This window comes from Streptomyces sp. NPDC050610, assembly GCF_040654875.1.
Lineage (GTDB): Bacteria > Actinomycetota > Actinomycetes > Streptomycetales > Streptomycetaceae > Streptomyces.
Genome location: NZ_JBFAIV010000035.1, coordinates 1 through 86,942, shown reverse-complemented (window position 1 = coordinate 86,942; position 86,942 = coordinate 1). Strand labels below are relative to the sequence as shown.

Below are 86,942 nucleotides of genomic sequence, written 5' to 3'. Positions count from 1 at the left end.
ACCAAGCAGGCCGACGCGCTCAAGCAGATCCGTGAGAAGCAGCGGACGCTGAAGCAGGAGCGCGAGGAGGCGTCCGGCAAGCTCGCCGACCTCGCGGACACCCGCAAGGTGCTGGAGAGCAAGAAGAAGGAGGTCCAGGGCAAGCTGGCCGACGCCCAGGAGCTCCTCAACACCCTGACCGCCAAGGAGAAGGAGGAGCTGCAGAAGCAGGAGAACGCGGGCTCCTCCCACGCCGACCGTTCCGGCGAGCACGCCGACCTCGGCCACGACGTCCCCGAGTCGGGTCGCGCCGCCGCCGCGCTGAACGCCGCGAAGACCAAGATCGGCACCCCCTATGTGTGGGGCGCCACCGGCCCCAACTCCTTCGACTGCTCCGGGCTGACCTCGTGGGCGTACGCGCAGGCCAACGTCCACCTCGACCGCACGTCCCAGGCCCAGGCCAGCGACGGTCAGCACCTGACGCGGAGTCAGCTCAAGCCGGGCGACCTGGTGCTGTTCAACTCCGGGCTGACCCACATCGGCCTGTACGCGGGCAACGGCCAGGTGCTGCACGCACCCCACACCGGCGCCAACGTGCGCTACGAGTCGATGGACAACATGCCCTTCCAGTTCGGCGTCCGCGTCGGCTGAAACTCTGCGCCATAACGCCCGTTCGGGCGAATCGCGGTATTGACCGCTGACTGAGCGCCCCGCCGGTGACCTGCGTCTCCGGCGGGGCGTCGCGTTTGTCCCACGGCGCGTTCCGTGGACCCCGAGTGATCGCGCGGCTACTGTCTGGCGCGCGGTTCCCCGGCATGTCGTACGCCCGTCCCCGGGCGGCAGGGGCCGCACACAGCGGAAGGGAGTGCGGCTTCCAGTGGCGTCCCATCGCCGTCCCACGCAGTCCGGGCTCACGCAGGCCACCGTCATCTCCGTGGCCGTGGCCACCGCCGCGGCCGCGCTGGCGGCGACCCCGGCCGGCGCCGAGCCGCGGGAGCACCCCGCGACCGCCAAGACCGTGAAGGCCCAGGTGGACCGGCTCTACGAGCAGGCCGAGCGGGCCACCGAGCGGTTCAACGCGGCGGACGAGAGCAGCGGCAGGCTCCGCGACCGAGTGGCGCACATCCAGGACCGCGCGGCACGCGGCCAGGAGCGCGTCAACCGGATGCGCACGGCGCTCGGCGCCATCGCCGGCGCCCAGTACCGCTCCGGCGGCATCGACCCCGGCGTCGCCCTGCTGCTCTCCTCCGACCCGGACGGCTACCTGGAGAAGGCGGCCACCCTCGACCGCCTCACGGGCCGCCAGGCCGGGCAACTTCGGGCGCTCCAAGGGGCCCAGCGCGCTCTGGGGCAGGAACGCGTCGAGGCCTCCCGGGTCCTCGCCGACCTGGAGAACAGCCGCAGAGCGGTCCGGGAGCACAAGCGGGACGTCGAGCGGAAGCTCGCCACCGCGCGCAAGCTGCTCAACTCGCTGACCGAAGCCCAGCGCCGGGCGTACGACCGGGCCTCGCGCTCCGACGCGCGCGCCACCTCGCTGCCCGACATCGTGGGCGGCGCCGCCGCGTCCGGGCGGGCCGCCGCCGCGGTCGCGGCCGTACGGGGCGCGATGGGGGCCCCGTACGTGTGGGGCGCGTCGGGCCCCGGCTCCTTCGACTGCTCGGGGCTGATGCAGTGGGCGTACGGGCGGGCCGGGGTGTCGCTGCCGCGCACCTCGCAGGCGCAGCGTGACGCCGGGCAGCACGTGCCGGTGGGCCAGGCCCGCCCCGGCGACCTCGTCGTCTACCGCGACGACGCCAGCCATGTGGGGATGTACGTCGGCAACGGACAGGTGGTGCACGCCCCCTACCCCGGCGCGTCGGTCCGCTCCGATCCGGTCGGCATGATGCCCATCTCCTCGGTCACCCGGCCGTAGCCGCCGCCCGTACGATCGGGGAGTGGCAGCTCAGGGGTGGCGGGTCGGGCGGCGGACGGTGCTCTGCGCGGCGGTGGCGGCGCTCGCGCTGCCGGGACTCGCCGGATGCGGGTCCGACGGGGAGGCACCCCCCGACACGAGAGGCGTCCAGCAGCTGCTGGACCGGCGGGCCGCGGCGCTGCGGGAGCGGGACGAGACGACCTATCTGGCCACCGTCGACCGGGACGCCACGGCGCTGCGGGACCGGCAGCGGAAGGTGTTCGGCAATCTGTCCCAGGTGCCGCTGGCCTCCTGGGAGTACCGGGTGCGCGGCACGGGCGGCTTCGCTCCGGCGGCGGGCGGCGGCAAGCGCCTCGCCGTACGGGCCGACCTGCGCTACCGGCTCGCCGGCTACGACACCGTGCCCGTCACCGTCGCGCGGAAGCTGACGCTGGCCGAGCGCGGCGGCCGCTGGTACGTGGCCGCGGAGGAGAGCGACGGCAGCCGGCTCTGGGACCAGGGCCCGGTCACCGTCGTACGGGGCGCGCACAGCCTCGTGATGGGCGTCGGCCAGGACCGCGCCAGGCTGCGGGCGCTCGCGGCCGACGCCGACCGGGCCGTACCCGCCGTGGACGCCGCCTGGCGGGGCGCGTGGGCGCACCGGGTGGTCGTCGAACTGCCCGCCTCGCTGGAGCGGATGGCCGGTCTGCTCAGCGCGTCCCCCGCGTCGTACAGCGGCATCGCGGCCGTCACCACCGGCGAGGTCGGCGGCGCGGGCGCGGCCCCCGCCGACCGGGTGATCGTCAACCCCGAGGCGTACGGCACCCTCGGCACGCTCGGCCGCCAGGTGGTGCTCACCCACGAGACCGCGCACGTGGCCACCCGCCCGTACACGTCGTCGGCCACGCCGCTGTGGCTGTCCGAGGGCTTCGCGGACTGGGCCGGCTACCGTGCCACGGGCCGTACGGCCCGTGCGGCGGCCCCCGAACTGGCCGGCGCCGTGTCGCGCGGCGAACTGCCCGCGAAACTGCCGGCCGACGCGGACTTCGGCTTCGCGGGCGAGGCCCAGCGGCTGGCCCGGGCGTACGAGGAGGGCTGGCTCGCCTGCCGCATGATCGCCGACAAGTGGGGCGACGCGAAACTCGTCGAGTTCTACCGCGAGGTGGGCGGCGGCCGGCGGCGGGACGGGGCGGTGGAGGCCGCGCTCGGCGGCGTACTGGGGCTGAGCGCGGAGGAGTTCACCGCGCGCTGGCGCTCGTACATGACGAAGGAGCTCAAGGAATGAGCGCGGGCGCCCGCTCTTCGGGGCGCGGGGCTGTCGCGGACTTGCGCGGCTCCGTGACCGTCTCGCGCCACAGCCGGACGCAGGCGATCAGCGTCGCGGCCACCAGCAGCCCGTTGCGCAGGGCCAGCGGCACGACGCCCTGCCAGTCGCTGTGCGAGACGTGCGAGAACCAGACGGGGAATTCGAGCTGCGTCAGCGGGGCCGCGAGCAGCACCAGGACGGCGGGCAGCCGCTGCCGGGTCGTGCGGGTGGTCAGGCAGACGGCGGCGAGACCGATCAGCCACACCAGGTACTGCGGGCTGATGACCCGGCTCGTGGTGGTGAAGAGCAGCACGGCCGCGAAGGCCGCGTCGAACGGCGTGCGCGCCGCGAACCGCCGCGCCCGCAGCCGCCACAGCAGCAGTCCGCAGAACGCGGACACGGTCAGCGCCAGCGCGATCCGGCTGACCAGCGGCACGTACGGGCCGACGAACTCCACCGAGCCGTAGGTGTACCGCGCGTAGCCGCTCCACCCGAACTGGCGGGCCGCGTGGAAGACGAGGGCGCCCAGGGACTCCACCTCGGTGCCCCGGTCGCGCTGGGAGGTCAGGAAGGAGAGCGCGCCGGGCACCGCCGCCGCGGCGAGCAGGGTGAGGCCCGCCGCGGTCAGAACGGCCGCGCCCCAGGTCGCGCGGGTGCGGGGGCCGCGCGGAACGCCGATGAGCAGCAGCACCGGCCAGACCTTCAGCAGCGCGCCGAAGCCGGCGAGCGCGCCCGCCGTGCGCGGCAGGCGGGCGGCGACGAGCAGGGCGGCCACGGCGACCGCGGTGACCATCAGGTCGTAGCGCGCGTAGACGATCGGGCCGAGCAGCGGCAGCCCGGCGGTCCACAGCCAGGCCCCCGCCCCGCTGCGGCCCGCGCGCCGCCCGGTGTGGAGGAGGGTCGCGAAGACGGCGGCGTCCGTCAGGCAGGACAGCGCGAAGAACGCCGGGGCGTAGTCGAGGAACGGCAGCAGGCCGGGGGAGAGTACGGCCAGCGCGGCGGCCGGCGGGTACTGCCAGGTCACGTCGTCGAGCGGGAAGGCGCCGGTCCGCAGGACCTCGTACCAGCCCTGGTAGATGAACTGGACGTCGAGGGTGACGTCCGAGCCGGGCAGCGTCCACACCTTGAACAGGCCCAGCAGCAGCACGGCCCGGGTGAGGAGCCACGCACCGCAGATGACCGTAATCTTCAACTTCATCCTATTCCTCCGCATTCGGCCAGAAAGGCATGATGCCGTCCGCGGCGGCTCCGAGCGGCGACGTGGGCGGGGCGCGGCGCGACTGCCGCCCGATCGCACCCGGTACTGTCACAGGCGATGGACAAGACCTTGATCGTCACCAACGACTTTCCGCCCCGCCCCGGCGGCATCCAGGCGTTTCTGCACAACATGGCGCTCCGCCTCGACCCCGAGCAGATCGTCGTCTACGCCTCCACCTGGAAGCGCGGCCAGGAGGGCGTCGAGGCCACCGCGCGCTTCGACGCCGAGCAGCCGTTCCGCGTCGTGCGGGACCGTACGACCATGCTGCTGCCGACGCCGCGGGCGACCCGGCGGGCGAGCGAGCTGCTGCGCGAACACGGCTGCACGTCCGTGTGGTTCGGGGCCGCCGCCCCGCTCGGCCTGATGGCCCCCGCGCTTCGCGCGGCCGGCGCCAGGAAACTGGTCGCCACCACCCACGGCCACGAGGCCGGCTGGGCGCAGCTGCCCGCCTCCCGGCAACTGCTGCGGCGCATCGGCGAAGGCACGGACACGATCACCTACCTGGGGGAGTACACCCGCTCGCGGATCGCCCCCGCGCTCTCCGCCGCCGCTGCCGCCCGCATGGTCCAACTGCCGCCCGGCGTCGACGAGAAGACCTTCCACCCCGGCTCCGGCGGCGACGAAGTACGGGCCCCGCTCGGGCTCACCGACCGCCCCGTCGTCGTCTGCGTCTCCCGGCTCGTACCGCGCAAGGGACAGGACACGCTGATCCAGGCCATGCCGCGGATCCTGTCCGCCGTGCCGGACGCGGTGCTGCTCATCGTCGGCGACGGCCCGTACCGCGGCGAGCTGCGCAAACTGGCCGCCGATACCGGGGTCGCGGACTCGGTCCGCTTCACCGGGCCGGTGCCATGGGCCGCCCTTCCCGCGCACCACGGCGCGGGGGACGTCTTCGCGATGCCGTGCCGCACGCGGCGGGGCGGGCTCGACGTCGAGGGGCTCGGGATCGTGTACCTGGAAGCGTCGGCCACCGGGCTGCCGGTGGTGGCCGGGGACTCCGGCGGGGCGCCGGACGCCGTGCTCGACGGGGAGACGGGGTTCGTGGTGCGGGGCGGGTCGCCGACCAGTGCGGCGGACCGCATCATCACCTTGCTGCGTGACGCGGATCTTCGTCGCCGGATGGGGGAGCGGGGGCGGGCCTGGGTGGAGGAGCGGTGGCGCTGGGACCAATTGGCTGGCCGCCTCGCCTCTGTCCTTTGAACCTTGCCCTCAATCGCCGGGCGGGCTCTGTGTCCTCAATCGCCGGACGGGCTGAAAGCTTTGTCCTCAATCGCCGGACGGGCTGGAAGCTTTGTCCTCAAGCGCCGGACGGGCTGGGGGTGCTGGGCTCGCTGAGTGGTGCGGTGCTGGCTACCGCTTTGTCCTCAATCGCCGGACGGGCTGGAATTGGCTGGGCCGTGGGTGTCGGCTGCGGGTGACTGCTTGTCCTCAAGCGCCGGACGGGCTCAATCGAGCCCGTCCGGCGATTGAGGACGGCGCATTCAGCCCGTCCGGCGATTGAGGACAAGGCTTGTACGGCTACGCGGAGTACAGGGATTCGATGTCGGCGGCGAATTCCTTGGCGACTACGCCTCGCTTGAGCTTCAGCGATGGCGTTACGTGGCCGGATTCCTCGGTGAACTGGGTCGGGAGCACCCGGAACTCGCGTACCGATTCCGCCTTGGAGACGGCGGCGTTGCCGTCGTCGACGGCCTTCTGGACCTCTGCCAGGAGTCCGGGGTCGGAGGTCAGGTCGGCCGCTGTCAGTCCTGCCGGACGGCCGTGGTCTGTCAGCCAGCGGGGCAGGAATTCCTCGTCGAGGGTGATCAGGGCGCCCACGAACGGACGTCCGTCGCCGACCACCATGCATTCGGCGACCAGCGCGTGCGCCCGGATGCGGTCCTCCAGTACGGCGGGGGCGACGTTCTTGCCGCCCGCCGTCACGATGATCTCCTTCTTCCGGCCGGTGATCGACAGGTAGCCGTCCTCGTCGACGGTGCCCAGGTCCCCGGTGTGGAACCAGCCGTCGGAGAGCGCGTCGGCGGTGGCCGTCTCGTTGTTCCAGTAGCCGGTGAAGAGGTGCTCGCCGTGCAGCAGCACCTCGCCGTCGTCGGCGATGCGGACCACGGAGCCCGGCAGCGGCTGCCCGACCGTGCCGATCTTCTGCCGGTCCCACGGGTTGAAGGCGGACGCCGCGCACGACTCGGTGAGTCCGTACCCCTCCAGCACCGCGAAGCCGATGCCGCGGTAGAAGTGGCCGAGCCGTTCGCCGAGCGGGGCGCCGCCGGAGATCGCGTGCGTGGCGCGGCCGCCGAGGACGGCCCGCAGCTTGCGGAAGACCAGCCGGTCGAAGATCTTGTGCTTGATCCGCAGCCCGAGGGAGGGGCCCTTCGGGGTGTCGAGGGCGCGGCTGTAGGCGACGGCCGTCTCGGCGGCCCGGTCGAAGATCCTGCCCTTGCCGTCGGCCTGCGCCTTGGCCCGCGCCCCGTTGTAGACCTTCTCGAAGACGCGCGGCACGCCCAGCACCAGCGTGGGCCGGAACGTGGCCAGCTCGTCGGTGAGGTGCTTGATGTCGCTGACGTGTCCCAGCTTGATCGGGGCCATCACCGCGGCCAGCTGCACCAGCCGGCCGAAGACGTGGGCGATCGGCAGGAACAGCAGGACCGCCGACTCGCCCGTGGTGAACAGCGGCTTCAGCCGCTCCACCACATTGCCGACCTCCGCGAAGAAGCTGCGGTGGGTCAGTACGCAGCCCTTGGGGCGGCCGGTGGTGCCCGAGGTGTAGACGATGGTCGCGGGGGAGTCGGCGACCGCGAGGGCGCTGCGCTCGTCGACGGCGGCGTCGGTCAGGCCCTCCCCGGCGTCGCGCAGCCGGCCGATGGCGTCCCGCTCGATCTGCCAGATGTCCTTGAGTTCCGGCAGCCGGTCCCGTACGGACTCCACGGCGGCCTCGTGCGCCGGGGACTCCACCAGGCAGGCGACGGCGCCGGAGTCGCCGAGGATCCACAGGATCTGCTCCGGCGAGCTGGTCTCGTACACGGGGACGGTGACCGCGCCCGCGCTCCATACGGCGAAGTCCAGCAGCGTCCACTCGTACCGGGTGCGGGACATCAGCCCGACCCGGTCGCCCGGCCGCACTCCGGAGGCGATCAGTCCCTTCGCGGCGGAGCGGACCTCGGCGAGGAAGGCGGCGGCGCTCACGTCCTGCCAGCGGCCGTCGACCTTGCGGCCGATGACCGTCACATCCGGGCGCTGCGCGGCGTTGCGGCGGATCAGATCCGTCAGGTTGCCGTCCGCGGGGACCTCGTACAGGGCCGGAAGGCTGAACTCGCGCAAGACTGCTGCTCCTCGTCGGGCGCCGGCGCCGCTACGTCGTCGGGGAGCGTCGCGCCGGCTGCGGTCCATGTCAGGCAGGGGATCGGACTGCCCGGACGTTACCCACCGGTAAGGCCATGGGGTAGGGGTGACGCCCAGATGTTCAATGCGTCACACGACGCGCCGCATGCCATGGGACTGGTCCTGGCAGACTAGTCCCTCCTTCCGGTGACCGGGAAGTAACCGCAGGTCGGGGACCTTCCGGAGGCGACGACATTCGGCCTAGGGTGATCCGTATGCGAGTCCATGTGGTCAGTGATGTGCACGGCAACAGCACAGATCTCGCCAGGGCGGGCGAGGGCGCCGACGCTCTGGTCTGTCTGGGTGACCTCGTCCTGTTCCTCGACTACGCCGACCACTCCCGCGGCATCTTCCCGGACCTCTTCGGCGTGGCCAACGCCGACCGGCTCGTGGAGCTGCGCACCGCCCGCCGCTTCGACGAGGCCCGCGACCTCGGCCGTAGGCTCTGGGGCGGCATCGACCGCGAGAGCGCCATCGAGACCGCCGTGCGCAAGCAGTACGCGGAGCTCTTCGCCGCCCTCCCCACGCCCACCTACGCCACGTACGGCAATGTCGACATCCCCCGGCTCTGGCCGGAATACGCGGGTCCCGGCACCACCGTGCTCGACGGCGAGCGGGTCGAGATCGGCGGCCGGGTCTTCGGCTTTGTCGGCGGCGGCCTGCCCTCGCCGATGCGCACCCCGTACGAGGTCGACGAGGACGTCTACGCCGCGAAGATCGCCGCCCTCGGCGAGGTCGACGTGCTCTGCTCGCACATCCCGCCCGAGGTCCCGGAGCTCTGCTACGACACCGTCGCGCGCCGCTTCGAGCGCGGCAGCTCGGCCCTCCTCGACGCCATCCGCGAACTCCGCCCGGCCTACTCCGTCTTCGGCCACGTCCACCAGCCGCTCGTCCGCAGGATGCGGATCGGAGCGACAGAATGCGTCAATGTCGGTCACTTCGCGTCCACCGGCAGGCCATGGGCCTTGCAATGGTGAATCGGGGCACTCCTAAGGTGGAGGCGCGGGCCCCCGGCCGCCGGCGGAGGCCCGGCCGCGCGAGCGCGGGGCGCCGCCCGTCACGCTGAGTCGAGGTGCGGTCTGCCGTTCGACCGGCGCGCGGTAGCCTTCACCGGCAGGCACACCAGGCGGCGGACCGGTACGGAGGAGCCACGGAGATGGCGGAACACACCAGCTCAAGCATCACGGTCGAGGCGGCCCCGAACGAGGTCATGGCGGTGATCGCCGACTTCGACCGCTACCCGGAGTGGACCGGGGAGGTCAAGGAGGCCGAGGTGCTGGCCAAGGACGACCAGGGCCGCGCCGCACAGGTCCGGCTCGTCCTCGACGCCGGCGCGATCAAGGACGACCACACCCTCGCCTACACCTGGAGCGACGCCGGGGACACGGTCAGCTGGTCGCTGGTCAAGTCCCAGATGCTGCGCCAGCTCGACGGCTCGTACAGCCTGGCCCCGGCCGCCGGCGGCAAGCACACCGAGGTGACGTACCAGCTCACCGTCGACGTCAAGATCCCCATGCTCGGGATGATCAAGCGCAAGGCCGAGAAGGTCGTCATCGACCGCGCGCTGGCCGGCCTCAAGAAGCGCGTCGAGGGCGGCGGGACGCCCGCCGAGTGACGCCGGGAGCGCCCGTCACGTGACGCCCGGCGCGCCCGCGAAGTAGCGCCGCACCCCCACCGGGCGACGCATCGGCCCCGCGAAACGTCCCGTTCCCCCCATCACGGCACCCCCTCCGCAGCGGGCGCCGCCCCCCCCGATCCACGCTCCCCACCGCCGGAGGCTCCTCGTGCGTACGGTCCTCGTCACCGGAACCGGCGGGGCGGGCCGCACCACCGTCGCCGCCGCCACGGCGCTCGCCGCCGCCCGCGAGGGCAGCCGGACGCTGTTGCTCACCGCCGACCGCGGCCCCGTGCCGGGCGCGGTGCTCGCCGCCGACCTGCCCGCCGAATCGCTCGCGCCCGTCGAGCCGATACCCGCCGCCCCCGGCCTGTGGGCCGCCCGTATCGACGCCGACGTCCGCTTCCGCGGCCACGCCCAGGACCTCCAGGAGCGCGGCGCCTCCCTCTTCGACCTGCTCGGCGCGGCGCCCTTCGACGCCGAGGAACTGACCGAACTGCCCGGCGCCGAGGCCCTCGCGACCCTCGCCGCCCTGCGCTCCGCGCACACCGACGGCGGCTGGGACCTGATCGTCGTCGACGCCCCGCCCGCGGCGGAGACGGCCCGGCTGCTCGCACTGCCCGAGCAGCTGCGCCGCTATCTGCGCCGCCTGCTGCCCACCGAGCGGCAGGCGGCCCGCGCGCTGCGGCCCATGCTCGCCCAGCTCGTCGGCGTGCCGATGCCCGCCCAGAAGCTGTACGAGCACGCGGAGCACTGGGAGCGCGAACTCGCCGCCGTACAGGGCGTGATCGAGTCCGCGTCGACGACCGTACGCCTCGTCGTCGAGCCCGGAGCGCACGCCGCCGAGGCGCTGCGCGCCGCCCGCGCCGGACTCGCCCTCCAGGGCTGCCGCATCGACGCCGTCGTCGCCAACCGGCTGCTGCCCACCGGCTCCGCGGACCCCTTCCTCGCCGCCCTCTCCGGCCGCCAGCAGACCGCGCTCAAGGAGATCCACGAGGAGTACGGCCAGGCTGCCGCGACCGTCTGCGAACTCCCCCACCTGGGCCGCGACATCCAGGGCCCGGACGATGCGGCGGAACTGGCCGGCCGCTGCGTGACGACGGCCGGCGGCGCGTCCGCGGCCCCGGGGCTCGCCCCCGGGACCGCCGGACCGGACGACCGCGCCGCCGACCCGTGGACCGTCGAGGACCGGCTCTCCGAGGACGGCGTGCTCGTCTGGCTGCTGCCGCTGCCCGGCGCCCGGCGCGAGGGCCTCGACCTGGTACGGCGCGGCGATGAACTCATCGTCAGCGTCAGCCCCTTCCGCCGTGTCCTGCCCCTGCCCTCCGCGCTGCGCCGCTGCACCGTCTCCGGCGCGGGGCTGCGGGACGGTGTACTGCGGGTGCGGTTCACCCCCGATCCCGCCCTGTGGCCGAAGAGCTTCTGAGGCCGGCCGGGGCCCGCGGCGCGGCGCGGTGGGGCAGACCATCGCTGTGCGCCGTTCGGGTAACGTCGAGGGGAACAGCAGCCTCGCCGCAGGAGTCCGCCATGAGCGATGCCACCGAGCGCCCCGTCGACGACAGGGCGGAGCCCGACGCCTGGGAGAAGGCGTGCGCCGAGGACCTCGCCGCGGAGAAGGCGCGCCGCCGTCAGCAGTACGGACCGCCCCCCGGCTCCGCCGCCGAGGAACTGCGCAAGCTGGTCGACGCCGTGGCGGACAAGGTGTCCGGCATCGAGCTGCCGCTCGCCGGGATGGCCGCCCAGGGGGCCGTACGGCATCTGATCACGCAGGCGAAGAACGCCGTGGAGCCGGTGATCGAGCGCAACCCCGAGGTCTTCGACCACCTGGCCGCGGCCGGTTCGGAGCTGCTCGCCGCCTACCGCTCCGCCGTCGAGAACCAGGAGCGGCGCTGGACCAAGGGCGCGGACGGCGAGAGCGGTTCGAAGGGCGAGGGCGAGGGCGGCGGCACAGAGCGGATCGACCTCGACTGACCGGGAGGCCCGCGTCCGCTTCGCGGTCCGGACCGGAGGCCGTCCCCCCTCCGGTAACGTTGGGCCCGGCGGGGTTCGACCGAAAAACTGAGGGACACATGGGACTCACCATCGGCGTCGACATCGGCGGCACGAAGATCGCGGCCGGCGTCGTCGACGAAGAAGGCTCGATCCTCGCGACGTGCAAGGTGCCGACCCCGCAGACCTCCGAGGGGGTCATCGACGCCATCGCGGAAGCGGTGCGCACGGTCAGCGCCGGGTACGCCGTCGAGGCCGTCGGCATCGGAGCCGCGGGCTACGTGGACGACAAACGGGCCACGGTCCTGTTCGCCCCGAACATCGACTGGCGCCACGAAGCGCTCAAGGACAAGGTCGAGCAGCGGATCTCGCTGCCGGTCGTCGTCGAGAACGACGCCAACGCCGCGGCCTGGGGCGAGTACAAGTTCGGCGCGGGCAAGGGCCACGAGGACGTCATCTGCATCACGCTGGGCACCGGCCTCGGCGGCGGCGTCATCATCGGCAACAAGCTGCGCCGCGGCCGGTTCGGCGTCGCGGGCGAGTTCGGCCACATCCGCGTCGTGCCCGACGGGCTGCTCTGCGGCTGCGGCAGCCAGGGCTGCTGGGAGCAGTACGCCTCCGGCCGCGCCCTCGTCCGCTACGCGCACCAGCGCGCCAACGCGACCCCGGAGAACGCCGAGATCCTGCTCTCCCTCGGCGACGGCACCATCGACGGCATCCAGGGCAAGCACATCAGCGCCGCCGCCCGCCGCGGCGACCCGGTGGCCGTCGACTCCTTCCGCGAGCTCGCCCGCTGGGCCGGCGCCGGCCTCGCCGACCTGGCCTCGCTCTTCGACCCGTCGGCGTTCATCGTCGGCGGCGGCGTCTCGGACGAGGGCGACCTGGTCCTCGACCCGATCCGCAAGTCCTTCCGGCGCTGGCTGGTCGGCGGCCAGTGGCGGCCGCACGCCCAGGTGCTCGCCGCGCGGCTCGGCGGCGAGGCGGGGCTGGTAGGAGCGGCCGACCTGGCACGGCAGGGCTGACAGCACGGCTTCCATCCCGATAACGCCAACTACAGACAGGGCGATGTGATGCTCGCGGACCTGCCCGCTTCCCGTACCGAACCCGACGGCTCGGCGCTGGTCCGCGTGCTCAGCTACAACATCCGCTCCATGCGCGACGACACCGACGCACTGGCCCGCGTCATCCGGGCCTGCGCCCCCGACATCGTCTGCGTCCAGGAGGCGCCCCGCTTCTTCCGCTGGCGCAAGGCCGCCGCCCGGCTCGCCCGCGCCGCCGACCTGGTCTATGTCGGGGGCGGCGCCACCGCCTCCGGCCCGATGATCCTCTCCACCCTCCGGCCGCACGTGGAGCACGCCCGCGACGTCCTGCTGCCCCGCACGCCGGGACTGCACCAGCGCGGCTTCGCCACCGCCGTGCTCCGCTTCGGCCGGGCCCGGCTCGGCGTCCTCAGCTGCCATCTGAGCATGAGCGACGAGGAGCGGTACGAGCAGGGGAAGCTGCTCCTCGGCGAGCTGGCCGCCCTCGGCGTCCCGCACGCCGTGGCGGCCGGCGACCTCAACGACCGCCCCGACGGCCGCACCTTCGGCCTGCTGGCGGACGCGCTGCACGACGGCTGGGCCGCCAAGCCCTGGGGCCGCGAGCACACCACCCGGCTGGGCGACCCGCTCCAGCGCATCGACGCCGTCTTCGCGACCGACGGCGTCGAGATCCTCGGCTGCGGCGTCCCCATGGGGCTGCCGGGCGTGGCCGAGAGCGACCTGCGGGCCGCCACGGACCACCTCCCCGTGCTGGCCGCGCTGCGGGTGCCGCCCGCGGACTCCTGACCGTACGGCCTGAGCCGAGATCGCCCGCCCGGATCTTCCGGGCGGGCGATCTCCCGCGTCCTCCGGGGCTCAGACGACCGCGCCGCGGCCCGGGTCGTCGTCCTCCTCGTCGTCGCCGTCCTTCATCCGTATGACCAGGGTGGCGAAGCCGCCGAGGAAGCCGCCCACGCCGAGGGTGGTGATCCACCAGGTGAGCTCCTGGCGGAGCAGGACCATGACGAGCAGCAGCAGGGGGCCGCCGAGGACGGCGAGCCAGGCGAAGCGGGCCGTGACGTCGATGGAGGGGAGCGGCGGCGGCTCGGGCGGCACGAAGTGGCCCTCGTCGGGGCCCTCCTCGGCCGGGGTGTGGTCGCGGGGGCCGACGCCGGGCGCGTACACGACGAAGCTGCCCGCGGGCCGGCCGGGCTCGCCCGCCCCGCCGGTGCGATCCGGCTGGTCCGGCTTGTTCAGCTGGTTCGGCTGGTCCTGCTCGGGCAGCGCCGGGTCCGGCGCCTCCTTGACCGGGCCCTTCCGCTCGTCGTACGGCTCGTCGTCGCCGGTGGCCGGCCAGCGGCCGGTCTCCGGGTCGGGCTGCTCCCCGTACGCGGCGACGAGCTGCGCCCAGACCGCCTCCTCGTCGAGCGGCTCCGGCGCGGACTTCGGTGCGTCGGCGTCGGGCGGGCCGGGCGGCTCGCCGGGCGTCCCGGCGGGTGGCTCGTCCGCGCCCTTCGCGGGCCGGCCGTCGCCGCTCCCGCCGCCCGTACCGCTCAGCGGATCGCGCCCGTCCTCGCGATCCGCGTTTCGCTCAGCCACTGGCGGCCGCCCCCTCCTTGCCGACGCCCTCGGCGACGCTCGGAGCGAGCCGGCCGATGAACGCGTACGTCTCCTCGAAGATGAACTCCGCGTCGTAGTCGAGCGTCGCCACGTGGTAGCTGCGCTCCAGCAGCCGCTCCGTGACGTCCCGCGACGCCACCCGGCCCAGGATGCGCGCCGAGTCGACCGGCGGCACCACATGGTCCTCGGGGCTGTGCAGCAGCAGCAACGGCCGGTCGACTCGCGGCAGTTGGGCGTCGACCACCTGGAAGAGGCGGCGCAGCGAGTGCGCGGCGTGCAGCGGCACCCGGCCGTAGCCGATCTCCGGGGTGCCCGGCTTGGCGATGTCGCTGGCGATGCCCTTGGCCGTACGGACCAGATGCCGCGTCACGGGCAGCGTCCGGGCCGCCGGCCCGTGCATCTTGTTGCCGGGGTTGACCAGGATGAGGCCGCTGACGTCCGAGCCGTGCTCGGCGGCCAGGCGCAGCGCCAGCGTGCCGCCCATCGACAGCCCGCACACGAAGACCTTCGCGCAGCGCCCGCGCAGCGCCCGCAGCTCCCGGTCCACCTCCGCGTACCAGTCCTGCCAGCCGGTGACCTGCATGTCCTGCCAGCGCGTGCCATGGCCGGGCAGCAGCGGCAAGGACACCGTCAGGCCCCGTCGCGCGAGGTACTCGGCCCAGGGCCGTACGGACTGAGGGGAGCCGGTGAAGCCGTGACACACGAGGACGCCTACCTCTCCGCCTTCGTGGCGGAACGGCTCGGCTCCGGGGAGGAGCGGCACCGATGTCTCCGATCGGTAAATGGGGGCGGGAGGGTCTGCACCTCAGCGTACGCGGAGCGCCGCACGGCGGGTAGGCAGGTAAGGTCTCCTCGTCGCATACAGGAGGTCCTCGGTTGTTCTACGGCGCTATGAAGCTGTCCATCGGCGGGTCGTTGAAGGTCGCCTTCCGGCCGTGGGTGGAGGGGCTGGAGAACATCCCCGACGAGGGCCCCGCGATTCTGGCCAGCAATCACCTGTCGTTCTCGGACTCCTTCTTCCTCCCGGCCGTACTCCACCGGAAAGTCACCTTCATCGCGAAGGCGGAGTACTTCACCTCTCCGGGTGTCAAGGGAAAGCTGACCGCCGCCTTTTTCAAGGGCGTGGGACAGCTCCCGGTCGACCGCTCGGGCGGGCGCGGGGCGGGGGACGCGGCGATCAAGAGCGGCCTGGAGGTGCTGGAGCGCGGCGAGCTGTTCGGCATCTACCCGGAGGGCACCCGGTCGCCGGACGGGCGGCTCTACCGCGGCAAACCGGGCGGCCTGGCGCGGGTGGCGCTGGCCAGCGGGGCGCCCGTCATCCCCGTCGCGATGATCGACACCGAGAAGATCCAGCCGCCGGGCAAGGTGATGCCCAAACTGATGCGGCCGGGCATCCGGATCGGCGAACCGCTGGACTTCAGCCGCTATCACGGCATGGAAAGCGACCGCTTCATTCTGCGCTCGGTGACCGACGAGGTCATGTACGAGATCATGAAGCTCGGCGGCCAGGAATACGTGGACATCTACGCGACGGCCGCCAAACGGCAGATCGCCGAAGAGGCGAAGAAGGCCGCGGAGGAAGAGAAGGCCGCGAAGGCCAAGGGGGCCGAGGCCGCGAAGGCGCGCAAGCCCGGGGCGTAGCCGCTCCCGGCGAGGGGTGGGGCAATGGCACAGGACAGGCGGGGGCCGCGGACGAAACCGCCGCGCGTCATACGGATGTCGGTCGAGCTGCCGCTGTGGCGGGCGCTGACCGGCTACCGCATTCTGACGCTCGGCTACGCGCTCGCGCTCTTCATCGTCAACTACCGCGACTTCGCGCATCCCTGGGGCGCCGGCTGCTACATGGCGGGCCTCACCGGCTGGATGGCCCTCACCTGGAGCTGGACGACGTCCCCGGAACGCTGCACCAAGCGGTTCCTGATCGCCGACCTCACCATCGCGCTGGGCGGCATCCTGCTCACCGCCGTCGTCGACTCCTGGGCCCGGATAGACGACGGAGCGCCCACGCTGCCCTCCATCTGGGTGGCCGGCGCCGTCCTCGGCTTCGCGATCAAGGGCGGCTGGCGCTGGGCCGCGGTCGCCTCCACCCTGGTGGCCGTCGCCAACCTCGTGGAGCGCGGCGGCATAGCCCGCGACACCGTCCACAACGTGCTGCTGGTCTGGGTCGCCTCCATCGCCATCGGTTACATCGTCGAGGTGGCCCGCGCCAGTGAGCGGACCCTGGCCCGCGCCCTCCAGATCGAGGCGGCGACCCGCGAGCGCGAGCGGCTGGCCCGCGACATCCACGACAGCGTCCTCCAGGTGCTGGCCATGGTGCAACGGCGCGGCGCGGAGATCGGCGGCGAGGCGGCCGACCTCGGCCGGATGGCGGGCGAGCAGGAGATCGCGCTGCGCTCCCTGGTCTCCAGCGGGCTGGTGCCCGCCCACCGCACACCCGAGCAGGACGCCAAGGACACCGAACTCGTACAGGCCGTACGGGCGTCGGAGCAGCCGCCGGACGCGTCGGAGGCCGGCGGCGGCGGGCCCTGCGACGTACGGGTGCTGCTCGCCGTGCACGCCGGGGCGCGGGTCTCCTTCGCCGAACCGGGCACGCCGGTGATGCTCGGGGCGGGTGCGGCGGTGGAGCTGGCGGCCGCTGTCAGTGCCGCGTTGGACAATGTCCGCCAGCACGCGGGCGAGGAGGCGCGGGCCTGGATTCTGCTGGAGGACGAGCCGCGAGAGGTGCTCGTGACCGTACGGGACGACGGCCCGGGCATCGCCGAGGGGCGGCTGGCCGACGCCGAACGGGAGGGGCGGATGGGCGTCGCGCTGTCGATCCGCGGGCGGCTGCGGGACCTGGGCGGCAGCGCCGAGCTGGTGTCGGTGCCGGGGCAGGGCACGGAAGTCGAGTTGAGAGTTCCGCGGGGGAATGGAGGACGGCAGTGAGTGAGAGCGAGACGGTGAGCACGGACGAGCGGCCGCTGAAGGTCATGGTCGTCGACGACCACCCGATGTGGCGGGACGCGGTCGCCCGCGACCTGGCCGCGGCCGGGTTCGACATGGTCGCCACGGCCGGCGACGGACCGCAGGCGGTGCGCCGCGCGCAGGCCGCCGCGCCCGACGTGCTGGTCCTGGACCTCAATCTGCCGGGGATGCCCGGGGTGCGGGTCTGCCGGGAGCTGGTCGGGGAGAACCCCGCGCTGCGGGTGCTGGTGCTCTCCGCGAGCGGCGAGCACGCCGATGTGCTGGAGGCGGTGAAGTCCGGTGCGACCGGCTATCTGATGAAGTCGGCCAGTACGGACGAGCTGGTGGACGCCGTGCGCCGGACGGCGGTCGGCGACCCGGTGTTCACGCCGGGCCTCGCCGGGCTGGTCCTCGGCGAGTACCGGCGGCTGGCCACCGACCCGCCGCCGGCCGCGCCCGACGACCCGAAGGCGCCGCAGCTGACCGACCGGGAGACCGAGGTGCTGCGGCTGGTCGCCAAGGGGCTCTCGTACAAGCAGATCGCCGAGCGGCTCGTCATCTCGCACCGCACGGTGCAGAACCATGTGCAGAACACGCTGGGCAAGTTGCAGTTGCACAACCGGGTGGAGCTGGTGAGGTACGCGATAGAGCGCGGCCTCGACGAGGCGTAGACGCCGCGCCGGGCCCGGGAGCCTTCGCGTTCCGCCGGGCGCGCGGCTCCCCGCGCCCCTGGTGTGCCTCCGCGCCCCCGCGCCGCTCCGGCATCCGCTCGTACGAGTGAACGCTTCGCGTCAACTCGCCTCTGTGAGCGGGGAATTCGCCGATCGCACCATCCCCTGTGGCCTGGATCACCATTAGCGTGGCCGGGGTCGGGTCCCTGTGCGAGAAGGAGAGATTCCATGCGGGTCGGAGTGCTGACCGGTGGCGGAGACTGCCCCGGGCTCAACGCGGTCATCCGCGCGGTCGTCCGCAAGGGCGTCCAGGAGTACGGCTACGAGTTCGCCGGCTTCAAGGACGGCTGGCGCGGACCGCTCGAAGGCGCCACGGTCCCCCTCGACATCCCGGCCGTCCGCGGCATCCTGCCGCGCGGCGGCACGGTCCTGGGATCGTCGCGGACCAACCCCCTCAAGGTGGAGAACGGCATCCGCCGGATCAAGGAGAACCTCGTCAAGCACGAGGTCGACGCCCTCATCGCGATCGGCGGGGAGGACACCCTCGGCGTCGCCGCCCGGCTCTCGGACGAGTACGGCGTCGCGTGCGTCGGCGTGCCCAAGACCATCGACAACGACCTCTCCGCGACGGACTACACCTTCGGCTTCGACACCGCCGTCAACATCGCCACCGAGGCCATCGACCGGCTGCACACCACCGCCGAGTCGCACATGCGCGTCCTGGTGGTGGAGGTGATGGGCCGCCACGCGGGCTGGATCGCCCTGCACTCCGGGCTCGCGGGCGGCGCCAACGTCATCCTCATCCCGGAGCAGCGCTTCGACGTCGACCAGGTCTGCTCCTGGGTCACCTCCCGGTTCAAGGCCAGCTACGCCCCGATCGTCGTCGTCGCCGAGGGCGCCATGCCCAAGGACGGCGACATGGTCCTCAAGGATCAGACGCAGGACTCCTTCGGCCATGTCCGGCTGTCGGGGGTGGGGGAGTGGCTGGCGAAGGAGGTCGAGCGGCGGACCGGCAAGGAGGCCCGTACGACCGTGCTCGGCCACGTCCAGCGCGGCGGCACCCCCAGCGCCTTCGACCGCTGGCTCGCCACCCGGTTCGGGCTGCACGCCATCGAGGCGGTGCGGGACGGGGCGTACGGCTCGATGGTCGCCCTGCGCGGCACGGACATCGTGCGCGTACCGCTCGCCGAGGCGACCGCGAAGATCAAGACGGTCGCCCCCGAGCTGTACGCGGAGGTCGGCGTCTTCTTCGGCTGAGGGCCGGGGGCCGCGCCGGCCGGGCCGGCGACCGGGAGCCGGATGGGCTCTCGGCCGTGGGCTCCGGCCGGGCCCGATGCCGGTGGCCTGCCGAAGCCGGGCCCCCGCCGCGGCCTGAGATCGGAATCGCGCCCGGACCCGCACGGGGCCGTCGGGCGGTGCCTTCGCACCTGCCCGGCGGCCCCCTTCGCGTGCCGCCCCGCCCGCCCGGGCTCAGGCGACGGTCACCGCCGCGAGCACGTCCGCCACGATGGCGGCGCCGTTCAGCGTCAGCACCGACTCCGGGTGGAACTGCACCCCGGCGAAGCCCGCCCCGCGCAGCGCGTGCACATCCCCGCTCTCGGTGTCGCGGCTCAGCTCGACGCGGTGCATCGCCAGTTCCACCTCGGCGCGGTCGGTGCAGCGGGCCGTGAACGTGTTGTAGAAGCCGACCGTCTCCGTACGGCCGAAGAAGTCGATCCGCTCCTGGGCGCCCTGGTACGGCACCGTCTTGCGCGCGATCTCCAGGCCCAGTTCCGCCGCGATCAGCTCATGGCCCAGGCACACGCCCAGCACCCCGTGCCGGTGCCCGCGCAGCAGCTCGGCGGCGAGGGAGCGCAGGAAGCGCATCTTCGCGTCGGCGGTGTCCGACGGGTCGCCCGGACCGGGCCCCAGCACCACCGGCCCCTCGTGCGTCAGCGCAGCGGCCCGTACCCCCGGCTCGTCGTAGCGCCGCACCGTCACCTGGAGCCCCGAGGACCGCAGCAGGTGCGCGAGCATCGCGGTGAAGGTGTCCTCGGCATCGATGACCAGCGCGTGGCCGTGCAGCCCGCCCTCCAGCTCGGGCGTCTGCATCCGCAGCCAGAACGGCGCGAGGTCGCCGCGCCGGGCGTCCAGGGCGGCCCGTACCCGGGGATCGTCCGCCAGCCGCACCGCCGGCGCCGCGGTGTCTCGTACGGGCGCGGGCCGCACTCCGAGCGCGGCCAGCACCCCCGCGGCCTTGGCGTGTGTCTCGGCGACCTCGGCGCGCGGGTCGGAGCGGCGTACGAGCGTGGCGCCCACCGACACCTTGAGCGCGCCGTCGGCGTCGATGTCCGCGGTCCGGATCAGGATCGGCGAGTCCAGCGTCTGCGCGCCGCCCGCGTCCCGGCCGATGAGGGCCAGCGCCCCGGCGTAGTAGCCGCGTCCGTGGCGCTCGTGCCGCTCGATGACCCGGCAGGCGTTCTGCACGGGGGAGCCGGTGACGGTCGCCGCGAACATCGTCTCCCGCAGCACGTCCCGCACGTCCCGCGAGGTCCGCCCCCGCAGTTCGTACTCGGTGTGCGCGAGGTGGGCCATCTCCTTGAGCCGCGGCCCGACCACGACGCCGCCCCGGTCGCCGACGGTGCACATCATCTTCAGCTCCTCGTCCACGACCATCGACAGCTCCTCCACCTCCTTGCGGTCGTGCAGGAAGGCGAGCAGCCCGTCGCCGCTGGGGCCCTCGGACGGGTAGCGGTAGGTGCCGCTGATCGGGTTCATCACGACGGTCCCGCCGGACATCCGCACGTGCACCTCGGGGCTGGCGCCCACCAGCGTCCGCTCCGCGGTGTGCACGACGTACGTCCAGTACGCGCCGCGCTCGCCGGACAGCAGCCGCCGGAAGAGGGCGAGGGCATCGGCGGCCGAGAAGCCGTCGACGCGCCCGTCGAAGGTCCGCCGGATGACGAAGTTGGCGCCCTCGCCCGTACCGATCTCGTCCTCGACGACCCGCTCGACGATCCGCGCGTACTCGTCGTCGCTCACGTCGAACCGCCCGTCCTCGACCCGTACCTCGTGCGCGGGCAGGGCGGCCAGGGTGTCGGCGAGGGGCAGTTCGTGGGACTCGCGGGGGAGCAGCACCGACAGCGGCGTCCCGTCGTCGCGCACGTCGAAACCGCGCTCGCGGATCTGCCGGAACGGCACCAGCGCCAGCGCGTCGTGCACCGGACCGTCCCTGTCCGGCGCCCCGGCGGGCAAGGGGATGTCGGCCAGCCGCTCGGCCTCGACGACCGGTCCGAGGAGGAGTTCTACGGTGTCGTCGGCGCGGCCGGGGGTGCGGCGGTGCAGCAGGGCGAACGGCGGGCAGTCGTCGCCGAGCAGCCGTGCCACGAGGGCGGCGGTGTCGCGATGCATGGCGGAGTTCCTTCTGTCTGAGGAGGAACGGCCGTGGAACGCACGGAAGGCCGCCCCTCGGGCGGCCTTCGCGAAGTGGTGGTGTACGCGCGATCAGTGGGCCGCCGAGTGAGCGGTCCACCACCAAGCCTGGTTCGAATGCGTCTGCATCGAGTGCGCGAACATGCCAGGCACCTTACCGGACGGACCGGTCCGGCGGCCGGTGTCCGGCCCGAAGTACCGGACACCGGACTCCGGGGCCGGTCAGTTCCAGGGGTTGGCCGGCTGGTCGTTGATCGCGGTCCAGAACCGGGTGTTCTTCGGCAGATCGCCGTAGGCCCAGAAGGACCAGCCGCCCGAGTACTGGAGGTCGGGACCGTAGCGGCCGTCGTGGAACTCGGCCATCCGCCAGCCCGCGCCGAAGGCCGCCGCGCACACGCTGTCGGCGGCGGCGCGGCTGTTGAGCCTGGAGCCCTTCACGGGCCGGCTCGCCGCGACGGTGCCCTGCGCCCAGCCTCCGTAGAAGTCCGGGGTCAGCCCGTCCGGCAGCGGGCTGCCGTCGACTCTGAGGCAGAGCACCGGCAGTTGGGCGGTGGCCGGGGTGTCGCCCTTGTACGGGTCGCTCGGCGTGCCGCCCGGGCCGCCGACCCGGACGCTGCCGTCGGGCCCGTCGGCCATCCGCGCCCAGGTCATCCCCGGGTGGGTGGCGGGCGGCGCGGCCTCGGCCGGTGCGGCGGCGAGCGACAGCAGCGCGGCGGCCGCCGCGGCGGCGGTGACGGCGGCGGACTTGCGGAGGATCTTCACGGGCACTCCCTCGGGAGACGGTGGCCCCGGCCGTGGCCCGACCGGGGCGGGGAGAGAGTGGCAGATGCGGTCACGTCCTGACCACAACCTCTTCACGGAACGGTCATAACCGGCCACGCGTTGAGCTTCCGCGGATATCGGCCCCGGAAGCGGAGGGTTCGCGGGCCGCGTACGGGCGTGTCGGCCGTCTCATCTTCCGGGCGCGGGGGTAACGCACCGCTCCGAGCACGTAACCTGTGGCGGGTGACCGTGAACGCTGAATCCCACGCCGGTGGCAACACCTGGCGCTCCCTTCCCGCGGCGCAGCAGCCTGACTGGCCGGACCAAGAGGCTCTGCGCGATGTGATCGCGGAGCTTGAGTCCTATCCGCCGCTCGTCTTCGCGGGCGAGTGCGACCAGCTGCGCCAGCGCCTGGGAGCCGTCGCCCGTGGTGAGGCGTTCCTGCTCCAGGGCGGCGACTGCGCCGAGGCGTTCGACGCCGTCGGCGCCGACCAGATCCGCAACAAGCTCAAGACGCTGCTCCAGATGGGCGCCGTGCTGACCTACGCCGGGTCGGTGCCGGTGGTCAAGGTCGGCCGGATCGCCGGCCAGTACAGCAAGCCCCGCTCCAAGCCGACCGAGACCCGCGACGGGGTGACCCTGCCGACGTACCGCGGCGACTCCGTCAACGGCTTCGAGTTCACCGAGGCGGCCCGCATCCCGGACCCGCAGCGGCTCAAGCGGATGTACCACGCCTCCGCCGCGACGCTGAACCTCGTACGGGCCTTCACCACCGGCGGCTACGCGGACCTGCGCCAGGTGCACGCCTGGAACCAGGACTTCGTGAAGTCCTCGCCCTCCGGGCAGCGCTACGAGGCGCTCGCCCGCGAGATCGACCGGGCGATGAACTTCATGAACGCCTGCGGGGCGGACCCGGAGGAGTTCCGGACCGTCGAGTTCTACGCCTCGCACGAGGCGCTCGTCCTCGACTACGAGTCCGCGCTGACCCGCGTCGACTCGCGGACCGGCGACCTCTACGACGTCTCGGGCCACATGGTGTGGATCGGTGAGCGCACCCGCCAGCTGGACGGCGCGCACCTGGAGTTCGCCTCCAAGATCCGCAACCCGATCGGCGTCAAGCTCGGTCCGACGACCACCCCGGAAGAGGCGCTGACGCTCATCGAGCGGCTCGACCCGGAGCGCGAGCCGGGCCGGCTCACCTTCATCACCCGGATGGGGGCGGACAAGGTCCGCGACCGGCTGCCGACCCTGGTCGAGAAGGTCACGGCGTCCGGCGCGCAGGTCGCGTGGATCTGCGACCCGATGCACGGCAACACCTTCGAGGCGGCCTCGGGCCACAAGACCCGCCGCTTCGACGACGTGCTGGACGAGGTCAAGGGCTTCTTCGAGGTGCACAAGGGCCTCGGCACCCACCCGGGCGGCATCCACGTCGAGCTGACCGGCGACGACGTCACGGAGTGCGTGGGCGGCGGCGACGAGATCTTCGTCGACGACCTGCACCAGCGCTACGAGACGGCGTGCGACCCGCGGCTCAACCGCAGCCAGTCGCTGGACCTGGCGTTCCTGGTCGCGGAGATGTACCGGGACCAGTAGGCATCCGGAATACGGACAGTGGGGCGCGGATCCTGTGATCCGCGCCCCACGGCGTTGTTAGCGGCCCCCGGGACCGGGTAAGGTAAGGGTAACCTCACTAAATGATCTCGGGTGGTGAACCGCGTGTACGTCTGCTCCTGCTTCGGCATCACCGAACAGCAGGTTCGCGACCACGCGGACACCGGGGCGTGCACTCCTCGCCAGATAGCGTCGGCCTGCAAGGCGGGCACGGACTGCGGGGGCTGCGTCAAGCGCATCCAGGCCCTGCTCGGCCGCGGCGCCTGCCCCCGCCGGGAATTGCTCGACCAGGGCGAGCCCGCCGTGGCGCTCGACGCCGAGGCGCGGCCGTATACGGCGGAAGCGGCCTGAGCCCACTGAGCCCGGTCCGGCTTCCGTCCTCCTTGAGCTGAGCCCGGTCTTCCCCGCGTCCTCCCCGGATCGTTCCGGAACCTCCGTGGGCCGCTGCCGCGGTCAGCTGTCCGGTTGCTCGATGACCTGCGCGATATAGAGGGCCTCGCCGAGCTTCTCGACCAGCTCCAGCTGCGTGTCGAGGTAGTCGATGTGGTGTTCCTCGTCGGCCAGGATCGACTCGAAGATGTTGGCCGAGGTGATGTCGCCCTTGGCCCGCATGATCTCCACCCCGCGCCGGAGCCGGTCGATGGCCTCGACCTCCACCTGCCGGTCCGCCTGGAACATCTCGGTGACGGTCTGGCCGACCCGTACGTGGAAGAGCCGCTGGTAGTTCGGCAGCCCCTCCAGGAACAGGATGCGGTCGGTGAGGAGCTCCGCGTGCTTCATCTCGTCGAACGACTCGGAGCGGGTGTACTTCGCGAGCTTGGTCCAGCCGAAGTTCTCCTGCATCTTCGCGTGCAGGAAGTACTGGTTGATGGCGGTCAGCTCGGCGGTCAGCTGCTCGTTGAGGAATTCGAGGACCTCGGGGTCGCCCTGCATCGCCAAGGCTCCTTCCAAGCGGGTACGGGCAAGTTGCGCGCATCCTTCCACCGCCCCCGCTGACCGTCCAGTAAGTGCACGCTTAGTACGAGTTGCCCGAATCCCGGATGCGCTGGTCATGGCCATACCCGAAGGTCTGACACCATGGACCCATGGGTCAGTCGCAAAGTCGTGAGGGAGACCACCTCCAGCTGCCCCCGGGGCAGCGGCTACAGCGCGGCTGGCCGGTGACGCACTACGGGCCGGTCCCCAAGTTCCGGCCGGACCGCTGGGAGTTCCGGGTCTTCGGCGCCACGGCGGACGGCGACAAGCACTGCTGGACGCACGAGGAGTTCGCCTCGCTGCCGTACTCCACCGTCACCGCGGACCTGCACTGCGTCACGAAGTTCAGCATGCTCGGCTCCGAGTGGGGCGGCGTCCCCGCCGCCGCGCTCCTCGCGCTCGCGCCGCCCGCGAGCGATGTCACCCATGTGATGGTCTGGGCCGAGTACGGCTTCAGCTCGAACCTGCGGCTGTCCGACCTCACCAGCGCGAAGACCATCTTCGCCACCCACAAGGACGGCGACCCGCTCACCGCCGAGCACGGCTTTCCGGCCCGCCTCGTGGTCCCGCACCTCTACGCGTGGAAGGGCCCCAAGTGGGTCCGCGGCATCGAGTACATGACCGCCGACCGCCGCGGCTTCTGGGAGGAGCGCGGCTACCACAACATCGGCGACCCCTGGCGCGAGCAGCGCTACTCCTACCAGGAGGAACCGGGCGACGGCCCGGAGCTCTGAGGCCGATCGGGGAGGGCCGGTCGTGTAGGGCCCAGGTGTGAAGGGCCGATCGCGGCGGCCCGGTCACGTAAGGCCGGTCGCGTGGCCCCGGCGCGTAGGCCCGATCACGTACGCCCGGCTACGCAGACCCGACCGCATATCCGGGCGTCTCAGGCCGCCCGCCCGGTCACGAGCCGTCGGCCGCGTCCCGCCCGTCGCGCAGCGCCTTCAGCCGCGCCACGTCGGCGGCGTGCCCCTCCTTGCCGCCCGGCGTCTCGATCGTCAGCGGCACGCCCTCCGTCGCCGGGTGCGCGAACAGCTCCCGGAACGGCTCGGCACCGATATGGCCGGAACCGATGTTCTCGTGCCGGTCCTTGTGCGCGCCCACGACGTCCTTGGAGTCGTTGGCGTGGATCAGTTTCAGCCGGCCCTCGCCCACGACCGACACCAGCTCGTCGAGCGTCTGCTTCATCCCGCCGTGCCCGGCCAGGTCGTGGCCCGCCGCGAAGACGTGGCAGGTGTCCAGGCAGACGCCCAGCTTCGGGTGGCGCTCCAGCGCGTCGAAGTACGGGCCCAGGTCCCACACCCGGGAGCAGAGCGAGGCGCCCTGCCCGGCCGTCCCCTCCAGCAGCAGCCACGGGTCGTCCTCGTGGGTCAGCTCCTCCAGCAGCGGCAGCAGCCGCTCGCGGACCTGCGCCAGCGCCTCGCTCCGGGGCCGGCCGCCCGTCGCCGCGCCCGTGTGGACCACGACGCCCCGCGCCCCGATGTCCCGGCCCCGCCGCAGCGAGTGGCGCAGCGAATCGACGGACCGCTCGGCCGTCGCCTCGGTGTGGGAGCCGAAATTGATCAGGTAGGGCGCGTGGACGTACACGGGCAGGGACCGCTCGGCGCAGCCGGCGCGGAACGCCTCGTCCTGCTTCGGGTCGCCCGGCGGCGTCGCCCAGCCGCGCGGGTTGGCGACGAAGACCTGCACGGCCTCGGCGGCCATCTCCGCGGCGTACGGCAGGCCGGTCCTCGCGAGTCCGCCGGCCACGGGGATGTGGCCGCCGACGGGGTTGCGCATGAGTTCAGAGTCCCTTGAGCGTAATAGTGATCTTGCTGCCCTTGGGGGCCTCGTCGCCGCCGTCGACCGACTGCTTGTCCACGGTGTCCTTCGGGAAGAAGAACGGCTTCTTCACCTCGACCTCGAAGCCCAGGGCGGTCAGCTTCTTCTTGGCGTCGTCGGTCTTGTCGCCGGTGACGTCCGGGACCTCGACCATCTCCTGGCCCTTGGAGACCGTGAGGGTCACGGTATCGCCCTTCGCCGCCGGGCTGTCCTCGGCCGGGGACTGCTGGGCGACGTCGCCCTTGTCCTCTTCGGAGAAGACCTGTTCGTCGGCGACCTTCACCTTGAAGCCCTTCTCGTTCAGCTCCTTGGTCGCGTCCTCGACCGAGTCGCCCGTCACCTCGGGGATGTCGATCTTCTTCCCCTTGCTGACGGTGACCGCCACGGCCGTGTCGGGCCTGCGCTCGCTGCCCGGCCCCGGTTCGGTGGCGAGCACCGAGCCCTGGGCCGTCTCGTCGCTGAACTCCTGGCGGACCTTGCCGAGCGTCAGCCCCGCGTCCGCGATCTGCTTCTTGGCCTGGTCGAGGGGGATGCCCGAGACGTTGGGCACCTTGGTCCGCTCCGGCCCCCGCGAGACGGTCAGGGTCACCGTGCCGGTGCTGCGGATGCGGTCGCCCGGCTTGGGGTCGGTGCCGATGACATGGCCGCGCTCCACCACATCGCTGAAGTCCTGCCGGGCCTTCGACTTCAGCCCGGACTCGTGCAGCTTCTGCTCCGCCTGCGCCCGGGTGAGATCCAGGACGGCCGGGACCTTGGAGAACTGGCCGGAATTGATGTACCAGACGCCCGTGCCCAACAGGATCACCAGCACCGCTCCGAGCAGCGCCAGCACCGAGCGGCGCGGCCCGCGACGGCCGGACGCCGCCGCCGGGGCGGGGACCCTGGCTCCGGCCGCCGGGGCGGACGGCCGTTCCAGCCGGGTGGTGCGGTCGTACGAGGCGTCGTCCGCCGCCCGTGCCGCCCGCGCCTCGATGGAGCGCGGGAGCACGCTCGTACGGTCCTCGGAGCCGTCGTGCTCGGCCGTCTGCGCCCGCGGCGGCACCGCGTCCAGCTCCGCGTCGCTCATCCCGGCGCGCGCCGTACGGGCCAGGCCGAGCAGCTCCACCGCGTCGGCGGGGCGCGACTCCGGGTCGCGGGCGGTGGCGGCGGCCACCAGGTCGTCCAGTACGGCGGGCAGTCCCGGCACTGCCGCGGACGGCGGCGCGATGTCCTCGTGGAGGTGCTGGTAGAGGACCTGCGCCGGGGTGCCGCCGGTGTGCGGCTTGGCGCCGGTCAGCATCTCGTAGAGCACCACCCCGCAGGCGTACACGTCCGCCGGGGTGTCGGCGGTGCCGTGCTCGATCTGCTCGGGGGCGAGGTACGACACGGTGCCGAGCACGGACCCCGTCGAGGCGGTGGTGTTGTTGTCCACGGCCCGTACGAGCCCGAAGTCGGCGACCTTGACCCGGCCGTCGTCGCCGATCAGCACGTTCTCGGGCTTCATGTCGCGGTGTACGAAGGACGCCCGGTGGGCGGCGCCCAGCGCGGCGAGGATCGGCTCCAGGATGTCGAGGGCGGCGCGCGGCTGGAGCGCGCCGCGCTCGCGCAGCACGTCGCGCAGCGTGCACCCGGCCACGTACTCCATCGCGAGATAGACGTACGTGCCGTCGGTGCCCTGGTCGAAGACGCCCACCACATTGGGGTGCGCGAGCCTCGCCACCGACTTCGCCTCCCGGATGAACCGGTCGACGAAGGCGCCGTCCGCGGCGAGCGCCGGGTGCATCACCTTGAGCGCGAGCACGCGGTCGAGCCGCGTGTCGACGGCCCGGTAGACCGTGGCCATGCCACCGACGGCGATGCGCGCCTCGACTCGGTAGCGGCCGTCGAGCAGCTGCCCGACGAGGGGGTCCTGAAGGGTCGTATCCACGGCAGACGAGTCTACGAGCAGTCACCGACAGCTCCGACGCCGCGCGCCCGCCGCGGCCGTACTGAAGCCGAACGGTGACAGCGGCCGACGCGTACGGACGCGGGAACGCGCCTGGTCGGACACGGGGACGTGCCCGCTCAGGCCCGGTCGGAACGCGCGGTCGGAACGGCCGGTCAGGCGGTCCGGTCGGAACGGCCGGTCGGAACGCCAGTTCAGGCGGGGCCCGGTCAGAACGCCGGCCGCTCCGGGTCCAGCTCCGCCAGCCCCTCCATCGCCGAGGACGCCCGCGCGAAGTGCCGGCGCGGGATGCGGCCCGCGCGGTACGCCAGCCGGCCCGCCTCCACCGCGTGCCGCATGGCCGCCGCCATCAGCGCCGGCTCCTGCGCGCGGGTCACCGCCGAGGCGAGCATCACCGCGGCGCAGCCCAGCTCCATGGCGAGCGCGGCGTCGGAGGCCGTGCCCGCGCCCGCGTCCAGGATCACCGGGACGCCCGCGCGCTCGGTGATCAGCTGGAAGTTGTGCGGGTTGCGGATGCCCAGGCCGGAGCCGATGGGCGAGCCCAGCGGCATGATCGCGGCACACCCCGCGTCCTCCAGCTTGCGGGCGAGTACGGGGTCGTCATTCGTGTACGGCAGCACGGTGAAACCGTCGTCGACGAGGGTCTCGGCGGCGTCCAGCAGCTCGATCGGATCGGGCAGGAGAGTGCGCTCGTCGGCCACCACTTCGAGCTTGACCCAGTCCGTGCCGAGCGCCTCGCGGGCCAGCCGCGCGGTGAGGACGGCCTCCCCGGCGGTGAAGCAGCCCGCGGTGTTCGGCAGCACCCGGATGCCGTGCCGGGCGAGCACCGACAGCACCGAACCCCGCACGGTCGCGTCCAGGCGGCGCATCGCCACCGTGGTCAGCTCGGTGCCCGAGGCGAGCAGGGAGCGCTCCAGCACGTCCAGACTGGGCGCGCCGCCCGTACCCATGATCAGCCGGGAGCCGAAGACGGCGCCGCCGATGGTCAGCGGGTCCTCGGCCGCTTCCGTTTCCGGGGCCCCCGGAAGGAACGCGGTGTTGGTCATGGTCAGCCTCCCTGGACCGCGGTGAGGACCTCGACGCGGTCGCCGTCGCCGAGCGCGGTGGCCGGCCACTGGCCGCGCGGCACGACGGCCTCGTTGACGGCGGCGGCGACGCCGCTGTGCGCGGTGGTGAGCGTGGCAACCAGCCGGTCCAGGGTCAGACCGGCGGGGATCTCGCGGGGCTCGCCGTTGAGGGAGAGCCGGACGGAGGCGGGCGGAGAGGGCGTCATACGGGCTGCTCCTGAGGTGCGGGGGCCTGGAAACGCTGCGGGGAGAAGGGCAGGGCCGCCGCCGGGAGCGCGCCGCCGGTCAGCACCTCGGCCATCACATCGCCGGTGAACGGGGTCAGCAGGACGCCGTTGCGGTGGTGGCCGGTGGCCGTGTGGAGACCGGGCAGGGCGGTCGGGCCGAGCAGCGGCGCGTTGTCGGGGGAGGCGGGGCGCAGCCCGGCGAGGGTCTCGACGAGCGGCAGCTCCGTGATGCCGGGCACCAGCTCATGGGCGTCGCGCAGCAGCTCGTACACGCCGCCCGCGGTGACGGTGGTGTCCCAGCCCAGCTCCTCGCTGGTCGCGCCCAGGACCAGCTCGCCGTTCTCGCGCGGCACCAGGTAGACGGGGCCGCCGCGCACCACGGCCCGTACGGTCCGGGAGAGGAACGGCGCGTACGGGCCGGGCACGCGCAGCCGCAGGACCTGGCCCTTGACCGGGCGGACCGGCGGCACCACGTGCTCGGGCACGCCCGCGAGCCGCGCGCTGTGGCTGCCCGCCGCCAGCACCGTCTGGGCGGCGGCGACCCGGACGCCGTCGGCCAGCTCGGCCCCGGTCGCCCGGTCCGCCTCGACCGTCAGACGCCGTGCCTCGGCCCGGTGGAAGACGACGCCCGCGCGCTCGCAGGCCGTCAGCAGGGCGCGGGCGAGGCGCCGCGGGTCGGTCTGGTGGTCGCCGTCGACCCGCACGCCGCCGCGCACGCCCGGCGCGAGCATCGGCTCCAGGCGGCGGCACTCGCGCCCCGACAGCCACTGCGAGTCGAGCCCCGAGCGCTGCTGGAACTCGTGGAGTTCACGCAGGTGGGCGCGGTCGTCGGCGTCGAGGGCGACGGCGAGCGTGCCGCAGGCGCGGTAGCCGATCCCCTGGCCGCTCGCCTCGGTCAGCTCGGCCGCGAACGCCGGGTAGCGGCGGGCGGAGGCCAGGTTGATGGCGAGCAGGTCCTGCTCGCCGTAGTGCAGTTCGGTGACGGCGGCCAGCATCCCGGCCGCGACCTGGGCGGCGCCCCCGCCGGGCGCGGGGTCCGCGACGGCGGTGCGCAGCCCGCGCTGGGCCGACCGCCAGGCGGTGACCAGGCCGATGATGCCGCCGCCGATGACGAGGACGTCACAGGAGGCCGATTCCCGTCCCGGTGGCTTCGAAGAAGACGCGTGCATGGGCGTCCAGCCCCTCCCTTCGCCGGCATGACCCGGATCAGGTTCGTACGGTCGGAGGCCGTCCAGCCTCCCTCTCAGCCCGGTCCGCCCGGGCTCCCGCGAGTGCTCTACCCAAGTCACCCTAGTACGCGCCCCGAATCGGCCGAAAGGGGAGTGTCCGATACGGGCCGGGGCTCCGCCGGGCGCGCAACCGGGCCGCCGCGGGCCCCGGTTGTGGTGGAGATCTCTCTGCGCGACGCTCCGGCACAGCGTGCCCGCCGCCATACAGTGAGCTGGTGAGCGATCAGACGAATACCACCAGTGACCGGCGTCGCGTCGTGATCGTCGGCGCGGGCGTGGCCGGGGTACAGACCGCCGTCGCCCTCCGCGAACAGGGCTGGACCGGCGCGATCTCGCTGCTCGGCGCGGAGCCCCATCCGCCCTACGACCGACCGCCGCTCTCCAAGGCCGTGCTGCTCGGCAAGTCCGAGGGCTCCGCCTTCGAGGTGGACTTCGACTCCCTCGGCATCGACCTGCGGCTCGGCCGCGAGGTCACCGGGCTGCGGCCCGAAGAGCGCGTCCTGGACACCGCCGACGGCCCCGAGCCCTACGACCGGCTCGTCATCGCCACCGGCGCCGAGCCCGTCGTCCTGCCCGGCAGCGAGGGCATCCCCGGCGTCCACCTGCTGCGCACCCTGGACGACGCGACGCGGCTGCGCCCGGTCCTCGCCGACCAGCACGACATCGTGGTGGTCGGGGCGGGCTGGATCGGCGCGGAGTTCGCGACCGCCGCCCGCGAGGCGGGCTGCAAGGTGACCGTCGTGGAGGCCGCGGACCGGCCGCTCGCGGGCGCCCTCCCCGCCGAGGTCGCCGCCCACATGGCGGGCTGGTACGCGGACTGCGGCGCCGAACTGCTCACCGGCGCCCGCGTCGTCTCCCTCTCCGAGGGCAGCGTGCTGCTGGACGACGGCACCCGGCTGACGGCCGGCGCGGTGGTCGTCGGCATCGGCGCGCGCCCCGCCACCGGCTGGCTGGCGGGGACCGGCATCGAGCTGGCCGCGGACCTGTCCGTGGTCACCGACGAACGGCTGCGCACCAGCCTCCCGGACGTCTACGCGGTCGGCGACTGCGCCTCCTTCCCGTCCGCCCGCTACGCCGAGCGGCTGCTGGTGCACCACTGGGACAACGCGCTCCAGGGGCCGCGCACCGTCGCCGCCAACATCGCGCACGGCGAGGCCGAGGGGCCGCTGTACGACCCGGTGCCCTACTTCTGGTCCGAGCAGTTCGGCCGGTTCGTGCAGTACGCGGGGCACCACGCCGCCGCCGACGAACTCCTGTGGCGCGGCGACCCCGCCACCGCCGCCTGGTCCGTGTGCTGGCTGCGCGAGGGCATCCTGGTCGCGCTGCTCGCCGTGGGCCGCCCCCGGGACCTGGCGCAGGGCCGCAAGCTCATCGAGCGCGGCGCACGGCTGGACCAGCGGCAGGCCGCGGACCCGTCGGTGCCGCTGAAGTCGGCGACGGTCTGAGGCCGGCGGCGGGGCGGCTCCATTTCTAGCGGGGCCGCTCCGTTTCCGGGCGGTAGCGGGGGCCGGTCCGTTTCCGGGCGGAAACGGGGGCCGGTCCGTTTCTGGGCGGTACGCGCGCGTGGCCTGTCCTGGGGGGGGACGCGCACGTGTCCTGTCCCAAGGGGGACGCGCGCGTGGCCGGGCGGCGCGCGCTCGCCCGGCGCGAAACGGCCGGGGCGCTCGGACGAGGACATGACACGGGTGCGCTCCGCTGGGACGGGACACGGGCTCCGAGGGGTGTCCCGCGCGGGTACGCGCGCCTGGCGGCGCGCGCTTCGGCCGGGGCGCGACACGGGCTCGGAGCGCCTCAGGGCCTCCCGGCTACCGACTGTCAGTCCTAGATGGCAGGCTTGTCCCGTGACCGAGATTGACGCAAAGATCGATGCTCTCGTCCCCGCCTGGCTCAACCTGCCCGACATCGCCGAACGGCTCGGCGTCGAGGTGACGCGCGTCCGGCAGCTGGTCAAGGAAGGCCAGGTGATCGCGGTGCGCCGTGGCGAGAACAGGGCGCTCCAGGTGCCCGCCGACTTCATCGGCGACGCCAAGGTCGTCAAGGGCCTGGCCGGCACCTTGACGCTCCTGCGGGACGACGGCTTCAGTGACGTGGAGATGCTGGAGTGGCTCTTCACCCCCGACCCGACCCTGCCGGGCACCCCGGCGCAGGCCCTGCGCGAGAATCGCGGCACGGAGGTGAAGCGCCGGGCCCAGGCGCTCGCCGTCTGAGCGCGCCGGGTCCGGACGACGGCCGTCCCTGCCCCGTCGAGCACGGCGCTCGCCGGCTGATCCGCCGTCCGTAGGCGCCTCAGCCCACAGCCGCACATCCATCGCATATCCAACCGTCCGGTGTACGGGCCGGGGCCGTGAGCCCCGGCCCGTACACCGCCGACCCGGGGGGAAACCGCCGCATGGCCGCCACAGGTGCCACAACCTCCACTGATGTCGCAGCCGCCACCGACGCCGCAGGAATCGCGGGAGCCGCGGCGGGATCAGCCGCCCCAGCACCCGCCGGGGCCGGGGCGAGCGCGCGAGAGCGGCTGGCCGACGCCCGGCTCTATCTGTGCACCGACGCGCGCAAGCGCCAGGGCGACCTGCCCGAGTTCCTCGACGCGGTCCTCTCCTCGGGGGTCGACATCGTCCAGCTGCGGGACAAGGGCATGGAGGCGGGGGAGGAGCTGGAGCACCTCGCGGTCCTCGCCGCCGCGGCCCGTCGGCACGGCAAGCTCGTCGCCGTCAACGACCGGGCGGACGTCGCGCACGCCATCGCCTCCGACGTGCTGCACCTGGGCCAGGGCGACCTGCCGGTGCCGGCCGCGCGGGCGATCCTCGGCGCGGACGCGCTGATCGGCCGCTCCACCCACGCCGAGTCCGAGGCGGCCGCCGCGGCCGTCGAGCCGGGCGTGGACTACTTCTGCACCGGGCCCTGCTGGCCCACCCCGACCAAGCCGGGGCGGTACGCGCCCGGGCTCCCCCTGGTGCGCTATGCCGCCTCGCTGGCGCCCGTACGGCCCTGGTTCGCGATCGGCGGCATCGACGCCTCGAACCTGGACGAGGTGCTGGAGGCGGGCGCCCGGCGGGTCGTCGTGGTGCGCGCGATCACCGAGGCCGACGATCCCGGAGCCGCCGCGGCCGGTCTCGCCAAGCGCATTCGCGCATACGGAGCGTGACGGAGCGGGGCGGTCCACAGTCGCCCCGAACCCCGGCGGATGTCCGGCGGATGTCCGGCGGATGTCCGGCGGAGTGTCCAAGGGGTGGACACGATCGTGGCGAAAGCTCGGCCGAGGCTTGGTGAAAGCTTGCCGAAACGGTCATAACGCGAGACAGGGTTGGGGGCCCGGCACACCCCGGTTAACCTGCCCGTATGGCCCTTGGCACACCTTCCACCAGGACAGACCGCGCACGTACGGTGCGTGACCTGCTCGCCTCCGGTGAGCGGTCCTACTCATTCGAGTTCATGGCCCCGAAGACCGAGAAGGGCGAGCGGACGCTGTGGAACGCCATCCGCCGGGTCGAGGCGGTCGCGCCGACGTTCGTCTCCGTGACCTACGGCGCGGGCGGCTCGTCCCGTGAGGGGACGGTGCGGGCCACCGAGCGGATCGCCACCGACACCACCCTCACCCCCGTCGCCCACCTCACCGCCGTCGACCACTCGCTGACGGAACTGCGCAACGTCATCGGGCAGTACGCGGACGCCGGCATCCGCAACATGCTCGCCCTGCGCGGCGACCCGCCCGGCGACCCGCTCGGCGACTGGGTCGCGCACCCCCAGGGCGTCACCTACGCCGCCGAACTCGTGCGGCTCATCAAGGAGTCCGGCGACTTCTGCGTGGGCGTCGCGGCCTACCCCGAGATGCACCCGCGTTCCACCGACTGGGACACCGACGTCCGGCATTTCGTCGACAAGTGCCGCGCCGGGGCGGACTTCGCCATCACGCAGATGTTCTTCAACGCCGAGGACTACCTCCGGCTGCGGGACCGCGTCGCGGCGGCGAGTTGTGCGACACCGATCATTCCGGAGATCATGCCCGTCACGAACGTCCGGCAGATCGAGCGGTTCGCACAGCTCAGCAATGCCGCGTTCCCGGCGGAGTTGGCGAACCGGATCCTCGCGGTGAAGGACGACCCGGCCGCTGTACGCTCAATCGGTATCGAGTACGCCACGGAGCTGTGCGCCCGGCTGATGGCTGAGGACATCCCCGGACTCCACTTCATTACCCTGAACCACTCCACGGCGACGTTGGAAATCTACGAGAATCTGGGACTGCATCAGCGGTCCTGACGGCCTGTCCGGTGAGCGGGCGGCCGAACGAGAGGGGCGTATATGGGCTGGGCGGTCCTCTACATCGCGTTCGGCGTCGTTGCCCTCTGGCTGCTGAGCGAGGTGCTGCTCCAGCACAAGGCACGGCTGCGCTGGCGATTGCTCGCCTTCTTCGGCTTCCTCGGCGTGGTCATCGGAGTGATCATGCCCTCGGTGCCGGTGATCGCGGTGGGCGCCATCGCCTTCGCGGTCGGGCAGACCTACGTGACGCTCTCCTTCCGCCGCGGTTTCTCCGAGGGATGGGCGATCCGCCGCAAGCCGACCCCCAAGAGGCGGCGCAAGGCCTCCCGGTCCGCACCGGTCTCCGAGCCCAAGCTCCAGGTCAGCGACCTCGAAGAGGGGCCGGCCGAGGAGGGTGCGGGCGCGGGCGCGGCCGCCGGTAAGAGCGCCGACGGCGGCGCCGGGGCTCCGCCCGTGGAGCAGACCGCGCAGATGCCGTCGATCGGGCAGCAGCCGCCGATCGCGCAGGCGGAGGACGCCTTCCCGCCGGCGCCGGCGCCGGAGTCCGAGCCCGTGCCGGAGGCGGCGGGCCAGTACAGCGGCTACGGCCAGAACGGGTACGCGACGGACCCCGCCGGGGGCTATGGGACGTACGACGCCTACGGCGGCTATGCCCCCCAGGGCGACGGAACGGCTCAGGACCCCTACGCCGCCGGGCAGTTCGACTACGGCCAGCAGCAGTACGCCGCGTACTCCGACCCGTACATCGGCTCGGCCCAGCAGCCGACCTATGACCAGTACGCGCCCTACGCCCAGCAGCAGAACGACGCGGGCGGGTACCCCGGCGGCTACGCCCCCCAGGCGTACGGACCCGACGGCTACCCCGTGCCGCAGCAGCAGTACGACATGGACACCCCGCCCGGCGGCGTCTGGGTGCCGCACCAGCGCGGCCTCGACTCTCCCCAGCCGCCGGACCAGCAGCAGCCCGCGCCCTATCTGTACGAGCAGCAGCAGCCGGGGCCCGGCACGGGCCACGACGAGCGGTACCGCTACTGAGCGGCCGGCCGCCGGTTCCTTGTCGCGCGGGCGGTCGGCAGATGACACGCACCTGAGGTCCCTGACCCGCGAGGCCGCGACACGTTGGCGGTACGGACGTACGGCAGCCACCCGGCTCCGCCCGTACCGCCCCCGTATCGCGCCCGCCGAGCTACTGGGAGCCGCGCCAGTCGGCCCCGTCCACGATCAGCCCGGCCACCAGCGCGCCCGACATGCCCGCGTGCGCGAGCCCGCCGCCCGGATGGGACCAGCCGCCCGCGAGGTACAGCCCCGGCAGCCGCGTCGCGTTGCCGGGCCGCAGGAAACCGCCGTCCGCGCCGGCCAGTGCGGGCCCGGGGACCGCGCCGTTCGCGGCCCCCGTCTCGGCGGCGGTGTCCGCCGGGGTACGGACCTCGCGCCACAGCACCCGCTCCCGCAGCCCCGGAACAGCCGCCTCGGCGACCGCCGCGATCCGGTCGGCGTATCTCCCGGCGGCACCGGCGTCCCGCCAGTCGACCGGGCCGTGCGGAGCGACCGCCGCCGTCAGCGTGACGGCCTCGTGGCCGTCGTCCGGACGGGTGGTGGGATCGTCCGGGCGCAGCACGGTCACCGTCGGCCGCTCGCAGGGGGTGCGCGCCCCCTGGCCGCCGTCCCCGAAGATCCCCGCCAACTCGGCCGCGCGGTCCGGGGCGTGGACCACTGTCCGGTGCGCCGCGCACTCGGGGCGCGCACCGCGCACCGCCAGGCAGACCGTGAACCGTCCCACGCCCCGGCCGCCGCCCTCGGGCTCCGGCCCCGGCCGTACGCCCCCGTCCTGCCAGGGGCCCGCCCCGCCGAGCAGCGGCGCCAGGAACGCCGGATCGACGCCGCAGACCACGGAGTCCGCATCCGCGACGGCCCCGTCCGCCAGCTCGACGCCCGCCGCCCGGCCGTCCTTCTCGACGATCCGCGTCACCTCCGCGCCGAAGGCGAACTCCACCTTGCGCGCGCGGCACCGCTCGTACAGCGCGTCGGCCAGCGCCCGCATCCCGCCGCGCACGTACCAACTGCCGAACGTCTGCTCCAGATAGGGCAGCGCCGTGGCGCTCGCGGGCGCGTCGCGGGGGTCGAAGCCGTACGCCAGGGCGTAGCTCTCCAGGAGGGCGACGAGGCGCGGGTCCTTGAGCTCCCGCCTGGCTACGGACGTCAGCGTGGCCGGGCCGCCCTCCCGCCGGAACAGCCCGCGCTTGCGGGGCGCCGGATACGGATCGCGGCCCAGCACCTGCCAGTCGGCCCGCAGCGGCTCCTCCAGCAGCGGCCGGCGCGTCGCGTCCCACACCTCGCGCGCCCGGTTGACCAGATCGCTCCACCGCTCGCCCGCGCCCCCGCCGACGGACTCGTCCAAGGCCCGTACGACGCCCGCCCGCGAGGCGTTGGGCAGCGAGAGGACCGTGCCGTCCGGGAAGACGTGCCGGCTCGCCGGATCGACCTGGGACAGCTCGACGCTCTGCTCCAGCGACTCCTTGCCGGTCTTGACGAAGAGATCGCGGTAGACCGCGGGGAGGTGCAGCAGCCCCGGCCCGGTGTCGAAGGCGAACCCGTCCCGGGCGAGGCGGCGCACGCCGCCGCCGTACGTGTCCCCGCGCTCGTACACCGCCACCCGGTGGCCCGCGACGGCCAGCCTGGCGGCGGCCGCCATCGCGCCCATCCCGGCGCCGATCACCGCAATCCTTGCCATGCCCGTGACTTTATCCGGCACCACTGACAACGCGGACGGCCGCCGGACGGGACGGCTGCCCGGGCCCGTTCGAGGGACCCGCCGGCGTCCGCCGGGCACGGCCGGCACCGGACGTACCTGGACGTACCCGCCGCATACGACGGCTGTCGGCGGGCTCGGACCGGCGCCCGTGAGGGTGAGCACTCAGGTCTGAGTACACATACTCAGACGATGAGATGAGTAGATGCACGGATGGGCCCCGACCTGCACAGAAGGGAAAGTAGTGACCACGGAAGGGGCGCAGCGCCGAGACCGCCGACACGGGGCGGCGGAACCGGCGGGCGACCTGGAAGGAACGGCGGGGCACCACGGGGGAAACGCGGTGCTCTGCCGGGAACGGGGGTTCCACGGGGGAAACGGGGGAACGCCGTGTTCCGGCGCGGGCCGCAGGGGGGATCGGTCCGCGCCGGAACAGCGTTGAAGCGGTTGAATCCGCCGGGACCCGGGGCCGGCTACCGCGGGCTGCCGCTGATCCGCCCCTGGAGCAGCCGGGACAGGGCCGCGTGCACATCCTCCAGGGAGCGCTCCGGCTGGAACGACTGCCAGTCCAGCGCGGCCACCAGCACCATCCCGAACAGCGCCGACGCCGTCAGCGGGATGTCGATCTCCTTGCTCAGCTCGCCTCCGGCCACCGCCTCCCGCAGTACGGACTCGATCACGGATATCGCCTGCTGCCGCACCTGCATCAAGGTGGACTGCCAGGCGCGGTTGGTGCGCCACAGCTCGGCCACGTACAGCTGGGTGAGCGAGGGGTAGCGGACGATGAAGGCGAGCCCCGCCCGGATCATGGCGTCCAGCGCGTCGACCCTGCTCCCGCCGCGGGCCGCCGTCTCGTCGGCGGCCTGCTGCAGCGAGGAGCTGAGCAACTCGATGCCGTGCCGCAGCAACTCCTCGAACAGCACGCTCTTGCTCGCGAAGTTGTAGTAGACCGTGCCCTTCGCCACCCCGGCCCGCTCGGCGATCTCGTCCACCGTCGTGGAGGAGAACCCCTGCTCGGCGATGAGGGTCACGGCCGCCTCGAAGAGCTTCCGCCGGGTGGTCTGCCGACGGGTGTCGCCCGGGAGCCGGGGCGTCGCTCTCCGGATTGCTGCAGCGCTGCTTTCCATGGTGCTGATTCTGCCTGGCGTCGCGGGATGCCTGGTCACAGGGACAGCTCCGGGTGCAGCCGGTTCACGGACCACACCTGTTTGCGGCGGGCCGTCCACGCGGTCAGGGCCAGCGCGGCCACCGTGAACGCGGCCAGTACGGCGCACGCCTGCCAGACCGGACCCAGCCCGCCGCCGGTGATCAGCCGGCGCAGCCCGTCGACGACGTAGCTCATCGGCAGGAAGGGATGGAGCGCGCCGAAGAACCCCGGACTCGTCTGCACGGGATAGGTGCCGCCCGCCGACGTCAACTGGAGCATCAGCAGCGCCAGTACGAGAATCCGGCCCGCCGGACCGAACTGGGCGTTGAGCCATTGCACGACCGCGCAGAAACACGCGGTGACCAGCAGCAGGAAGCCCAGCGTGCCCGCCGGCCGCACCATCTCCAGGCCGAGGCCCCAGTGCAGCACCGCCATGAGCGCGCCCACCTGGAGCACCCCGATCGCGGCGACGGGCAGCCAGCCGGCCAGCCCGATGCGCCAGGCGGCGGCGCCCGCCGCGAGCGCCCGCCGGTTGAGCGGCTGGATCAGCATGTAGGCCACCATCGCGCCGACCCACAGGGACAGCGGGATGAAGTACGGGGCGAACCCGGTGCCGTAGTTGGGCGCCTTGTGCATCGCCTGGGACGCCAGCTTCACCGGATCGGCCATCACCTCGCTGCGCGCGTCCCGGTCCTTCTTGCCGTAGTCGGGGATCTTCCCGACACCGTCGTGCAGCCCGTCGGCCAACTCGCTGGAGCCGTCCGAGAGTCTGTACATCCCGCCGCGCAACGTGTCCGCACCGCTGTGCAGCTTCCCGATGCCCGCGTCGAGGTCCGCGGCCCCGTCCTCGGCGTCGCCCAGCCCCGAGTGGAGCCGGCCCGCGCCCGCGTGGATCTTCCCGGCGCCGTCGGACACCTTGTGGGCGCCGCTGTTGAGAGCGTTGATCTTGGAGACGGCGGTGTCGACGTCGGCCCCGAGGTGCGGCGCTTTGTCCGCCAGCCACACCGCCTTGCCGTGCCACTCGTCCAGGCTGTCACCGAGCTCCTTGAGGCCCGCGGTGTTCTTCCGCACGAAGGAGTCGACGTCCTCGGCGACGTCCGCCGCCGTGCCGGCGGCGGCCACCGACGCCTTGAGCGCCGGACACGACGGATCGGGCGTGGGCGCACCGGCCGCGCAGCGCCGCTCGTAGTCGGCGCTGAGCGTCCGGGCAGCCTTACGGGCATCCGCCGCCGCTTTGGCGGCGTCGGCCGGCAGCTTCCGCAGCGCGTCGCGCGCCGTGCGTGAGGCGTCGGCCACCAGCCGCGAGACGTCGCCGATCTCCGCGCCGTGCTGCTTGAGGAAGGGCCCGACGTCCTTGGCGAGGCCGTTCGCCCGGTCCGCGAGCTGCTGGGTGCCGTCCGCGACCTGTCCGGCGCCCTGGTGCAGCGTGCCGGTCGAGGCGTCCAGGGTGCCCGCGCCCGTATGGAGCTTCGTGACGCCGTCCTTGAGGGCGCCGCTGCCGCGCTGCGCGCTGGTGAGCCCCTTGGCGAGTTCGCCGGCGCCCTGCTTCGCCCGGCCGATGCCGTCGCCGAGCCGGTCCGCGCCGTCCGCGGCCTGCTGGGTCTTGCCGTGCAGGTCGGAGAACGAGACGAAGATCTTGTCGTAGAACGACCGGGACGCCTTGGTGGAGGCCGCGGCGCGCACCTCCGCGAACACCGTCCGGGAGATCTGCCCGACGATGTAGTTGTTGGAGTCGTTCGTACGGACCCGCAGCGCGCCGGTCTCCGGGGTCTTCCCGGAGCTGGAGGCGATCTGCGAGCTGAAGTCGTCGGGCACCGTCAGAGAGAGGTAGTACGTGCCGTCCGCGACGCCCTTCCGGGCCTCGGCGGCGCTCGTCTCGTGCCAGTCGAACGAATCGCTGTGCCGCAGCCCCTTGACGATGTCGTCGCCCGCGGCCAACTCGCGGCCGTCCACGGAAGCGCCCCGATCGGCGTTGACGAGAGCCACCGGAACCTTGTCGAGCCGCCCGTACGGGTCCCAGAAGGACCACAGGTAGAGCGCGCCGTACAGCAGCGGCAGCAGCATGAGGGCGGCGAGCGCGGCGCGCGGCAGCCTCCCCCTGCCGAACCGCTTGAGCTCAAGAGCGGCCAGTTTCGGCGAGCGCATCGGACGCCTCCTCCTCGTCGTCGCCGCTGTCCGCGGACCGTCTGTGCTCGTCGCCGGCCGCTTCGGCCGTCGGCTCCGTCCGGGGCGCGGTCGAGACGACGACCGCGTCCGGCGGGGCCTCGGAGCACACCGCGAGCACGGTCGTGCCGCCTGCGGCGATGGAACGCAGCAGCGCCCACGCCTCGGCGCGCTCCGCGGCCGAGAGCTTCAGATCGGCGTCGTCGACCGCCAGCAGGCGCGGCCGGGCGATCAGCGCGAGCGCCACGGACAGCCGCAGCGCCTCCAGCCGCTCAAGGTCCCGTACGGCCGTACGCTCGCCCTTCACCAGCGCGGCGGGGTCGAGCCCGGCGCCGTGCAGCGCCGCGTCGATCCCGCCGCGCGCCTCGGCGACGCGCTCGGCACGCGGCCGCAGCAGCGCGCGCAGCGAGCCGCCGAACCGCCGCTGCAGCAGCGCCCGTTCCCGCAGATGCTCGGCGACGGTCAGCGCGGGGTCGAGCTCACTGACCCCCGGCACGTGGGCGAGCGCGCTGATCCGCCGCACGGCCGGCAACTGCCGGGGGAGCGCCAGACCGGCGACGGCCGCGCGGCCCGCCGTGGAGCGCATACGTCCGGTGAGCGCGAGCAGGAGGCAGGTGCGGCCCGATCCGGAGGGACCTTCGACGGCGACGAGCGAGCCGGGGTCGGCGGTGACGCGCACATCGCGGAACGTCCAGCCGCGCGGTCCCTTGGCGCCGAACCCCTCCGCCGTGATCGACGCCCCGGGCGGGGTGCTGTTCACAAGCCCTCCCTCGTACTGACCGGTCAGTGCAAAAAGTATGCCGCACTCTGATCTTCCTCCGTCAACTGGGTCCGGCTCAAGGGGCGTTCGTGCAGGTCAGGGCCGATTGTCAGTGGTGTGCCCCACGATGGCCACATACGGCGGTCATGCCACCACCCAACGGGCCGCCACACGACGACAGGAGGTTCGTCATGGCCGGTACCGCGAGCGACGTCCACCCCGTGCTGCGCCGCGCCGCGGCCCCGCCCGCCGCGCTCGACCTCCTCACCCAGGCCCACCAGGGACTGGCTGAGGCCGCCGACCTCGAAGCCCCCAACGAGCGTTACGCCACCGCCCACCTCGCCGCCCTGCGCACCGCGGCCGCCGTGCTGGCCGTCCGCGGCCGGCCCGAGACGACGGCGCGGCGCAGGCGGCGCATCCGCAGCGCTTGGGAGGTGCTGCCCGAAGTCGCGCCGGAACTGGCCGAATGGAGCGCGCTGTTCGCCTCGGGCGCACCGCGCCGGGCCCGCGCGGAGGCCGGCATACCCTCCGCGGCGAGCTGCCGCGACGCCGACGACCTGCTGCGCGATGCCGCCGTGTTCCTGCGCCTGGTGGAGCGGATGCTGGTGATCCAGCCCGCTCTGCCCCGGCAGGCGGCGGAAGCGCGGGACAAGGCGGGCTGAGCGCCCGCGCCGCCTCCCGAGGGCGCGTCGGAGCATGCGGGGCGGGAGGGGCCGGGCCCGCCGTAGGCAATAGGCTGGGCGCGACGCCGACGTCAGTGAATTCGTCCATTCCGTACCGTCCAGTCGCCGCCGCCGAGGCGGCGGCGACACCGCGCCGAGGAGCCACCCGCCGTGTCAGACCCGCAGCGCCCCCGGGCGTCCCTCCGTACCGCCGTGGTCTGGGACGTCCTCGAAGACGCCTTGGATCGCAGGGGCAAGACCGCCGGGAGCGGTGCGACGGGCGCCCTCGACGTGCTGGACACCGGCGGCGGCACCGGCAACTTCGCCGTGCCCGTCGCCCGGCTCGGCCACCGCGTCACCGTCGTCGACCCCAGCCCCAACGCGCTCTTCGCGCTGGAGCGCCGGGCCGCCGAGGCCGGAGTCGCCGAGCGGGTGCGCGGCGTCCAGGGCGACGTCCACGGCCTGTTCGACGTCGTCGAGCGCGGCGGCTACGACGCGGTCCTGTGCCACGGCGTCCTGGAGTACGTGGACGACCCCGCCGAGGACCTGCGCAACGTCGTCGACGCCCTCCGCCCCGCCGGCACCCTCAGCCTGCTCGCCGCCGGACTGGGCGGCGCGGTGCTCGCCCGCGCCCTCGCCGGCCACTTCACCGAGGCCCGGCAGGCGCTCACCGACCCGGCCGGCCGCTGGGGCGACGGCGACCCCGTGCCGCACCGCTTCACCGCCGAGACCCTCTCCGCGCTGATCGGCGAGGCCGGGCTGGAGGTCGGCGCCATACACGGCGTACGCGTCTTCGCCGATCTGGTACCCGGCGTGCTGGTCGACACCGAGCCCGGCGCGATGGAGGCCCTGCTGCGGCTCGAAGCGGCGGTAGCCGAGCTCCCGGCCTTCCACTCCGTCGCCACCCAGCTGCACGTACTCGCCGAGCGAGGCTGACCGCACACCATCCGCCGCAGGCCACCCGATCAGCCGCTTCGCCCCGTATGATCGGGGTACACCGTCCGGCATGGCGGATCGGCGGGTGGGGAATGCACGTTCCGACAGCTTCGATTGTCACACCGGCAACGGTGGGTAATTGGCGCAGAGGGGCGGGTATCACGGGGGCGATTCCCTGCCTATCCTGAAAGGGTCGCACCCCGGTCGCCCCCCGCGACCGACGAGTAGGAGGACTCCGTGCCGCTCTCGGAGCACGAGCAGCGCATGCTCGAGCAGATGGAGCGAGCGCTGTACGCCGAAGATCCCAAATTCGCGATAGCGCTTGAGGGCAGTGGCCTGCGCACGTATACCCGGCGACGGGTCTACCAGGCGGTAGCGGGTTTTCTGGTGGGCATCGTGCTCCTCATGGCCGGAATGGTCGCCCAGCAGATCTGGATCAGCGTGGTGGGCTTCCTCGTCATGCTGGGGTGCGCGGTGCTCGCGGTCACGGGATGGCGCAAGGCGCCGAAACCGGGCGAGCAGCGCGCCGCGGGCACCGCGGGTGCCTCGGGCGGCCCTGCCACCGCCCGCCGCCAGCCTCGTCAGCGCCGGTCCGTGATGGGGCGCATCGAAGAGCGCTGGCAGCGCCGCCGCGACGAACAGGGCCACTGAGCCCCGACATCTGCCAGCCGGGCGCGGCCCAGGACCCCGGTCCTGGGCCGCGCCCGCGCGTTGCTCCGGCTGGGGGAGGGAAGGGGAAGGACCGCCCGGCCGGTTGGAGGGCTTGTCCCGGCGGGGCCGCTGAGCTGCGAGACAGGGGCACAGCGGGCCGCGATAGGTCTGCGGTAGGTCTGCGGTGGACTGACGAGGCGCGAGCGCGTCGTGGGGCTCGACGGGCGAGCGGCCGGTGCGGCTGGCCCGCGGGTGGCCGTGGGCCCCTTGGGCGGCCGGTACCGGACGGCTGCTCTCCCGGAAGCCCGTGAAAGGCGGCCGCGCGTGCGCCCGCGCACGCGCCCGACCGGCGCGGCGGCTCTTCCACGGACGTGAGGAAGAACCGCCCCGCGCACGCCGGCTCGTGCGTCGGCCGTTCTTACGGCTGGCCGTCGCGGCGGCCAGCCGTCGTTGCGCCCGCTGCTGTCACGCCCGTTGCCGTGAGAAGCGCAGCGCCGTCGTCGCCCGGCGGGTGAGCGCTGCGAGGCGTCCGGCGCGGAGCCGGGCGACCGCGGCCGTCCACCGCTGCGAGAGCGACCACACGACGCGGACGGTCGAGCGCGGCGCCAGCAGGCCTCGCAGCCGGCCGGTCCGCCCGGCCGAGGTCCGTAGCCCGGCCCGTACCCGCTGCACATCGCCCGCCAGTCCGCTCACCGGCCGCGGGTGCGGCGCGTAGAGCACTTGCTCGACCGCCGCGGCCACCCGGTGCGCGGCCTCGGCCGCGTCGGCGTCCAGCCCGCCGAGCCGTACGATCCGGGCCGCGGCCTTCCGCGGGGTCTGCGACTCGTCCGGGGGCACGCCGTAGTCCCAGCCGGAGTCGATGAGCTCCTGCCAGGCCGCGAGCGTCCGGCTCGCGCCGTCCTGCGGGGTGCGCCCGCCGGACTCGCCGAGCCGCCGGGCCCGTACCCGGGTGCGCCACAGCATCGGAAGGGCCAGCGCCAGCAGCACCAGCAGGCCCGCGGAGCCGGCCACGATCGCGGTCGTCGACCGGCCGCCGTCGCCGGAGCCGCCGCTCGCCTGCTGCGCCGCGGCTCCGCACTCCCCGAGCCGCTTGGCCTGCGGGTCGCAGCTCTGGGAGGCCGACGCCCCCGCCGACGGGGCCGCGGAGCGGCTGGGCGCCGTGGTCGGGGTGCCGGGGTCCGCGCCGGACGGCGCCTGCGCGATCGTGTACTCGGGCTGCGAGCCCCGGCTGGGCGTGGGCTCGAACCGGGTCCAGCCGACCCCCTCGAAGTACAGCTCGGGCCACGCGTGCGCGTCCTTGGAGCCGACCGACATGGTGCCGTCGACCTGCGGGGTCCCCGGCGTGAAGCCGACCGCGACCCGCGCCGGAATGCCCAGCGTCCGCGCCATCGCCGCCATCGAGAACGAGAAGTGGACGCAGAATCCCTCCTTGTCGTGGAGGAACTTGGCTATGGCGCTGCTGCCGCTGCCCGACCGCACCTCGGTGTTGTACCGGAAGCCGCCGGTCGTGGAGAACCAGTCCTGGAGCTTCACGGCCCGCGCGTACGCGGTCGTGGCCCCCGCCGTCACCTTCTTCGCCTGGTCGCGGACCACCGACGGCAGCGAGTCCGGCACCTTCGTGTACTCGTCCAGGAACCGCTTCGACGGCGCGGGCGCCGCCGCCAGCTGGGCGCTCGTCGGCTCCACCAGCAGGCTCGACACCTGGTAGCGCGAGCCCCGCGTGGTCTGCCCGTGATCGCCGACCAGGGTCCGCCCCTCGGGTTCGAACCGCCAGCGCCCGCCGACCGACACCCGGGTGGCCGGGTAGGGGAGCGGCAGATAGGTCTGGCCGTAGGTCTCGGAGGCCACGACGGAGGTGTTGACGGTGTCCGTACGCACCTCGGGAGCGAGCCCGGACGGAGTGGGCAGCGGGTCCGGCACGTCGGTGATGTGCCGCTCCGACGCCTTCCAGGACGAGCCGTCGAACTGGTCCAGGGCCACGATCCGCAGATACATGTTCTGGGTGTCGCTGGTCGACGTGCGGTACCGCAGCACCTCGTGGTTCTCGGGCTGGTTGAGGCTGTTCTGGAGCGAGACCAGCGGATTCACCGCCGAGATCGTCCCGCCGTCGGACTCCTGCCCGCCGCCGGCCCCCCGCGACCCCAGCAGGCCGTCGTCCATCGTCGGCAGCACCGCCGGCACCGCCAGCGCGATGCCCAGCGCCAGCGCGCCGATCCGGCGGCCCGTGCGGATCGGGGCGAGGGCGGGGCCGGCCGCGCCCGGCGCCGGGCCCAGGGTGCTGCTCGGCCCGGTAGGGCGCCGCGCGCCGCCTCCGGCGAAGACCCGCCCCCACTGGGAGAGCCGGTCCCGCCCCTCGGCGAGGAGCAGCAGCAGGAAGCCGCCGGCCGCCGCCAGGAACCACAGCCAGTCGGCGCCGCCCTGGGCCAGCCCCGCCGCGACCGAGTACAGCGCGAGGAGCGGCAGCCCGGCGGGCGCGGCGCTGCGGCAGGTGACGGCGATCGCGTCCACCGCCAGCCCCACCAGCAGGACGCCGCCGACCAGCAGCAGCCTGATGCCCTCGGTCGTCGGCGCCGGTATGGCGTACCGCCCGACGTCGTCGGCGCCCTCCCGCAGCAGTTGCCCGAACTCGTGGAAGACGTCCGGGCCGGGCAGCAGCCCCCCGACCGCCTCGCTCTGCGCGAAGAGCAGGGTGAGCAGCAGCAGTGCGACGACCGCCTGCACCAGCACGGTCAGCGCCCGCGCCAGCGGCACCCGGCGGGCCAGCGCGCCCACCGAGCTCTGGATCAGCAGGAGCAGCGCGGCCTGAAGGAACCACGTCGCGTGGTCGACCAGCGGCAGCAGCGCGCACGACGAGGCCAGCGTCGCCACCGCCGCGCACACCGCGAGCCGTGCGCGTCCGCTCATGACCAGCCCCCCGCCGTCGTGCCGCCTTGCTTCGAGGGCCCGTTCGTACGGGCGCGCTGCTGGTCCGCCTCGCGCCACAGCGCGGCCAGCGACGCCCCCGGCGGCACGGGCAGCGCCGTCCACCCCGCCTCGCGCAGCACCCGCAGCCGGTCCTCCAGGCCCTCGGCGTCGCCGCCGCGCACGTCCCGCGCCCAGGACGGCGAGTCGAGGAGGAAGGCGACCGCCGCGCCGCTGCGCTGCCGCATCCGCCCGGCCAGCGCGGCCTGCTCCTCGTCGAGGTCGCCGAAGAACGCGACCAGCAGCCCCTCGCCGCCGCCCCGCAGCGCGTCGTGGGCGGGGGAGAGCCCCTCGCCCTCGGAGTGGTCCACCACCGACAGGGTGTCCAGGACCAGTCCCGCCGCGTCGGCGGAGTCATGGGAGGAGCCCGCGTACCCGCCCATGCCGTCGGGGCCCGGGACCGAGTCGCCGGTGTCCGTCAGCAGCCGCACCGAGAAGCCCCGCTCCAGCAGGTGCACGGCCGTCGAGGCGGCGGCGGAGACCGCCCACTCGAAGGCCGAGTCGGGCCCGGCGCCCTGGAAGGCGATGCCGCGGGTGTCGAGCAGCACCGTGCAGTGGGCCCGCTGCGGCTGCTCCTCGCGGCGCACCATCAGCTCGCCGTAGCGGGCGGTGGAGCGCCAGTGCACCCGGCGCAGGTCGTCGCCGTAGCGGTACTCGCGCGGGATGACGTCGTCCTCGCCGGCCAGCGCGACCGAACGCAGCCGCCCGTCGCCGTACCCGGCGGCCTCGCCCGCGAGGCGCACCGGCGGCAGCGCCTCCACGCGCGGCACGACGGTCAGCGTGTCGTACGTGCTGAACGCGCGGGTCAGCTCGCACATCCCGAACGGGTCGGTCAGCCGCAGCTGCAACGGCCCCAGCGGATAGCGCCCGCGCAGGTCCGAGCGGACCCGGTAGGACACCTCGCGCCGGCCGCCCGCCTCCACCCGGTCCAGCACGAAGCGAGGGCGCGGACCGAGCACGTACGGCACCCGGTCCTGGAGCATCAGCAGACCGGTGGGCAGCCGCGAGACGTTGTCGATCCGCAGGTGCACGCGCGCCTCGGCGGCGGCGGGCACCCGGGCGGGCGACAGCCGCCGGCTGCCCGCGACCCGGTGCCGGGTGCGGTGCAGCACGCCCACGCACACCAGCGGCAGCACGGCCAGCAGCAGGCCGACCCGCAGCAGATCGGACTGGCCCAGCACGTACGAGCACCCCGCGGCGGCCACGCCCGCGGCCAGGAACGACCGGCCGCGCGTGGTCAGCCCGGCGAGCGCCGACCGCAGGCCGCCGCCGTCGCCCACGTCGGGCCCGGCGTGCACGTCGGGCCCCGCACTCCCCCCGGCCCGCATCACAGCCGCCGGGAGCCCGGCGGCTGCCCGCCGTACGCCGGGGGTGCCGGCGGCATCGGCGGCGCCCCCCGGCGCTCGGCGGTGGGCACCGGAGTGCGCTGCAGGATGTCGGCCACGACCTGCTCGGCCGTGCGCCGGTTCAGCTGGGCCTGCGCGGTCGGCAGCAGCCGGTGCGCGAGCACCGCGACGGCCAGCGCCTGCACGTCGTCGGGGAGCGCGAACTCCCGGCCGTCCAGCGCCGCCGCGGCCTTGGCGGCCCGCAGCAGATGCAGCGTCGCGCGCGGCGACGCCCCGAGTCTGAGGTCCGGGTGCTGCCGGGTGGCCGAGACCAGGTCCACGGCGTACCGCCGCACGGAGTCGGCCACGTGCACGGTGCGGACCGCGTCGACGAGCTTGATGATCTCGTGCGCGTGCGCCACCGGCTGGAGGTCGTCCAGGGGCGACGCGCCGCCGTGCACGTCCAGCATCTGGAGCTCGGCTTCCGGGCTCGGATAGCCGATCGACACCCGCGCCATGAACCGGTCGCGCTGTGCCTCCGGCAGCGGGTACGTGCCCTCCATCTCGACGGGGTTCTGCGTGGCCACCACCATGAAGGGGCTCGGCAGCTGGTACGTCTGCCCGTCGATGGTGACCTGCCGCTCCTCCATCGACTCCAGCAGCGCCGACTGGGTCTTGGGCGAGGCGCGGTTGATCTCGTCGCCGATGACGATCTGGGCGAAGATCGCGCCCGGTTTGAACTCGAAGTCCCGCCGCTGCTGGTCGTAGACGCTCACGCCCGTGATGTCGGACGGCAGCAGGTCCGGCGTGAACTGGATGCGCCGCACCGAGCAGTCGATGGACCGCGCCAGCGCCTTGGCGAGCATCGTCTTGCCCACCCCCGGCACGTCCTCGATCAGCAGATGGCCCTCGGCCATCAGCACGGTCAGCGAAAGCCGTACGACCTCCGGCTTGCCCTCGATCACACCCTCCACCGACCTGCGGATGCGCTCCGCCGTGGTGGTCAGATCGCTGAGGCTCGCTCGTTCGTCATAGGTCGTCACCCGGCCCTCCTCGGCCCGTTCTCAAAGCCCTGGTCCTCCGTACGGACCGGCCCACCCCTCATGCGCGGCCCCTGCGCTCCGCACCGGCGGAGCGCAGGGCCACGTACGTATTCTCGCCGTCCGGGCGGCGTCCCGTCACCGCCTGTGGATAACTCTCCGCCGCGGCCGGTTCCGCGGGCGGCCGGGCGGCCGTTCGCGGCCTCAGCCCTGCCCGTCGATCTCGCGGAGCAGACCCGTCGTCACATCGAAGACGAAGCCCCGGACATCCTCGGTGTGCGGCAGGAACGGCGAGGTGCGCACGCGCTGCATCGACTGCCGCACGTCGCTGTCGAGATCCTTGAACGCCTCCACCGCCCACGACGGGCGCTGACCGACCTCGTCCTCAAGATCATGCCGGAAGTCCTCGGTCAGACCCAGCAGGCCGCAGCCGGTGTGGTGGATCAGCACGACCGAGCGGGTGCCCAGCGCGCGCTGGCTGATCGTCAGGGAGCGGATGGTGTCGTCGGTGACCACACCGCCCGCGTTGCGGATGGTGTGGCAGTCGCCGAGCTCCAGGCCGAGCGCGGCGTGCAGGTCGAGGCGGGCGTCCATGCAGGCGACGACGGCGACCTTGAGGACCGGGCGGGCGTCCATGCCCGGGTCGCGGAAGGCGGCGGCGTAGCGTTCGTTGGCCTCGACCAGGCGGTCGGTGACTGTTCCTTCGGCGGGGGCGCCGCCATCGTGCTGGGGCGGCGGCTGAGACGCGGATATCGACATGTGTACGAAGGTAGCCCGCCGCAGGTCGTCCCGGCTCTGTACGGGTCGATAAACCCGTGTCGCACGGATGCCTGTGAGGTAACCCACATGGCCTATCGCCCCGCCGCCACGCGGGTGGGAGCGGTCGTCGCGGGCGGTCGCGGGACGCGCTGGCCGGTTGGTTGACCGAGGGGACGAGTGGACTAAAGTGGCGCGAAGTGGGAGGCGTGACGCTCCCCTTGGAACCGATTACTCCACGTGCGCGGGGCGTACGTACCGCTCGGCCTCCTCCCGCTCCGGTCGCCTGACGTCACTTCCCCGGCGCCAGACCGGCCGCTTCCCCTTCGAGCGGGCGGGGACCCGGCGGCACGCACGGACCCGCGCCGAACCCTTCAGAAGGGCGCATGGCCAGCGAAGCGCGACATGTTCCGGTGATGCTCCAGCGCTGTCTCGACGTGCTGGCGCCCGCACTCGCGGAGCCCGGAGCGGTCGTCGTCGACTGCACACTGGGCCTCGGCGGGCACAGCGAAGCACTGCTCTCCACCTTCCCCGCAGCCCGGCTCGTCGCCCTCGACCGGGACCCCGCGGCCCTCGAAATCGCAGGTGAGCGCCTTGCGCCGTACGGGGACCGCGCCACCCTCGTGCACGCCGTGTACGACGAGATCGGCGACGTGCTGGAACGGCTCGCCATCCCGCGCGTCCAGGGCGTCCTCTTCGACCTCGGCGTCTCCTCCATGCAGCTGGACGAGGCCGACCGCGGTTTCGCGTACGCGCAGGACGCGCCGCTGGACATGCGCATGGACCAGACGACGGGCATCGGCGCCGCCGAGGTCCTCAACACCTATCCGCCCGGCGAGCTGGTGCGGATCCTGCGCGCGTACGGCGAGGAGAAGCAGGCCAAGCGGATCGTCGGCGCGGTCGTCAGGGAGCGGGAGAAGGAGCCGTTCAGCAACAGCGCCCGCCTCGTCGACCTGATCCGCGAGGCGCTGCCGCAGGCGGCCAAGCGGACCGGCGGCAACCCCGCCAAGCGCACCTTCCAGGCGCTGCGCATCGAGGTCAACGGCGAACTGGCAAGCGTGGAGCAGGCCATTCCGGCAGCGGTGGGCGCGCTGGCCGTCGGCGGCCGGATCGCCGTCCTGTCGTACCAGTCGCTGGAGGACCGGATCGTCAAGCAGGTCTTCGCCGCCGGGGCCGCCAACACCGCGCCGCCCGGCCTGCCCGTCGTGCCCGAGCGCTACCAGCCCCGCCTCAAGCTGCTCACGCGCGGCGCGGAGCTGCCGGACGAGGAGGAGATCGCCGAGAACCGGCGTGCCGCCCCCGCCCGGCTGCGCGCCGCCCAGCGCATCCGCGAGGAAGCCCCGTGACGGCCGCCGCGCGACGCCCCGGCGGCCGGCTCGGCCGCCTGCTGCCCGCTGGGCCGGCGGGGGCGAAGCGGACGCCCTTCGTGCTGCTCGTCGTGGTGCTGCTCGGCTCCGGGCTGATCGGCCTCCTGGTGCTCAACTCCTCGCTCAACCAGGGCTCCTTCGAGCTCAGCAGGCTGGAGAAGCAGACCACCGAGCTGACGGACGAGCAGCAGTCGCTGCAACAGGACGTCGACAAGCTCTCCGCCCCCGACGCGCTGGACCGGCGCGCCCGGGAGCTGGGCATGGTGCCCGGCGGCAATCCGGCCTTCCTCGGCCCGGACGGCACGGTCCATGGCTCGCCGTCCCCGGCGCCGGAGGGGGACGAGCCCGTCTCGTACACGGTCCCGGTCCAGCCGCAGCCCCCGGCGCCCCTCCAGGCTCCTGCCGCCCCAGGCGCGCCCACAGCACCAGACGCCATCCCCGGCCACGACGCCGCGCCCCCGGCCCGTACGGACGTACAGGCCACCCCGACCCCCGGCAGGTGACGCGTGAGCGACCCCAAGGACCCCCGCCGCCGCGCCCCCGGCCCCCCGCGGCAGCGGCCCGCGGCCGCCCGGCCGAACGCCAAGCGGCCCGGCTCGCGCCCCACCCGCCCCCGCGGCGGACCCCAGTCCATCCGGCTCGGCAGCCCGCGCCCCCGGCTGCGGCTCGTCGGGCTCGCCATGGCCCTCGTCCTCCTCGCGTTCGTGGTCCGCCTCCTCCAGGTGCAGGCCGTCGACGCCAGCGCCTACGCCGCCAAGGCGAACGTCAACCGCTACATCCCGGTCACCCTGACCGCCGAGCGCGGCACGATCACCGACCGGGCCGGCGTGGACCTGGCGACCACCATCGACGCCTACGACGTCACGGCCGCCCCGGACCTGCTGACGCCGGACCGGGCCGAGATCCCCGACGCCGCGCGGCAGGCCGCCACGCTCCTCGCGCCCATCCTGGGCCAGCCGGAGAAAGACCTGGAGCACAAGCTCACGGCCAACCCCAAGTCCAAGTACGCGGTCCTCGCCCGCCAGCAGTCCCCGCAGGTCTGGAACCAGATCAAGGACCTCAAGGCCGCCCTCGCCGACAAGGCCGTGAAGACCAAGGGCACCAATGTCCTGGCCGGGGTCAACCGCGAACCGCACAGCAAACGCGTCTACCCCGGCGGAGACCTCGCCGCCGGGATACTGGGCTTCGTCAACACCGAGGGCAAGGGCGGCGGCGGAGTCGAGGCCAAGCTCGACAAGCAGCTCGCAGGCAAGAACGGCAAGCTCGTCTACGCCCAGTCGGGCGGCCGCCAGGTGCCCACCGCCGACGTCAAGGAGCAGCCCGCCGTGCCCGGCTCCGACGTGGAGCTGACCATCGACCGGGACATCCAGTGGGCGGCCCAGAGCGCCATCTCCAAGCAGGTGAAGAAGTCCAAGGCGGACCGCGGTTACGTCATAGTGCAGGACACCCGCACCGGCGAGATCCTGGCCATGGCCAACGCCCCGGGCTACAACCCCAACGACCTCGCGCACGCCAGCGCCTCCGCCATGGGCAACGCCGCCGTGGAGGACGCGTACGAGCCGGGCAGCGTCAGCAAGCTGATGACCATGTCGGCCGTGCTCAACGAGGGCGCCGCCACCCCGGGCACCAAGGTGGAGGTCCCCAACCGGCTGCCGCGCGCCGACCGGTCCTTCGCCGACGACATCGACCACGAGACCTGGCATCTGACCCTCAACGGCGTGCTCGCCAAGTCCAGCAACATCGGCACGATCCTCGCCAGCGAGCAGCTCGGCAAGAACCAGAAGCAGGCCAACGAGGTCCTCTACTCCTATTTGCACAAGTTCGGCATCGGACAGCCGACCGGGCTGGGCTTCCCCGGCGAGACCCCCGGCATCCTCGCCAAGCCGAAGGACTGGAGCGCCTCCCAGCAGTACACGATCCCCTTCGGCCAGGGGCTCTCCCTCAACGCCGTGCAGGGCGCGTCCGTGTACTCCACCATCGCCAACGGCGGGGAGCGCATCACCCCCACCCTCGTACGCGGCACCAAGGGCCCCGACGGCCGCTTCGAGCCGGCCCCGGCGCCCGAGAAGAACCGGGTGGTCAGCGAGAAGGCCGCCAAGACCCTGGCCACGATGCTCGAATCCGTCGTGGACGACCAGGGGGGCACCGGCGGCAAGGCGAAGATCCCCGGCTACCGCGTCGCGGGCAAGACCGGCACGTCCAACCGGGTGGATCCCAAGACCGGCCGCTACCACGGATATACGGCCTCGTTCGCCGGGTTCGCGCCGGCCGACCAGCCGAGGGTCACGGTCTACTGCGCCATCCAGAACCCCACCAAGGGCAGCTACTTCGGCGGCCAGATCTGCGGGCCGGTATACCAGCAGGTCATGCGGTTCGCGCTGAAGACGATGCAGGTGCCGCCGTCCGGAAAACAACCCCCTGGACTGCCCGTGACGTATGAGCCCGGTCAGTGAGCCGGACCGGCCGTGACGACCATCACCCCCGAGCCGGGGAACCGCGGCCCGGCGCGCCCCTCACTTCGCGGCGAAGCGGGTGCGCCCGGTACGCTCACCGCCGTGCCCCAAGCTGATCAGTTCCAAACCACCCAGAAGGACGCCCCCGAAACGTACCCGGGAGCGCCCCGCCCCACCCAGGTCCAACCCGTGTCCCTCGCGGAGCTGGCCGGTCAGCTGGGCGTCGCGGCCGAGGCGGACGCCCCGCGGGGCGCCGCGACCGGCATCACCCACGACTCGCGGGCGGTGCGACCCGGCGACGTCTACGCGGCCCTGCCCGGCGCGCGCTTCCACGGCGCGGACTTCGCGGCGCAGGCGGCGAGCCTCGGCGCGGTCGCCGTGCTGACCGACCCGACGGGCGCCGACCGCGCCGCCGCCACCGGTCTGCCGGTGCTCACCGTCGACAACCCGCGCGCACGGATGGGCGCACTGGCCGCCACGATCTACGGCGCGCCCGGCCGCGACCTGCTCCAGATCGGCATCACCGGCACCTCCGGCAAGACCACCACCGCGTATCTCATGGAGGGCGGCCTCAAGGCCGCCGCCGAGCGCGGCGACGGCGGACTCACCGGCCTGATCGGCACGGTGGAGACCCGCATCGGCGACGAGCGGATCAAGTCCGAGCGCACCACGCCCGAGGCCACCGACCTCCAGGCGCTCTTCGCCGTCATGCGCGAGCGCGGCGTCCGCTCGGTCGCCATGGAGGTCTCCAGCCACGCCCTGGTCCTCGGTCGCGTCGACGGCTGCGTCTTCGACGTCGCGGTCTTCAACAACCTGAGTCCGGAGCACATGGAGTTCCACTCGGGGATGGAGGACTACTTCCAGGCCAAGGCGCAGCTGTTCACCACGGCCCGCAGCCGCGTCGGCGTCGTCAACCTCGACGACGAGTACGGCCAGCGGCTCGCCCGCGGCGAGTCCGAGGTCCCGGTCACCACCTTCTCGGCCGAGGGCCACCCCGACGCCGACTGGCGGGCGGACGCGGTCGAGATCGGCCCGCACGGTTCGATCTTCACCGTGCTCGGCCCGGACGGTCAGCGGGTACGGGCCGCGTCGCCGCTGCCCGGCACGTTCAACGTCGCCAACGCGCTCGCCGCGATCACCACGCTCGCCGTCGCCGGGATCGACCCGCAGACCGCCGCCGACGGCGTCGCCGCCGTCCCCGGCGTACCCGGCCGGCTGGACCGGGTCGACGCCGGCCAGCCCTATCTCGCCGTCGTCGACTACGCGCACAAGACCGATGCCGTCGAATCGGTTCTGCGAGCCCTGCGCAAGGTCACCAAGGGGCGTATTCACGCCGTTCTCGGCTGCGGCGGCGACCGCGACCCGCACAAACGCGCCCCGATGGGCGCGGCGTTGGCCCGGCTCGCCGACACCGCCGTGCTGACCTCCGACAACCCCCGCTCCGAGGATCCCCTCGCGATCCTCGCCACCATGCTCGCGGGCGCCGCCGAGGTGCCCGCCCACGAGCGCGGCACCGTCCTCCTCGCGGAGGAGCGTGCCGACGCCATCGCAGCCGCCGTCGCCCGCGCCGACCCCGACGACACCGTTCTCATCCTGGGCAAGGGCCACGAGCAGGGCCAGGACATCGCCGGAGTGGTCCGCCCCTTCGACGACCGCCAGGTTCTGCGCGAGGCCATCGAAGCGGCCCCCAAGCACCGGATCAACCAGGGATGACAGACCGCCATGTGCGTACAACCCTCACCCCGGAAGCTCTCTCGAACGGCCGGGGGTGAATCGCGGTGATCGACCTGTCCCTCGCCGAGATCACCGCCATCGTCGGCGGGCAGCCGTACGACCTGCCGGACCCGGAGCAGCGGGTCACCGGACCGGTCGTGATCGACTCCCGCGACGTACGGCCGGGCGGGCTCTTCGCCGCCTTCGCCGGTGAGCACGTGGACGGCCACGATTACGCCGAGCGCGCCGTCGAGGCCGGCGCGGCGGTCGTACTGGCCGCCCGCCCCCTCGGGGGCGGTGACCGGGCCGTGCCGACGATCGTCGTCGACGACGTCGTCGCGGCCCTGGGCGCGCTCGCCCGGGCCGTCGCGCGGCGCCTCGGCGCCACGCTCGTCGCGCTCACCGGATCGGTCGGCAAGACCAGCACCAAGGACCTGATCGCCCAGCTCCTGGAGCGGATCGGCCCCACGGTGTGGACGCCCGGCTCGTTCAACAACGAGATCGGGCTGCCGCTCACCGCGCTGCGCGCCGACGCCGCGACCCGGCACCTCGTGCTGGAGATGGGCGCCCGGTCCATCGGCCACATCCGCTATCTGACGGAGCTGACCCCGCCGCGGGTCGGCGTCGTCCTCAACGTCGGCACCGCGCACATCGGCGAGTTCGGCGGCCGCGAGCAGATCGCCGAGGCCAAGGGCGAGCTGGTCGAGGCGCTGCCGACGGAGGCCGAGGGCGGCATCGCCGTGCTCAACGCCGACGACCCGCTGGTCCGCGCCATGGGCGCACGCACCAAGGCCCGTACGGTCCTCTTCGGCGAGGCGCAGGACGCGGACGTACGCGCCGAGGGCGTCCGGCTCACCGAGGACGGCAGGCCCGCCTTCACGCTTCACACACCCACCGGGTGCGGGCCCGTGACCATGCGGCTGTACGGTGAGCACCACGTGTCGAACGCGCTCGCCGCGGCCGCCGTCGCCCATGAGTTGGGCATGCCCGCAGACGAGATCGCCAGGGCGCTCTCCGAGGCGGGCCAGCTCTCCCGCTGGCGGATGGAGGTCACCGAGCGCGCGGACGGCGTGACGATCGTCAACGACGCCTACAACGCGAACCCCGAATCCATGCGAGCGGCACTGCGCGCGCTCGTCGCCATGGGCGGAGCCGCTTCGGCAGCGGGGGGCCGTACGTGGGCCGTACTCGGTCAGATGGCCGAGCTCGGCGAGGAGTCGCTCGCCGAGCACGACGCGGTCGGGCGGCTGGCCGTCCGGCTCAACGTCAGCAAGCTCGTGGCAGTCGGCGGCAGGGAAGCGGCCTGGCTGCGAATGGGCGCCTATAACGAGGGTTCGTGGGGTGAGGAGTCGGTGCACGTGTCCGACGCGCAGGCGGCGATCGACCTGTTGCGCAGAGAGCTGCGCCCGGGTGACGTCGTGCTGGTGAAGGCGTCCAGGTCGGTGGGGCTGGAGCGGCTGGGCGAGGCGTTGACGGCCGGCGAGGGCGAGGTCGCCGGGTCATGAAGCAGATCCTCTTCGCGGGAGTCATCGGTCTTCTGCTGACCCTCATCGGCACCCCGCTGCTGATCAAGTTCCTGGCCCGCAAGGGCTACGGCCAGTTCATCCGCGACGACGGGCCGCGCGAGCACCACAGCAAGCGCGGCACGCCCACCATGGGCGGCATCGCCTTCATCCTCGCCACGCTCATCGCGTACGCGCTGACGAAGGTCTTCACCGGGGGCGGGCCGACCCCCTCCGGCCTGCTGGTGCTGTTCCTCACGGCGGGCATGGGCCTGGTCGGCTTCCTGGACGACTACATCAAGATCGTCAAGCAGCGGAGCCTGGGCCTGCGGGCCAGGGCGAAGATGGCGGGCCAGCTGATCGTCGGCATCGCCTTCGCCGTCCTGGCGCTCCAGTTCCAGGACGCCCGCGGCGCGACCCCGGCCTCCACGAAGCTCTCCTTCGTGCAGGACTTCGGCTGGTCCATCGGCCCGGTGATCTTCGCGGTCTGGGCGCTGTTCATGATCCTCGCGATGTCGAACGGTGTGAACCTCACCGACGGCCTCGACGGCCTCGCCACCGGCGCCTCCGTGATGGTCTTCGGCGCGTACGTGTTCATCGGCGTCTGGCAGTACGGGCAGTCCTGCGCCAACCCGCTGACCGCGGGCGCCGCCTGCTACGAGGTCAGGGACCCGCTCGACCTCGCGGTCGTCGCCTCGGCCCTGATGGGCTCGTGCTTCGGCTTCCTGTGGTGGAACACCTCGCCCGCCAAGATCTTCATGGGCGACACCGGCTCCCTCGCGCTCGGCGGCGCGCTCGCCGGACTCGCGATCTGCTCCCGCACGGAGCTGCTCCTCGCCCTGCTGGGCGGCCTCTTCGTGCTGATCACCATGTCCGTGGTCATCCAGGTCGGCTCCTTCCGGCTCACCGGGAAGCGCGTCTTCCGCATGGCGCCACTCCAGCACCACTTCGAACTCAAGGGGTGGAGCGAAGTCCTTGTGGTGGTCCGCTTCTGGATCATCCAGGGGCTGTGCGTCGCCGTCGGACTCGGCCTCTTCTACGCCGGCTGGCTGGCCATCAAGTGAACTGGGACGGCAAGCGCATCACCGTCGCCGGCCTCGGCGTGAGCGGCGTCCCCGCCGCCCGCGCCCTGGCCGGCCTCGGCGCCCGGGTCACCGCGGTCAACGGCAGCGACGGCGAGCGCGAGCGCGCCCAGGCCGCCGAACTGGAGGCGCTGGGCGTCACCGTCCGCCTCGGCGACGGCGACACCCTCCCCGAGGGCACCGAGCTGGTGGTCACCACCCCCGGCTGGAAGCCCGCCAGTCCGCTCTTCGCGGCCGCCGAGCAGGCGGGCGTCCCCGTCTGGGGCGACGTCGAACTGGCCTGGCGGCTGCGCGGCCCGGACGCCGCCCCCTGGCTCGCCGTCACCGGCACCAACGGCAAGACGACCACCGTCCGGATGCTGGCGTCGATCCTGGAGGCGGCCGGGCTGCGGACCGCGGCCGTCGGCAACATCGGCGTCTCGCTCATCGACGTGGTCCTCTCCGACGAGCCGTACGACGTCCTCGCCGTCGAACTCTCCAGCTACCAGCTGCACTGGGCGCCGAGCGTACGGGCGCACTCCGCCACCGTCCTCAACCTCGCCCCCGACCACCTCGACTGGCACGGCTCCATGGCCGCGTACGCCGCCGACAAGGGCCGGATCTACGAGGGCAACGAGGTCGCCTGCGTCTACAATCTCGCCGACCCCGCCACCGAGGCGCTGGTCCGCGAGGCCGACGTGGTGGAGGGCTGCCGGGCCGTCGGCTTCACCCTGGGCACGCCCGCCCCCTCCCAGCTCGGCGTCGTCGACGGCATCCTCGTCGACCGGGCCTTCGTGACCAACCGTCAGCAGCAGGCCCAGGAGCTGGCCGAGGTCGCCGACGTCGACCCGCCCGCGCCGCACAACATCGCCAACGCCCTCGCCGCCGCGGCCCTCGCCCGCGCCTTCGGCGTCGAGCCCGCGGCCGTACGGGACGGGCTGCGGGCCTTCCGTCCCGACGCGCACCGCATCGAACACGTCGCGGACGTCGACGGCGTCGCCTACATCGACGACTCCAAGGCCACCAACACGCACGCCGCCGAGGCGTCGCTCGCGGCCTACGACCCGATCGTCTGGATCGCGGGCGGCCTCGCCAAGGGCGCCACCTTCGACGGCCTCGTCACCGCGGCGGCCGGCCGGCTGCGCGGCGTCGTCCTCATGGGCGCCGACCGCGCCCTGATCGGCGAAGCGCTCGCGCGACACGCCGCAGATGTCCCGGTTGTCGACCTCGACCGGACGGACACTGGTGCGATGGCGGCGGCCGTCCGCGAAGCGAAGCGGCTGGCCAGGCCGGGGGACACGGTCCTCATGGCGCCCGCGTGCGCCTCGATGGATATGTTCGCCAACTACAACGAGCGCGGCGACGCCTTCGCGGACGCGGTGCGCGCACTGGCCACGGGCCGGGACGCGACCGAGCGGTAGCCCGCGGGTCCCCGCGCGAGGACCGTGCGCGGGCACCCTGGAGGGGATACGAGATGAAGGCCGACCAGCCTGCCGCCAAGGCGCCGCGGGGGGCGGCGCGCGGCGGGGCGACACCCCGTACCGCGAGAGCCGCCGGCCCGCAGCGCCGGAGCCCGGCCGCCGGGGGCCCGCGCCCCCCGCGCCGGAGCGCGACGGGCGGCCTCAAGGGGCTGCCCACGCGGCTCAAGCGGGCGTGGGACCGGCCGCTGACCGCCTATTACCTCGTGCTCGGCGGCAGCCTGCTGATCATCGTGCTCGGCCTGGTGATGGTCTACTCGGCCTCCCAGATCAAGGCGCTGCAGTACGGCCAGGCGCCCACCTTCTTCTTCCGCAAGCAGCTGGTCGCGGCCGTCCTCGGCGGCGTGCTGATGGTGGTGGCCTGCCGCGCGCCGCTGCGGCTGCACCGCGCCTTCGCCTACCCGCTGCTGGCCGGCACCGTCTTCCTGCTCTGCCTGGTGCAGGTGCCCGGGATAGGCCAGACGATCAACGGCAACACCAACTGGCTCTCGCTCGGCGGCCCGTTCCAGCTCCAGCCCAGCGAGTTCGCCAAGCTCGCCCTCGTCCTGTGGGGCGCCGACCTGCTGGCCCGCAAGCAGGACAAGAAGCTGCTCACCCAGTGGAAGCACCTGCTGGTGCCGCTGGTGCCCGTAGCCTTCCTGCTGCTCGGCCTGATCATGCTCGGCGGCGACATGGGCACCTCGATCATCCTGACCGCCGTCCTCTTCGGCATGCTCTGGCTGGCGGGCGCCCCCACCCGGCTCTTCGCGGGCGTCCTCGGCGTCGCCGGGGCCCTCGCCGTGCTCGCCATCAAGACGAGCGCCAACCGGATGGGACGGCTGGCCTGCATCGGCGCGACCGACCCCGGCCCGCACGACCAGTGCTGGCAGGCGGTGCACGGAATCTACGCGCTGGCCAACGGCGGATGGTTCGGTTCCGGACTGGGCGCGAGTGTGGAAAAATGGGGTGAACTCCCCGAGCCGCACACGGACTTCATCTTCGCCATCACCGGCGAGGAACTGGGGCTGGCGGGGACGCTGTCGGTGCTCGCCCTCTTCGCGGCTCTAGGCTATGCGGGTATCCGCGTGGCCGGACGCACGGAGGACCCCTTCGTGAGGTATGCCGCGGGAGGCGTGACCACCTGGATCATGGCGCAGTTCATGGTCAACATCGGTGCGGTGCTCGGTCTGCTGCCGATCGCCGGAGTCCCGCTCCCGCTGTTCTCCTACGGAGGGTCCGCCCTGCTGCCGACCATGTTCGCCATCGGACTGCTGATCGCCTTCGCGCGCGAGCAGCCCGGTGCGCGAGCGGCGTTGGCCATGCGGCAGCCTGTCTTCAGCAAGAAGCGGGCTGGGGCGATGAAGACGATGAGACGGCGCGTCAAGAAGCGACCGTCCGGAGAGCGGTGAATTTCGGTGCATGTCGTACTCGCCGGTGGGGGGACCGCCGGCCACATCGAGCCCGCGCTCGCCCTCGCGGACGCCCTGCGGAGGCAGGACCCGACCGTGGGGATCACGGCGCTCGGCACGGAGAAGGGCCTGGAGACCCGGCTCGTGCCGGAGCGGGGCTACGAACTGGGGCTGATCCCCGCCGTGCCGCTGCCCCGCAAGCCGACCCCCGAGCTGATCACCGTCCCCGGGCGGCTGCGCGGCACCATCAAGGCGGCCGAGCAGATCCTGGAGCGGACCAAGGCCGACTGCGTGGTCGGGTTCGGCGGCTATGTGGCGCTGCCCGGCTATCTGGCCGCCAAGCGGCTCGGTGTGCCGATCATCGTCCATGAGGCCAACGCCCGCCCGGGCCTCGCCAACAAGATCGGCTCCCGCTACGCGGCGTCCGTCGCGGTCTCCACGCCCGACAGCAAGCTGCGCGGCGCCCGCTATGTCGGCATCCCGCTGCGCCGCTCCATCGCCACCCTGGACCGGGGCGCGGTCCGGGCCGAGGCGCGCGCCGCCTTCGGTCTCGACCCCAACCTGCCGACGCTGCTGGTCTCCGGCGGCTCGCAGGGCGCGCGGCGGCTGAACGAGGTCGTACAGGCGGTCGCGCCGGCGCTCCAGCGCTCGGGCATCCAGATCCTGCACGCGGTCGGCCCGAAGAATGAGCTGCCGTATGTCGACAACATGCCCGGTATGCCGCCCTATATCCCGCTACCGTACGTGGACCGGATGGACCTCGCGTACGCCGCGGCCGACATGATGCTCTGCCGCGCGGGCGCGATGACCGTCGCCGAGCTGTCCGCCGTCGGGCTGCCCGCCGTGTACGTACCGCTGCCCATCGGCAACGGCGAACAGCGGCTCAACGCCCAGCCGCTGGTCAAGGCGGGCGGCGGGCTGCTGATCGACGACGCCGAGCTGACCCCCGAGTGGGTGCAGGGCAATGTCCTGCCGGTGCTCGCCGACCCGCACCGGCTGTACGAGATGTCGCGGCACGCCGCGGAGTTCGGCCGCCGGGACGCCGACGAGCTGCTCGTCGGGATGGTGTACGAGGCGATCGCCGCACGCAGAACGGGCTGAACGGCCCGTAGGAGCAGGAGGCTAGGGGAGCGTGGCCGGACCGACGACCGCTCAGCGCGGTGACTCGAAGAGGGTTAAGTCAAAGCTTCGGCTTCAGACGAAGCTGGGACTCAAACCGAAATCGAGGCCGCAGCAGAAGCAGAAGTCGTCGGGGTCCGGCCCGCCCCGGCGCGGCGGCCGCCGGCTGCCGAGCCGCCGCACCCTGATCCTCTCCGCCGTCGCCGCCGTGCTGGTCGGCGGCGCCGCCGTCTGGGCGCTGTACGGTTCCGACTGGCTGCGCGCGACGCAGGTGAAGGTCGGCGGCACCGAGGTGCTGACCCGCGGTGAGGTGCGCGACGCGGCGCGCGTCCCGCTCGGCGCGCCCCTCGTCTCCGTGGACACGGACGCCGTCGCGGCACGGCTGCGGGCGAAGCTGCCGCGCATCGACACCGTGCGTGTCGAACGGTCCTGGCCGCACGGAATCAGCCTGAAAGTGACCGAGCGGCGGCCCGAAGCCCTCATCAAGCAGGGTGCGAAGTTCGTCGAAGTCGATGCCGGGGGCGTGCGTTTCGCCACAGTGGACAAGCCGCCGCGAGGTGTCCCATTTCTGGCGGTGGAACCCGGGAAGGCCAACGGGCCGACCGCGTCGAGCCTGCGGCGGTTCGGCCCGGACCGGCTCCGGAAGGAGGCCGTCCGGGTGGCGGCCGAGCTGCCCGCCGCGGTCCGCAAGGAGACCCGGACCATCCGCGTACGCTCGTACGACTCCATCACCCTGGAGCTGACGGGTGATCGGGAGGTCGTGTGGGGGAGTGGTGAGCGGGGGGCGGAGAAGGCCCGGACGCTCACCGCGCTGATGAAAGCGGCCCATGGAGCGGACCATTTCGACGTAAGTGCCCCCAGCTCGCCCGCGGTGTCCGGAAGTTGACGCACATCGCAGCAGGCCAGCACCCTGGTTGGCTAGGGCTATGGGTGATCACATAGGGTGAAAAGAAAAACGGGAGGTTCGGCGTGTTCATTGAACGTGCGCCACTTGTCGACTTAGTGTCCTGTTCGGAGAACCCACGGAACAGTGACACCGGTAACCCTAAACTTCAACGTTAGGGTTCGGGTCGGCATTCAGAACCGTCCCCCAGGCATACGTAACTCGAGGCGAGAGGCCTTCGACGTGGCAGCACCGCAGAACTACCTCGCAGTCATCAAGGTCGTCGGAATCGGCGGCGGTGGCGTGAACGCCATCAACCGGATGATCGAGGTCGGTCTCAAGGGCGTCGAGTTCATCGCGATCAACACCGATGCGCAGGCCCTGCTGATGAGCGACGCCGACGTCAAGCTCGACGTCGGCCGGGAGCTCACCCGCGGCCTCGGCGCCGGCGCCAACCCCGACGTCGGCCGCAAGGCGGCCGAGGACCACCGCGAGGAGATCGAGGAGGTCCTCAAGGGGGCCGACATGGTCTTCGTCACCGCGGGTGAGGGTGGCGGCACCGGCACGGGCGGCGCGCCCGTCGTCGCCGACATCGCCCGCTCGCTGGGCGCCCTGACGATCGGTGTGGTCACCCGGCCGTTCACCTTCGAGGGCCGCCGGCGCGCCAACCAGGCCGAGGACGGCATCGCCGGCCTGCGGGAGAACGTCGACACCCTGATCGTCATCCCCAACGACCGGCTGCTGTCGATCTCGGACCGCCAGGTGAGCGTGCTCGACGCGTTCAAGTCCGCGGACCAGGTACTGCTCTCCGGCGTCCAGGGCATCACCGACCTCATCACCACCCCGGGCCTGATCAACCTCGACTTCGCGGACGTCAAGTCCGTCATGTCCGAGGCCGGCTCGGCCCTCATGGGCATCGGCTCGGCGCGCGGCGACGACCGCGCGGTGGCCGCCGCCGAAATGGCCATCTCCTCCCCGCTGCTGGAGGCGTCCATCGACGGCGCCCGCGGGGTGCTGCTCTCCATCTCCGGCGGCAGCGACCTCGGCCTCTTCGAGATCAACGAGGCCGCGCAGTTGGTGAGCGAGGCGGCGCACCCCGAGGCCAACATCATCTTCGGCGCGGTCATCGACGACGCGCTCGGCGACGAGGTCCGCGTCACCGTCATCGCGGCGGGCTTCGACGGCGGCCAGCCGCCGCCGAAGGGCAACCGCGAGAAGGTGCTCGGCTCCACCTACGGCAGCCGGGAGGAGGGCGCTCCCGCCCCGGCCCCGAGCCGCCCGGCCGAGCCGGCCCGCCCGTCCTTCGGGGGCCTCGGCAGCGTGACGGCCCCGCGCGAGGAGGAGCCTGCCCAGGCCGACCCGACCCCGGTCTCCGAGGTCCCGCCGCCCCCGATCAGTTCGCCGCAGGTCCCGCCGGCCCGTCCGTACCAGGACAGCACGGCCGAGGAACTGGACGTTCCCGACTTCCTCAAGTGAACTGCCTGAAGTGATAGGGCAACAGCACGACGACAGCGGCGCGCACTTCGCTTTCACCGACCGGTGGGGCGGGGTGAGCGCCGCTCCGTATGACACGCTCAACCTCGGCGGCGCGGTCGGCGACGACCCCGCGGCCGTACGGGCCAACCGCTCGCTGGCCGCCGGCGCGCTGGGCCTCGACCCGGCGGCGGTCGTCTGGATGAACCAGGTGCACGGCCGCGACGTGGCCGTGGTCGACGGGCCATGGGACGCCGAACCTCCTGCCGTGGACGCGGTGGTGACCACCCGTCGCTCCCTCGCGCTCGCCGTCCTGACCGCCGACTGCGCTCCGGTGCTGCTCGCCGACCCCTACGCCGGGGTCGCGGGCGCCGCGCACGCGGGGCGGCCGGGGCTGGTGGCCGGGGTGGTGCCGGCGCTCGTGGCGGAGATGGTCCGGCAGGGCGCCGAGCCCGCGCGGATCGTCGGCCACCTCGGGCCCTCGGTGTGCGGCCGCTGCTACGAGGTGCCGGAGGCGATGCGCGCCGAGGTCGCCGAGGACGTGCCCGAGGCGTGGTCCACCACCTCGTGGTCGACCCCGGCCGTGGATGTGACGGCGGGCGTACGCGCTCAACTCGCCCGCCTCGGTGTCGACATCAGCGTTCGGTCGAACGTCTGTACGTTGGAGTCGGCGGACCACTTCTCCTACCGGCGCGAGCGCACGACCGGGCGGCTCGCGAGCTATGTCTGGTTGGACGGCTGAGCTGTGACGGATCGTAGGAATGAACTGGCCGAGAACCTGGCACGGGTGGAGGAACGTATCTCCGCCGCCTGTGCCGCCGCCGGCCGCAAGCGTGAAGAAGTGACCCTCATCGTGGTCACCAAGACCTACCCGGCGAGCGACGTTCGGCTGCTCGCGGAGCTGGGGGTGCGTCACGTCGCGGAGAACCGCGACCAGGACGCCGCGCCCAAGGCCGCGGAATCTGCCGATCTGCCCCTCAACTGGCACTTTGTGGGTCAATTGCAGACGAACAAGGTACGGTCTGTGGTGAGTTACGCCGATGTGGTGCAGTCCGTCGACCGGCCCAAGCTGGTCTCGGCACTCTCCGCCGGGGCGGTGCGGGCCGGCCGGGAGGTCGGCGTGCTCGTCCAGGTGGCCCTCGACGCGGAGTCGGGCGAGCGCGGGGAGCGCGGCGGGATCGCGCCGGACGGCGTCGAGGCGCTGGCGGACGCCGTCGCGGCGGCCGAAGGGCTCCGGCTGGACGGGGTCATGACGGTGGCTCCGCTGGCCGGAACGTATGCCGGCAGGCAGCGCGCGGCGTTCGAGCGGTTGACGGAAATCGCAACGGGCCTGCGCATATCTCATCCGGCTGCGAACATGGTGTCGGCAGGTATGAGCGCGGACCTTGAGGACGCAGTGGCGGCGGGGGCGACACATGTACGCGTCGGCACTGCGGTACTCGGAGTCCGACCCAGGCTCAGGTAACGTCGCCAAGCAGGTCGGACCACAGCACAAAATATGGTCATTTCCGCCAAAGGGCGGGCAGGCCGAGTGGATCCAGGGCGACCGGTGACGGAGCCGATCCACCACAGAGCGGAGGATGCGGAGCATGGCCGGCGCGATGCGCAAGATGGCGGTCTACCTCGGCCTCGTGGAGGACGATGGGTACGACGGCCCGGGGTTCGACCCCGATGACGAGTTCGAACCAGAGCCGGAGCCCGACCGGGCTCGAAGGCAACAGCAGCCCCAACAGACGCAACAGGACGAACCGGTGCGAGTCGCGCACCCGCCGGCGCAGCGGGAGCCTGCTCCGCTCGTAGCGGAAAGCGGACGACCCGCGCGAATCGCCCCCGTGGCGTCCATCACACCCGAACGTCAGTCTCTGGAGAAGAACGCACCGGTGATCATGCCCAAGGTTGTGTCCGAGCGGGAGCCGTACCGCATCACCACACTGCACCCGCGGACCTACAACGAGGCCCGTACCATCGGGGAACACTTCCGCGAGGGCACTCCGGTGATCATGAACCTGACCGAGATGGACGACACGGACGCGAAGCGACTTGTCGACTTTGCCGCCGGTCTGGTCTTCGGACTGCACGGCAGCATCGAGCGGGTGACGCAGAAGGTGTTCCTGCTGTCTCCTGCTAACGTCGATGTCACGGCGGAGGACAAGGCCCGCATCGCAGAGGGCGGGTTCTTCAACCAGAGCTGAGACGCAACACCGGCAAGACCGTGAGTAACGGCCAACTGGCCTGGTACGAGCAAGGGGAGAGGGACGCGCGAGATGGGCATCGCACTACAGGTGGTCTACATCGCGCTGTATTGCTTCCTCATCGTGCTGATCTTCCGGCTGGTGATGGACTACGTCTTCCAGTTCGCCCGCTCATGGCAACCCGGCAAGGCGATGGTGGTCGTTCTGGAGGCCACCTACACTGTCACTGATCCGCCACTCAAGCTTCTGCGGCGGTTCATTCCGCCGCTGCGTCTCGGGGGCGTGGCGCTCGACCTGTCCTTCTTCGTACTGATGATCATCGTCTACATCCTGATCACCGCGGTGAGCTGGGTGTGAGCGCGATGTCACATACGTTCTTGCCGATTGCCGACGACTACGTTGAGGTGAAGAAGAGATGCCGTTGACCCCCGAGGACGTACGGAACAAACAGTTCACGACCGTCCGTCTCCGAGAAGGCTATGACGAGGACGAGGTCGATGCCTTCCTCGACGAGGTCGAAGCCGAACTGACCCGCCTCCTCCGCGAGAACGAGGACCTGCGAGCCAAGCTGGCCGCGGCCACTCGGGCCGCCGCGCAGAACCAGCAGCAGGGGATGCGCAAGCAGCAGGAGCCGCAGGACCAGCGGCCGGGCGCCCCGGTGCCCGCCGCCATATCCGGTCCGCAGCCTGTGCCGCCCCAGCAACAGCAGCAGCAACAACAGCAACAGCAACAACAGCAGCAGCAGATGGGCGGCCCCCCTCAGCTGCCCGGCGGCGCCCCGCAGCTGCCCCCCGGCCCCGGCGGCCACGGACCCGGCCCGCAGGGTCCGCACGGTCCCGGCCCGATGGGTCAGAACGGCCCGATGGGCGGCCCGCTCGGCGGTCCCATGGGTCAGAACGGCATGAACCCGAACGGCATGGGCCAGAACGGTCCGATGGGCGGCCCCGGCCCCCAGCTGCCGCAGCCGGGCCAGGGTCCGGGCGGCGACAGCGCGGCCCGCGTGCTCTCGCTCGCGCAGCAGACGGCCGATCAGGCCATCGCGGAGGCCCGGTCCGAGGCCAACAAGATCGTCGGTGAGGCGCGCAGCCGTGCCGAGGGTCTGGAGCGGGACGCCCGCGCCAAGGCCGACGCGCTGGAGCGGGACGCGCAGGAGAAGCACCGCGTCGCGATGGGCTCGCTGGAGTCCGCTCGCGCCACGCTGGAGCGCAAGGTCGAGGACCTGCGCGGCTTCGAGCGCGAGTACCGCACCCGGCTCAAGTCCTACCTGGAGAGCCAGCTGCGCCAGTTGGAGAACCAGGCCGACGACTCGCTGGCCCCGCCGCGGACCCCGGCGACCGCCTCGCTGCCGCCGTCCCCCTCGATGGCGGGTGCCGGCGCGGGCATGGGCTCGCACTCCATGGGCGGCAACCCGTCCATGGGCGGCCACGGCGGCCCCTCCGGCGGTGCGCCGTCCTACGGCGGCCAGCAGCAGATGTCCCCGGCGATGACCCAGCCGATGGCACCGGTCCGGCCGCAGGGGCAGCAGCCCATGCAGCAGGCGCCGTCGCCGATGCGGGGCTTCCTGATCGACGAGGACGACAACTGACCGGTCGCGCCGCGCTCAGCGCGTAGCCTTCGGCGGTATCTACGGGCCGGGCCCCTGGGACATCCCAGGGGCCCGGCCCGTTTCGCGTTCACTGACAGCACGTATAGGCGTCAAAAAGCCGGGCGGGCTCGGAGTTCGAGCCCGCCCGGCTTCTCTACGCCGCGATTGTCACGCCTTGCGCAGCCGGAAGGTCAGGGACAGGGGCTCGTCCGTGAACGGGTCGCCGAACGAGGCGTCGGCCTCGGCCTGGGCGAATTCGTCGGCCAGCACCTCGTCGGAGATCAGCTCGGTGTGCTCGGCCAGTGCCTCGGACGTCTCGGCGTTCGCCGCGTCCCAGCGGACCACGATGCGGTCGGCGACGTCCAAGCCGCTGTTCTTACGGGCCTCCTGGATCAGCCGGATCGCGTCCCGGGCCAGGCCCGCGCGGCGCAGTTCCGGGGTGATCTCCAGATCGAGGGCGACGGTGGCGCCCGAGTCGGAGGCCACCGACCAGCCCTCGCGGGGCGTTTCGGTGATGATGACCTCGTCCGGGGCGAGCGTCACCCGCTCGCCGTCGACCTCCACGGAGGCCGTGCCCTCGCGCAGGGCCAGCGACAGGGCGGCGGCGTCCGCCTCGGCGACGGCCTTCGCCACCGCCTGGACGCCCTTGCCGAACCGCTTGCCCAGCGCGCGGAAGTTGGCCTTGGCGGTGGTGTCGACGAGCGAACCGCCCACCTCGGAGAGCGAGGCCAGCGAGGAGACGTTCAGCTCCTCCGTGATCTGGGCGCGCAGTTCGTCCGACAGGGCCTCGAAGCCCGACGCCGCGACCAGCGCCCGCGACAGCGGCTGGCGCGTCTTCACGCCGGACTCCGCGCGGGTCGCGCGGCCCAGCTCCACCAGCCGGCGCACCAGCAGCATCCGCTCGGAGAGCGTCGGGTCGATCAGCTTCTCGTCCGCGACCGGCCAGCTGGAGAGGTGCACCGAGTCGGGCGCGTCCGGCGCCACCGGAACGACGAGGTCCTGCCACACCCGCTCGGTGATGAACGGGGTGAGCGGCGCCATGAGCCGGGTGACCGTCTCCACCGTCTCGTGCAGCGTGCGCAGCGCGGCCGGGTCGCCCTGCCAGAAGCGGCGGCGGGAGCGGCGCACGTACCAGTTGGAGAGATCGTCGACGAACGAGGACAGCAGCTTGCCGGCGCGCTGGGTGTCGAAGCCCTCCAGGGCCGCCGTGACCTCGGCGACCAGCGCGTTCAACTCGCCGAGCAGCCAGCGGTCCAGCAGCGGCCGGTCGGCCGGGGCCGGGTCGGCGGCGGACGGCGCCCAGGAGGACGTACGGGCGTACAGCGCCTGGAAGGCGACCGTGTTCCAGTACGTCAGGAGCGTCTTGCGGACGACCTCCTGGATCGTGCTGTGCCCGACCCGGCGCGCGGCCCACGGGGAGCCGCCGGCCGCCATGAACCAGCGGACCGCGTCCGCGCCGTGCTGGTCCATCAGCGGGATCGGCTGGAGGATGTTGCCCAGGTGCTTGGACATCTTCCGGCCGTCCTCGGCGAGGATGTGGCCCAGGCAGACCACGTTCTCGTACGACGACTTGTCGAAGACCAGGGTGCCGACGGCCATCAGGGTGTAGAACCAGCCGCGGGTCTGGTCGATGGCCTCGGAGATGAACTGCGCCGGGTACCGCTTCTCGAAGACGTCTTTGTTCTTGTACGGGTAGCCCCACTGCGCGAACGGCATCGAACCCGAGTCGTACCAGGCGTCGATGACCTCGGGGACCCGGACCGCCTCCAGCGCGCAGCCCTCGGCCGTGCAGCCGAACGTGACCGCGTCGATGTACGGGCGGTGCGGGTCCAGGCCCGACTGGTCGGCGCCGGTCAGCTCGGTCAGCTCGGCCAGCGAGCCGACGCAGGTGAGGTGGCCCTCTTCGCAGCGCCAGATGGGCAGCGGGGTGCCCCAGTAGCGGTTGCGGGACAGCGCCCAGTCGATGTTGTTGTTCAGCCAGTCGCCGAACCGGCCGTGCTTGACCGAGTCCGGGAACCAGTTGGTCGCCTCGTTCTCTTCGAGCAGCCGGTCCTTGACGGCGGTGGTGCGGATGTACCAGGACGGCTGCGCGTAGTAGAGCAGCGCCGTGTGGCAGCGCCAGCAGTGCGGGTAGCTGTGCTCGTACGGCACGTGCCGGAAGAGCAGGCCGCGCTCCTGGAGGTCCTCGACCAGCGCCTCGTCGGCCTTCTTGAAGAACTGGCCGCCGACGAGCGGCAGCTCCGCCTCGAAGGTGCCGTCGGGGCGGACCGGGTTGACCACCGGCAGGCCGTACGCGCGGCAGGTCTTGAGGTCGTCCTCGCCGAAGGCCGGGGCCTGGTGGACGAGGCCGGTGCCGTCCTCGGTGGTCACGTACTCGGCGTTGACGACGAAGTTGGCGTCGGCCAGCTCGACGAGGGCGAACGGGCGGGAGTAGGCCCAGCGCGCCATCTCCCGGCCGGTGAACGCCTCCCCGGTGGCCTCCCAGCCCTCGCCGAGCGCCTTCTCCAGCAGCGGCTCGGCGACGACGAGCCGCTCCTCGCCGTCGGTCGCCACGACGTAGCGGACGTCGGGGTGGGCGGCGACGGCGGTGTTGGAGACCAGGGTCCAGGGGGTGGTCGTCCAGATGAGCAGCGAGGCCCCGCCCGCCAGCGGTCCGGACGTCAGCGGGAGGCGGACGAAGACCGACGGGTCGACGACGGTCTCGTACCCCTGCGCCAGCTCGTGGTCCGAGAGGCCGGTGCCGCAGCGCGGGCACCAGGGGGCGACCCGGTGGTCCTGGACCAGCAGCCCCTTGTCGAAGATCTCCTTGAGCGACCACCACACGGACTGCACGTAGTCCGGGTCCATGGTGCGGTAGGCGTTGTCGAGGTCGGCCCAGTAGCCCATGCGCGTGGTCAGCTCGGCGAAGGCGTCGGTGTGCCGGGTCACCGACTCGCGGCACTTCGCGTTGAACTCCGCGATGCCGAACGCCTCGATGTCCTGCTTGCCGTTGAAGCCCAGTTCCTTCTCGACGGCCAGCTCCACCGGCAGGCCGTGGCAGTCCCAGCCCGCCTTGCGGCCGACGTGGTAGCCCTGCATGGTGCGGAAGCGGGGGAAGACGTCCTTGAAGACGCGGGCCTCGATGTGGTGCGCGCCCGGCATGCCGTTGGCGGTCGGCGGGCCCTCGTAGAAGACCCATTCGGGGCGGCCCTCGGACTGGGCGAGGGTGCGGTCGAAGATCTTGTTCTCGCGCCAGAAGTCGAGCACGGCGTGTTCGAGGGCGGGCAGGTCGACCTGGGCGGGCACCTGCCGGTACTGCGGCGACGGGGTCATCTGGCTCTTCCTCCGGCGGAACGTCGTATCGCTGTCCGTCGGAGGGACGAGAGCTTGACGCGCTCCCGCGGTACCACCCTCCTTGGCCGCGGGCCGTGCCCGGGGCCCCCTCATTGGGGTTCGCGAGGCCGGGTCTACTGACCCGCCGGGGCGGGCGTTCTTCCGGCGGCTCCGGGGTGATCTTCACGTCGCGCACACCCCCGGGCTCGCACCGTCCCCGGGTCGCTCTTGGCTGCGTGCGGCGCTACTCGTCCCTTCCACGCCTTTCGCTGCGCCCAGTGTACGGGCCCGCACCGAGCGCCGCCGCCCCGTTCTCCGCCGCGAGCGGGCGGGCCGGCCGCCGTGCTGCGTCGGCTGAGGTACCGGCCGGTCCTGGGTTGACCCGAATGCCGATACGCCCGACGTGCCCCTCGAACCGGCGGGCCGGTGCGCTCGGCCGCGGCGTGCACACCGCCGGATTACCGGGCCATGGGCTGGGCACAACCGATGAGACCGGTCTGCCTCGCGGGCAAGCCGGGGCGAATCCGGCGGCGTGCCCCGTTGCCGCGTGCCCGGAGTCGATTTATCGTTCCGGCACGATTCGCGAGCAAGATCACAAAATGTGAAGGGGCCGCGGCCATGGTGGCGAAGAAGACCGCCGCGAAGAAGACTGCGCCGGCCGGCAGGACGGCAGCAGCGACGGCGAAGAAGGCCGCCCTGGCCGCTGAGCGAGCCGCTGAGAAGCCCGTGGACGAGCATGCGGACGAGCACGCGGAGGAGGCGCCGGACCCGCGGACGACGGCCGGGAAGTCCACGGCCAAGAAGTCCACGGCCAAGAAGTCCACCGCGAAGAAGACGGCAACCAAGAAGACCGCGGCGAAGAAGACCGCCGCCAAGAAAGCCCCGGCGAAGAAGGCCGTAGCCAAGAAGGCCCCGGCGAAGAAAGCCGTGGCCAAGAAGGCTCCGGCCGAGGACGCCCCGGCCGAGACGGCCGCGGCGCGCGAAAGCGCGGCCGGGCAGGCCGTCGTGAAGAACAGCGCAGCAGGTACCACAGGCGAGCGAACGGCCAAGAGGTCCGCACCGGCCGAACAGGCGGTGCCCGCGAAGAAGACGACGGGAGCCAAGACGGTGGCTGCGAAGAAGACCACGGGTGGGGAACGGGCTGCCAAGGCCGCGACAGCGGCCGCGACGACGGTACCGGGGGCCCGTACAGCCGCCGCCGAGCCCGGGGAGCTGGCGGTACGGCCGGGGGAGGACCCCTGGTCGCCGGCGGAGGTGGCCGAGGCGCGGGACGAGCTGCGGAGCGAGGTGCTGCGGCTGCGCGCCGAACTGATCGCCTCCGAGGAGGCCATCGCCGGGCTGATGCGCGACTCCGGCGACGGCGCGGGCGACGACCAGGCCGACACCGGCACCAAGAACATCACGCGCGAGCACGAGCTGGCGCTCGCCGGGAACGCCCGGGAGATGCTGGAGCAGACCGAGCGCGCCCTGGAGCGGCTCGACGCCGGCACGTACGGGATCTGCGAGAACTGCGGCAAACCGATCGGCAAGGCCCGGATGCAGGCGTTCCCCCGCGCCATGCTGTGCGTCGAGTGCAAGCAGCGGCAGGAACGCCGCTGAACGCCTTCCGGCGGCGTGCCGTACGCTCATCCTCAGCCGGGCGGGGGCGCCCGGTGCCCAGCGAACGCAGGAGTGCGCCGCGCTGCCGGGCAGCACCGCCGGACCGGGCGGTGGTGAGCGGCGGGCGGGACGACGTCGAGGGACTCAGGTGACAGAGGCGGAGCAGACCACCGGTACGCCGGGAGAGGCCGAAGGGGACGGCGCCTCGCAGGAGGTGGGTCCGCCCAAGGGGAAGAAGCGGCGGATCGGGGTGCTGCTGACGGTCGCCCCCTTGGCCTACCTCCTGGACCTGGTCAGCAAGCTGGCCGTGGTGGCCAAGCTGGAGCACCACGATCCGGTCCACGTGATCGGCACCTGGCTCCAGCTCCAGGTGATCCGCAACCGCGGCGCGGCCTTCAGCTTCGGCGAGGCCATGACCATCGTCTTCACCTGCATCGCGGTGATCGTGATCGTGGTGATCGCGCGGCTCGCCCGCAAGCTCTACAGCGTGCCGTGGGCCATCGCGCTGGGCCTGCTGCTCGGCGGCGCGCTCGGCAACCTCACCGACCGGGTGTTCCGCACGCCCGGCGGCCTCCAAGGCGGTGTGGTCGACTGGATCGCGCCCGCGCACTTCGCGGTCTTCAACCTCGGCGACTCGGCGATCGTCTGCGGCGGCATCCTGATCGTGATCCTCTCCTTCCGCGGCCTCGACCCCGACGGCACGGTGCACAAGGACTGACGGACCCGGCGGTTGTGTCCGGGCGCGCGTACGGGCGTACGGACGGCCCCGCGCCGTCCTGCATACTCGACGGGTGAGCACGATTCCCGAGATCCGCACCCTGCCCGTACCCGATGGCCTCGAAGGCGAGCGCGTGGACGCCGCCATCGCCCGCATGTTCGGCTTTTCGCGGACCAAGGCGGCCGAGCTCGCCGCAGGGGGGAAGGTCCAGCTCGACGGCGCGGTGGCCGGCAAGTCCGACCGGGTGACCGGCGGCGCCTGGCTGGAGGTCGAGATGCCCGGCGCCCCGGCGCCGGTGCAGATCGTCGCCGAGCCCGTGGAGGGCATGGAGATCGTGCACGACGACGACGACATCGTCGTGATCGTCAAGCCGGTCGGGGTGGCCGCGCACCCGAGCCCCGGCTGGACCGGCACCACCGTCATCGGCGGGCTCGCCGCCGCCGGCTTCCGCATCGCGACCTCGGGCGCGGCCGAGCGCCAGGGCATCGTGCACCGCCTCGACGTTGGCACCTCGGGGCTGATGGTGGTCGCCAAGTCCGAGCGCGCCTACACGCTGCTCAAGCAGCAGTTCCGGGAGCGTACGGTCGACAAGCGCTACCACGCGCTGGTGCAGGGCCACCCGGACCCGATGAGCGGCACCATCGACGCCCCCATCGGGCGGCACCCGAACCACGACTACAAGTGGGCGGTGACGGCCGAGGGCAAGCCGTCCGTGACGCACTACGACCTCATCGAGGCGTTCCGGGCCGCCAGCCTCCTCGACATCAAGCTGGAGACCGGCCGTACGCACCAGATCCGCGTGCACATGTCGGCGCACCGGCACCCGTGCGTCGGCGACATCACGTACGGCGCCGACCCGACGCTCGGCAAGCGGCTCGGGCTCACCCGGCAGTGGCTGCACGCGATGCGGCTCGGCTTCGAGCACCCCGGCGACGGGAGCTGGGTCGAGTTCGAGAGCGCGTACCCCGAGGACCTTCAGCGGGCGCTGGACATCGTGCGGGCGGAGAGCTCCTGACACCGCGTCACGCGGGCGTTCCGGCGCCGCGCCCCGGATATTCCGGGGCGCGGTGATATGTGATCAATGCCGCGTTGAGCGGTTTATGTGACCGGCCATGGCAGGCTTGAGGCGTTGATCGTAGGACCGACACCGGAGCGTATACGTCGTGGACCAGCTTGCCCTGCTGTTCGTACTGCTACTCGGGGCCGTGGTCATGGTGCCGCTCGGCGACCGGCTGGGACTGCCGTCGCCGGTCCTGATGACCCTCGGCGGGATCGTGCTCGCCCTGCTGCCGTTCGTGCCCAACGTCGACGTGCCGCCCGAGTACATCCTGCCGCTGGTGCTGCCGCCGCTGCTGTACGCCTCGGTGCAGCGCACGTCCTGGCGGCAGTTCGCGGCCAATCTGCGGCCGATCTTCCTGCTCGCGGTGGCGCTGGTCTTCGTGACGACCGCCGCGGTCGCCGTCGTCGCCAACGCCGTCGTGCCCGGCCTGCCGCTCGCCGCGGCCGTCGCGCTCGGCGCGCTCGTCGCCCCGCCCGACCCGGTCGCCGCGACCGCCGTGGCCGGATCGCTCGGACTGCCGCGCCGCCTGGTCTCCATCCTGGAGGGCGAGGGCCTCTTCAACGACGTCACCGCGATCGTGCTCTACCACGTGGCCATCGCCGCCACCGTCACCGGCTCCTTCTCCTTCCCGCACGCCGTCGGAGAGCTCGTGCTCTCCGCCGTCGTCGCCATAGCGGTCGGCCTGGTGCTCGGCTGGGCCGCCAACAAGCTGATGAGCCTGCTCGGCGACGCCACCCTCCAGATCGGCCTCACCCTGCTGGTGCCGTTCGTCGCGTACGTGCTGGCCGAGGAGTTCCGCGGCTCGGGCGTGCTGGCGGTGCTCACCACCGCGCTCTTCCTCGCCGAACACGCGGTGGACGCCGACGACGTGCTGGGCCGGCTGGCCGGCCACACCTTCTGGGAGATCGTCGACACTCTGGTCACCGGAGTCGCCTTCGGCCTCATCGGCCTCGAACTCCACAACGTCTTCGGCACGGCCTCCGGCCGCTGGGGCGAGATGCTCGCGGCCGGCGGCGCGGTGATCGGCGTCGTCATCGGCGTACGGCTGCTGTGGCTGCTGCCCGCCGCCTGGCTCGCCCGCAAGATGCACCGCCACCGGGACGTCGAGGAAGAGATCCCGATGACCTGGCGCGAGACCGTGGTCATGTGGTGGTCCGGGATGCGCGGCGTGGCCTCCGTCGCGCTGGCCCTCGCCATCCCCCTCACCGTGGACGACGGCTCCGACTTCCCCGGCCGCGACGAGATCCTCTTCATCGCCTTCGCCGTCATCATGGCCACCCTCGTCGTCCAGGGGCTGACCCTGCCCTGGCTGGTGCGGAAGCTCGGGGTGAAGGCCGACACCAACGCCGAACGGGAGACGGAGCGTCAGCTCGCGATCCGTGCCGCCAAGGCCGCCAAGAGCAGGCTCAGGGAGATCCAGGCGGTCGAGGAGCTGCCCGAGGACCTCGCCGAGCAGCTGAACCGGCGCGCGTACGACGTCGGCGCGCGGATCAGCCCCGACATGGTCGACGACGAGCGCCGGGAGGCGCACGCCCAGCGCGTCAAGCGCATCCGCACCGTGCAGCGCATCCAGAACGAGATGATGTCGGCCGCCCGGCACGAGGTGCTCTCCGCCCGCAGCGAGGCCGGCGCCGACCCGGAGATCGTCGACAGGGTGCTGCGCCACCTCGACGTGCGGAGCCTGCGCTGACGGTGCTGCGCGGGCTTGTCCGGGGCCGTACGGACCCGGAGCGTACGGATCCGTACGCCGCCCCGGATCCGGAGGCGTACGGGCCAAAGGCTGTACAGGCCTGAGGTCGCGTCGGCCCGAGGCGGTACGGGTCCTCGTACGGGGCCTGAGACCGTACGGGCTCGGGGCCGCGCTGGTCCGAGGCCCGTACGGGCCGCGCCGATGCGAGGCCGTACGGGCCTTCGTGCGGGTTTGCGGCTGTACGCGTCCGGGGGCGCGGCTCCGGATCAGGCGGTGCCCGGGCCCGGGCCGATGTCCTCGGACCTCGGCGGCGCCTGCGAGCGGTCGGGCGCCTCCCGCAGGCCCGGCGCGTGCGCCGTGTTGATCCGCGGCAGCGCGTACGGGTGCTCCCGGCGCAGCCACTCCACCAGCTGCTCGCGCACCACGCAGCGGAGCGTCCAGATGTCGTCCGAGTCCTTCGCGGTGACCAGCGCGCGCACCTGGATCGTCGACGGGGTGGTGTCGGTGATCACCAGGCTCCAGGCGCGGCGGTCCCACTCGGCGCTCTTCATGAGGATCTCGTGCAGCCGCTCCCGCATGAGGTCTATCGGCGTGGTGTGGTCGAGGTGGAAGAAGACCGTCCCGGTCATCCGGGGGTTGCCGCGCGTCCAGTTCTCGAACGGCTTGCTGGTGAAGTACGACACGGGCATGGTGATCCGGCGCTCGTCCCAGGTGGTCACCACGAGATACGTGAGGGTGATCTCCTCGACCGTGCCCCACTCGCCGTCGACCACCACCGTGTCGCCGATCCGCACCATGTCGCCGAAGGCGATCTGGAGCCCGGCGAAGAGGTTGCCGAGCGTCGACTGGGCGGCGACACCGGCGACGATGCCGATCACGCCGGCCGAGGCGAGCATCGACGTCCCCACGGTCTTCATCGCCGGGAAGGTCAGCAGCATCGCCGCCACCGTCACCACCACGACGACCGCGGTCACGATCCGCTGGATCAGCGTCACCTGCGTACGGACCCGGCGGACCCGCGCCCGGTCGTGGGCGTTCGCGGCGTAACGGGCGTACGTCGACTCCACTATGGCCGCCGCGCCGCGCACCGCCAGCCAGGCCACGGCGGCGATCAGCACCAGCGACAGGGTCTGCCCGATGCCCGCCTCATGCTCCTCGACCACCTTGAACCGCACAGAGGTGTAGCTGCCGCGCAGCAGGGCCGCGCACAGCACCAGCTGCAACGGCAGCCGGCAGCGGCGCAGCAGATCCCACAGCGGGGTCTCGGGGTGGCGGGCGTCGATCCGGCGCACCACCAGGTCGGCGGCCCAGCCGACCAGCAGGGTGATGGCGATCGAGCCGCCGATCACGATGAGCGGACGCAACACGTCCTCCATGGACACCTCGGCTCCTTCCAGCGCGATTCGGGTGGTCCGCGTCCCACCGACGGTAACTGGCACGATGGGGTGATCGCGATTCACCTACAGGGAAGTGACTCCAGTGGCGTCCTCTACCACGATTGTCCTGTTTCACTCGGCTTTCGGGCTGCGGCCTGCCGTACACGCGGCGGCCGAGCGGCTGCGCGCCGCCGGGCACGAGGTGCATGTGCCGGACCTGTACGACGGGCGGACCACCGAGACCGTCGAGGACGGCATGGTGATCAAGGACGAGATCGGCAAGGAGGAGCTGCTGCGCCGTGCCATCGCCGCGGCCGCCCCGCTCTCGGAGCGCGGACTCGTGTACGCGGGCTTCTCGCTCGGCGGGTCCATCGCGCAGAACCTGGCGCTGGGGGACGAGAAGGCGCGGGGGCTGCTGCTCCTGCACGGCACCTCCGACCTCGCGGAGGACGCGTCCGTGGACGAGCTGCCCGTACAGCTGCACGTCGCGGACCCGGACCCGTTCGAGCCGCAGGACTGGCTGAACGCCTGGTACCTGCGGATGCGGCGGGCCGGCGCGGACGTGGAGGTCTACCGCTACCAGGGGGCGGGCCACATCTTCACCGACCCCGAGCTCCCGGACTACGACGAGGAGGCGGCGGAGGAGGCCTGGAAGGTGTCGCTCGGCTTCCTCGCGGACCTAGGCGACGCGTAGCCGGTTCCCGGCGGCGGGTGGGCGAATTCACACGGTCGCCCACCCGCGGCCGTACCGCTACTTCTTCTTCGGGCCGAACGCCTTGTCGATCGCCGCGACGAACTGCTCCTTGGACATCGGGGGGTTCTCCGTCCCCTCGACGAGCAGCTTCTTCCCGTCGACGAGCATCGCGGGCGTGCTCTGCACGCCGTTCTTGCCGAAGAGCTTGCCCATCTCCAGCGCCCACTTGTCGTAGGTGCCGTCCTTCACGGCCTTCTCGAAGGCGGCGTTGCCCTTGAGGGCCGGGACCTGCTGGGCGATGTCGATGAGCTTCTGGTCCTTGGCGAAGGCGTCGTCGGTCTCATCCGGGTGGTTCTCCTTCGAGTACAGGGCCTCCTTGTACTCGACGAACGCCTCCGGGCTGACGTTCAGGGCCGCGCCCAGCGCGCTGACGGCGTTCTTCGAGCCGGTCCCCTTCTCGCCCATGCCGTCGATGAAGTTGACCATGACGTAACGCACCTTGTACCGGCCGTCCTTGACGTCCTGGCGCAGTTCGGGCCCGGCGCTCTGCTCGAAGATCGCGCACGCGGGGCACCGCGGGTCCTCGTAGACCTCAAGGGTCTTCTTGGCCTTCGCGTCGCCGACGGTGATCACATCGCCGTTCTCGCCCGTGGTGTTGGCGGGCTTGACGAGGGTCTTCTTGGCGGCGGCGTCCCACTCCTTGCTGCCGGTGGACTTGTCCTTGCCGGAACCGCTGTCCATGTTGCTGACCGCGAAGCCGATGCCGCCGGCTATCGCGAGCACCACGACGATCGAGCCGCCGACGACGAGCTGCCGGCGGACCTTGTCCTTCTTGGCCTGGCGCTCGCGCTCGGCGCGCAGCCGCTCGCGGGCGGCCTGCTTGTTCTGCTGGTTGTTGCGGTTGCTCATGATCTCGACTCCGTGGATTGACGTGCGCGGTATGCGAAAGGGACCGGACTGCTCAGGCGCCCGCGAATGCGTGGGCGGCCGGGCGGGGCGGACCGCGCCGTACGACGGAGTGGAGGAGCAGAGGGAGCGTACGGGCCACCCGCGCGCGCCCGCCCGCCGCGACGGGAGCCCCCGGCCGTACGGCGGCGACGATCACGGCGACGGCGAACAGCAGCGGCCGGAAGGCGAGGGCCGCGACCGCGCGCAGCTGCCGCCGCAGCGCCACCTCGCCGCGCCGCAGCCAGGCGGCGGCCAGCAGCCCGACCGCGAGATGCGCGGCCAGCAGCAGCCAGGGCGCCGACGCGCCGCCGATCAGCGGCGCGGGGTCGCCGTGCCGGGCGGTCAGCCGGGCCAGCGGTGTGCCGAAGTCGCCGCCGTGGCACAGCAGATCGACGCCCATGGAGTGCAGCGGCCCCGTGACGGGTCCGCCCGAGCGGCCGTAACACGTGTGCTGGCCGGTGGTGAAGACCGTGTCGGCGGCCAGTTCCAGGGGGACGAGGAGGGCGGCGATGTGCCAGTAGCCGCGCTCCCGGCCCGCCAGCGCGTACGCGATCGTGAAGAAGGCGGCGCAGAGCACGGCCACCGTCGGCAGCGGGAGGGGGGTGCGGGAGAGCACGACGTGAGAAGCGCCGGACAGCGTGACGCACACGGCCGTGAACAGCGCCGCGCGTACGGCTCTCAACTGCTCTCCCGTCCCCTCCATGACGCCGAATTTTGCCACGGCGGCGGGTAGGCGTCGTGTCAAGATTCGGACTCGGGTCCGTATCGGAGACGGCTCGTCGAAGCCGTCTCCTCAAGGCCGGCTCACCGAAGTCGGCTCATCTCGGACGGATCGTCTCGGACGGATCAGGGGCGTTCGATCAGAGGTGTTCCTTGATGGCCGACTCGAAGTCCGCCGGAGTCATCGGCACGCCCTGCCCCTTGGTCAGCTTCTTGCCGTCGAACTTGAGGGTCGGCGTTCCCGTGACGTCCTTGGCGGCGTCGAACTTGTCGGAGACGTTCAGCGCCCACTTGTCGAAGGTGCCCTTGGTGACGTTCTTCTTGAACTCGGCGTTGTCCTTGAGGGCCGGGACCTCCTGCGCGATCTTCAGCAGGTAGTCGTCGTCGGCGAACTTGTCCTGGGTCTCCTCGGGGTGGTTGGTCTTGGAGTACAGCGCCTGGTTGTAGGCGACGAACGCCTCCGGGCTGACGTTGACGGCGGCCCCGACCGCGCTGAGCGCGTTCTTCGCCCCGGTCCCGCCCATGTTCTTGTCCAGGAATGTACCGATGTGGTACGTGACCTTGTACGTGCCGTCCTTGACGTTCTTCTGGATCTCGCCCCCGACGTTCTGCTCGAAGACCGAGCAGATCGGGCAGCGCATGTCCTGGTAGATCTCCAGCGTGTGCTTGGCCTTCGGGTCGCCGACGGTGATGTCGGTGCCGCCCTTGCCCGCGGTGTTCGCGGGCTCGACCAGCGTCTGCTTCGCGGCCGCGTCCCAGGAAGAGTTCGAGCTCTTGCTGCCGCTGCCGCCCAGCTGCGTGGCGGCCACGCCGATGCCCGCGGCGACGGCCAGCACGGCGACGACCGAGCCGCCGACGACGAGCTGCCGGCGGGTCTTGTCCTTCTTGGCCTGGCGTTCGCGCTCGGCGCGCAGCCGCTCGCGGGCGGCCTGCTTGTTCTGCTGGCTGTTGCGGTTGCTCATGAGGATGCTCTCTCTGCGTCGTATGACAGTCGTCCGACGGCCGGCCGGCTTGTCGCCCGGCGGCCGCTCGACCGGATTGCTCAGGCGATCGCCGGGAGGGGCGGTCCCCGGCGGACGACCGAATGCACGAGCAGAGGGTGCGTGAGAGCGGGCGGGACGCGGCGCGTGATGCGCCGTACCGCGGCCCGTACGGGCGTCGCCGCCGCGGCGAGCGCGGCGAGGGCGAGCAGCAGCGGGCGGAACGCGGACACGGCCGCGGCACACAGCAGCTGGCCGAGTGCGGCCTCGCCGCGCCGCAGCCAGGCCGCGCCCAGCAGCCCGACTCCGAGGTGCGCGGCGAGCAGCAGCCAGAAGGCGGCCGTGGTGTCCGGCACGCTCGGCAGCGGCGAGCCGACCTCGCCCCCGCCGCACAGCAGGACCAGCGGCCCTCCGGTGGGGGCGGCGGCCACCTGGCCGTGACAGGCGTCCTGCCCGGTGGTGAAGATTGCGTCGGCGGCCAGCTCCAGGGGGACGAGGAGGGCGGCGATGTGCCAGTAGCCGCGCTCCCGGCCCGCCAGCGCGTACGCGATCACGAAGACGGCGGCCGACAGCGCGAGGACGGTCGTCAGCGGCAGCGGAGCGCCGGACAGCAGCACATGGGACGTCGCGGACAGCAGTACGCACAGCGCCGTGAAGAGCGCCGCGCGCAGAGCCCGCAGTCGTACCGCTGAAATGTCCATCGAACGAAGTCTGCCATGCACGGGGGTAGGGGCCGCTTAAGGAGGGCCGCCTTGGGGAGGGCCCTCTTTAAAGAGGCGGCCGTTCAACGAAACGGGCCCCTTCTTATAGAGGTTCTGAGGTTCTATAGAGGCCGCCGCTTACCGGGTGGGGCTCACAGGCCGGGGATGCGGCCGTTGCGGAAGAGGTCCACGAAGATCTGGTGGTCGGCCCGCGCCCGCGCCCCGTAGGAGTGCGCGAAATCGGTCAGCAGCTCGCCGAAGCGGTCCTCGTCGGCGGCGATGACGGCGTCGATCGCGCGCTCGGTGGAGAAGGGCACCAGGGAGTGGCCGCTCTGGTCGTCGGCGGCCGCGTGCATGGCGGCGGTGGCCCGGCCCAGGTCCGCGACGACGGCGGCGATCTCGGCCGGGTCGTCGATGTCCGACCAGTCGAGGTCCACCGCGTACGGCGACACCTCGGCGACCAGCTGCCCCCACCGGCTGCCGTCCCCCTCCAGCTCCGTCCACCCCAGCCAGGGGTCGGCGTGCGCCTGGAGGGCGCGCTGGGAGATCACCGTGCGGTGGCCCTCGTGCTGGAAGTAGTCGCGCACCGCCCGGTCGGCGATGTGCCGGGAGACGGCGGGGGTCTGCGCCTGCTTCATGTAGATGACGACATCGTTCTCCAGGGCGTCGCTGTTGCCCTCCAGGAGGATGTTGTACGAGGGCAGGCCGGCGCTCCCTATCCCGATGCCCCGGCGGCCGACGACGTCCTTGACGCGGTAGGAGTCGGGCCGGGCCAGGCTGGAGTCCGGGAGCGTCTCCAGATAGCCGTCGAAGGCCGCGAGGACCCGGTAGCGGTCCGCCGCGTCCAGCTCGACCGTGCTGCCGCCCGCGGTGAAGCGGCGCTCGTAGTCGCGGATCTCGGTCATCGAGTCGAGCAGCGCGAACCGGGTCCGCGAGCGTGCGTCGCGCAGCGCGTCCAGCAGCGGGCCCTCGGCGGTGTCCAGGGTGAACGGCGGCTCCTCGGACTTGTCGGAGCCCTTGGCGCCGGTCGCCAGATCGTGGACGCGGGCGCGGTACGCGGCGGCGTAGACGCCGACCAGCTCGCCGATCTGCTCGTCGCTCAGCGCCTTCGCGTGGCCGATGAGGGCGATGGAGGCGGCGAAGCGCTTGAGGTCCCAGGTGAAGGGGCCGACGTAGGCCTCGTCGAAGTCGTTGACGTTGAAGACCAGCCGGCCGTTGGCGTCCATGTACGTGCCGAAGTTCTCGGCGTGCAGATCGCCGTGCACCCACACCCGGCTCGTACGCTCGTCGAGGTACGCGCCCCCGTCGTCGCCGGCCGCGCCGTCCGGCCCGGCGGCCAGGTCGTTGTAGAACAGGCAGGCGGTGCCCCGGTAGAAGGCGAAGGCGGAGGCGGCCATCTTCCGGAATTTGACCCGGAAGGCGGCCGGGTCGGCCGCCAGAAGGTCGCCGAAGGCGGTCTGGAAAACGGCGAGTATCTCCTCGCCGCGCCGCGTGGCCCGGTCGTGCTCGGTCGCCATCGCTGGGTCCTCCTGGGTTGTCGCACACCGGGGACATGTGTCCCACCGGCTCCAACGCGCGAGGCCGCCCACGAGTGCCCCGCCGCTGTCGGTGGGCCGTCGTAGACTTCGTTGCCGTCTCCTCAAGCCGTCCTCGACCGTTCGCCGGAGGTCATCCACCGTGTCCAAGCCGCCCTTCACGCACCTGCACGTCCACACCCAGTACTCGCTGCTGGACGGCGCCGCGCGGCTGAAGGACATGTTCAACGCGTGCAATGAGATGGGCATGACGCACATCGCCATGTCCGACCACGGCAACCTGCACGGCGCGTACGACTTCTTCCACTCCGCCCAGAAGGCGGGGGTGACGCCGATCATCGGCATCGAGGCGTACGTGGCGCCGGAGTCCCGGCGCAACAAGCGCAAGGTGCAGTGGGGCCAGCCGCATCAGAAGCGCGATGACGTGTCCGGTTCGGGTGGTTATACGCATAAGACGATCTGGGCGGCCAACAGCAAGGGGCTGCACAACCTGTTCAAGCTCTCCTCGGACGCGTACGCCGAGGGCTGGCTCCAGAAGTGGCCGCGCATGGACAAGGAGACCCTCTCCGACTGGTCGGAGGGGCTGATCGCCTCCACCGGCTGCCCCTCCGGCGAGCTCCAGACCCGGCTGCGGCTCGGTCAGTACGAGGAGGCGCGCAGGGCGGCCGGGGAGTACCAGGAGATCTTCGGCAAGGACCGGTATTTCCTGGAGCTGATGGACCACGGCATCGAGATCGAGCGCCGGGTCCGCGAGGACCTGCTCAAGATCGGCAAGGAGCTGGGCATCCCGCCGCTGGTCACCAATGACTCGCACTACACGTACGCGCACGAGTCCACGGCCCACGACGCGCTGCTGTGCATCCAGACCGGCAAGAACCTCTCCGACCCGGACCGCTTCCGCTTCGACGGCACCGGCTACTACCTGAAGTCCACGGACGAGATGTACGCCATCGACTCCTCGGACGCCTGGCAGGAGGGGTGCCGCAACACCCTCCTGGTCGCCGAGCAGATCGACACGACCGGCATGTTCGAGAAGCGCGACCTCATGCCGAAGTTCGAGATCCCGGCGGGGTTCACCGAGGTCACCTGGTTCCAGGAGGAGGTCCGGGTCGGCATGGGCCGCCGCTACCCGGGCGGTGTCCCCGAGGATCGCCAGAAGCAGGCGGAGTACGAGATGGACGTCATCATCCAGATGGGGTTCCCCGGCTACTTCCTCGTCGTCGCCGACTTCATCATGTGGGCCAAGAACAACGGCATCGCGGTGGGCCCGGGCCGCGGCTCCGCGGCCGGCTCGATCGTCGCGTACGCCATGGGCATCACCGACCTCGACCCGATCACGCACGGGCTGATCTTCGAGCGGTTCCTCAACCCCGAGCGCGTCTCCATGCCCGATGTCGACATCGACTTCGACGAGCGCAGGCGCGTCGAGGTGATCCGGTACGTGACCGAGAAATACGGCGCCGACAAGGTCGCCATGATCGGCACGTACGGAAAGATCAAGGCGAAGAACGCCATCAAGGACTCCGCGCGCGTCCTCGGATACCCGTACGCGATGGGCGACCGGCTCACCAAGGCCATGCCCGCCGACGTCCTCGGAAAGGGCATCGACCTCTCCGGCATCACCGACCCCAAGCACCCCCGCTACAGCGAGGCGGGCGAGATCCGGGGGATGTACGAGAGCGAGCCGGACGTCAAGAAGGTCATCGACACCGCCAAGGGCGTCGAGGGCCTGGTCCGGCAGATGGGCGTGCACGCGGCCGGCGTGATCATGTCCAGCGAGCCGATCGTCGACCACGCCCCGCTCTGGACGCGGCACACCGACGGCGTGACGATCACGCAGTGGGACTACCCCCAGTGCGAGTCGCTCGGCCTGCTCAAGATGGACTTCCTGGGCCTGCGCAACCTCACGATCATGGACGACGCCGTCAAGATGGTGAAGGCCAACAAGGGCATCGACCTGGAGATGCTCGACCTCCCGCTCGACGACCCCAAGACCTTCGAGCTGCTCTGCCGCGGTGACACGCTCGGCGTCTTCCAGTTCGACGGCGGCCCGATGCGCTCCCTGCTCCGCCAGATGCAGCCCGACAACTTCGAGGACATTTCCGCCGTCTCGGCCCTCTACCGGCCGGGCCCGATGGGCATGAACTCGCACATCAACTACGCGGAGCGCAAGAACGGGCGCCAGGAGATCACCCCGATCCACCCGGAGCTCGAAGAGCCGCTGAAGGAGACCCTGGGTCTGACCTACGGCCTCATCGTGTACCAGGAGCAGGTGCAGAAGGCCGCCCAGATCATCGCCGGCTACTCGCTCGGCGAGGCCGACATCCTGCGCCGCGTGATGGGCAAGAAGAAGCCGGAGGAACTGGAGAAGAACTTCGTCCTCTTCCAGGCCGGCGCCAAGAACAAGGGGTTCTCGGACGCCGCGATCCAGGCGCTGTGGGACGTCCTGGTCCCGTTCGCCGGCTACGCCTTCAACAAGGCCCACTCCTCCGCGTACGGGCTGGTCACCTACTGGACCGCGTACCTCAAGGCGAACTACCCCGCCGAGTACATGGCGGCGCTGCTCACCTCGGTCAAGGACGACAAGGACAAGTCGGCCGTCTACCTCAACGAGTGCCGCCGCATGGGCATCAAGGTGCTCCCGCCGAACGTCAACGAGTCGGTGCACAACTTCGCCGCCCAGGGCGAGGACGTGATCCTCTTCGGCCTGGAGGCCGTCCGCAACGTCGGCACCAACGTGGTCGAGTCGATCATCCGGTCGCGCAAGGCGAAGGGGAAGTACCTCTCCTTCCCGGACTACCTGGACAAGGTCGAGGCCGCTGCCTGCAACAAGCGCACCACCGAGTCGCTGATCAAGGCGGGCGCCTTCGACACGATGGGCCACACCCGCAAGGGCCTGACCGCGCACTACGAACCGATGATCGACAACGTGGTGCAGGTCAAGCGCAAGGAGGCCGAGGGGCAGTTCGACCTCTTCGGCGGCATGGGCGACGACGCGGCCGACGAGGGGCCGGGCTTCGGGCTCGACGTGGAGTTCTCGGACATCGAGTGGGAGAAGAGCTATCTGCTCGCGCAGGAGCGCGAGATGCTCGGCCTGTACGTCTCCGACCACCCGCTCTTCGGCCTGGAGCACGTCCTGTCGGACAAGGCCGACGCGGGCATCGGGCAGCTCACCGGCGGCGACTACTCGGACGGCTCGATCGTCACCATCGGCGGCATCATCTCCGGCCTCCAGCGCAAGATGACCAAGCAGGGCAACGCCTGGGCGATCGCCACCGTCGAGGACCTCGCCGGC

74 protein-coding genes and 1 riboswitch are annotated in these 86,942 nt (G+C 72.4%); of the genes, 47 read left to right on the top strand and 27 right to left on the bottom strand.

The window, feature by feature from the left end:
* The 3 genes from AB0I22_RS32375 to AB0I22_RS32365 all read left to right on the top strand — a co-directional run.
* Nucleotides 1-630 (top strand): NlpC/P60 family protein (locus AB0I22_RS32375; RefSeq protein WP_363134552.1); only part of this gene is annotated, 630 nt, incomplete at its 5' end.
* Between the two features lie 226 nt (nucleotides 631-856).
* Complete coding sequence (locus AB0I22_RS32370) at nucleotides 857-1,891, top strand: C40 family peptidase (protein ID WP_363134551.1); 1,035 nt, start codon at nucleotides 857-859, stop codon at nucleotides 1,889-1,891.
* Nucleotides 1,892-1,913: 22 nt separating this feature from the next.
* A complete protein-coding gene (locus AB0I22_RS32365) occupies nucleotides 1,914-3,155 on the top strand; it encodes a hypothetical protein (RefSeq protein WP_363134550.1) in 1,242 nt (413 codons plus the stop codon).
* Here AB0I22_RS32365 and AB0I22_RS32360 read toward each other — a convergent pair.
* Complete coding sequence (locus AB0I22_RS32360) at nucleotides 3,145-4,374, bottom strand: glycosyltransferase family 87 protein (protein WP_363134549.1); 1,230 nt, start codon at nucleotides 4,372-4,374, stop codon at nucleotides 3,145-3,147. The two genes, AB0I22_RS32365 and AB0I22_RS32360, sit on opposite strands and share 11 nt — an antisense overlap.
* A gap of 117 nt (nucleotides 4,375-4,491) precedes the next feature.
* On the opposite strand from AB0I22_RS32360, the gene AB0I22_RS32355 reads away from it, so the two are divergent.
* Nucleotides 4,492-5,634 carry a glycosyltransferase family 4 protein gene (locus AB0I22_RS32355; protein WP_363134548.1) on the top strand — a complete coding sequence of 381 codons (1,143 nt, stop codon included), beginning with the start codon at nucleotides 4,492-4,494 and terminating at the stop codon, nucleotides 5,632-5,634.
* 318 nt (nucleotides 5,635-5,952) lie between these two features.
* Here AB0I22_RS32355 and AB0I22_RS32350 read toward each other — a convergent pair whose 3' ends face one another.
* The gene (locus AB0I22_RS32350; protein ID WP_363134547.1) at nucleotides 5,953-7,749 is read right to left on the bottom strand and encodes an AMP-dependent synthetase/ligase; all 1,797 of its coding nucleotides are present in this window, start codon (nucleotides 7,747-7,749) and stop codon (nucleotides 5,953-5,955) included.
* Nucleotides 7,750-8,024: 275 nt separating this feature from the next.
* Between AB0I22_RS32350 and AB0I22_RS32345 the strand changes: the two genes are divergently transcribed.
* The 6 genes from AB0I22_RS32345 (at nucleotide 8,025) to AB0I22_RS32320 (ending at nucleotide 13,239) form a co-directional block, all read left to right on the top strand.
* Nucleotides 8,025-8,786 (top strand): metallophosphoesterase, encoded by a 762-nt coding sequence (locus AB0I22_RS32345; RefSeq protein ID WP_363134546.1) that lies wholly within the window; start codon nucleotides 8,025-8,027, stop codon nucleotides 8,784-8,786.
* 179 nt (nucleotides 8,787-8,965) lie between these two features.
* On the top strand, nucleotides 8,966-9,424 hold the full coding sequence (locus tag AB0I22_RS32340; RefSeq protein ID WP_363134545.1) for an SRPBCC family protein: 459 nt from the start codon (nucleotides 8,966-8,968) through the stop codon (nucleotides 9,422-9,424).
* Between the two features lie 169 nt (nucleotides 9,425-9,593).
* Entirely contained in the window at nucleotides 9,594-10,850 is a 1,257-nt protein-coding gene (locus AB0I22_RS32335; protein ID WP_363134544.1) for an ArsA-related P-loop ATPase, read from the top strand.
* 101 nt (nucleotides 10,851-10,951) lie between these two features.
* Nucleotides 10,952-11,395, top strand: coding sequence for a DUF5304 domain-containing protein (locus tag AB0I22_RS32330; protein WP_363134543.1), 444 nt, complete (start codon nucleotides 10,952-10,954; stop codon nucleotides 11,393-11,395).
* Between the two features lie 98 nt (nucleotides 11,396-11,493).
* A complete protein-coding gene (locus AB0I22_RS32325) occupies nucleotides 11,494-12,435 on the top strand; it encodes an ROK family glucokinase (protein ID WP_363134542.1) in 942 nt (313 codons plus the stop codon).
* A 48-nt stretch (nucleotides 12,436-12,483) separates the two neighbouring features.
* On the top strand, nucleotides 12,484-13,239 hold the full coding sequence (locus AB0I22_RS32320) for an endonuclease/exonuclease/phosphatase family protein (protein WP_363134555.1): 756 nt from the start codon (nucleotides 12,484-12,486) through the stop codon (nucleotides 13,237-13,239).
* Between the two features lie 69 nt (nucleotides 13,240-13,308).
* Here AB0I22_RS32320 and AB0I22_RS32315 read toward each other — a convergent pair whose 3' ends face one another.
* Both AB0I22_RS32315 and AB0I22_RS32310 read right to left on the bottom strand, forming a co-directional pair.
* The gene (locus AB0I22_RS32315) at nucleotides 13,309-14,031 is read right to left on the bottom strand and encodes a hypothetical protein (protein WP_363134541.1); all 723 of its coding nucleotides are present in this window, start codon (nucleotides 14,029-14,031) and stop codon (nucleotides 13,309-13,311) included.
* Nucleotides 14,024-14,815: an alpha/beta fold hydrolase gene (locus tag AB0I22_RS32310; protein ID WP_363134540.1), complete on the bottom strand. Its 792-nt coding sequence runs from the start codon at nucleotides 14,813-14,815 to the stop codon at nucleotides 14,024-14,026. Before AB0I22_RS32310 ends, AB0I22_RS32315 begins: the two co-directional genes overlap by 8 nt.
* A gap of 113 nt (nucleotides 14,816-14,928) precedes the next feature.
* Here AB0I22_RS32310 and AB0I22_RS32305 point away from each other — a divergent pair, with 113 nt between their 5' ends.
* The 4 genes from AB0I22_RS32305 (at nucleotide 14,929) to AB0I22_RS32290 (ending at nucleotide 18,923) form a co-directional block, all read left to right on the top strand.
* Entirely contained in the window at nucleotides 14,929-15,693 is a 765-nt protein-coding gene (locus tag AB0I22_RS32305; RefSeq protein WP_363134539.1) for a lysophospholipid acyltransferase family protein, read from the top strand.
* Nucleotides 15,694-15,717: 24 nt separating this feature from the next.
* Entirely contained in the window at nucleotides 15,718-16,977 is a 1,260-nt protein-coding gene (locus tag AB0I22_RS32300) for a DUF5931 domain-containing protein (protein ID WP_363134538.1), read from the top strand.
* Nucleotides 16,978-17,021: 44 nt separating this feature from the next.
* Nucleotides 17,022-17,666: a response regulator transcription factor gene (locus AB0I22_RS32295; RefSeq protein ID WP_363134554.1), complete on the top strand. Its 645-nt coding sequence runs from the start codon at nucleotides 17,022-17,024 to the stop codon at nucleotides 17,664-17,666.
* Nucleotides 17,667-17,894: 228 nt separating this feature from the next.
* Complete coding sequence (locus AB0I22_RS32290; protein ID WP_363134537.1) at nucleotides 17,895-18,923, top strand: 6-phosphofructokinase; 1,029 nt, start codon at nucleotides 17,895-17,897, stop codon at nucleotides 18,921-18,923.
* A gap of 213 nt (nucleotides 18,924-19,136) precedes the next feature.
* Here the strand turns inward: AB0I22_RS32290 and AB0I22_RS32285 are convergent, their stop codons facing one another.
* Nucleotides 19,137-21,056, bottom strand: coding sequence for an anthranilate synthase family protein (locus tag AB0I22_RS32285; RefSeq protein ID WP_363134536.1), 1,920 nt, complete (start codon nucleotides 21,054-21,056; stop codon nucleotides 19,137-19,139).
* Between the two features lie 243 nt (nucleotides 21,057-21,299).
* On the bottom strand, nucleotides 21,300-21,839 hold the full coding sequence (locus AB0I22_RS32280) for a hypothetical protein (RefSeq protein WP_363134535.1): 540 nt from the start codon (nucleotides 21,837-21,839) through the stop codon (nucleotides 21,300-21,302).
* Between the two features lie 243 nt (nucleotides 21,840-22,082).
* Between AB0I22_RS32280 and AB0I22_RS32275 the strand changes: the two genes are divergently transcribed.
* Together AB0I22_RS32275 and AB0I22_RS32270 are read left to right on the top strand one after the other, a co-directional pair.
* A complete protein-coding gene (locus AB0I22_RS32275; protein WP_363134534.1) occupies nucleotides 22,083-23,432 on the top strand; it encodes a class II 3-deoxy-7-phosphoheptulonate synthase in 1,350 nt (449 codons plus the stop codon).
* Between the two features lie 114 nt (nucleotides 23,433-23,546).
* Complete coding sequence (locus AB0I22_RS32270) at nucleotides 23,547-23,801, top strand: (2Fe-2S)-binding protein (protein ID WP_363134533.1); 255 nt, start codon at nucleotides 23,547-23,549, stop codon at nucleotides 23,799-23,801.
* Between the two features lie 102 nt (nucleotides 23,802-23,903).
* Here the strand turns inward: AB0I22_RS32270 and bfr are convergent, their stop codons facing one another.
* Nucleotides 23,904-24,383 carry a bacterioferritin gene (bfr, locus tag AB0I22_RS32265; RefSeq protein ID WP_363134532.1) on the bottom strand — a complete coding sequence of 160 codons (480 nt, stop codon included), beginning with the start codon at nucleotides 24,381-24,383 and terminating at the stop codon, nucleotides 23,904-23,906.
* Nucleotides 24,384-24,535: 152 nt separating this feature from the next.
* Between bfr and AB0I22_RS32260 the strand changes: the two genes are divergently transcribed.
* Nucleotides 24,536-25,159 (top strand): sulfite oxidase-like oxidoreductase, encoded by a 624-nt coding sequence (locus AB0I22_RS32260; protein WP_363134531.1) that lies wholly within the window; start codon nucleotides 24,536-24,538, stop codon nucleotides 25,157-25,159.
* Between the two features lie 166 nt (nucleotides 25,160-25,325).
* Here the strand turns inward: AB0I22_RS32260 and AB0I22_RS32255 are convergent, their stop codons facing one another.
* From AB0I22_RS32255 to thiO, 5 genes are all read right to left on the bottom strand, one after another.
* Nucleotides 25,326-26,201 (bottom strand): deoxyribonuclease IV, encoded by an 876-nt coding sequence (locus AB0I22_RS32255; protein WP_363134530.1) that lies wholly within the window; start codon nucleotides 26,199-26,201, stop codon nucleotides 25,326-25,328.
* A gap of 4 nt (nucleotides 26,202-26,205) precedes the next feature.
* Nucleotides 26,206-28,149, bottom strand: coding sequence for a Stk1 family PASTA domain-containing Ser/Thr kinase (gene pknB / locus AB0I22_RS32250; RefSeq protein WP_363134529.1), 1,944 nt, complete (start codon nucleotides 28,147-28,149; stop codon nucleotides 26,206-26,208).
* Between the two features lie 227 nt (nucleotides 28,150-28,376).
* Nucleotides 28,377-29,213, bottom strand: coding sequence for a thiazole synthase (locus tag AB0I22_RS32245; RefSeq protein WP_363134528.1), 837 nt, complete (start codon nucleotides 29,211-29,213; stop codon nucleotides 28,377-28,379).
* 2 nt (nucleotides 29,214-29,215) lie between these two features.
* Nucleotides 29,216-29,440 carry a sulfur carrier protein ThiS gene (gene thiS / locus AB0I22_RS32240; protein ID WP_363134527.1) on the bottom strand — a complete coding sequence of 75 codons (225 nt, stop codon included), beginning with the start codon at nucleotides 29,438-29,440 and terminating at the stop codon, nucleotides 29,216-29,218.
* Nucleotides 29,437-30,630, bottom strand: coding sequence for a glycine oxidase ThiO (thiO, locus tag AB0I22_RS32235; protein ID WP_363134526.1), 1,194 nt, complete (start codon nucleotides 30,628-30,630; stop codon nucleotides 29,437-29,439). The genes thiS and thiO overlap by 4 nt, the downstream gene beginning before the upstream one ends.
* Nucleotides 30,628-30,740: riboswitch (TPP riboswitch) on the bottom strand. Its footprint overlaps the gene before it by 3 nt.
* A 165-nt stretch (nucleotides 30,741-30,905) precedes the next feature.
* Between thiO and AB0I22_RS32230 the strand changes: the two genes are divergently transcribed.
* The 5 genes from AB0I22_RS32230 to AB0I22_RS32210 all read left to right on the top strand — a co-directional run bounded on the left by AB0I22_RS32230 (nucleotide 30,906) and on the right by AB0I22_RS32210 (nucleotide 35,985).
* Entirely contained in the window at nucleotides 30,906-32,135 is a 1,230-nt protein-coding gene (locus tag AB0I22_RS32230; protein ID WP_363134525.1) for an FAD-dependent oxidoreductase, read from the top strand.
* Between the two features lie 396 nt (nucleotides 32,136-32,531).
* Nucleotides 32,532-32,897, top strand: coding sequence for an Rv2175c family DNA-binding protein (locus AB0I22_RS32225; protein ID WP_030883623.1), 366 nt, complete (start codon nucleotides 32,532-32,534; stop codon nucleotides 32,895-32,897).
* A gap of 182 nt (nucleotides 32,898-33,079) precedes the next feature.
* Nucleotides 33,080-33,838: a thiamine phosphate synthase gene (thiE, locus tag AB0I22_RS32220; RefSeq protein WP_363134524.1), complete on the top strand. Its 759-nt coding sequence runs from the start codon at nucleotides 33,080-33,082 to the stop codon at nucleotides 33,836-33,838.
* A 194-nt stretch (nucleotides 33,839-34,032) separates the two neighbouring features.
* A complete protein-coding gene (metF, locus tag AB0I22_RS32215) occupies nucleotides 34,033-34,950 on the top strand; it encodes a methylenetetrahydrofolate reductase [NAD(P)H] (protein ID WP_363134523.1) in 918 nt (305 codons plus the stop codon).
* A gap of 42 nt (nucleotides 34,951-34,992) precedes the next feature.
* The gene (locus AB0I22_RS32210) at nucleotides 34,993-35,985 is read left to right on the top strand and encodes a hypothetical protein (RefSeq protein WP_363134522.1); all 993 of its coding nucleotides are present in this window, start codon (nucleotides 34,993-34,995) and stop codon (nucleotides 35,983-35,985) included.
* 151 nt (nucleotides 35,986-36,136) lie between these two features.
* On the opposite strand, the gene AB0I22_RS32205 is transcribed toward AB0I22_RS32210, so the two are convergent.
* The 4 genes from AB0I22_RS32205 to AB0I22_RS32190 form a co-directional block, all read right to left on the bottom strand.
* On the bottom strand, nucleotides 36,137-37,681 hold the full coding sequence (locus AB0I22_RS32205) for an NAD(P)/FAD-dependent oxidoreductase (protein ID WP_363134521.1): 1,545 nt from the start codon (nucleotides 37,679-37,681) through the stop codon (nucleotides 36,137-36,139).
* Between the two features lie 491 nt (nucleotides 37,682-38,172).
* Nucleotides 38,173-38,826 carry a TetR/AcrR family transcriptional regulator gene (locus AB0I22_RS32200; RefSeq protein ID WP_363134520.1) on the bottom strand — a complete coding sequence of 218 codons (654 nt, stop codon included), beginning with the start codon at nucleotides 38,824-38,826 and terminating at the stop codon, nucleotides 38,173-38,175.
* A 35-nt stretch (nucleotides 38,827-38,861) separates the two neighbouring features.
* Nucleotides 38,862-40,991: a YhgE/Pip domain-containing protein gene (locus tag AB0I22_RS32195; protein WP_363134519.1), complete on the bottom strand. Its 2,130-nt coding sequence runs from the start codon at nucleotides 40,989-40,991 to the stop codon at nucleotides 38,862-38,864.
* Nucleotides 40,963-41,769, bottom strand: coding sequence for an ATP-binding cassette domain-containing protein (locus AB0I22_RS32190; protein ID WP_363134518.1), 807 nt, complete (start codon nucleotides 41,767-41,769; stop codon nucleotides 40,963-40,965). The genes AB0I22_RS32195 and AB0I22_RS32190 overlap by 29 nt, the downstream gene beginning before the upstream one ends.
* A 191-nt stretch (nucleotides 41,770-41,960) precedes the next feature.
* Between AB0I22_RS32190 and AB0I22_RS32185 the strand changes: the two genes are divergently transcribed.
* The 3 genes from AB0I22_RS32185 (at nucleotide 41,961) to AB0I22_RS32175 (ending at nucleotide 44,018) form a co-directional block, all read left to right on the top strand.
* Nucleotides 41,961-42,431, top strand: coding sequence for an SAV_6107 family HEPN domain-containing protein (locus tag AB0I22_RS32185; RefSeq protein ID WP_363134517.1), 471 nt, complete (start codon nucleotides 41,961-41,963; stop codon nucleotides 42,429-42,431).
* Nucleotides 42,432-42,602: 171 nt separating this feature from the next.
* Nucleotides 42,603-43,367 (top strand): methyltransferase, encoded by a 765-nt coding sequence (locus tag AB0I22_RS32180; protein WP_363134516.1) that lies wholly within the window; start codon nucleotides 42,603-42,605, stop codon nucleotides 43,365-43,367.
* Nucleotides 43,368-43,604: 237 nt separating this feature from the next.
* Nucleotides 43,605-44,018, top strand: coding sequence for a DUF3040 domain-containing protein (locus AB0I22_RS32175; RefSeq protein ID WP_363134515.1), 414 nt, complete (start codon nucleotides 43,605-43,607; stop codon nucleotides 44,016-44,018).
* Between the two features lie 465 nt (nucleotides 44,019-44,483).
* Here the strand turns inward: AB0I22_RS32175 and AB0I22_RS32170 are convergent, their stop codons facing one another.
* The 4 genes from AB0I22_RS32170 to AB0I22_RS32155 form a co-directional block, all read right to left on the bottom strand.
* Nucleotides 44,484-46,922, bottom strand: coding sequence for a DUF3488 and transglutaminase-like domain-containing protein (locus AB0I22_RS32170; RefSeq protein ID WP_363134514.1), 2,439 nt, complete (start codon nucleotides 46,920-46,922; stop codon nucleotides 44,484-44,486).
* On the bottom strand, nucleotides 46,919-48,307 hold the full coding sequence (locus AB0I22_RS32165) for a DUF58 domain-containing protein (protein ID WP_363134513.1): 1,389 nt from the start codon (nucleotides 48,305-48,307) through the stop codon (nucleotides 46,919-46,921). The genes AB0I22_RS32170 and AB0I22_RS32165 overlap by 4 nt, the downstream gene beginning before the upstream one ends.
* Complete coding sequence (locus AB0I22_RS32160; protein WP_363134512.1) at nucleotides 48,307-49,347, bottom strand: MoxR family ATPase; 1,041 nt, start codon at nucleotides 49,345-49,347, stop codon at nucleotides 48,307-48,309. The genes AB0I22_RS32165 and AB0I22_RS32160 overlap by 1 nt, the downstream gene beginning before the upstream one ends.
* 201 nt (nucleotides 49,348-49,548) lie before the next feature.
* Nucleotides 49,549-50,103, bottom strand: a complete 555-nt coding sequence (locus tag AB0I22_RS32155) for a carbonic anhydrase (protein WP_363134511.1) — start codon at nucleotides 50,101-50,103, stop codon at nucleotides 49,549-49,551.
* A 383-nt stretch (nucleotides 50,104-50,486) separates the two neighbouring features.
* On the opposite strand from AB0I22_RS32155, the gene rsmH reads away from it, so the two are divergent.
* The 16 genes from rsmH (at nucleotide 50,487) to AB0I22_RS32075 (ending at nucleotide 68,314) form a co-directional block, all read left to right on the top strand.
* Nucleotides 50,487-51,446: a 16S rRNA (cytosine(1402)-N(4))-methyltransferase RsmH gene (gene rsmH / locus AB0I22_RS32150; RefSeq protein WP_363134510.1), complete on the top strand. Its 960-nt coding sequence runs from the start codon at nucleotides 50,487-50,489 to the stop codon at nucleotides 51,444-51,446.
* Nucleotides 51,443-51,970, top strand: a complete 528-nt coding sequence (locus AB0I22_RS32145; protein ID WP_363134509.1) for a septum formation initiator family protein — start codon at nucleotides 51,443-51,445, stop codon at nucleotides 51,968-51,970. Before rsmH ends, AB0I22_RS32145 begins: the two co-directional genes overlap by 4 nt.
* 3 nt (nucleotides 51,971-51,973) lie before the next feature.
* A complete protein-coding gene (locus tag AB0I22_RS32140; RefSeq protein WP_363134508.1) occupies nucleotides 51,974-53,920 on the top strand; it encodes a penicillin-binding protein 2 in 1,947 nt (648 codons plus the stop codon).
* Between the two features lie 12 nt (nucleotides 53,921-53,932).
* Nucleotides 53,933-55,633, top strand: coding sequence for a UDP-N-acetylmuramoyl-L-alanyl-D-glutamate--2,6-diaminopimelate ligase (locus tag AB0I22_RS32135; RefSeq protein WP_363134507.1), 1,701 nt, complete (start codon nucleotides 53,933-53,935; stop codon nucleotides 55,631-55,633).
* A gap of 65 nt (nucleotides 55,634-55,698) precedes the next feature.
* Complete coding sequence (gene murF, locus AB0I22_RS32130) at nucleotides 55,699-57,138, top strand: UDP-N-acetylmuramoyl-tripeptide--D-alanyl-D-alanine ligase (RefSeq protein ID WP_363134506.1); 1,440 nt, start codon at nucleotides 55,699-55,701, stop codon at nucleotides 57,136-57,138.
* Nucleotides 57,135-58,199 carry a phospho-N-acetylmuramoyl-pentapeptide-transferase gene (mraY, locus tag AB0I22_RS32125; RefSeq protein WP_363134505.1) on the top strand — a complete coding sequence of 355 codons (1,065 nt, stop codon included), beginning with the start codon at nucleotides 57,135-57,137 and terminating at the stop codon, nucleotides 58,197-58,199. The genes murF and mraY overlap by 4 nt, the downstream gene beginning before the upstream one ends.
* Nucleotides 58,196-59,617 carry a UDP-N-acetylmuramoyl-L-alanine--D-glutamate ligase gene (gene murD / locus AB0I22_RS32120; RefSeq protein ID WP_363134504.1) on the top strand — a complete coding sequence of 474 codons (1,422 nt, stop codon included), beginning with the start codon at nucleotides 58,196-58,198 and terminating at the stop codon, nucleotides 59,615-59,617. Before mraY ends, murD begins: the two co-directional genes overlap by 4 nt.
* 53 nt (nucleotides 59,618-59,670) lie before the next feature.
* A complete protein-coding gene (ftsW, locus tag AB0I22_RS32115; protein WP_363134503.1) occupies nucleotides 59,671-61,062 on the top strand; it encodes a putative lipid II flippase FtsW in 1,392 nt (463 codons plus the stop codon).
* A 6-nt stretch (nucleotides 61,063-61,068) separates the two neighbouring features.
* Nucleotides 61,069-62,163, top strand: a complete 1,095-nt coding sequence (gene murG / locus AB0I22_RS32110) for an undecaprenyldiphospho-muramoylpentapeptide beta-N-acetylglucosaminyltransferase (protein ID WP_363134502.1) — start codon at nucleotides 61,069-61,071, stop codon at nucleotides 62,161-62,163.
* 31 nt (nucleotides 62,164-62,194) lie between these two features.
* Entirely contained in the window at nucleotides 62,195-63,067 is an 873-nt protein-coding gene (locus AB0I22_RS32105; protein ID WP_363134501.1) for an FtsQ-type POTRA domain-containing protein, read from the top strand.
* Between the two features lie 240 nt (nucleotides 63,068-63,307).
* Complete coding sequence (ftsZ, locus tag AB0I22_RS32100) at nucleotides 63,308-64,540, top strand: cell division protein FtsZ (protein ID WP_363134499.1); 1,233 nt, start codon at nucleotides 63,308-63,310, stop codon at nucleotides 64,538-64,540.
* 10 nt (nucleotides 64,541-64,550) lie between these two features.
* Nucleotides 64,551-65,279, top strand: coding sequence for a peptidoglycan editing factor PgeF (gene pgeF / locus AB0I22_RS32095; protein ID WP_363134498.1), 729 nt, complete (start codon nucleotides 64,551-64,553; stop codon nucleotides 65,277-65,279).
* 3 nt (nucleotides 65,280-65,282) lie between these two features.
* Nucleotides 65,283-66,002 carry a YggS family pyridoxal phosphate-dependent enzyme gene (locus AB0I22_RS32090; RefSeq protein WP_363134497.1) on the top strand — a complete coding sequence of 240 codons (720 nt, stop codon included), beginning with the start codon at nucleotides 65,283-65,285 and terminating at the stop codon, nucleotides 66,000-66,002.
* 124 nt (nucleotides 66,003-66,126) lie between these two features.
* A complete protein-coding gene (gene sepF, locus AB0I22_RS32085; RefSeq protein WP_363134495.1) occupies nucleotides 66,127-66,729 on the top strand; it encodes a cell division protein SepF in 603 nt (200 codons plus the stop codon).
* 72 nt (nucleotides 66,730-66,801) lie between these two features.
* Nucleotides 66,802-67,086: a YggT family protein gene (locus AB0I22_RS32080; RefSeq protein ID WP_363134494.1), complete on the top strand. Its 285-nt coding sequence runs from the start codon at nucleotides 66,802-66,804 to the stop codon at nucleotides 67,084-67,086.
* Between the two features lie 58 nt (nucleotides 67,087-67,144).
* On the top strand, nucleotides 67,145-68,314 hold the full coding sequence (locus AB0I22_RS32075) for a DivIVA domain-containing protein (RefSeq protein ID WP_363134493.1): 1,170 nt from the start codon (nucleotides 67,145-67,147) through the stop codon (nucleotides 68,312-68,314).
* Nucleotides 68,315-68,482: 168 nt separating this feature from the next.
* Here the strand turns inward: AB0I22_RS32075 and ileS are convergent, their stop codons facing one another.
* The gene (ileS, locus tag AB0I22_RS32070; protein WP_363134492.1) at nucleotides 68,483-71,626 is read right to left on the bottom strand and encodes an isoleucine--tRNA ligase; all 3,144 of its coding nucleotides are present in this window, start codon (nucleotides 71,624-71,626) and stop codon (nucleotides 68,483-68,485) included.
* A gap of 618 nt (nucleotides 71,627-72,244) precedes the next feature.
* Between ileS and AB0I22_RS32065 the strand changes: the two genes are divergently transcribed.
* The 4 genes from AB0I22_RS32065 to AB0I22_RS32050 all read left to right on the top strand — a co-directional run bounded on the left by AB0I22_RS32065 (nucleotide 72,245) and on the right by AB0I22_RS32050 (nucleotide 76,693).
* Nucleotides 72,245-73,225 (top strand): TraR/DksA C4-type zinc finger protein, encoded by a 981-nt coding sequence (locus tag AB0I22_RS32065; protein ID WP_363134491.1) that lies wholly within the window; start codon nucleotides 72,245-72,247, stop codon nucleotides 73,223-73,225.
* A 148-nt stretch (nucleotides 73,226-73,373) separates the two neighbouring features.
* The gene (gene lspA, locus AB0I22_RS32060) at nucleotides 73,374-73,943 is read left to right on the top strand and encodes a signal peptidase II (protein ID WP_363134490.1); all 570 of its coding nucleotides are present in this window, start codon (nucleotides 73,374-73,376) and stop codon (nucleotides 73,941-73,943) included.
* 73 nt (nucleotides 73,944-74,016) lie between these two features.
* On the top strand, nucleotides 74,017-74,958 hold the full coding sequence (locus tag AB0I22_RS32055; protein WP_363134489.1) for an RluA family pseudouridine synthase: 942 nt from the start codon (nucleotides 74,017-74,019) through the stop codon (nucleotides 74,956-74,958).
* 148 nt (nucleotides 74,959-75,106) lie between these two features.
* Nucleotides 75,107-76,693 (top strand): Na+/H+ antiporter, encoded by a 1,587-nt coding sequence (locus AB0I22_RS32050; protein WP_363134488.1) that lies wholly within the window; start codon nucleotides 75,107-75,109, stop codon nucleotides 76,691-76,693.
* Between the two features lie 266 nt (nucleotides 76,694-76,959).
* Here the strand turns inward: AB0I22_RS32050 and AB0I22_RS32045 are convergent, their stop codons facing one another.
* Nucleotides 76,960-78,069, bottom strand: coding sequence for a mechanosensitive ion channel domain-containing protein (locus AB0I22_RS32045; protein ID WP_363134553.1), 1,110 nt, complete (start codon nucleotides 78,067-78,069; stop codon nucleotides 76,960-76,962).
* A 103-nt stretch (nucleotides 78,070-78,172) separates the two neighbouring features.
* On the opposite strand from AB0I22_RS32045, the gene AB0I22_RS32040 reads away from it, so the two are divergent.
* Nucleotides 78,173-78,763, top strand: coding sequence for a dienelactone hydrolase family protein (locus tag AB0I22_RS32040; RefSeq protein WP_363134487.1), 591 nt, complete (start codon nucleotides 78,173-78,175; stop codon nucleotides 78,761-78,763).
* 57 nt (nucleotides 78,764-78,820) lie between these two features.
* Here AB0I22_RS32040 and AB0I22_RS32035 read toward each other — a convergent pair whose 3' ends face one another.
* The 5 genes from AB0I22_RS32035 to AB0I22_RS32015 form a co-directional block, all read right to left on the bottom strand.
* On the bottom strand, nucleotides 78,821-79,672 hold the full coding sequence (locus AB0I22_RS32035; RefSeq protein ID WP_363134486.1) for a thioredoxin domain-containing protein: 852 nt from the start codon (nucleotides 79,670-79,672) through the stop codon (nucleotides 78,821-78,823).
* Between the two features lie 52 nt (nucleotides 79,673-79,724).
* On the bottom strand, nucleotides 79,725-80,414 hold the full coding sequence (locus AB0I22_RS32030) for a hypothetical protein (protein ID WP_363134485.1): 690 nt from the start codon (nucleotides 80,412-80,414) through the stop codon (nucleotides 79,725-79,727).
* A 157-nt stretch (nucleotides 80,415-80,571) separates the two neighbouring features.
* Nucleotides 80,572-81,393: a thioredoxin domain-containing protein gene (locus AB0I22_RS32025; protein ID WP_363134484.1), complete on the bottom strand. Its 822-nt coding sequence runs from the start codon at nucleotides 81,391-81,393 to the stop codon at nucleotides 80,572-80,574.
* An 80-nt stretch (nucleotides 81,394-81,473) separates the two neighbouring features.
* Nucleotides 81,474-82,112, bottom strand: coding sequence for a hypothetical protein (locus tag AB0I22_RS32020; RefSeq protein ID WP_363134483.1), 639 nt, complete (start codon nucleotides 82,110-82,112; stop codon nucleotides 81,474-81,476).
* Nucleotides 82,113-82,264: 152 nt separating this feature from the next.
* Nucleotides 82,265-83,629: a DUF2252 domain-containing protein gene (locus AB0I22_RS32015; protein ID WP_363134482.1), complete on the bottom strand. Its 1,365-nt coding sequence runs from the start codon at nucleotides 83,627-83,629 to the stop codon at nucleotides 82,265-82,267.
* A gap of 160 nt (nucleotides 83,630-83,789) precedes the next feature.
* Between AB0I22_RS32015 and dnaE the strand changes: the two genes are divergently transcribed.
* On the top strand, nucleotides 83,790-86,942 hold a 3,153-nt coding region (gene dnaE, locus AB0I22_RS32010; protein ID WP_363134481.1), incomplete at its 3' end, for a DNA polymerase III subunit alpha.

Coding starts and splice junctions, on each gene's coding strand:
- AB0I22_RS32360 (WP_363134549.1), bottom strand. CDS start 4,374: ATGAAGTTGAAGATTACGGTCATCTGCGGTGCGTGGCTCCTCACCCGG.
- AB0I22_RS32355 (WP_363134548.1), top strand. CDS start 4,492: ATGGACAAGACCTTGATCGTCACCAACGACTTTCCGCCCCGCCCCGGC.
- AB0I22_RS32345 (WP_363134546.1), top strand. CDS start 8,025: ATGCGAGTCCATGTGGTCAGTGATGTGCACGGCAACAGCACAGATCTC.
- AB0I22_RS32340 (WP_363134545.1), top strand. CDS start 8,966: ATGGCGGAACACACCAGCTCAAGCATCACGGTCGAGGCGGCCCCGAAC.
- AB0I22_RS32330 (WP_363134543.1), top strand. CDS start 10,952: ATGAGCGATGCCACCGAGCGCCCCGTCGACGACAGGGCGGAGCCCGAC.
- AB0I22_RS32325 (WP_363134542.1), top strand. CDS start 11,494: ATGGGACTCACCATCGGCGTCGACATCGGCGGCACGAAGATCGCGGCC.
- AB0I22_RS32320 (WP_363134555.1), top strand. CDS start 12,484: ATGCTCGCGGACCTGCCCGCTTCCCGTACCGAACCCGACGGCTCGGCG.
- AB0I22_RS32300 (WP_363134538.1), top strand. CDS start 15,718: ATGGCACAGGACAGGCGGGGGCCGCGGACGAAACCGCCGCGCGTCATA.
- AB0I22_RS32295 (WP_363134554.1), top strand. CDS start 17,022: ATGGTCGTCGACGACCACCCGATGTGGCGGGACGCGGTCGCCCGCGAC.
- AB0I22_RS32290 (WP_363134537.1), top strand. CDS start 17,895: ATGCGGGTCGGAGTGCTGACCGGTGGCGGAGACTGCCCCGGGCTCAAC.
- AB0I22_RS32285 (WP_363134536.1), bottom strand. CDS start 21,056: ATGCATCGCGACACCGCCGCCCTCGTGGCACGGCTGCTCGGCGACGAC.
- bfr (WP_363134532.1), bottom strand. CDS start 24,383: ATGCAGGGCGACCCCGAGGTCCTCGAATTCCTCAACGAGCAGCTGACC.
- AB0I22_RS32260 (WP_363134531.1), top strand. CDS start 24,536: ATGGGTCAGTCGCAAAGTCGTGAGGGAGACCACCTCCAGCTGCCCCCG.
- AB0I22_RS32255 (WP_363134530.1), bottom strand. CDS start 26,201: ATGCGCAACCCCGTCGGCGGCCACATCCCCGTGGCCGGCGGACTCGCG.
- AB0I22_RS32245 (WP_363134528.1), bottom strand. CDS start 29,213: ATGACCAACACCGCGTTCCTTCCGGGGGCCCCGGAAACGGAAGCGGCC.
- thiS (WP_363134527.1), bottom strand. CDS start 29,440: ATGACGCCCTCTCCGCCCGCCTCCGTCCGGCTCTCCCTCAACGGCGAG.
- thiO (WP_363134526.1), bottom strand. CDS start 30,630: ATGCACGCGTCTTCTTCGAAGCCACCGGGACGGGAATCGGCCTCCTGT.
- thiE (WP_363134524.1), top strand. CDS start 33,080: ATGGCCGCCACAGGTGCCACAACCTCCACTGATGTCGCAGCCGCCACC.
- metF (WP_363134523.1), top strand. CDS start 34,033: ATGGCCCTTGGCACACCTTCCACCAGGACAGACCGCGCACGTACGGTG.
- AB0I22_RS32210 (WP_363134522.1), top strand. CDS start 34,993: ATGGGCTGGGCGGTCCTCTACATCGCGTTCGGCGTCGTTGCCCTCTGG.
- AB0I22_RS32205 (WP_363134521.1), bottom strand. CDS start 37,681: ATGGCAAGGATTGCGGTGATCGGCGCCGGGATGGGCGCGATGGCGGCC.
- AB0I22_RS32200 (WP_363134520.1), bottom strand. CDS start 38,826: ATGGAAAGCAGCGCTGCAGCAATCCGGAGAGCGACGCCCCGGCTCCCG.
- AB0I22_RS32195 (WP_363134519.1), bottom strand. CDS start 40,991: ATGCGCTCGCCGAAACTGGCCGCTCTTGAGCTCAAGCGGTTCGGCAGG.
- AB0I22_RS32185 (WP_363134517.1), top strand. CDS start 41,961: ATGGCCGGTACCGCGAGCGACGTCCACCCCGTGCTGCGCCGCGCCGCG.
- AB0I22_RS32170 (WP_363134514.1), bottom strand. CDS start 46,922: ATGAGCGGACGCGCACGGCTCGCGGTGTGCGCGGCGGTGGCGACGCTG.
- AB0I22_RS32165 (WP_363134513.1), bottom strand. CDS start 48,307: ATGCGGGCCGGGGGGAGTGCGGGGCCCGACGTGCACGCCGGGCCCGAC.
- AB0I22_RS32155 (WP_363134511.1), bottom strand. CDS start 50,103: ATGTCGATATCCGCGTCTCAGCCGCCGCCCCAGCACGATGGCGGCGCC.
- rsmH (WP_363134510.1), top strand. CDS start 50,487: ATGGCCAGCGAAGCGCGACATGTTCCGGTGATGCTCCAGCGCTGTCTC.
- mraY (WP_363134505.1), top strand. CDS start 57,135: ATGAAGCAGATCCTCTTCGCGGGAGTCATCGGTCTTCTGCTGACCCTC.
- ftsW (WP_363134503.1), top strand. CDS start 59,671: ATGAAGGCCGACCAGCCTGCCGCCAAGGCGCCGCGGGGGGCGGCGCGC.
- sepF (WP_363134495.1), top strand. CDS start 66,127: ATGGCCGGCGCGATGCGCAAGATGGCGGTCTACCTCGGCCTCGTGGAG.
- AB0I22_RS32080 (WP_363134494.1), top strand. CDS start 66,802: ATGGGCATCGCACTACAGGTGGTCTACATCGCGCTGTATTGCTTCCTC.
- AB0I22_RS32075 (WP_363134493.1), top strand. CDS start 67,145: ATGCCGTTGACCCCCGAGGACGTACGGAACAAACAGTTCACGACCGTC.
- ileS (WP_363134492.1), bottom strand. CDS start 71,626: ATGACCCCGTCGCCGCAGTACCGGCAGGTGCCCGCCCAGGTCGACCTG.
- AB0I22_RS32065 (WP_363134491.1), top strand. CDS start 72,245: ATGGTGGCGAAGAAGACCGCCGCGAAGAAGACTGCGCCGGCCGGCAGG.
- AB0I22_RS32045 (WP_363134553.1), bottom strand. CDS start 78,069: ATGGAGGACGTGTTGCGTCCGCTCATCGTGATCGGCGGCTCGATCGCC.
- AB0I22_RS32035 (WP_363134486.1), bottom strand. CDS start 79,672: ATGAGCAACCGCAACAACCAGCAGAACAAGCAGGCCGCCCGCGAGCGG.
- AB0I22_RS32030 (WP_363134485.1), bottom strand. CDS start 80,414: ATGGAGGGGACGGGAGAGCAGTTGAGAGCCGTACGCGCGGCGCTGTTC.
- AB0I22_RS32025 (WP_363134484.1), bottom strand. CDS start 81,393: ATGAGCAACCGCAACAGCCAGCAGAACAAGCAGGCCGCCCGCGAGCGG.
- AB0I22_RS32020 (WP_363134483.1), bottom strand. CDS start 82,112: ATGGACATTTCAGCGGTACGACTGCGGGCTCTGCGCGCGGCGCTCTTC.
- AB0I22_RS32015 (WP_363134482.1), bottom strand. CDS start 83,629: ATGGCGACCGAGCACGACCGGGCCACGCGGCGCGGCGAGGAGATACTC.